Here is a 115,343-nt window from a genome sequence, read left to right as displayed (position 1 = left end):
TCATATAAATTTGGCTACAATTGGCGGAATTCTCGGTTTAGTACAAATTATTACTGCGTTTAAAGATAAGTTTAATATTCATAGAAAAGTAGGCCCTATTGCTTCTATAATTTGGTTCTTCACTGCGATTACTGGAGTTGCAGTTTATGTATTACTTTATGTTTTATATCCAGGTGGAGAAACAACATCACTAATTAAAGCAACATTAGGTTTATAAAAGATACTGTTATTTTAATCTTAACAATGAAATGAGCCGATGAACATTTTTGAAATTCAAACATGTTCATCGGTTTTTTTAATACTAAGTATTGGCATGTTTTTTCTTAGTGAACAGCATTCACCTATAATCAGCGGATTAGCTATTTTAACTGAATAATAAGGCGAATTCGGTTAAACTTATAAGTATCTCTATATAGGGAATGGTAAATCAAAGGTTATATTATGATTCATCTCCTAAGAGAAAGGCATCAGCTCATCTTGTTACTTTAGATCATTGTCATAAGTACTACGTTTACTACAATAAATATTAAAATTCGACATAAAGGAGCAATAACTTATTTGTTTGATTTAAAATGTTATATCAATGAAGTTTTTATATAATTTTTTAAATGTTTAGCGGTTAAAGAATTTGATTGCGCAAGTAGATCTTTTGGTCTACCTTCAAATAGTAGGTTGCCACCTTGTTCGCCAGCATAAGGGCCAATATCTACAATCCAATCCGCTTGAGTTATTACTGTTAAATTATGTTCAATTAATATTATTGTATTGTTTGCAGCAATCAGCTTATCGAAACAATTCAATAATATATGGATGTCATTTTCATGCAAACCAGTAGTTGGTTCATCAAAAATAAAAATGTGATCTTCAACTTTTTCGATAAGGTGTTTACTTAATTTAGCACGTTGCGTCTCTCCGCCAGATAATGTACTCAGTGATTGACCTAATATCATATAATTCAATCCAGTGGATTTTAAAGCATTGAGTGCTCGCATGATATTATCATAGTCACTAAAATAGTCGACTGCTTCATCTACTGTTAAAGCAAGAATGTCTGCGATTGAATAATTATTAATAGTTGCTTCTAAAACTTTAGGGTTGTATCGAGTACCATTACATAAATCACAAACCTGTGTAAAATCAGGCATAAAAGCAAGTTCTGTTTTTAATACACCTTTACCATGACATTGTGGACAAGCACCTTCTGAATTATAACTAAACATGCTTTTTTTCAAGCCAGTATATTCACTAAAAAATGCGCGAACTTCATCAAAAATATTCATAAAAGTTAGTAAGTTGGATCTGCTAGAAGCATGTGCTGCTTTTTGGGTAATATAAGTGACATCTTTCCGTGACGCAAAACCAGAATTTATTAATGAACTTTTTCCAGAACCGGCCACTCCTGTAATTACTGACATAGCTTGTTTAGGAAAAGTGACAGTTATATCTTTTAAATTATTGCGAGTTAAATGAGATAATTCAATTGTTTCATATATAGGCCTCAGGCTACTTTTTAGATGCTTTGGAGTTCTTAGCGCTTCTCCCGTACTTGTATCGGAGGATAGTAATTCATCGTAACTACCAGTAAATGTTATATTGCCACCTTGTTTACCAGCTTTTGGTCCTAAATCGATGACATAATCAGCAGTCTGGATAACGTCTGGATCGTGTTCAACGACAAGGACGGTATTACCTTTAGACCTTAAAGATTGAATGAGTTCGTTTATACGTTGAATGTCTTCTGGATGTAAACCGATACTAGGCTCATCTATAATGTACACTAAATCACTCAGTGGGCTGTTCAAGTGTCTAATCAATTTTATACGTTGAGACTCTCCACCTGAGAGTGTTGGCGTAGGTCGTGATAATGTTAAATAATTTAATCCAATGTCTCTTAGAGCTTCAAGTTGCTCAATTAACGGTGCTTTGATAACCTTTGCTTTGTCATTATTAATGGTTTTAAGAAATTCAATTGCATCATTTATAGATAAATTAGTGAAATCTGCAATATCTAGGTTGTTTATTTTACAACGTAAAACTTCTTGATTTAGTCTTTTACCATGACAAGTAGGGCAGTTAGATTGCGTAACAACACGTTCCACGTCTTGTTTGAATTTATTTTTCTCGAAGTTGTCATTTAATAAAAAAGATCGTCTGAAACGATGGACCAAACCTTCAAATTTTGCGGTTTTTGGCCAATTATTTGGCGGATTTTTAAGCTTTTTTGGTTTTGTATATAGTAGTGTATCCATTTCATCTTTAGTATAATCTTTTAGTTTTTTGTCATTATCAAAAATTCCTGAATATAAATATCTTTTTCCACGCCAACTATCAGGTCTGAATGACGGAAAGTTTATAGCATCTTCATTTAAAGACTTGTCGTAATCTAGCAGTTCATTTAAATCTATATCTTCAACGTACCCCAATCCAGAGCATGTTTCACACATTCCTTTTGTATTATTAAAAGAAAAAATATCTGAATACCCTACAAAAGGCTCACCTATGCGTGACCACAGTAATCTTACGGAAGCATATATATCTGTAATAGTACCTACTGTCGATCTTGAATTGCCACCAAGCCTTTTTTGATTAATAATCATTGCGACTGGCAAGTTGGATATTAAATCTACTTTAGGTTTTTCATATTGAGTTAATTGATGCTGTATGTAAGAAGAATAAGTTTCATTTAATAATCTTTCGGATTCAGCAGCTAAAGTGTTAAACACAAGAGAAGATTTTCCTGAACCTGATCTCCCAGTAAAAACAGTTATTTTATGTTTGGGAATATCAACTGAAATATTTTTTAGATTATTTTGTCTTGCACCTTTAATGCTAATATGTTCCAATACGATCACCTCATTAGGTTGTATACCCTATAATTCCAGCATTAATAGTAAAATTAGTAAAGTTAAAAAACTGAATTATTTGTATAAATAAGATATCTTGATTGTATATTAACAAAACATGTACAATGTGTATAAGATAAATTAGGTGGGTGAAAAATGAACAAACTAATAATAAAAGTTATTGGTGTATTAGTATTAATTATATTTTTAATTTACTTATTTTATTCACCTAGGTTAAAATTTGACGTATTAGAAAATCCTAACAAAGATAGTAATAATACTACTTCAAATAAAGATTTCAAAACCCAAAATCAAAATACTGAAAATAAAATACCTAAAAAAGGTGTAGGGACATGGATGGGGAAAAATATTAATCACTTAACCAAAAAATTTGGACAAGCTGATCGTACATATCCATACCAAAAGGGTTTTAAAAATTACGTGTTCAAAGCGCATAATCAATATTATGTTGTGACTACGAAAAAAGGCATTATTAAATCAGTATATGCTACTGGTGAAGAAGCCGACGTCAGTCCTCTGAAAATAAAGGATCATGCATCGTCAGTTTTTGAACATTTAACGATAAATCCAGAACCCACTATTCATGTTAATGGTAAAAAATATGATTTAGAATTATCAGATGAAGATATGAAAACACAGACACTCGTTAAGTTTAGTAAAATGTATGCACAAGTATACATAGACCAACAATCTAATAAAATTGTTGGTGTTCGCTTTTTAGACAGCGATGCACTTAATACGTTTAAACCATATCAAACGATTAACTCAGATGAAGATACTAAAAAACCAAAAGAAGACGCATTGCCATATGAACAAAATCCGAATCAACTGATGACTTTATATGAAGTTACCAATGAAATGAGAAAACTTAAAGGCTTAAAACCTTTAAAAGTTAATAATCAATTGTCCAACATTGCTTCTTATAATTTATATGATGCCACTGGTTCAGATAGCGTAGAATTTACTGAAGATGCATTAAAGCAGCAATTAAATGCTAAGCAAGTCCCATTTGTATCAACAAGTCAAAATGTTGGTTACGAGTTTAATGACGTGCCGACTTTAATCCATAGTTGGATGAATTCAGATATTCATCGTTCAAGAATGTTAAACTCGAAATATAATCAAATGGGTGGAGACGTAATGGATAATTACTATACGTTGATTTTTATAAAAGATAAATAGTGTAAGGAGTGATAAAAATGATAACTGAAGAGACTGTATCAGTATTAGATGATATCGAAGGTTTAGGTGACAAGATTGTTAAATCCGATTTATACAAAGACTATAAAAATGCAGAAAAGCAATTAGCAAACGATGATGAAGCTCATTTATTATATCAAGCTTTCTTAAAATCAAAAGAGGCATATGATGAAGTAATGCGTTTTGGCAAATATCATCCAGACTATCAAAATGTTATGATGGATACGAGAAAACGAAAAAGAGCTTATGAAACTTTACCGGTGGTCGTTGATTTTAAGAAAAAAGAAATGGCCTTACAAACATTAGTAGATGAAGTCATAACTAAAATAGCTTTTGCTTTTTCTGAAAATGTGAAAATTGAAGCAGGGAACCCGTTTTTCCAAAAAGATGCAGGTGGATGTTCTACTGGTGGTTCTTGCAATTGTTCCTTATAATAAATTACAAAAAGCACTCAAACTAAGTTTGAGTGCTTTTTCTGTCCACGATATATTATTGTTAGCATGTATTATGGACATGTCTTTTAAAGGCTAACAAATTTGTACATTAATTAGTAGCTATAATAAGTTAAGATATTGCTTTTAAACGATCAGCCAATTCTGGGTTGTCTGTAACTATGGTGTGAGCCCCTTTAGTTATTAAGTCTTGCATTAAATCAATATTGTTAACATCGTAATAACCAGGGATAATATTACGTTGATTTAGCCATGAAATGAATTTTTTCGGTGCTAAGTTTATGCCTTTAAAGCTAGGAGGCATTTGGAATGTGTTGGCATTACCTCGATACGTATTACCAAGTCCAGTCATACACTTTATAAAACCATCAGCAACTTCATTTTGGCTTGCGCCTATAGCGACTACACCATTACTAATTTCGTTGAAACGTTTGATTTGTTGCTCATGAAAGCTCGTTACTAATACACGATCTTGAGCTTGATGTTTAATAATTTCTTGGAACATGATTTCCGGCGTACATTGACCTGCTTCGCTTTTTGGATCGTCTTTTAAATCAACATTAATTAGATGATTTGGATACATTGTTAGTAATTCAGCAAATGATAATATTTTAGCATCTTTATGATTACGATAAACAAATTGCTTATTTATATCAGAAAAATAATAACCAGCATCTAATTGTTTTAATTCTTTTAAAGTGTGTTCATTAACTTTGCCAGAACCATTTGTTGTACGGTCAACCGAAGCATCATGAAACACAACAAGCTGTTTGTCTTTTGTTAATCTTACGTCTGTTTCAAATCCAGCTATGCTATAATTTATTGCATTATCAAAAGCGAGTTTAGTTAGTTCGGGTCTTACGGCCATGCCACCTCTATGTGCAAAAATATAAGGCGCTTCATGCGTGAAAAAAGCAGGAATCGTTTTGTTTGTATGTTTCATCGTGTATTTAGAGATGAAGAATATACTGCTTACAATTCCGATAGTTGTGACGAATGCACCTTTTAATACTGTATTAAATTTAGACATTGTAGTCCTCCTTAATAGGGATATGTAATATCGTATCAAAACGTGTATAAGTATAAAAGTAAATATTATTTATAAATTTACGTAGACGTGATATTATGAAGTGGCTAATAAACGGAGTGATAAAGAGTATGAACATAATTTCAAGAACAAGTTTGATTGTATATCTTAAACATATGAAACATGAACGACAAATACGAAAATTTGGTCACATCGTTACTACAAATAGACAAAAGAAGTATGTCGTATTGTATGTTAATGAAACAGACGCAGACGATGTGGTTACCAAACTTATGAAGCTTAAATATGTGAGAAACATTGAAGCTTCCCCATATAAATATTTGAAAAAAGTTTATGAAAAAGAGAAGCATGAGTTATCATAAATTAAAATGAGCTACTAGTTATTATTGCAATGGTGGTATCCAATTTTGTAAGCGCAATACGCTTTTTAAGTAATTAAAATATAAATCTTTATCGTGAAATGTTTCCGGTGGTTGTACGTCTATACCTTTAATCGGTATGTTATATTTATTTGCGCTAGCAGTAATGATATCGTTTTTCTTGTTACTATTTGGATATGGATATTTAACTGCGTTTAACATAATGTAAATAGCTTGAAAGTGATTATCTGAGGTTGGGCGCATCACTAAGCCAACTGAACTAAGTTGTTTTTGTGATTTAGGAGTATGGAAAAATACTACAGCATCAACACGTTTATAGTTATATTCGATAAGTGTTGTAAATTCAAATAAATCAGTTAGCCCTTCTCCTAGATAAATAAATGACTGTTTCATAAGTAACCTCCTAATTAATATGCTTAATGCATTATATAAAAATTATTTTTGGATTGGAAGTGGGAATACCATGAGAGTGATTTCTGGTATACATAAGAGTAAGCCTTTAGAAAGTATGGAAGGTCGTAACACTCGACCTACAATGGATAAAGTTAAAGAAGGCATTTTTAATAGTTTGCATGAAATTAGTGGTATTGGTTTAGACCTTTTTGCTGGAAGTGGCGCATTAGGTATAGAGGCACTCTCTAGAGGTATGGAAAAAATGATTTTTGTAGACCAAAACTTTAAAGCAGTACAAGTGATAAAAGGAAACTTAAAAAGTTTAGATATCATGGATAAAGCAGAAGTTTATAAAAATAATGCAGACAGAGCACTCAAAGCATTAAATAAAAGAGAAATTCAATTTGATGTTATTTTTTTAGATCCTCCATATGAAAAAGGATTGATAGACGAGGCTTTAGTAGGAATTGATAAATTTGATTTATTAAAAGAAAATGGTATTATCGTTTGTGAGTTTAATCATAAAGAGGATATTGATTATACAGCTTTTGAAGTAATTAAACGTTATCATTATGGATTAACGGATACTTTGTTATTAGAAAAAGGAGTTTAATATGACTATTACAAAAGCAGTAATCCCAGGAAGTTTCGATCCAATTACATATGGTCATATCGACATAATCGAACGTAGTACGGATCGATTTGATGAGATACATATTTGTGTCTTAAAAAATAGTAGTAAGTCCGGTACATTTTCAGTGGATGAACGTATCGAGTTAATTAAAGAATCTGTTAAGCATTTAACAAATGTGGTTGTTCATGAATTTAGTGGATTATTAGTAGATTTTTGTGACGAAATTGGGGCTAAAACAATTATAAGAGGGCTTAGAGCGGTAAGTGACTTTGAATATGAATTACGCCTAACTTCTATGAATAAAAAATTAAATAGTGATGTTGAAACTTTTTATATGATGACTAGTACAAATTATTCGTTTATAAGTTCAAGTGTGGTTAAAGAAGTTGCTGCTTATAAAGCGAATGTATCTGATTTTGTACCCGAACATGTTGCTAAGGCATTGAATGAAAAGTTTAAAAAATAATGATTTGAAGTCTAACCAAGCAATGTATTTAACATGTATTGCTTGGTTTTTATTTATGGTTATATTTTATAATAAACTTAATTTGGCTCGCTTTTCTAAGAACATGCTTATTTTATTATGTTATAACATAAAAATGGCATTAACTAACTAGTTAATGCCATCTCATTTAAGAATTAGAATAAAAGGGGAGTCAATTTCTTATGATAACCGGGGTATTAAAGTCAGTTGCTGTATGATTAAAAACATTATTGTATACATCCGTAGCTTGAATTTCATGTTTAAAATGATGCGCATTTTGCTTATTAATATTTGTGACATAGTTGCGCTCAGGAAATTTAGTTTTTAAATGTTTAATATAAGCTTGTCCACGCTTGGTCATACCTAAAATACGTACGGCATCCAAAGTTTGTGGTTTGTCATGTTGTTGGAAATTTAATAACACGTTCATTAATACTCTTTGGATGTGCGTACGTGTATATCGTTTAGATTTTAAAGCGTCGATAAGTTGAGAGTATGAGGTCGTCGCTGAAATGACTTTTTTTAACCTTTGTTCCAAGCCTTCACTAACTGTGTGTAATTGCCTCAGTTGTTTGGCATCTTGAGTCAAAATTGTGTGTTTAATAAATGGAAAACAAGGTTCTGTATTGGCCTTAGGCTGTTGATATAATTGTACAATTTTAGAAGGTACTACTTTTTGCCAACCCTCTTGATTAGAAATCAATGCATTTCTTATAGAGGTACCACTTGCAAATGATTGATCTGTAATACCATCGTCATGATGTTGCGCTTGATGTCGTTGTATTGTCCATGGTTGAATTTGAGGCGCAAAGTTATTAATGGCTTGTATGTAAGATAAGCCTAACGTGTTGTTAGGTTCTTTTAGCAATGTGTTGTGCTCAAGAAGTTCACTTAATATACGTGGATAACTTTTGCCCTCTTTTAGTTTCTGTGCAAAGGCTTCCGATTGTTCAATTGCTTTCATCTCTTTAGCAATGGCATGAAATTGATCTATGTCACCGGATTCGCTACCGAAAGATAAATGATTTGCGTCAAGATAATCGGCAACTTGTATGGCGCTGTTAGCGAAATATTGGCCGGCAGATATAGAAGCATAGGCAGGTAGTTCCACTACGATATCAACAGCAGACAAAGCCATTTCAGTTCTAACAAATTTATTGAAAATTGCCGGCTCACCACGCATGACAAATTGGCCGCTCATTATAGCTATTGATACATCGGATTGGGTGATTGACTTTGATTGTTCGGCATGATATAAGTGACCATTGTGGAAGGGATTATACTCTGTAACTAACGCAACACTTTTCATTTGCATTTCTTCCTTTCAGTATTCATTATTAATATTATATCAGATACGTAAGTGTTAAGAAAAAATCTTGACAACTTATGTCTATAAAGTTAAAATAAATTTTGTGCTTGTTAGAGGTGAAGCCGTATGAAATGGTCGATAACACAGTTAAGAAAATATCAAGATAAGCCTTTTGAATTCCATCAAACGGTTAACTTTGATCATTTAAAAGAAACATTGGATTTAATAGATTTATCAGATATTACTATCGATGGCGAACTAATCATTAATTCGAACGAAGTCATTGCTAATATGCATATCACTGGCACCTACACGATGCCATGTGCGAGAACTTTAAAACCAGTTGAAGTAGCACTTGATACTTCTTCACAGGAAATATTTGATTTAGATGGTTATTATGCAGATAGTGAAGAGAATGAACATTATCATGACGCATCAGACGGAATGATAAATTTAAAAGATATTGCTGAGGAACTTGTCATCATTGAAAAACCAATGCGCGTATTTGCTGATGATAGTGAAGAGATGATGCGCGAAGGTAATGGTTGGGAAGTTTTAGACGAAGAACAAGCGGCTGAACATGCTAAAGAACAAGAAGAATCAGAGTCTAAGCAAATCGATCCAAGGCTTCAGAAATTACACCAATTATATGATGAAGAGCAATAGCAGATTTATGTATTCTATAGTATAATTGAATATTGAATCTGACATTAATGATTTTGTGTTTAAATATAAGGAGGATAAATCATGGCAGTACCAAAAAGAAGAACGTCAAAAACGAGAAAAAACAAACGTCGTACGCATTTTAAAATTTCAGTACCTGGAATGACAGAATGCTCAAGTTGTGGAGAATACAAATTATCTCACCGTGTATGTAAAAACTGTGGTTCTTACAATGGTGAAGAAGTTGTATCTAAATAATTAAATTATGAAAATGGCACATTAGTGGTCATATGAATCGTTCATTAATTATTATATCGATAATTTGTGAACGATTTTTTCATATGATTACGGATATCATATTAAATATAAAATAGGCGAGGATAAATTATGGAAAATATTACTTCGGCTCAAAATAGTAAAATAAAACAAGCAATTAAATTAGCAAAAAAGAGAGAACGTGACAAAACAGGTTACGCGCTTATTGAAGGATATCATTTGATTGAAGAAGCATACAAAAGTGATGTAACAATTAAGCAATTATTTATGGTTGAACCAGATAGAATAGATAATGAAATTATTAACTATGCGGAACTTACTTTTGAAATTAATTTAAAAGTAGCCGAAGCTTTATCTGAAACTGTTACGCCACAAGGTTTCTTTGCAGTGATTGAAAAACCTGATTATGAAAAAAATAACGCACAACAAGTATTACTTATCGATAGAATTCAAGATCCTGGTAATCTAGGTACTTTAATAAGAACGGCAGATGCAGCTGGTCTAGATTTAATTGTTTTAGAAAAAGGAACTGCAGACCCATATCAAGATAAAGTCTTAAGAGCAAGTCAGGGCAGTGTATTTCATTTGCCAATTATAACTGCGGAATTAATTGATTTTGTTAATAACTTTGAAGGTCCAATTTACGGAACGGCTCTTGAAAATGCAGCGTCATTTAAGTCAATAGAACAAAAAGAAAAATTTGGAATTTTGTTAGGTAATGAAGGCGAAGGTGTTAAACCTGAATTACTAGAAGCAGTTACAGATAATATTACAATACCTATATACGGTAAGGCAGAAAGTTTAAATGTTGCTATTGCTGGTAGTATATTAATGTATCATTTGAAAGGTTGACCCTATAAAGTATATTCGTATATAATTAATACAAATCACTACATTAATTTAATATAAACCGATAAAAAGACGTAAACTATTAAACGCTATTGTTTAGGGAGAATAAACAAAGACTGAAATTTATTCCAATAGCAAATAGTTTTTTTCACCTTTTTGGTTACTTAAAGAAATTTAAGTCGGAATGAGATTCCGTTATCAAGACGTTACAAGCGTATGCTAAGGCATAAATTTGGGTGGTACCACGGAAGACTTTCGTCCCTTTATTATAGGGGTGAAAGTCTTTTTTTATTGGTAAAAAAGTGAGCGAAATTAGGAGGAAAAAACATGGTTCAAACTGAAGAGATGTCACAGTTACAACAACAAGCATTAATTGATATCAATGAAGCTGCGAATGAAAAAGAATTACAAGATGTTAAAGTTAAATATTTAGGTAAAAAAGGTTCAGTTAGTGGATTGATGAAACATATGAAAGATTTACCTAATGAAGAAAAACCACAATATGGGCAACAAGTAAATGAAGTGAGACAAGCCATTGAAAATGAAATTGAATCACGCCAAGACCTATTAGCTAAAGAACAATTAGAACAACAGTTAGAAACTGAAAAAATTGATGTTACATTGCCTAGTCGAAAAATGGCAATCGGTGCAAAACACCCTTTAACGCGTACAATTGAAGAAATAGAGGATTTATTTTTAGGTTTAGGCTATGAGATTGTAGACGGTTATGAAGTAGAACAAGATTATTATAATTTTGAAGCATTAAATTTACCTAAATCACACCCTGCACGTGATATGCAAGATAGTTTCTATATCACTGAAGAAATATTAATGCGTACTCATACATCTCCAGTACAAGCAAGAACAATGGAACAAAGAAACGGAAAAGCACCAGTTAAAATCATTTGTCCTGGAAAAGTATATCGCCGTGATTCAGACGATGCGACACATAGTCATCAATTTACCCAAATTGAAGGTTTAGTAGTTGATGAAAATATTAAAATGAGTGACCTTAAAGGTACTTTAGAATTATTAGCGAAAAGTTTATTTGGTGACGAACGAGAAATTCGTTTAAGACCAAGTTATTTCCCATTTACTGAACCTTCTGTTGAAGTAGATATTTCTTGTTTTAAATGTCACGGCAAAGGTTGTAACGTTTGTAAACATACAGGTTGGATAGAAATTTTAGGTTCAGGAATGGTACATCCGAATGTTTTAGAAAAAGCTGGATATGATTCTACAATATATACAGGTTTTGCATTTGGTATGGGACCAGATCGAATTGCAATGTTGAAATATGGTATTGAAGATATTCGTCATTTCTATACAAATGATGTAAGATTCTTAAATCAATTTAAAGCAGTAGAAGATAGAGGTGAACAATAATGTTAATTTCAAAAGAATGGTTAGAATCTTACGTTAATGTCAATCAACCTGTTAACGTACTTGCCGAAAGAATAACGCGTACAGGTATTGAAGTTGACGATATTATTGACTATACAAAAGATATAAAAAATTTAGTTGTTGGTTATGTAATTTCAAAAACTTCACACCCTGATGCGGATAAGTTAAATATTTGTTCAGTAGATATTGGTGAAGAAGCACCAGTACAAATTGTTTGTGGCGCGCCGAACGTAGATGAAGGACAAACAGTCATTGTTGCCAAAGTAGGGGGAAGATTACCTGGCGGCATTAAGATAAAGAAAGCTAAATTACGTGGACAACAATCTGCAGGTATGATTTGCTCATTACAAGAAATTGGCATAGCTAGTAATTTAGTACCTAAACAATTTGAAGACGGTATATTTGTTTTCCCTGAGACTGTGGAACCTGGGACGGACGCATTGTCTGCATTATATTTGAATGATCAAGTAATGGAATTTGATCTAACACCGAATAGAGCAGATGCATTAAGTATGATAGGTACGTCATATGAAACTGCTGCACTTTATAATACTTCTATGGTAAAACCACAAACAGAAACTAAAGATGCTGATGAATCAATTCATGACAGTATGTCTGTAACAATAGAAAACTCTGATAAAACACCTTATTACAGTGTGAGAGGAGTTAAAAACGTTAAAATTACTCCTTCTCCAATTTGGATGCAATCACGTTTAATCAAAGCGGGAATTAGACCAATTAATAACGTTGTAGATATTTCAAACTATGTGTTATTAGAATATGGGCAACCATTGCATATGTTCGATAAAGACCAAATTGGTTCGGAACAAATTGTAGTAAGACAAGCACAAGAAAATGAAACAATAACAACGCTTGATGACCAACAACGTAGTTTAGTTTCAAGTGATATTATAATAACTAACGGACAAAAACCTGTCGCATTAGGTGGCGTCATGGGTGGAGCTTTTTCGGAAGTAACACCAAATACGACTAATGTGTTAGTCGAGGGGGCCATTTTTGACCCTGTATCAATTCGACATACGTCTCGTAGATTAAACTTACGTAGTGAATCTTCAAGTCGTTTTGAAAAAGGTATTGCAACTGAATTCGTAAACGAAGCCGTAGATAGAGCTTGTTATTTATTAGAAACTTATGCCGGTGGAACTGTGTTAAAAGACCGCTTGTCACAAGGCGACTTGGGCGAATTTGTTACGCCAATAAATATCACTGTAGATAAAGTGAACAATACTATTGGTTTCGACTTAAGTGCTGACGATATAATTAATATCTTTGTTCAATTAGGTTTTAAAACAGAAAATAATAGTGATACTTTAACTGTACATGTGCCATCAAGACGTAAAGATATAACTATACAAGAAGATTTAATTGAAGAAATAGCTAGAATATGTGGTTATGATGAAATTCCATCTACTTTACCAGTATTTGATAAGGTTACAAGCGGGAAATTAAATGATAGACAGGCTAAAACACGTATCGTTAAAGGATCATTAGAAGGTGCAGGTTTAAGCGAAGCAATTAATTATTCTTTAATTAATAAAGATAGAGCGCGACAATTTACATTAGTTGATAGAGGTACTACAGAGTTATTAATGCCTATGAGTGAAGCGCATTCGACATTACGTCAAAGTTTAATTCCGCATTTAATTGATGCTGTATCTTATAATGTTGCTCGTAAAAATAAAGACGTAAGATTATTTGAATTAGGACGAGTATTTTTCGATAATGGTAAAGGAAAATTACCGGATGAAGTTGAATATTTAAGTGGGATTTTAACTGGCGATTATGTAACAAATGATTGGCAAAATAAAAAAGAAGAAATTGATTTCTTTATCGCTAAAGGCGTTGTAGATAGAATTGCAGAAACTTTAGATATCACTTTTGACTATGCTAATGGTGAAATCGAAGGCATGCACCCAGGTAGAACTGCTATGATTTATTTAAACGATGAAGTTGTAGGATTTGTTGGAGAATTACATCCAACAGTCGAGCAGGCTTATGATTTAAATCGTACTTATATATTTGAATTAAACTATGAAAAATTAATGGCTGTTAAAGTTGGTTATATTAATTATGAACCGATTCCAAGATTCCCTGGTGCTGTTAGAGATATAGCATTATTAATTAATCGAGAAACACCGTCAGCAAAACTAATTCAAACAATTAAACAACATGGTGGCAATATTTTACAGGATACACAAGTGTTTGATGTTTATGAGGGTGAACATGTTGCTGAAGATGAGAAATCTGTAGCAATAAGATTATATTATTTAGATATAGAAGAAACATTAACTGATGATAAAGTTAATGCTGTCCATGATGATATTTTAGAAGCATTGCAAAATAGTGGTGCTACAATCCGTTAATATTAAAATATTCAAAAGGCCGAGACAATGAATCGTCTCGGCCTTTAATGATGAATGGAATGTTGAATTTATTATTATTCAAAGGCTAATTATGTTTTTTGTTAACTAGTGCAAGTGCTTTATTGCGGTTTGCAAAGTGTTTTTTAGTAATATCATCTAGTACATTGACATTCCAACGTTCAATTATTTTTGCTGCGTTCAAGTCTACTTTGTTACTTGCCCCTTTGGGTAGAGTTGTATTAAATTTCTTTGACAGGTGATCCATATTTTTCACAAAAGCATAACGCGATATAATACTCGCCGCTGCGATAGCTAAAGATTTAGATTCTCCCTTAGTTTCAAAACACGTTCGTTCTTCAAAAGGAAGTTGAGTTAATGCGTATCTTTTATAAACTTTAGGTTCTGCGAATTGATCGATGACGATATAATCTAGAGCGTCAGTCTCTATTTTAGTAGTAACATTTTTTATAGCTTCATTATGCAATACAGCCTTCATCTTTACTTGAGACCAACCACTCGCCTGTTTAATATTATAATTTTTATTATCCAATGTTAATAGTGAGTGAGGGATGAACGTGACTAACTGTTCAGCAAGTTCAACGATTTTTGCATCAGTAAGTTTTTTTGAATCATCGACACCTAAGGTTTTTAGTACTTGGCAATGCTCTTTGGTAACATATGCGGCACAAACAGTTAATGGACCGAAATAATCACCGCTGCCAGCTTCATCACTGCCTATGCAATTTTGCATGTCAAAAAGCGGATGCGATGCTGGACCTTTGTTAGAGGATTTCGAAGACTTTAAAGTTTTTGCAGATTTCGTAGGTTTTATATTAGGTAAAAGTTCTTGTGCTGTACTTTCTGCATTGCTACCTTGAAACATAACTTTATTTGAGTTGTATATAGAGATGACTGTGCCTTTATATTTTATTTTGGCTTTCATACCTTGTGGTAGGTTGGATGTTTCAAAATCTAAACGACTTATTATTTTATTAATTTCTGATGCTGATAATTTATGTACGATATTGCTCATTTTTATTCACCACTTCGCAAATTTTCTTCGAAAACACTAGTAATTTTATCATAGAGTTATATGGTTAGCACTTAGGACATTTAGTTTTTTAAAATTATAAAATATTAAAGTGAATTTACTAATTAAATCACAGGTCTTACAAAATATTATACAGTATTGTATAATGACTGATGATAAATATTTTTAATATATGTAGTAGATACAGACGTTATTATGATTAAATAACTACGAACTATAATATAAAAGGTAGGAGCTATCATATGGGTGAGTTTAAGAATAGAATCAACGTAATCATAAATGATAAACATTATACTATTGTAGGAACCGATAATCCTGAGCATATTCGCTATGTTGCTAATCTAGTCGATGAAAAATTAAAAGAATTAGGGCGTAAAAATGCGGGATTAGATACTACGCGTAAAGCCGTACTTACTGCAGTCAATGTGATGCACGAAAAAGTACAATTAGAAGAAGAAAACTACAAATTGCAACAAGAATTACAGCAATATAAAAATAGAGAAGATAAATGATTATCGATTTAGTTGTATTACTTATTTTTCTGTATATCGGGGTAATAGGCTTTAGACGTGGTTTAGGTTTCAGCATCTTACATGGTGCATGTACGATTGTGGCCTTAATTATTAGTAATGCATACTATTTAGTTATAGCGCGACGTTTAGAGTTATTTGTACCATTTCCTAAAACGATAGCATATGATATGAAGTTCGCGATACCACTAGATCAATTACAACAACGTTTTTATCATATAACCGCATTTATTATAATTGCGATTATAACGAAGTTGATTCTCTATGCTATTATTGCTGCATTTGATAATATGACTAATCAATCAAACATTTTCATATGGAGTAGGATAATTGGCATCGTCATTAGTTTCATCACTTCATTACTTGTTGTGAATTTAGCTCTATACGTTTTGGCAATTTATCCTAATGAAATTTTACAATCACAGCTTTCATCATCTTTGATAGCTAAGCCATTAACTTTAAACATACCATTGTTATCAAACTTTATTTTAAAAATATAATAGCTTATTGAAACTGAGAAATTTATTATCCAGGAGGTCAAGACGCAAGGTTTATATTGTTGCATTAAAGCACATGTTAACTTGTCTTGCCCTTTTTTTATGAGGAGAATTGATATGACAAAAAAGGATGTTATCCAACTGTTAGAAAAAATTGCAACTTATATGGAATTAAAAGGTGAGAATACATTTAAAATATCAGCATATAGAAAAGCAGCACAAAGCCTAGAAATAGATGAACGTGCCTTAGACGAAATTGGTGACGTTACTGAATTAAAAGGTATTGGTAAAGGTGTAGGAGAGGTTATTAATGAATATCGACAGACTAATGAATCGACTACGCTCGCTAGTTTGGAACAAGAGGTGCCAGCTGGATTGGTACCATTACTAAAAATTCAAGGATTAGGTAGCAAAAAAATTGCTAAGTTATATAAAGAGTTAAATATCACGGATAAAGAATCATTACAAAATGCCTGTGAACAAGGTAAAGTAAGTGAATTAAGTGGTTTTGCTAAAAAAACAGAACAAAATATTTTAGAAGCAGCAAAAGCATTAGGTGCAAAAAAAGATTATTATCCGATCGATCAAATACGAGGGCTAAGCGCCGAGATAAATGATTATTTAGCAACTATTGATGGCATAGATAAATTTGAAGTAGCAGGTAGTTTTAGAAGATACAAAGAAGTGAGTAAAGATTTAGACTATATTATTAGCACTACAAAACCTCAAGCCGTGCAAGAGGCTTTAGTTAATATGCCTAATAAAGAAAAGGAAGTTGCAGTCGGTTCGACAAAAGTTTCGTTAGAAGTAAATTACGATGACGAGACTATAGGCGTAGATTTTCGTTTAATTGAACCAACAGCTTTTTATCACACTTTACAGCATTTTACTGGATCAAAAGACCATAATATAAGAATCCGCCAAATGGCAAAAGATAAAGACGAAAAAATTAGTGAGTATGGTATAGAACAAGCTGATGGTACTTTAGTACAATATCAAAGTGAGAAAGAAATTTATCAACATTTCGGTGTGGATTGGATAGCGCCATCGATGCGTGAAGATGGTAGTGAATTTGATAAAGATTTATCTAATATCATTACATTAGATGATATTAATGGTGATATTCATATGCATACGACGTATAGTGATGGTGCGTTTAGTATTAAAGATATGATAGAAGCAAATATAAAAAAAGGCTATCAGTTTATGGTAATCACTGACCATTCACAAAGCCTGAAAGTTGCTAACGTTTTGTCTGAAGAACGGTTATTACGTCAAAATGCAGAAATTAAACAACTTAATGAACAATATGATGAAATAGACATATATTCAGGTATAGAAATGGATATTTTGCCGGATGGTAGTTTAGATTATAGTGATAAAGTATTGTCAAAGTTAGACTATGTTATTGCTGCAATACATCAAAGTTTTAACCAAAGTGAAGAAGAAATTATGCAACGTTTAGAAAACGCTTGTCGCAATCCTTATGTTAGGCATATTGCACACCCAACAGGACGTATTATTGGTAGAAGAGCTGGTTACGAACCTAATATTGATAAACTTTGTACCTTAGCTGAAGAAACAAACACTATTTTAGAAATAAACGCTAATCCAAAGCGACTCGATTTAAACGCTCAAGTTGTTAAAAAACATCCGAATGTACAAATAACTATCAATACAGATGCTCACCATGTGGACCATTTGGAATTTATGAAATATGGTGTAGCAACTGCGCAAAAAGGTTTTGTGCATAAAGATAGAGTTATTAATACAATGACAAGAGAAGCATTTAAATCACTAATTGACAACAATATTAAATTGAAGAAATAGAGGGATTACATGAGACAGAAATCATTAGATGTCTTAGAATTCGATAAAATTAAAGCTTTAGTAGAGAAAGAAACCATTAGTGACTTAGGCCGTGAAAAAGCGCAGAGCATGTCGCCAGCAATAGATTTAGAAACGGTACAATTTCAAATTAATGAAACTGATGAATTGAACCAAATTTACAATAAACATAGATTGCCTAGTTTAAGCGGGCTTTCCAAAGTGTCTCAATTAGTTCACAGAGCAACAATTGGAGGTGTACTAAATGTTAGCGAATTAAATTTAATTAAACGTTTAATACAAGTACAAAATCAATTTAAAACTTTTTATAATCAATTGTTGGAAGAAGATGAAGAAATTTTATATCCAATTTTGCACGATAGAATGGATCAGTTGCCTATATTGACGGATTTATATCAAATAATCCACCAAAAATGTGATACGCATGACTTATATGATGACGCAAGCTATGAATTACAAGGAATTCGCAGCAAAATAGCTAGTACAACTCAAAAAATAAAACAGAACCTTGATAGAATAGTTAAAAGTCAAAGTAATCAAAAGAAATTGTCAGATGCTTTAGTCACAGTTAGAAATGATCGCAATGTTATTCCAGTTAAAGCAGAATATCGTCAAGACTTTAATGGCATAGTACATGATCAATCTGCATCAGGACAGACATTATATATCGAGCCTAATTCAGTTGTGGAAATGAATAATACGATTAGTAGACTAAAAAATGACGAAGCCGTTGAAAGAGAACGTATTTTAATAGAATTAACTGCTGAAGTGGCCACTGAAGCAGATGCTTGTTTAACTGCTGAAAGTGTTATGGGGCAGATCGACTTTTTAATTGCAAAAGCACGCTATGCAAGCTCAATTAAAGCAACTAAGCCTACATTTAATACAGAACGCACAATGTATTTACCAAAAGCGTTCCATCCATTATTAAATAAAGAAACGGTTGTTGCTAATACAATAGAATTTTCGGAAGACATATCAACGGTTATTATTACTGGACCTAATACAGGTGGTAAAACCGTTACTTTAAAAACACTTGGATTAATAGTTGTTATGGCACAGTCTGGCCTTTTAATACCAACTTTGGATGGTAGTCAGTTAAGCGTCTTCGAAAACGTATATTGTGATATTGGTGATGAACAATCAATTGAACAATCCTTATCAACTTTTTCATCTCATATGAAAAATATTGTCGAGATATTGCAAGAAGCAACTCAAGAAAGTTTAATTTTATTCGATGAGTTAGGTGCTGGTACAGACCCAAGTGAAGGTGCCGCACTTGCTATGAGTATTTTAGATTATGTTCACAACATTAATAGTCTAGTTATGGCTACAACACACTACCCAGAATTAAAAGCCTATAGTTATAATAGGGAAGGTGTATTAAATGCAAGTGTAGAATTTGATGTAGCAACATTAAGTCCTACATACAAATTGCTAATGGGCGTGCCGGGACGTTCTAATGCTTTTGATATTTCAAGTAAGTTAGGTCTTAATAAGGCTATTATCCATCAAGCTCAGTCCATGATTGGACAAGATGAGCAAGAGATAAACGAAATGATTGCTTCATTAGAAAGTAATTCAAAACGCGTGGAGAACCAACGTATTGAGTTAGATAGATTGCTTAGGGAAGCTCAAGAAACTCATGATGAACTCGAGAAAAAATATACGCAATATCAAGCTTATGAAAAACGACTTATGGACGAAGCAAAAGATAAAGCTAATCAACGTGTTAAATCTGCTACGCAAGAAGCGGATCAAATATTAAAAGACTTAAGAACGTTACGCGATGAGAAGGGTGCTGACGTGAAAGAGCACGAGCTTATTGATAAAAAGAAACAATTAGACGATCAATATGAAGCAAAAGATATCAAGCAACAGGTGAAGAAACAAAAATGGGACGAAATTCATGTTGGTGACGAAGTTAAAGTGTTAACTTATGGTCAAAAAGGTGAGGTGCTTGAAGTTGTATCAAATGACGAAGCAGTCGTTCAAATGGGTATCATTAAAATGAAACTTTCATTAAGCGATTTAGAAAAAACTAAAAAGACTCAAGAAGCACCTACCAAAATGGTCAAGCGTCAAAATAGACAAAATATAAAAATGGATTTAGACTTAAGAGGTTATCGTTATGAAGAAGCACTTAACGAACTAGACCAGTATATCGACCAGGCTGTTTTAAGTAATTATCAGCAGGTTAATATCATACACGGTAAAGGAACAGGTACATTGCAAAAAGGTGTGCAAAACTATTTGAAAAACCATAAAAGTGTGGCATCATATAGAAATGGTATGCCTAGCGAAGGTGGTTTTGGTGTTACAGTAGTAGAACTAAAATAATAGTGAGCAAGGGCTATGCAGAATAAATTAAATTCTGTTATAATTTGCTCATCATTTGAAATTAAGGAGGATTGGCATTTATGGCAATCGTAAAAGCAACTGATTCAAACTTTGATGAAAATATTAAGTCTGGCGTTAATTTAGTGGATTTTTGGGCAACTTGGTGTGGTCCTTGTAAAATGATAGCACCAGTTTTAGAAGAACTTGCTGGTGACTATGATGGAAAAGCGAATATTTTAAAATTAGATGTTGATGAAAACCCATCAACTGCTGCTAAATTTGAAGTTATGAGTATTCCAACTCTAATCGTGTTCAAAGATGGAGAACCAGTTGATAAAGTTGTTGGTTTCCAACCTAAAGAAAACTTAGCAGAAGTAATCGATAAACATTTATAAGATAAATGCGTAAAGTAGAGCTGGTACATTAACAATAATGTATCAGCTTTAATTTTTGTAATAAATATAAAATAATGTTTTATAATATATAAATTCAAGGAATATAACTTGTAAGTTAAATAAATAATTATATCGAGAAAGGAGGTAAATAATGGAAACTTATCAAGAGCAAATAAAACAAAAATTAACAGTGGTACCGATAGAGCCTGGCTGTTATTTAATGAAAGATAGAAATAACCAAGTAATATACGTCGGTAAAGCTAAAAAATTAAGAAATAGATTACGCTCTTATTTTACTGGCGCACATGACGCAAAAACGACTAGACTTGTCGGAGAAATTAGAAATTTTGAATACATTGTAACGTCTAGTGAAACTGAATCATTATTACTTGAATTAAATTTAATTAAGCAGTATCAACCGCGCTATAATATTTTGTTGAAAGACGATAAAAGTTATCCATTCATTAAAATAACTAAAGAAAAACATCCTAAATTAATTGTTACTCGTACCGTTAAAAAAGGTACAGGTAAATATTTTGGGCCATACCCAAATGCTTATTCTGCACAAGAAACGAAGAAATTACTTGATCGTATTTATCCATTTAGAAAATGTGATAAGATGCCGGATAAATTGTGTCTATATTATCATATTGGACAATGTATGGGACCTTGTGTTTATCCTGTAGAGCAAAGTAAATATGCTGAAATGACAAGAGAAATCTCAGACTTTCTAAATGGTGAAGATAAAACGATTTTACACAATTTAGAAGAACGTATGCAAAAAGCAAGTGAATCATTAGACTTCGAGCGTGCAAAAGAATACAGAGATTTAATTGAACACATTAATAATTTAACAAAGAAACAAAAAATTATTTCAAAAGACTACACTGTTAGAGATGTATTTGGTTATAGTGTGTCTAAAGGATGGATGTGTATTCAAGTCTTTTTCGTACGTCAAGGTAATATGATTAAACGTGATGCCACGATGATTCCTTTACAACAAACGGAAGAAGAAGAATTTTATACGTTTATTGGTCAATTTTATGATTTGAATCAGCATATTTTACCTAAAGAAGTCCATGTACCTAAAAACTTAGATAAAGAAGTAATTAACTCAGTTGTAGATACTAAAATCGTGCAACCACAAAAAGGTAAGAAAAAAGAAATGGTCGATTTAGCAAACCATAATGCAGAAATTACGTTAGATAATAAATTTGAACTTATTGCGAAAGATGAATCACGTACTGTTAAAGCAATAGAAGAACTAGGTGACAGAATGGGTATCCAGACGCCTATTCGAATAGAAGCTTTTGATAACTCAAATATCCAAGGTGTGGATCCAGTCTCTGCAATGGTGTCGTTTGTAGATGGTAAGCCTAATAAAAAAGGCTATCGTAAATATAAAATTAAAAGTGTAGAAGGTCCAGACGATTATAAGTCAATGAGAGAAGTGGTTAGAAGAAGGTATTCTAGAGTTCTTAATGAAGGAACGCCGTTACCAGATTTAATTATTGTCGATGGTGGTAAAGGTCACATGAGTGGAGTTATAGACGTGTTAGAAAATGAACTAGGGCTAGATATTCCAGTGGCAGGTTTAAAGAAAAATGATAAACATCAAACTTCAGATTTGCTTTATGGTGCTAGCGCAGAAATCGTACCATTAAAGAAAAATAGCCAAGCATTTTATTTACTACACCGCATTCAAGATGAAGTGCATAGATTCGCTATCACTTTCCACCGACAAACGAGACAGAAAACAGGATTGCAATCTATTCTTGATACAGTTGACGGCATTGGTTCGAAAAGAAAGACTAAGTTATTGAGAACTTTTGGTTCAATTAAGAAAATGAAAGAATCTTCTATTGAGGATTTACAAGTAGCGGGATTACCTAAAAATGTTGCTGAAAATCTTTATGAAGCACTTAAAAATTAGAATATCAAAAAAAATGGGTGTGAGAATCATTCTCATACCCAAATTTACTATATTTAGTGTTACAATAATAGGCAAAGAGATTTCTTTTTTTTCTAAATTATGGAAGCGTTTTCTAATTGAGAAGAATTATCACTTTATTTCGGAATCAATTTATATAGTGTGATATTTAAATTATTAACAATTGAAACTGCCAACTTACATGAAACTAATTTTACATGTAAGTTTCATGTTTTATTCTTAATAATTTTTATTTGGTTAACGCTAATAATAGATGAAAAGGAAATCAAATAAATTATTTGTTTCTCAGGGGGGACTTCCTTTTGGCTTACACGAAAAATCAATTCTATTTAAGACGCTTACATTCATTATTAGGCGTAATTCCAATTGGTGGCTTTTTACTAGTGCATTTACTTGTAAACCATCAAGCAACTAAAGGTGCTGCTGCTTTTGATAAAGCTGCAGGATTCATGGAATCTTTACCATTTTTAATTGTACTGGAATTTTTATTTATTTACATTCCTATTTTCTATCACGGTGTTTACGGCATTTTCATTGCCTTTACAGCAAAAGAAAATGTAGGGCACTATTCTCGGTTTAGAAACTGGATGTTTTTATTACAACGACTTACAGGAATATTAACTTTCATATTCGTGGCTATTCACTTATGGCAAACACGTATTAAAGTGGCGTTAGGTCATGAAGTAAACTTTACATTAGTACATGACATAGTTTCTAATCCTTTGTGGCTGATTTTTTACATAATCTGTATTTTAGCAGTAACATTCCACTTTGCTAATGGACTATGGTCATTCTTAGTTACATGGGGTGTCTTACAATCCAATAAATCCCAGCAAATATTTACTTGGGTATCATTAATTGTATTCTTAGTAGTTAGTTACATCGGTGTTAGTGCAATTTTAGCGTTCTTATAATATATAATTTCAAATTAGTCTTTAGATACATTTTAGGGGAGTGACATAGTATGGCAGAGAAGAAAGTTATTGTTGTCGGTGGAGGACTTGCTGGTCTGATGGCAACAATCAAAGCAGCAGAACAAGGAGCATATGTAGACTTGTTCTCAATCGTGCCTGTTAAACGTTCACACTCTGTTTGTGCCCAAGGTGGTATAAACGGAGCGGTAAATACAAAAGGTGAAGGAGATTCACCAGCGGTTCACCTTGATGACACAGTATATGGTGGCGACTTTTTAGCAAATCAACCACCTGTTAAAGCAATGACAGATGCAGCACCCAAAATCATTCACTTGTTAGACCGTATGGGTGTTATGTTTAACAGAACAAATGAAGGTTTATTAGACTTCAGACGTTTTGGTGGTACCTTACACCATAGAACAGCTTATGCAGGTGCAACTACAGGACAACAATTACTTTATGCATTAGACGAACAAGTCCGCAGCTATGAAGTAGATGGTCTTGTAAATAAATTTGAAGGCTGGGAATTTTTAGGTATAGTAAAAGATGATGACAACATGGCAAGAGGAATTGTAGCGCAAAATCTTACTACTTCTGAAATTAAATCATTTGGTTCTGACGCTGTAATCATGGCTACGGGTGGACCTGGCATTATCTTTGGTAAAACTACAAACTCTATGATTAATACAGGATCTGCAGCATCAATCGCTTACCAAGATGGCGCATTATATGCCAATGGCGAGTTTATTCAAATTCACCCAACAGCAATTCCTGGCGATGATAAATTAAGATTGATGAGTGAATCAGCTCGTGGTGAAGGTGGTCGTATTTGGACATATAAAGACGGGAAACCTTGGTATTTCTTAGAGGAAAAGTATCCTGACTATGGTAACTTAGTGCCTCGTGACATTGCGACTCGTGAGATTTTTGATGTCTGTGTTAATCAAAAATTAGGTATTAATGGTGAAAACATGGTTTACTTAGACCTTTCACATAAAGACCCACATGAATTAGACGTTAAACTAGGTGGTATCATCGAGATTTACGAAAAATTCACTGGTGATGATCCTAAGAAAGTACCAATGAAAATTTTCCCTGCTGTCCATTATTCAATGGGTGGTTTATATGTTGACTATGATCAAATGACTAACATTAAAGGTCTATTTGCAGCAGGTGAATGCGATTACTCACAACATGGTGGTAACCGTTTAGGTGCTAACTCATTATTATCTGCTATTTATGGCGGCACTGTTGCTGGACCTAATGCAATTAAATATATCGAAAACATTGAAACTTCTTATGAAGATTTAGATGATGAAATCTTTGAACGTAAAGTTCGTTCAGAACAAGAAAAATTCGACAAGTTGTTACAGATGAAGGGCGACGAAAATGCTTACAAACTTCACAAAGAACTTGGAGAAATTATGACCGCTAATGTAACTGTTGTACGTGAAAATGATAAATTATTAGAAACTGATCAGAAAATTCAAGAACTAATGGAACGTTACAACAATATTGATATCGAAGACACACAAACTTGGAGTAACCAAGCCGTGTTCTTTACTCGTCAACTATGGAACATGTTAGAATTAGCGAGAGTTATTACAATCGGTGCTTATAATCGTAACGAATCTCGAGGCGCGCATTACAAACCTGAATTCCCAGATAGAAACGACGAAGAATGGTTAAAAACAACTTTAGCTGAGTTCCAAGGTAAGTCTCAGGCACCTAAATTCACGTATGAAGACGTAGATGTGAGTTTAGTAGAACCTCGTAAACGTGACTATACGGCTAAGTCTAAAGGAGGTAAATAATCATGACAGAAACAAAAGAAGCTAATGATGTACAAGGTGTTCAAAGCGAAGGTCAAGACAATAAGCAAAAAACGATTAAATTAATCATTAAACGTCAAAATGATGATAAATCAAAACCATATACAGAAGAATTTGAAATTCCATATCGTGAGAACTTAAACGTTATCGCATGTTTAATGGAAATCAGAAGAAACCCTGTTAACAGTAAAGGCGAAAAAACTACACCTATTACTTGGGATATGAACTGTTTAGAAGAAGTATGTGGTGCTTGTTCAATGGTAATTAATGGTAAGGCAAGACAATCATGTTCAGCTATTGTTGATTATTTAGAACAACCTATTCGTTTAGAACCAATGAGTACTTTCCCAGTAATTCGTGACTTACAAGTTGACCGCTCTAGAATGTTCGATAATTTGAAACGTATGAAAGCTTGGGTACCTATTGATGGCACTTATGATTTAGGACCAGGGCCACGTATGCCTGAGAAAAAACGTCAAACTGCATACGAGCTTTCAAAATGTATGACTTGTGGTGTTTGTTTGGAAGTTTGTCCTAACGTTACGCAAAACAATGATTTCGTAGGTGCACAAGCAATTTCTCAAGTAAGATTATTTAACTTGCATCCAACTGGTTCTATGACTAAAGACGAAAGATTAGATGCATTAATGGGCGGTGGAGGATTACAAGCTTGTGGTAATTCTCAAAACTGTGTAAATGCTTGTCCAAAAGGTATTCCATTGACTACTTCAATTGCAGCATTAAACAGAGAAACATCATTCCATATGTTTAAATCATTCTTTGGTTCAGACCATCAAGTATATTAATAATTATTTCAAGTCTAGAATATAAATCCCAAACCAATAGCCCTTAAATGATTTCAATTCAGAAATCGTTTAAGGGCTTTTATAATCGGCACTAGTATTTATGTAGTTCGCCTTTCTTGAAGGTAGCTTCAGGATATAGTCTTCAACTTGTCTTGTTCCTTCAGAACCCCTGCCATTAATGTTAAATAAATTTGATAGGCTCTCTTGAAGCAAACGTAATTTAGTCATATCTTACATTTTCTGCTAAAACTGTATCAAGTCAATTTAGTATAGAGGGGGCGATTTAAAGATACTTGTTATACTTGCAACGTGTCACAATCAATACGAAGATTTAGTTTTCAAATAATTATCAGCTTTATTATGTAAAAAAAGACACTTTCATATAATTTAATAGCGATTAAACTAAATTAACGAGTTTTCATAAGTACATAGATTCGAGCGTATATCAACTTATATTAATATATGAATAGCTATTTTAGATTTTAGTCGAATGTCGATACAAGAAATAAAACAAATTAAATGGGAACTTTAATACGTTTAAATGTGGTTAAATATAAAAGCCGTTTAATGACTTATAAAAATTCAAAGAACTGGGAAAGTGTGATTTTTTATAGTACCAAATAAAAATTGAAGTTTATTTATATTTCAAGTCCTTTTTTTAACTTTGCAATTTCAATGGAGGATAAGTGAATATTCACCGATTTCTATGCTACAATAAAAATTATTAACAATAAGAGGATGAAGGCATTTATGGATAAACCAATTGGAGTTATAGATTCTGGAGTAGGTGGTTTAACCGTTGCTAGTGAAATCATACGTCAATTGCCTAATGAAACAATTTATTACTTAGGAGATATTAAAAGATGTCCGTATGGTACTAGGTCTGGCGAAGAGGTTAAACAATTTACGATACAACTTGTAGAAAAGCTCATGCAATATGATATTAAAATGTTAGTTATTGCATGTAATACTGCGACTGCTGTTGCATTAGAAGCGTTGCAAGAACGTTTAACAATACCGGTGATCGGCGTAATAGAGCCTGGAGCAAGAACAGCTATTATGACGACACAAAATCAAAATGTTTTAGTACTAGGGACAGAAGGTACTATAAAGTCGGAAGCATACCGCCATCATATAAAAAACATTAATCCTAATGTTGAAGTGACGGGTATAGCCTGTACTGGATTTGTGCCGTTAGTAGAACAAATGCGTTATAAAGATCCGACGATTACTAGTATTGTAATTCATCAAACATTAAAACAATGGCGTAATAGTAAAGCGGATACCGTGATTTTAGGATGTACACATTATCCGTTGTTATACAAATATATTCATGACTATTTTGATGGTAAGAAAACAGTTATTTCATCAGGTTTAGAAACAGCAAGAGAGGTCAGTGCGTTGCTAACATTTAGTAATGAACATGCTGGCTATAAAAAAAATCCACAGCATAAATTTTTTGCTACAGGTGATACGGAACATATAGAAAGAATTATTAAAGAATGGTTGAATATGACCGTAAAAGTTGAAAAAATTAATGTAGAGGAGCAGATTACAAATGAAAGATATAGTCATAGCGTCTAATAATAAAGGTAAATTAAACGACTTTAAAGTTATATTCCCTGACTTAAATATAATTCCGATTAGTGATTTAGTTGAAGACTTTGATGTTGATGAAACTGGTACTACTTTTGAAGCCAATGCTAAGTTAAAATCATTAGCTGGTGCTAAAGCGGTAAAGAAAACTGTTATAGCTGATGATAGCGGATTAGAAGTTACAGCATTAAATAACGAACCAGGTGTGTATTCTGCGAGATATGCAGGTAACGATAAAGATGATAATGCAAATATTGAAAAAGTATTAGACAAATTAGGCAATGAAACGAATCGAGACGCTCGCTTCGTTTGTGTGATAAGCATGACAACACCTGAAGGAGAAACTAAACAATTCAGAGGGGAACTCAATGGTGAAATTACTTTGGATAAAATAGGAGAAGAAGGTTTCGGTTATGATCCTATTTTTTATGTCTCAGAAAAAAATAAGACTTTGGCTCAGATGTCGGCTGAAGATAAAAATGAAATTAGTCATAGAAAGAAAGCTATCGCACAATTACAAAGTTATTTAGAAGGTGAAAACTAATGACAAAATGGATTATTGTAAGTGATAATCACACTGAAAAAGGTATTTTATTCGATGTATTTAATCATTATGAAGAGGTAGATGTTGCACTGCATTTAGGGGATTCTGAATTTACTTACGATGATACTGAGCTTAGTTATTATCATAAAGTTAAAGGGAATACTGATTTTTACCAAGAATTTCCGAACGACTTATTGATTACTGAAAATGGAATAAATGCTTACGTAACGCATGGACACTTATTTCAAGTAAATCAGTCACGTGAAAGATTGGCTGATACAGCCAAAAGAAAAGGATGCCAATTCGCTTTTTATGGACATACTCATGTAGCTAAATACGAATTGTTAGATGGAGTACATGTTATAAATCCAGGCAGTATTTCTCAGTCTAGAAGTGAAATTGAAGAAACATATGCAGAATTAATTATAAGCGATGACAATGCTTCTGCTACATTAAATTTCTGCAATCGTAATCACCAAATTATTGATTCTAAAGATTTTGAGATATAAAATTTGATAGAAAGTATATTGATTATTTTGTTAGTATGCTTTCTATTTAATTAATTTTTATAATAATTATATTCAAAAACCTCAAAAGGTGGAAAATAACCTATATTAGTGAAAAATCATCTTTATTTTTGGTCTTAAAAGTATTGCTTTATAATACTCCTTTAGATATAATATTTATTGTGTTCAAAAATGTCATGTCCTGGTAGCTCAGCTGGATAGAGCAATGGCCTTCTAAGCCATCGGTCGGGGGTTCGAATCCCTCCCAGGACGCTATTTGATTAATTCCCGTTAAGTTGACGTAAACCAAACGTTGATCTGACGGGATTTTGTTATATCTAGTTACTTTTGGTTAAGTACTGTAAAACTACATTTACTACACCCAAACCACAACAAGATTATATTTCTTGTAATACTTCGACTGCTTTTTTATTTTCTTCTGCAAAACACGCTTCAAGTAAATGTGAATATATTCTCCTGAATGGACTTTAATATTTTTATAACCCAATCTTTTTGAAATATAATAGACGATATATCTTTAGCTAATAAAAATGAACAATGTGTCTTAATGCATGAGAAGTTATTTTCTTGATACCTATTTATATTTGTGTAAGAAAATCTACCCGTATGCTGAAAATTTGATAGATTAAGTGTTTAAATCAAAAGATAATTAGGCTATTAAGATTTTAAATATTAATAGTACGAAAGCTACTAATCTCACAACATGATAAAATGCTTTTTGCTGAGGATGCTTAGCTACTTTAAAAACACTATTCTTTAAAATGCTCGCTTTTTAAAGAATATATTAACATCTATTTTAGTTCATTAAATGCTTTTTAATTTAGACGAATATATAAGCCCACCTAGACAAGGTGGGCTTATATTCTATTCATTATCATTGTATATAAACTATAAAAATGTTAATTTATTTAGATAACCAAGTATTTTGATTATCAAGCTAAAAGGAGGGTTTTATAATGGAAAAAAATTGTGAGGAAGATATAGCCTCTCTTGTGAGGGGGCTGGGTACACGCATAGTATTATATCAGCAACATGTTTCTGAAATTTTAAATGTGTATAGCCATGATTTTACAACTATAGATATATTAAGGGAAACAGGGCCTATTACGGCTGGTGAGTTAGCACAGAAAGTGGGATTAAGTACAGGGAGTGTGACCTCACTTATAGACAGGTTAGAAAAAAGGGGTTATTTAATAAGAGAAAAACATCCAAAAGATAGAAGAAAAGTTATTATAGTTCCACGTTATGAAGAGAAAAAAGAAGTTCAAAATGTCTTTTCAGAGTTAAATAAGAATATGTTGAATTTAAGTGCGAATTATAATGAAAAAGAGTTAGCAATTGTTAAAAGGTTTTTAAATGAAGTAACAAGTGTCATAGAGAATCAAATTATAGGTTCAAATAGTGAGGAGATAGAAAAATGAAAATAAATCATATAAATATAGCAGTTAAAGATGTCGGTGTTACAAAAACTTTTTTAGAGCATTATTTCGACCTAGTATGTATTGGTTCTGCAGGTAATAAATTTGCGGCTTTAAATGATGAAGATGGTTTATTATTCAATTTAATACAAGATGACCATGCTGTTTATCCAGAAACATTTCATATAGGTTTTCCACAAGAAGATGAAACTAGCGTAGACAAAATATATGAAAGATTAAAAAAAGATGGATTTGAAGTTTGGGAACCCTCATTGGCGCATGGATCGTACACTTTTTATTTTAAAGCTCCAGGAGAATTTACAATAGAAGTATATACACAAGTAGATGAAAAAACTAAAACATTAGTACATCCATATTTTAATGATTTCCCAAATGGAAAATAGATAAATAAAACGACCCACCTAAATGAATTGGTGGGTTGTTTTATATTATTACTGTCGATATTTTAACCGTAGAAAAATTAGCGAATGTAAAATAAACATTTAAATGAATGGTAATATTATTCACAAAAACTAATTAATTTGTTAATATCAAAAAAAAGAAATAATTATGCTGAACATTTTTCCCCGGATTAATGTTCATAAGGCATTATCTTTATTCCACTAGGGCTCATCTAAGATGTGAGGAATAAAGATAATGCCTTTTTTTATTTTAAGGAGGAGAATTTATATGCAATTAGTAATTAAAAAAACGGAAGAATTATCAGCAATTGAAATAACGAAAATCTTTCAAGAAAGAGTGAAAGTGTTTGTAGTAGAACAAAATTGCCCTTATCAGGAAATAGATGAATTTGATATTGAATCTAAACATGTAATTTTAAAAGATGAAGATAGAATAGTTGCTTATACAAGAATCATTGAGCATGAAAATAAAATTAGTTTTGGTAGGGTCTTAGTTTCTATAGATTATCGAGGGAAAAATTTCGGTAGAAAAATAGTACAAGAAACAATTGATTATATTCATGAAGGTAACAATAAGAAAAAAATTTATATATCGGCTCAAGAGCATTTAAAAGAATTTTATAAATCATTTGGATTTGAACAAACATCTGCAATGTATTTGGAAGATGGAATACCTCATATAGAGATGATATTAAATATAGAAAGTTAATTTTAATATGCTAATTCTGATTTGTATATGCCTTTTAAATTTATTACAAATACTAGTTTATATATTAAAGTTAGAACAACTGAAAAAGAAAACGAATTATTTATTTGAGAAAAATAAATTAGATTATAGAATGAAGCGAATTGTTATTATTAATTCATATATGTTCTTTCATAGAGTGCGAAAATTAAAACCGCCTATAAATAGACGGGTTGTTTTACGTGTCAATTTAGTTATATTTCTTTAATTTTTGTTAGAGAACAAAGTGCTTGTAAATAGCATAGTTAAAGGGTTTTAGTGTTTATTAGAATATAACAAAATGGTCTCCCAGGACGCTATTTAATTAATTTTCGTTAAGTTGACGTAAGCCAAACGTTGATTTGACAGGGTTTTGTTATATCTAGTTACTTTTGGTTAAGTACTGTAAAACCACTTTTATAATTAACTATTTATGTATTGAAAAAATATGTCTAGTGCATTTAATAATACGATAAAAAGAGGTGCTTATGTTTAGTGTACAAGCTATATTTTTAACTAAGTCTTTCAATGTTAGTTTTATGTTAGATGAAAAAACAAGTCATGTTGATGATGATTTTGATTGATTTGAAGGTTTTAGAGGTGTAGAAGTTTGGAAAAGGACTGAAAATAAATTAGAGTATGGCAGTGTTTTAAAGTGGAATAATATAGATAAATAAAATAGAAATATGAAATAGTAGCGTAATAGGGGACAATATTTATTTATATAAATACTTACTGCTTACTAGTTTAATGGTGTATAAATACATGTAATTTTAAAAGAGTTCTGCATCATATATAATTTAATTTACTAAATAGCGTTAAGAGTTTTATTTCCATTTAATTAATGTTATATTACGAGTATGTTACAAATCTTCCTTGGATTTGTACACATAAGTTCTCTTGCATCATTGTTTTGCTCAAACATTGATGCGTAATCAAATGATAACATTTGATTTAAATGGATATCCATTCTGTTAAGGCAACCATAAATGGTTGCCTTTTTTGTTGTTTACTCCCAAATTTTTACATGTTTTAGAAGATAACTAGACTTATATATTTATAACTTTAAAATTTATTTAGATAGACAAATAATTTAACAGAAAAAAGGAGAAAAAGTGAATGTTTTATATTAACTTTTGGAGACAAATATTTGAATATAAAGGAACAGCCCGTGTAACTGAGTTTTTGCTATGCATATTTTTAAATTTAGTAATAAGCTTGTGCATAATGATAAGTGGGATCTTAGTTCCTGTATCATGGGAGAATAGTGTTGTTAATTTGTCCTATTTTGTATTATTATTGATGTTATTACCTACAATATCAATGTTTGTTCGCGTAATAAGATCTTTTACTAACAAAAATAATATAAAATAATCATGTTCTAGTTATTAGTAGGGGGATATATAATGAAAGAGGGCACAATCCTATTTGATTTTGATGATACACTGGTTGATTTTGAAGCAGCAGAGACATATGCTTTTTATAAAATGGTAGAATTTTATAATTTTAAAGCTGCTGCTAAAGATTTCAATTATTTTAAAAAAGTAAATAAGCAACATTGGCAAGCCTTTCAAGAAGGTAAACTATCTAAAGATGAAGTGTTAACTCAACGCTTTAAATGTTTTTTTGAAAGTTACAATCTAAATATAGATGGCTATAAGGCAGATTATATTTTTAGAGATGAGTTAGCGAATGCGCCATTGACTTATTTTGAGCATACATTAAATACATTACAAGATTTAAGTAAAAAATTTGATCTATATATAGTTACAAATGGTGTTTTAGAAACACAGCAAAGAAGGATTGATAAATCACAATTTAAAGAATTATTTAATGGTGTGTTTGTTTCTGAACAAACTGGCTATCAAAAACCGATGCCAGAGTTTTTTGATTATGTATTCGATAAAATTGGTGAAAATAAAAGAAGAAATGCTTTGATAGTTGGTGATTCCTTGAGCTCGGATATATTAGGCGGTTTAAATGCTAATATAAGGACATGTTGGTTTAATCCTCGAAATCAAGTTAATGATTCAAATATAGAAGCTGATATAACTATAAGTAGTTTTGAGGAACTATTAGTAACAATATAAAAAGGATTGTGTTAGATTAATCTAACACAATCCTTTTAAGGTTCCCATATCAATATATCGTAATCTTCATTATTTTTTAGTTGTAAATCTTTAAATCCCTGTTTTATAAAAAAGTCTTTTGATTGATTACGGGCGATGACCTTAATTGGTAACTCTTGTGATTTAGCATAATTTAACAATTCAGTGCCATAGCCACGATCTTGGAAATCTTTTAAGACTTCTAATTTCCATATAATAAGGTAGTCATCAAAATCTGGGAAGTGTTCTTCTTCAACTTCGCCTTTTCTATAAAGAGCCATCCTTGCACCTAATCTTTCACCAACATAGATACCGTAAAATGGAGATTCAGAACTTGCGTCAATCATTTCGCCACGAAGCTCATCTACCATATACAAGTCTTTATTACCGAAGTTTCTAAAATCTTCGAATAATTCATCTGTTTTATAGTTTATATCAAGACGCTTTACACTCGTCATAGCATCTTTCCCCCCTTTATATTTGTAACTATTATTATACCCTAAATATTATGATTTATCACAAAAATAAATAGTATATAATTATCGTCTTTATCAATATATTATTTATAGAAATAATTTAAAACAAACAGTTACTATTGTTGTAAGTAATCTATTAACGAAAAAAATTTTTATATGTAAGCCGTTAAATTGTCAAAGTGCTGTATAAACTTTATACTAATTAGGAATATAGGACATAAGGAGAATTATAAATGGATTGTATAACGACAAAATTAAATGAAGAAGATCAATTCATAACACGCCTTGTTAATAGTGATGAGACGATAAATGAGTTTTATCAATTTGATGCAATGGCCAATGATAATTACAAATATAAAGTGAACCAGTCAACAAATGATAGAGAACAGGAACTTGCTAATGTTATTCACCAATATATGAGTGATTTAACTTTGACTTCACAACAACTTGAAAATATAGAACATTTAAGAGAGGGAGCAAAGGTGGTTATAGGTGGACAACAAGCTGGTCTGTTTGGTGGTCCTCTATACACTTTTCATAAAATTTTCTCTATCATAACATTAAGTCAATCGTTAACGAACGACTATCAAACACCCATCGTACCTGTTTTTTGGATAGCTGGTGAAGACCATGACTTTGATGAAGTAAACCACACATTTGTGTATAGTAATCATGAAGCTCAATTACATAAAGTTAAATACCATACTTTAGAACCTCCAGAAGATAGCGTATCGAATTTCTATCCTAACAAATTGCAGCTTAAGGATGCTTTAAATCAATTTTTCAAGCATCAACCGGAAACTAAGCATACTAAAGAATTGTTAACCTTAAGTCATAGTATCATTGATCGTTATGACAGTTGGACGGCAATGTTTAAAGCATTATTGCATGAAGTTTTTAAAGATTATGGGGTACTCTTTATCGATGCGCAAGATAACAATTTAAGAACTTTAGAACAACCATTTTTAAAAGAGTTGATTAATAGATTTAATGACGTTGATGCTTCATTTAGATCGGCACAAGCAAAGTTAAAAGCGCAAGGGTATGAACAAATGATTCAGACTGATACTAATGTTCACTTATTTATAGAAGAAAATAATATGAGACAATTGTTAACTTATGAAGATGGTAAATTTAAAACGAATAAGACAAATACCTTCTATACTAAAGAAGAATTGTTGTCTATTGTAGAAGAGGCACCGCAAAGATTTTCGAACAATGTCGTTACTCGTCCATTAATGGAAGAATGGTTGTTTAATACCGTTGCCTTTGTGGGTGGGCCGAGTGAAATAAAATACTGGGCCGAATTAAATGAAGTATTCCAAACTTTAAAGATAGAGATGCCTATCGTTATACCTAGACTAAGAATAAGCTATATTAATGATAGAATTGAGAAATTATCATCAAAATATGCTATTTCAATAGAAGAAATAATTTCACAAGGCACAAATGCGACTAAAAATAAGTTTATACGTGCACGGGCATCGGATACTTTCATTAACAATATTGAAAAATTGAAACAACAACAAATACAATTATACGAAACTTTAAAAGCAGAAGTACAAGATAATAATGATAATAGACTCCTTTTAGATAAAAATAATAAAATTCATATGCAACAATATGACTATTTAATAAATCGTTACTTATTAAATATTGAGAGAGAGAATGAAATTAGTATGAAACATTTTAGAGAATTAAATCACGCTCTCCATCCAATGAAAGGTTTGCAAGAAAGAATATGGAATCCGTTACAAATTATGAATGAATTTGGGACAGATGTGTTCAGCCCCTCCACCTATCCACCACTTTCTTACACTTTTGATCATATTGTTATAAAATGTTGATATATCAATCTTTAGGTCCGGTTCATCAAATGATGAATCGGACTTTTTTTTGTCTTTTTAAATAATTTTTAGTGAAAATTGTATAATTAGTGGAGGATAGTGGTAAGATGTGGTAAATTATATATATGAGAAGGTGAGGTGAAAATAAATGTTCATGGGAGAATACGAACACCAATTAGATACAAAGGGACGTATGATCGTTCCGTCTAAATTTCGTTATGACTTAAATGAACGTTTTATTATCACCCGAGGCCTTGATAAGTGTTTATTTGGCTATACTTTGGAAGAATGGCAAGTTATCGAAGAGAAAATGAAAACATTACCTATGACTAAGAAAGATGCACGTAAATTTATGCGTATGTTTTTCTCTGGCGCTGTAGAAGTAGAACTAGATAAACAAGGGCGTATTAACATACCTCAAAACTTGAGACAGTACGCTAACTTAGATAAAGAATGTACAGTAATCGGTGTTTCAAATCGCATTGAGATTTGGGATAGAGAAACTTGGAACGGTTTCTATGAAGAATCTGAAGATAGTTTCGAAGAGATTGCTGAAGATTTAATAGATTTTGATTTTTAAATGGAGGAATTGATTTGTTTCATCATATAAGCGTAATGCTAAAAGAAACCATTGATTATTTAAATATTAAAGAAGATGGTGTGTATGTCGACTGTACGCTTGGTGGAGCAGGTCATGCGCTCTATTTATTAAATCAATTAAGTGACGAAGGTAAATTGATTGCTATTGACCAAGATAAGACAGCTATAGAAAATGCCAGGATAGTTTTAAAAGATCATTTACATAAAGTTATCTTTGTTCACAACAACTTTAGAGAACTACCACAAATATTAAATGATTTAAATATTGAAAAAGTAGATGGTATTTATTACGACTTAGGAGTATCTAGTCCACAGTTAGATGTTCCTGAAAGAGGATTTAGTTATCATCATGATGCGAAATTAGATATGCGTATGGACCAAACACAAGAGCTTTCAGCTTTTGAAGTAGTAAATCAATGGTCGTTTGAAGATTTAGTCAGAATTTTCCATCGATATGGTGAAGAAAAATTTGCTAAACAAATTGCTAGACGTATAGAACAAAATCGCAGTGAAAAAGAAATAGAAACAACGTTAGAACTTGTAGACAGTATAAAAGAGGGGATACCGGCTAAAGCTCGACGTAAAGGTGGACACCCAGCAAAAAGAGTGTTCCAAGCAATAAGAATAGCAGTAAACGATGAACTAGCTGCTTTTGAGGATTCATTAGAACAAGCGATTGAGCTTGTAAATATTGGTGGTAGGATTTCAGTCATTACTTTTCATTCTTTAGAAGACCGTTTGTGCAAACAAATGTTCCAGGAATATGAAAAAGGGCCAGAAGTACCAAGGGGACTACCAGTAATACCCGAAGCATACACCCCGAAATTGAAACGTGTTAACCGTAAACCAATTATTTCGTCTACGGAAGACACTGAAGAAAATAACCGTGCTCGTAGTGCAAAGTTACGTGTCGCTGAAATTTTAAAATAAGGAGTGCTTTGTAAGTGGCTGTAGAAAAAATTTATGAGCCTTATAACGGTTCAACACAACAAATACCAGAATCTCAACCTTCGACCCAACCAGGTTCGAAGTCTGTAAAGAGAAAAGTCGTTGTACAATTAACTAAGTTTGAAAAAATGTTATACATAGGACTTATAACAATAATTGCTTTGATAAGTATATATATGCTATCTTTAAAAATGGATGCGTATGATACTCGAGGAAAAATTGCAGATTTAGATACAAAAATTGAAAAACAAGCAAGTGAAAATAGCTCGATAGAATCTGAAATTAAAAAGAACTCTTCTTACGAACGCATTTACGACAAGGCTAAAGACGAAGGTATGAGCCTGAAGAACGATAATGTAAAGGTAGTGCGTAATAATGGCGAAGCGAAAAATTAGACTGAGAAAACCAAAAATACGAAAAATACCAATAAAACAAAATAAAATAGGGGCAGTCCTACTCATCCTTGGATTCGGACTGCTCTTTTTTACGTTGATATTAAGATATTCATACATCATGTTAACTGGACACTCCTCTGGAGAAGATTTGATTTTAAAAGCGAATGAAAAGTATTTAGTCAATTCGCAACAACAACCTGAACGAGGAAAAATATATGACCGTAACGGTAAAGTTTTAGCCGAAGATGTTGAAAGATATAAAGTTGTTGCGGTTGTTGATAAAAAAGCTAGTAAAGATAGCGACAAACCTAAGCACGTTGTTGATAAAAAGAAAACAGCTAAGAAATTATCAGAGGTCATTGATATGTCCAAATCAGATATAGAAAAACGGTTGGATCAAAAGAAAGTATTCCAAGTTGAATTTGGACAAAAGGGTACAGACTTAACATATAAAGATAAGCAAAAAATCGAAAAAATGAAGTTACCAGGGATAAATTTGTACCCGGAAACTGAACGTTTCTATCCTAATGGTAATTTTGCGTCACATTTACTTGGTATAGCACAAAAAGATCCTGATTCAGGTGAACTAAAAGGTGCTATGGGTGTTGAAAAGATTTTTGATAGTTACTTGTCAGGTCAGAAAGGCTCTTTATCTTATATTCATGATATTTGGGGTTATCTAGCGCCAAATACAAAACGTGAAAAAATGCCTAAACGTGGCGATGATGTACATTTAACTATTGATTCTAATATTCAAGTATTCGTTGAAGAAGCATTAGATTCAATGGTAGATCATTATAAACCTAAAGATGCCTTTGCTGTTGTTATGGATGCTCAAACAGGCGAAATATTGGCTTCAAGTCAAAGACCTACATTTAATCCAGAAACAGGAAAAGATTTCGGTAAGAAGTGGGCAAATGATTTATACCAAAATACTTATGAACCAGGTTCAACATTCAAATCATTTGGTCTGGCAGCAGCGATTCAAGAGGGTAAATTTGATCCAAACAAAAAATATATGTCAGGTCACAGAAACATCATGGGTTCTAAAATTTCTGACTGGAACAAAGTAGGTTGGGGTAAAATCCCGATGTCACTTGGGTTTACTTATTCTTCAAACACATTAATGATGCACTTACAAGATTTAGTAGGCGTGGATAAGATGAAGTCATGGTACGAAAAATTTGGTTTTGGTAAATCTACTAACGGCATGTTTGATAGTGAGGCAAGTGGTGGAATTGCATGGGATAATGCAGCACAACAAAAAACTTCTGCATTCGGTCAATCTACTACTGTAACACCAGTTCAAATGTTACAAGCTCAATCTGCTTTCTTCAATAAAGGAAATATGCTTAAACCTTGGTTTGTTAACAGTGTTTCTAATCCTGTGAATAAGAGTACTTTTTATAAAGGTAAAAAAGAATATGCAGGTAAACCAATTACCGAAAATACAGCTAAAAAAGTACGTGTTCAACTAGATAAAGTGGTAAACAGTGAAGATAGCCATGCTAAAAACTATAGAATCGATGGTTATGACATTGCTGGGAAGACTGGTACTGCCCAAGTTGCCGATTCTAAAAGTGGTGGTTATGTTAAGGGTGAGAATCCTTATTTCGTTAGCTTTATCGGTGATGCGCCAAAGAAAAATCCAAAAGTAATTGTTTATGCCGGCATGAGTCTAGCGCAAAAGAATGATCAAGAAGCTTATGAAATGGGTGTTAGTAAAGCATTTAACCCAATCATGAAAAACACACTTAAATATTTAAATGTAGACAATAAAAGCACGAAAAATTCATCTGACGTTAAATATAGTGAAGTACCTAATGTTGCTGGTAAATCTGTAAAAGAGGCAGAGAATTCATTAAATGCAAAATCACTAGATCCAGAAGTAATTGGTAGTGGTGAAAAGGTTGCTAAACAATCAGTAAGTGCAAATAAGAAAATATTACCTAATAGAAAAGTTTTATTACTTTCAGACGGTGATTTAACAATGCCTAATATGAAGGGCTGGTCTAAGGAAGATGTGCTAGCATTTGAACGACTAGCTAATGTGAAAATTACAACTAAAGGCAGTGGTTTTGTTTCAAATCAATCAACTTCAGAAGGACAAAAAATTAACAAAAGTGATAAAATTAAAGTTGAATTTTCAGCAGATAAAATAAGTGGAGATTCCCAAGCAGGTAGCTCTTAAATATAAAGTTAGCTGAGACAATAAACTGATGAAATATTGTTGTAAACAAGAAAAAACAATATTTCATCTCATAGTCTCGTTAAATATACATATGCATTTGTACTCAGCAAAGCGTAAAACCCATAATATAAAAAAAGGAGATCAATATGGTTTATTTACTCGCAATCATTGCACTTTTAATATCAATAATTTTAGTACCTTTGCTTATACCGACACTAAAGAGGATGAAATTTGGTCAAAGTATTAGAGAAGAAGGGCCAAGAAGTCATATGAAAAAAACAGGTACACCTACGATGGGTGGCTTAACATTCTTAATTAGTATTATAGTGACTTCTGTGTTAGCTATTATATTCATGGATAATTCTAATCCAATTATTTTATTATTGTTTGTAACTATTGGTTTCGGATTGATTGGATTTATCGATGATTATATTATCGTAGTTAAAAAAAATAATGAAGGTCTTACAAGTAAACAGAAATTTTTAGCACAAATTGGTATTGCAGTAATATTCTTTATTTTGAGCCAAGTTTTCCAATTAGCTAATTTTTCTACTGGTATTCATATTCCATTTACTAACATCGAATTACAGTTATCAGTTATTTATGTTATTTTTATTATATTTTGGCAAGTTGGTTTTTCAAATGCTGTAAATTTAACAGATGGTTTGGACGGATTAGCTACTGGCTTATCAATAATTGCATTTGTAATGTATGCAATTATGGCATTCGTTAACGGTGCCAATTCAATTGGCGTATTTTGTGTGATTATGATTTTTGCGTTACTAGGATTTTTACCATTTAACCTCAACCCAGCAAAAGTATTTATGGGGGATACAGGCAGTTTAGCGTTAGGTGGTATCTTTGCTACGATCTCAATCATGTTAAATCAAGAATTATCATTAATTTTTATTGGATTTGTATTCGTAGCAGAAACGTTATCAGTTATGATTCAAGTTACAAGCTATAAATTAACTGGTAAAAGAATCTTCAAAATGTCACCTTTACATCACCACTTCGAATTAGTAGGTTGGGATGAGCGGAAAGTAACAACGGTATTTTGGACAGTAGGACTTATCACAGGATTAATCGGTTTATGGATTGGAGTGCACTAACATGCTAAATTATACAGGCTTAGAGGGGAAAGATGTCTTAGTATTAGGGTTAGCAAAAAGTGGTTACGAAGCAGCAAAGTTATTGATGCAACTTGGCGCCAATGTAGTTGTTAATGATGGTAAAGATTTATCTCAAGACCCTCATGCTAAAGATTTAGAGGATATCGGAGTAAAAGTAATAGGTGGCGAACATCCACTGTCGTTATTAGACAATGAACCAATTATCTTTAAAAACCCTGGCATTTCTTATAAGGTACCTATTTTACAAGAAGCACAAGTACGAGGTTTAAAAATATTAACAGAAGTAGAATTAAGCTATTTAGTATCAGAGGCACCAATAATTGGCGTTACAGGCACTAATGGTAAAACAACAGTAACTTCATTAATTGGTGATATTTTTCAGAAAAGTAGACTTGCAGGCAGAATGTCAGGAAACATTGGTTATGTAGCTTCAAAAGTAGCACAAGAGGTTACTAAAAATGACTACCTTGTTACTGAATTATCATCTTTCCAATTATTAGGAATAGAACAATATAAACCACATATTGCAATTATTACAAACATATATTCTGCACATCTTGATTACCATGAATCGTTAGAAAACTATCAAAACGCAAAAAAGCAAATTTATAAAAACCAAGACGAAAATGATTATTTAATTTGTAATTATCATCAACGTCATTTAATTGAATCTGAGTCATTAAAAGCCAAAACTTTATACTTTTCGACTCAACAAGAAGTAAATGGTATCTATATAAAAGATGGCTATATCGTATTCAATGGTTTCAGAATTATTCATACTGATGATTTAGTTTTGCCAGGACAACACAACTTAGAAAATATTTTAGCAGCAGTTTTAGCAACTTTAATTGCTGGTGTACCAGTAAATGCAATCATTGCTAGTTTAACTACTTTCTCAGGAATTGAGCATAGATTGCAGTATATTGGAACGAATAAAACAAATAAATATTACAATGACTCTAAAGCTACGAATACTTTAGCGACTCAATTTGCACTTAACTCATTTAAACAACCTATTATTTGGTTGTGCGGTGGTTTAGACCGTGGTAACGGCTTTGATGAATTGATTCCTTATATGGAAAATGTTCGTGTAATGATTACTTTTGGTGAAACACAACAAAAGTTTGTGAAATTAGGCGAGAGTCAAGGTAAATACGTAATTAAAGCTATTGATATTAAAGATGCAGTTAAAAAAATTCAAGATATAATAGAGCCGAATGATGTAGTATTGTTATCTCCAGCATGCGCTAGTTGGGATCAATACAATACTTTTGAAGAGCGTGGTCAACAATTTATTGATAGTTTTAAAGCTCAATTACCTTCTTTTTAAGGATGTGACAAACATTGACCGATAAAGTAAGAACTTTTGACTCTGAATATTTACAAGAGAAGCGAGAACGAAGACGTAAAAGGCAAAAACAAATTCAATATATAGTTTTTGGTGTTTTATTATTTTTAATTATTATTTTTTTACTTTATATGTTTACATCGATTAGTAAAATTAGTAATGTCAAAATAGTAGGATATGATAACGTATCCAAAAATAAAATTGAAAAGATGGTTAATGTTAAATCGGATTCAAGGATGTACACTTATAGCACAAGAAAAGCTGAAAATAATTTAAAAAAACATAAGTTGATTAAAGATGCTGAAGTGAGAAAACATTTCCCAAATAAAATGACTGTTAAAGTGACTGAATATAAAATAGTAGGACTAGTTAAAAAGAAAGATGAGTATGTTCCAATTTTAGAAAACGGAAAACAACTAGATAGCTACAGTGGTACATCTACAGATGATGGTCCTATTTTAGATGGGTTTAAAAAAGGTAAACAAGAGAAGATGATCGAAGCACTAGCTAAAATGCCAACAAACGTACGTAACATGATTTCTGAAATCAAATACGATCCAAGTGATAACTCACAAAATCAGATTAAATTATATACTTCTGATAACTTACAAATTTTAGGTAATATCAAAACAATTGCTAAAAAGATGAAGTATTACCCACAAATGTCACAGTCATTAAAACGTAATGATGCTGGTGAATTAGTAAAGTCAGGGTACTTAGATTTAACTGTAGGTGCTTCTTTTATTCCATACTCTGATTCTACTTCTACAAAATCGGATAGTGACAAAGATGTAGAAAGGGGTACAGCTCAAGCTGACAAAGCAAAAGATGAGTTACAAAGTGCCTTAAACAAGATTAATCAGAACTCAAAAAAAAGTAATTAAAAAATTTTGACAAATACATGTGTTTATAGTTCACAAGCATGGCAACGTATTGTAAACTAAACATAGTGTAAAATAGAATAGTTAATGTCAGGAGGTGCCTATCTATGGAGGAACATTATTATGTAAGTATAGATATAGGTTCATCAAGTGTTAAAACAATTGTAGGCGAGAAATTTCACAATGGTATAAATGTGATAGGTACAGGACAAACCTACACTAGTGGTATAAAAAATGGTTTGATAGACGATTTTGATATAGCAAAACAAGCGATTAAAGATACAATTAAGAAAGCTTCAATTGCTTCAGGTGTAGATATAAAAGAAGTATTTTTAAAATTACCAATTATTGGTACTGAAGTTTATGACGAAACAAATGAAATAGAATTTTATGAAGATACTGAATTAGATGGTACACACGTTGAGAGTGCGTTAGAAGGTATTCGTGAAAAGAATGATGTACCAGAAACTGAAGTAATTAATGCATTTCCCATTAAATTTATAGTTGATGGCGATAATGAAGTATCAGACCCTAAAGAACTAATCGCTAGACATTCATTGAAAGTTGAAGCTGGCGTTATTGCAATACAACAATCTATATTGATCAACATGATCAAATGTGTAGAATCATGTGGCGTTGATGTATTGGATGTTTATTCAGACGCTTACAACTATAATTCGATACTGTCTGCCACTGAAAAAGAATTAGGTGCGTGTGTTATAGATATTGGGGAAGATGTAACGCAATTAGCATTTTATGAACGTGGAGAATTAGTTGACGCTGATTCGGTGGAAATGGGTGGACGCGATATTACAGAAGATGTTGCAGAAGCTTTTAATACCACATTCGAAACGGCAGAAAAGGTTAAACATCAATACGGTCATGCATTCTATGATTCAGCTTCAAGTCAAGACGTCTTTAATGTAGATCAAATTGATAGTGATGAAGAAGTACAATATACTCAAAAAGATTTGGCTGATATTATTGAAGCACGTGTTGAAGAAATTTTCTTAAGTGTGTTTGACGTCTTAGAAGAATTAGGCCTAACTAAAGTAAACGGTGGTTTTGTTGTTACTGGTGGTTCTGCTAATTTACTAGGTGTTAAAGAATTGTTACAAGATATGGTGAGTGAAAAAGTTAGAATACACACACCTTCTCAAATGGGAATTAGAAAACCGGAATTTTCTTCAGCAATTTCTACTATTTCTAGTAGCATTACTTTCGACGAATTATTAGATTATGTTACAATTAGTAATCATGGTAGTGATGAATTTGAAGAAGAAGTAATTGAATCAGATGATAAAGAAAATACTTCGAAATCCAGCGGATTTGATTGGTTTAAGAAAAAGTCAAATAAGCAGGAGGATGCTATTTCAGATGAATCTGAAGAAGCAAGCGTACATAAATCACCGGCATCTTCTCAGTCAATAGACGAGCATGAAGAGCAATATGAAGATGAGTATGTAGAGCAAAAGGATGAGCCTAAAGAACAAGAAGAAAGTAAATTTAAAAAACTGATGAAATCATTATTCGATTGATTGGCCATTTAAACTAGGAGGAAATATAAATGTTAGAATTTGAACAAGGATTTAATCATTTAGCGACACTAAAAGTCATCGGTGTAGGTGGTGGCGGTAATAACGCTGTTAACCGTATGATTGATCATGGAATGAACAATGTTGAATTCATTTCAATTAATACTGATGGACAAGCTTTGAACTTATCTAAAGCTGAATCTAAAATCCAAATTGGTGAAAAGTTAACACGTGGTTTGGGTGCAGGTGCTAATCCTGAAATTGGTAAAAAAGCAGCTGAAGAATCAAGAGAACAAATTGAAGATGCTATCCAAGGAGCGGATATGGTGTTCGTTACTGCCGGTATGGGTGGCGGTACTGGTACTGGTGCAGCTCCTGTTGTTGCTAAAATAGCAAAAGAAATGGGTGCATTAACAGTTGGTGTTGTAACGCGTCCATTTGGTTTCGAAGGACGTAAACGTCAAACTCAAGCTGCTGCTGGTGTTGAAGCTATGAAAGCTGCCGTTGACACATTGATTGTTATCCCTAATGACCGTTTATTAGATATCGTTGATAAATCAACGCCAATGATGGAAGCGTTCAAAGAAGCAGATAACGTTTTACGTCAAGGTGTTCAAGGTATTTCTGACTTAATCGCAGTTTCTGGTGAAGTAAACCTTGATTTTGCAGACGTTAAAACAATCATGTCTAACCAAGGTTCTGCATTAATGGGTATCGGTGTTTCTTCTGGAGAAAACCGTGCAGTAGAAGCAGCTAAAAAAGCAATTTCTTCACCATTATTAGAAACTTCAATCGTTGGTGCACAAGGGGTATTAATGAATATTACTGGTGGGGAATCACTATCATTATTTGAAGCTCAAGAAGCAGCAGATATTGTTCAAGATGCAGCTGATGAAGATGTAAATATGATCTTTGGTACTGTAATTAATCCTGAACTACAAGATGAAATTGTTGTAACTGTTATCGCAACAGGATTTGAAGACAAACCTTCAGTGCAAGGACGTAAATCTTCTAATACTGGATTTGGTTCTAGTGCAACAAGTTCTGCTAAGGATGATTCATTTGCTTCATCTAATTCAAATTCAACACAAGCTTCTGAGCCTAGTAGTGAAGCGAGAACTCATACTACTAATGAAGATGACATTCCAAGCTTCATTAGAAATAGAGAAGAAAGACGTTCTAGAAGAACTAGACGTTAATTGAGAGTTTTATACTGTAGTATTAAGTATAAATATGGTCACTAGAAAACAATTTTGACCATATTAATGTCATCAGATTTAACGATCTGATGACTTTTTTAATACTAAAATTCTTAAATTTAATTTTGCTGAGAAGCAATGAATAATTCGTTGGAGGCTTTAAACATGGCTGAGAAATTTATAAAATACAATCATGTATTATTATATGAAGATGAGCAAAATAAAGATATAACTATAGGCATAACAACGAGAGAACAAGGTAAGAGTCCATATCCTAGCGATGCCTTTAATATGGCGAGATACATTAATGATAATCCAAGCAATATAACTTCTCATCAAGAACAGCTTGCTGAAATTATTTCCTATCCAAGAGAAAATTGGGTATTTCCAATACAAACTCATGAAAATAATGTAGTAGAAATTACATCGCGAGATAAAGGTACCAATATAGACGTTTTAACGGATGATTTACATGGCGTAGACGGAATGTTCACTTATGAGTCAAACGTATTATTAACGATGTGTTATGCTGATTGTGTACCGATTTATTTTTATAGTAAGCAAAATCAGTTTATAGGATTAGCACATGCTGGATGGCGGGGAACAGTAGCTCAGATTGTTAATGAAATGCTTAAAAATGTTGATTTTGATCTTTCAGAATTAAACGTAGTTATAGGGCCTGCAACATCAAATTCATATGAAATTAATAACGATATTAAACAAAAATTTGATAAATTACCTATCGATTCTTCTAAGTATATTGAAACTAGAGATGAGAATCGTCATGGTATAGATTTGAAATTAGCGAATAAGTTATTACTAGAAAATTATGGTGTTCCTAAGGATAATATTTATATTACGCAATATGCAACTTCTGAAGAATTGACCATATTTTTCTCTTATAGAGTAGAAAAGGGTAATACTGGAAGAATGTTAGCTTTTATTGGACAATAGATTTAGAGGTGATTAGGTGACGGTACAGGAAAACTTAACGATAATACAAAATGAAATTTTAGCAGCAAGTGAGAGAAGAGGTTTTTCATTACAGCCTCACGTGATTGCAGTGACAAAATATGTTACAATAGAACGTGCTAATGAAGCATATAATGCAGGTATTAAACATTTCGGTGAAAACCGATTAGAAGGCTTTTTAGCTAAAAAAGAAGCTTTACCTGATGATTGTATCTTTCATTTTATTGGGTCGCTTCAAACGAGAAAAGTTAAAGAAGTGATAAACGAAGTTGATTATTTTCATGCATTAGATCGCTTAAAATTAGCACAAGAAATCAACAAGCGTGCACAACATAAAATCAAATGTTTCATTCAAGTCAATGTATCAGGTGAAGAATCGAAACATGGTATAAAGCTTGATGAAGTCAATGACTTTATTAATACTTTACAAGATTATGAGAACATTGAAGTCGTAGGTCTTATGACGATGGCGCCTTATACAGATGATGAGAATTATATAAAAGATTTGTTTCAAGGCTTAAAAGAAAAACAAATAGAAATAAATGAACTCAATTTAAAACATGCGCCATGTACAGAACTCTCAATGGGTATGAGTAATGATTTTCAACTCGCTACAGAAGTTGGTGCAACGTTTGTGAGAATTGGGACTAAACTTGTAGGAAAAGAGGAGTGAGCCCCATGGCTTTAAAAGATTTATTTAATGGATTTTTCGTAGTAGAAGAGGAAGAGGAAGAAGTAGAACCTTCCCAACAAAACAGACAACAAGCGCAGTCTCAAACGAATTACAATAATCAAACTAATTATAATGATCAAGCAAATTACGACAACACGGAGAATCAACGTTCAATTCAATCGGTACCTAAAAAGCAATCTACGCGTAATAACCAATCAAATGAACGTAGATACCAGTTAAATAATGCACCTAAAAACAATACAAGGAATGTTGTTAATATGAACCAAGAGCAGGATACTTTTAATACGATGCAAGAAAGCTCTAAAATGTGTTTATTTGAACCACGCGTATTTTCAGATACACAGGATATAGCTGATGAACTTAAAAATCGTCGTGCGACTTTAGTGAATTTACAACGAATCGATAAAGTATCAGCAAAACGTATTATTGATTTCCTAAGTGGTACAGTTTATGCAATTGGTGGAGATATACAACGTGTTGGTTCAGATATCTTTTTATGTACTCCAGACAACGTTGAAGTTGCTGGAAGTATTACGGACCAAATCGAAAATATGGAACAAGGCGAATAGAGGTTAGTCATTAATGAGTGCAGAAATATTAGCAAGTATATTTCATTTTATTTTAATTTTAGTACAAATATATTATTTCGGAATGATTGTATATTTCTTTATGTCATGGTTGCCAAATGCACGAGAAAACGCATTTGGACGATTTTTGGCAAAAATATATGAACCATTTTTAGAACCATTTCGTAAAATCATACCGCCAATTGGAATGATTGATATTTCATCAATTGCAGCTATCATTGCATTAGTATTATTCCAAAAAGGTTTAAATAGCATTTTTGCAATAATACTTAATAGTTTATATTAAAATGTGTTGTTTTTAATTTGAGTGAACAAAGCACCTAACGTATAATAGCGCGAGGTGCTTTGTGCTGTTATAGGAGTGATTTAAATAGATATATACCAACATTTTAGACGAGAAGAGCATGAAATTATTGATATATTGTTAGATAAATGTAATCAAGCTAATGAACAATATTCACCAGTATTGACTCATTTTCTTGACCCTAGAGGTCAATATATTTTAAAGGTGATCATAGGGAGTTTTGATGAATTAGAAGTTACGCTATTCGGCGGTCAATATAGTGAACGTAAGAGAGCGATTATTGCGCCTAGTTATTTTGAGCCACAAGAAGAAGATTTTGAAATTAGTTTAATAGAGATAGACTACCCTCAAAAATTTGTAACGCTACAACATCAAAATGTATTAGGAACGATTATGTCACTAGGTATCGAACGGGATCAATTGGGTGATATTATTGTCAATGAACGAATACAATTTACTTTGACAAAACAATTAGAATCTTATATTATATTACAATTAACGCGTATCAAAGGTGCGACAGTGGAACTTAATTCTATTCCATTTAATTCTATGATACAATCTAATGAGAATTGGAAATATTTTGAAGCAAATGTAAGTGGTTTAAGACTTGATGTAGTATTGAAAGATATTATTAGAAAGTCTCGTTCCATAGCTAAACAATTGATTGAAAAGAAAAAAGTTAAAGTCAATCATACCATTATTGATTCTGTTGATTTTCAATTAGCTAGTGATGATTTAATATCCGTGCAAGGATATGGCAGAGCAATGATAATAGAGATTGGTGGCAAAACAAAAAAAGATAAAGTGCATATATCTTACAAAACACTCTTTAAATAATGTATAATGACGTTATGTATAATTAAAGATGAACAAAGTATGTTAAAATGCATATTTTCTGACTAAATAAAATAGTGTATTATAGAGGGAGGATATCCAATGCCTTTTACACCAAATGAAATTAAAAGTAAGACATTTACTACTGTAAAAAATGGATTTGAACCTACTGAAGTTGAAAGTTATTTAGATCAACTTAGTACTGAAATTGAACGTCTGAAAGAAGATAAAAGACAATTAGAACAAGTAATTGAAGATAAAGAAACGAACATCCAATCATATAAAGATGTGCATCAATCTGTAAGTGATGCCCTTGTTCAAGCTCAACATGCAGGTGAAGAAACAAAAGCTGCAGCAACTAAAGATGCAGAAGCAACTGTTGCTAAAGCTCAGGCACAGGCTAACCAAATCGTTAACGATGCTATCGAAAAATCACGTAGATTATCTTTCCAAACTGAAGATATGAAGCGCCAATCTAAAATCTTTAGATCCCGTTTCCGTATGTTAGTAGAAGCTCAATTAGATTTGTTGAAGAGTGAAGATTGGGATTACTTATTAAATTACGATTTAGATTCAGCGCAAGTTACTGAAGAAAATATTAATCATTTACACGATAATGATTTAACAGAAGAAGAAAAAGCGATGAAAGCTCAAGCTGAGGCTGAGCAACAAGCCGTAACAGAAGATGTAGCGTCATCAGAATCAGATGATAGCACATCTAAATAATTTAGCAGACGCGTAAGTAACTGTAAGTATAATTCAGCGAATTAGGAATGGTGTGAGCCTAATATATACAAGTTACTTATATCACTGCTATACGACAATAAAAGATGTTTATGAGAGAACTCTAAGTTGAGTTAATCAGGGTGGTAACGCGGTTTAATCGTCCCTGTTAATTGAATTTAGAGTTCTTTTTTTAGTTTTAATTTTTTAGCAAAGTAGAAGGAGTGGAACCGATGGATTATAAAGAAACGTTATTAATGCCAAAAACAGATTTTCCAATGCGTGGAGGTCTGCCAAATAAAGAACCAAAAATCCAAGAAGAATGGGAAGCTAACAATATTTATTTCAAAGCATTAGCCCAAAATGAAGGAAATGCCTCATATATTCTACATGATGGTCCTCCATACGCGAATGGATCATTACACATGGGACACGCACTTAATAAAATACTAAAAGATATCATCGTACGATATAAAACGATGCAAGGATTTTACGCACCATATGTACCTGGTTGGGATACACATGGTTTACCAATTGAACAAGCATTGACTAAAAAAGGCGTTAAACGTAAAGAAATGTCAATTGCTGACTTTAGAAAAAAATGTGAAGAATTCGCATTAGAACAAATTGAACTGCAAAAGAAAGATTTTAAACGTCTTGGTGTACAAGGTGACTTTAACAACCCTTATATCACTTTAAAACCAGAATATGAAGCTGCTCAAATTCGCTTGTTTGGAGAGATGGCTGATAAAGGCTTAATTTACAAAGGTAAAAAACCAGTTTATTGGTCACCTTCAAGTGAGTCATCTTTAGCTGAAGCTGAAATTGAATACCATGATAAACGTTCGGCATCAATCTATGTAGCATTTAATGTTAAAGACGGTAAAGATGTTGTCGATAATAACGCTAAATTTATTATTTGGACAACTACACCATGGACTTTACCTTCAAATGTAGCTATAACTGTTCATCCTGAATTAACTTATGGTCAATATAACGTTAACGGTGAAAAATATATTATCGGCGAAGATCTTGTAAGTGATGTTGCAGAACAAATTGGTTGGAACGAAGAAGATATTACATTAGAAAAAGAATTTAAAGGTTCTGAGTTAGAATATGTAGAAACACAACATCCATTTGTAGACAGAACATCTCTAGTTATTAATGGTACGCACGTTACTACTGACGCTGGTACTGGTTGTGTTCATACGGCTCCAGGTCACGGGGAAGACGACTATATCGTATCTCAAAAATATGATTTACCAGTGATTAGTCCGGTAGATGATAAAGGTGTGTTCACTGAAGAAGCTGGACAATTTGCTGGACAATTTTATGATAAAGCTAATAAACCTATTACTGATTTATTAACTGAAAAAGGTGCACTATTAAAATTAGACTTCATTACACATAGTTATCCTCACGATTGGCGTACTAAGAAACCAGTTATCTTTAGAGCTACGCCACAATGGTTTGCTTCTATTGATAAAGTAAGAACGGATATCTTAGATGCGGTTGACCAAACTAACTTCAAAGTAGACTGGGGTAAAACACGTATTTACAATATGGTTCGTGATCGTGGTGAATGGGTAATTTCACGTCAACGTGTATGGGGTGTACCATTACCTGTGTTTTATGCTGAAAACGGCGATATTATCATGACTTCTGAAACAGTAAATCATGTAGCTGATTTATTTGAACAACACGGTTCCAATGTGTGGTTTGAAAGAGAAGCTAAAGATTTATTGCCAGAGGGATTCACTTACGATGGAAGTCCTAATGGTGAGTTTACGAAAGAAACGGACATCATGGATGTATGGTTCGACTCAGGTTCATCTCATAGAGGTGTGTTAGAAGTTAGACCAGAATTATCATTCCCAGCAGATTTATATCTTGAAGGTAGTGACCAATATCGTGGTTGGTTTAACTCTTCTATTACTACAGCGGTAGCAACTAGGGAACAATCGCCATATAAGATGTTATTATCTCATGGTTTCGTAATGGATGGCGAAGGTAAGAAAATGAGTAAATCATTAGGTAATACGATTGTACCGGAACAAATTATTAAACAAAAAGGTGCAGATATTGCACGTTTATGGGTAAGTAGTGTAGATTATTTAGCCGATGTACGTATTTCTGATGAAATCTTAAAGCAAACTTCAGATGTTTATAGAAAAATAAGAAACACACTAAGATTTATGTTAGGAAATATAAATGACTTTGATCCTCAGGTAAATGCAGTGCTTGAAGATGAGTTACTTGAGGTAGATAAGTACTTATTAAATAGATTGCGTGAATTTACTGCAAACACATTAGAACATTACGATAATTTCGATTATCTAGATATTTATCAAGAAGTACAAAACTTTATTAATGTTGAGTTAAGTAACTTCTATTTAGATTATGGTAAGGATATTCTATATATCGAAGCACGTGATGCGCATAAACGTCGTAGTATGCAAACAGTACTTTATCGTATCATTGTAGATATGACTAAATTATTAGCACCAATCTTGGCACACACTGCCGATGAAGTTTGGTCTCATATTCCTCATGTAACTGAGGATAGCGTGCATTTAACGCATATGCCTAAAGTAGAAAAAGTGGACTCAGCTTTATTAGAAAAGTGGAATAAGCTTATGAAATTACGCGATGATGTTAACCGTGCATTAGAAGTAGCGCGTAATGAGAAAGTAATTGGTAAATCATTAGAAGCTAAAGTTATTATCGGAGACAATGATAACTTTAAACCTTCTGAGTTCTTACAACAATTTTCAGATTTAGAACAATTGTTTATTACTTCTCAAGTTGAGGTTGCTTCTAACGTTGAAGGTGGAACAGCTTATCAATATGGAGATATTCGTATTGAACATGCAGAAGGTGAAAAATGTGAGCGTTGCTGGAATTACAGCACAGAATTAGGTTCAGTAGGCGAACTAGATCACTTATGTCCTAGATGCCAAGAAGTAGTCAAAACATTAGTTTAATAATAGACAATGACCTAGACAAATTTACTTTTAATAATTTGTCTAGGTTTTTAATTTGATGAAATTTTATATTAATAACTTCTATTTATGTAAAAATTAAATTAAAATGAAGCAAGTAAAACTTTATTACATAAACTCAAACTTTTTTTATAGTGGTGAGTAAGCTATAATGTATTATGTTGTAAAGTGATATAGGAGGCACAATCATGAAGCGTCAGTATTATATCGGCACTTCTTTATTTATCGCCGTACTTATTTTAATTTTGGACCAAGTAACAAAATTTATTATTGCAGCTTCTATGCGAATTGGCGATTATTTTGAAGTTATACCGGGTTTTTTAAACATTACATCACACCGTAACAACGGAGCTGCCTGGGGCATATTAAGTGGTAAAATGAGTTTCTTTTTTATTATTACAATAATTATTCTAGTCATTTTAGTAGTTTTTTATATTAAAGAAGCTAAAAATAATTTGTTTATGCAAATTGCCTTAAGTCTATTATTTGCCGGTGCATTAGGTAATTTTATTGACCGTGTACTTCATGGCGAAGTAGTGGATTTTATAGATACGTATATTTTTGGATATAATTTTCCAATTTTCAACGTAGCTGATTCAAGTTTAACAATAGGCGTAATACTAATCATCATAGCGCTTGTTACGGATGTTAAAAAAGGAAAATAGATAGGAGTATTTAATGACTACACATAATTTTAATATTGGAAGTTCAGCTGATGTAGGTCAGCGAATAGATAAGGTGTTGACTGAACTAAATTCGGATTGGTCACGTACACAAATGCAAGATTGGATCAAAGAAAAGCTAATTAAAGTTAACGGTAAAGATGTAAAATCAAATTATAAAGTAAAAATGAATGACAAAATTGAAGTTACTGAAAAAGAAATTGTCGAAGCGGACATCGTCCCAGAAAATTTAAATTTAGACATTTACTATGAAGATGACGATGTGGCAATTGTTTATAAACCAAAAGGTATGGTTGTGCATCCTTCAGCAGGTCATTATACAGGTACATTGGTGAATGGATTAATGTATCAAATGAAAAATCTTTCTGGTATCAATGGGGAAGTAAGACCAGGAATAGTGCATAGAATTGACAAAGATACTTCGGGTTTACTAATGGTGGCTAAAAATGATGTGGCACATAGAAGTTTAGTAGAACAACTTATAGACAAAACGGTAACGCGTAAATATACAGCACTTGTACACGGCAATATTCCACATGATTATGGTACTGTTGATGCGCCAATCGGTCGTAACAAGAACGACCGTCAATCAATGGACGTTGTTGATGATGGTAAAGAAGCTATCACACATTTTAATGTTAAAGAACATTTTAATAACTTTACTTTAATTGAATGCCAGTTAGAAACGGGACGTACACACCAAATTCGTGTGCACATGAAATATATTGGCTTTCCATTGGCTGGAGATCCCAAATATGGTCCTAGAAAGACTTTAGATCTAGATGGACAAGCATTACACGCCGGTATCATCGGTTTTGATCATCCGGTTACAAATGAATATATTGAAAAAAAAGCACCATTACCAGAGTCATTCACACAATTATTAGATGAATTGCGTCGTACAGATGTATAATCTTTAATTATTAACTATATAAATAAGCTGATTATTGACTTGCATATAAATGTAGGTTAAAATGGTGACAGTTTAATAAGAAATCGGTCATCTTTAATTGGGAGTCCAGAGAGGCTTCAAAGATATGAACCAAGAAAAAATATATTATAGTGTCTAATAAACATCTATTAATAAAGTAGTGTATTTTAAATGCACTAAGTATAATTTGAGATATCAACTGAGTTAAGCTCGTTATCGCTTGTTATACTTTGAGATTTTTTCTGGTAATACCTCATATCTTCAATTGAAGATATGGGGTTTTTTTAATATCTCAATGACTAAAAGAAAGTGGGTGTGCCTTATGACAGAACGTATTATTATGGACGAAGCAGGCATTCAAAGAACGGTTACACGTATTGCACACGAAATTTTAGAGTATAATAAAGGCACAGAAGACCTTATTTTAATAGGTATAAAAACACGTGGCGCTTTTTTGGCTAATAGAATCCAACAAAAAATCGCAATGATTGAATCTCAAGAAGTGCCAACTGGTACAATTGATATTACGCTATTTCGTGATGATTTAGAGCATGTAAATGATAGTAATGGTGACAAATCTTACGAAATTGGAGTCGATATTACAAACAAGATTGTGGTCATTATTGATGATGTTTTGTATACCGGCAGAACAGTAAGAGCTTCTTTAGATGCTATTTTACAACATGCTAGACCTAACAAAATTGGATTAGCAACGTTAGTAGATAGAGGACATAGAGAATTACCGATTAGAGCAGACTTTGTAGGTAAAAATATTCCTACTGCTCGTAATGAGGATGTTTCTGTCTATTTAGAAGAAATTGATAATAAAAATGCAGTAGTAATTGAATAGACCTTTTAAATCAGTACGAGAGACTGAAAAAGGGACAACCATAGATGCAAATCTATGGTTGCATTTATACCTATAGCTTTATGTTGAAGTTAGTTTAATATGACTTTCTTTAACTGTAAGGGTGTAAACTTTTTTAGTCTCTTTACATGAAAATATGTAAAGAGCTTTTTTTATGAGAGGAAGTGACAAATTATGAGAAATGAAGAAATGTTTGAAAGAACAGTCAAACCTGTTTTAGACGTGTGAGACAAACCTAAAATGGGACAATGGGCATTCTTAAGCACGCAACATCTATTTGCCATGTTTGGGTCGACTGTTTTAGTACCATTTCTCACAGGTTTGCCTATATCAGCAGCATTGCTTGCTTCAGGTATAGGCACGTTAATATACATACTCATCACTCAAGCCAAAATACCAGCCTATTTAGGTTCTAGTTTCGCGTTTATAACTCCGATTATTAGTGGACTTCATTCACACAGTTTAGGTGATATGTTAATTGCTTTATTTATGAGTGGCTTGATGTACGTCATCATAGGTATTGCAATTAGATTAAGTGGAACAGACTGGCTTATGCGGTTATTACCACCAGTCGTTGTAGGACCAGTAATCATGGTTATAGGTTTGAGCTTAGCTCCAACGGCTGTAAACATGGCAATGTACGAAAATGCTAGTGACATGAAAGGTTACAATTTAAGTTACTTAATCGTAGCGTTAGTCACTTTAATAGTAACAGTAATTGTACAAGGATTTTTCAAAGGCTTCCTTTCTTTAATACCAGTGTTAATCGGTATTGTCGCTGGTTATATAGTTGCTTCATTTATGGGAATCGTTCATTTTAGCACTATTGTTAAAGCTAAATGGTTACAACTACCAGATATATATTTACCGTTTAAAGATTATCATCCATCGTTTCATCTAGGGCTCGTCTTAGTCATGGTCCCCATTGTGTTTGTGACGGTCAGTGAACACATAGGCCACCAAATGGTCATTAATAAAATAGTAGGCAAAAACTTTTTCAAGGATCCTGGTTTAGATAAATCAATAATTGGAGATGGTGTTTCAACGATGGTAGCAAGTGTTATCGGTGGCCCACCAAGTACAACTTATGGTGAAAACATCGGCGTTTTAGCTATTACTAAAATTTATAGTATTTATGTTATTGGTGGCGCTGCAATCATAGCAATCATCTTAGGATTTATAGGGAAGTTTACCGCACTAATTTCATCAATTCCTACGCCCGTTATGGGTGGTGTGTCGATTCTATTATTTGGTATTATCGCTTCAAGCGGATTACGGATGTTAGTCGAGAGTGAAATTGATTTCGCTCAAAATCGCAATTTAGTTATCGCTTCTGTTATTCTCGTTGTCGGTGTAGGTAATTTAATGTTAAATCTCAAACCGATAGGCGTAAATTTACAAATAGAAGGTATGGCGTTAGCTGCTTTATCTGGCATTATCCTAAACCTAATTTTGCCAAAGCAATCAACGTAAAATAATTAAAGTGAATTAGGAGGCTGACGATGCAACAATTATTATCTATGGAACACCTTACTACAAAAGAAATTTATCATCTCATTCAAGAAGCTTGTCAATTTAAAGAACAAAATATTACAGTACCACAATATAGTAATCAATTTGTAGCTAACTTATTCTTTGAGAATTCTACGCGTACTAAAAGTAGTTTTATCGTCTCAGAACAAAAGTTAGGATTAAATTTAGTCGATTTTGAAACGACAACTTCTTCAATACAAAAAGGTGAATCTCTGTATGACACTTGTAAGACTTTAGAAAGTATAGGTGTAGATTTACTCGTTATTAGACATTTTCAAAATGCTTATTATGAGGAATTAGAAAATATAAATATACCTATTATTAACGCTGGAGATGGTAGTGGACAACACCCGACTCAAAGTTTACTTGATTTAATGACGATTTATGAGTCTTTCGCCTCGTTTGAAGGTCTAAATATCGTGATTTGTGGCGATATTAAAAATTCGCGTGTAGCAAGAAGTAATTATTATAGTCTACGTGCATTAGGCGCTAATGTAATGTTCTCAAGTCCTAATGCTTGGAAAGATGACACACTTGAAGCACCATATGTAGATATAGACGATGTGATTGAAGAAGTAGACATCGTCATGTTGTTAAGGGTGCAACACGAACGACACAATAATGATGAAGTCTTATTATTTGAGTCTCACGATTATCATAAACTTTTTGGTCTAACAGTAGAACGTTACAATCGATTAAAACAGCAAGCGATAGTGATGCATCCAGCCCCTGTTAATAGAGGCATAGAGATAGATAGTTCATTAGTTGAAGCGCCTAAGTCGCGTATTTTCCAACAAATGAAAAACGGCATGTATTTACGCATGGCAGTTATAGACCAAGTTTTACAAACGAAAGGGGAAAAATAATATGAAACTAATAACAAACGCTAAAGTATTAAATAATGGAGAGTTACAAGAAAGTTCGATTTTAATAGATGGTAAGCATATTAAACAAATCGCGCAAAACATTGAAGTTAATCAAGACGTAGAAGTTATAGATGCACAAGGTCAATTCGTTGCACCTGGATTAGTAGATGTTCACGTTCATTTAAGAGAACCTGGTGGCGAACATAAAGAAACAATAGCTACAGGTACTAAAGCAGCCGCTAGAGGTGGTTTTACTACAGTATGCCCAATGCCCAATACACGTCCAGTACCAGACAATGTCGAAAATATAAATGCATTAAATAACATCATTGATAACAATGCAAGTGTCAGAGTATTACCATATGCATCTATTACTGTGAGACAAGCTGGCAAGGAACATGTCGATTTTAAAGCTTTAGCGGAAAATGGCGCATTTGCATTTACAGATGATGGCGTAGGTGTTCAAACAGCTAGTATGATGTATGAAGCAATGCAAAAAGCGGCAAAAGTAAATAAAGCAATTGTGGCTCACTGTGAAGATAATAGTTTAATCTATGGTGGTGCTATGCACGAGGGAAAAAGAAGTGAAGAATTAAATATCCCCGGTATTCCTAATGTTTGTGAAGCAGTGCAAATAGCTAGAGACGTACTGTTAGCTGAAGCTGCAAATGCACATTACCATGTGTGCCATGTATCGACTAAAGAAAGTGTACGAGTAATAAGAGATGCTAAAAAGGCAGGTATTAAAGTAACTGCAGAGGTAACGCCACACCATTTACTTTTAACAGAAGATGATGTACCAGGTGATAATGCTATTTATAAGATGAACCCACCATTAAGAAGTAAAGAAGATAGACAAGCATTAATAAATGCATTAGAAGATGGCACGATTGATTGTATAGCTACAGACCACGCACCACATGCTAGGGAAGAAAAAGAGCAACCAATGGTAAAAGCACCATTTGGTATCGTAGGCAGTGAAACAGCATTTCCATTGCTATATACTCACTTTGTTAAAAATGGCTTTTGGTCATTACAACAACTTGTTGATTACTTAACAATAAAACCTGCACAAACGTTTGACTTACCATATGGCAGGCTAGAAGAAGGCAGCTTAGCAGATTTAACAATTATTAATTTAGATAAAAAAACTGAAATCAGAGCTGAGGACTTTCATTCAAAAGCTTCTAATACGCCATTTATAGGTTACCAAGTATACGGTACGCCAGTATTAACAATGGTAGATGGTGAAGTTAAATTTAAGGAGGAACTGTAATGTTACAAAAACGCTATCTTGTTCTTGAAGACGGTTCATATTATGAAGGATATAAATTAGGTTCTGACGATTTAACAATAGGTGAAATTGTTTTTAATACTGCAATGACAGGATATCAAGAAACGATTTCAGATCCATCTTACACAGGTCAAATTATTACATTTACTTATCCATTAATTGGAAATTATGGCATTAATCGCGATGATTTTGAATCACTTGCGTTAACATTAAACGGTGTAGTAGTTAAAGAAGCAAGTAAAAATCCAAGTAACTTTAGACACCAAAAAACATTACACGAAGTCTTAGTTGAATATAAAGTGCCCGGTATTTCGGGTGTGGATACAAGAAGTATCACTCGTAAAATTAGACAACATGGTGTGTTAAAAGCTGCATTCACTGATGATAAAAATGAAATTGAGCGTTTAGTAGCGCAATTACAAACAGTAAAATTACCACGTAACGAAGTTTCTACTGTATCTACTAAAACACCGTATATTTCTACTGGTTACCACTACAGTGTTGTGCTAGTAGATTTTGGTAAAAAGGAAAATATCGTGAGGGAATTAAATGCACGAGGTTGTAACGTGACCGTAGTACCATATGATACGTCTGCAGAAGCTATCATTAGAATGTCTCCCGATGGTGTGATGTTATCCAATGGCCCTGGTGATCCAGAAGAAGTGCAGGTAGCGGTTGCAATGATTCAAAATATTTTAGGTAAAATACCATTTTTTGGTATTTGTCTAGGCCATCAGTTATTTGCACTATCACAAGGTGCTACATCATTCAAAATGAAATTTGGTCATCGCGGTGCTAACCACCCAGTTAAAGATTTGAAAACTGGCAAAGTTGCTTTAACAAGTCAAAATCATGGTTATGCTATAGATAAAGAGTCACTAGCGCAAACTGATTTGGAAATTACACATATAGCAATAAATGACGGTACAGTTGAAGGATTAAGACACAAACATTTGCCGGCATTTTCAGTACAATATCACCCTGAAGCTTGTCCAGGACCGTCTGATTCTAACTATCTATTTGATGAGTTTATAGAAATGATTAATGAATTTAAAGTGAAGGAGGGTATGACAAATGCCTAAACGTAATGATATTAAATCTATATTAGTAATAGGTTCTGGTCCAATTATTATTGGACAAGCTGCGGAATTTGACTATGCAGGCACACAAGCTTGTTTAGCATTAAAAGAAGAAGGTTACAAAGTTATACTCGTTAACTCGAACCCAGCTACAATCATGACGGATAAAGAAGTAGCAGATAAAGTTTATATCGAGCCATTAACACATGATTTTATTGCTCGTATAATTCGAAAAGAGCAACCGGATGCTTTACTTCCAACATTAGGTGGTCAAACAGGCCTTAACATGGCAATTCAATTGCATGATAGTGGCGTACTTGAAACGAATAATGTGCAATTATTAGGAACAGAATTAAATTCAATTCAACAAGCTGAGGACAGAGAATTATTTAGAACATTAATGAATGACTTGAATGTACCGGTGCCTGAAAGTGACATCGTTAATACTGTAGAACAAGCTTTCCACTTTAAGGAGCAAGTAGGCTATCCATTAATCGTAAGACCTGCATTTACTATGGGAGGTACCGGTGGCGGTATTTGTCATAATGACGAAGAATTACATGAAATCGTCTCAAATGGTTTACATTATAGCCCAGCTACACAATGTTTAATTGAAAAATCAATCGCTGGATTTAAAGAGATTGAATATGAAGTAATGCGTGATAAAAATGATAATGCCATCGTAGTGTGTAATATGGAAAATATTGATCCTGTAGGTATTCATACAGGAGATTCAGTAGTAGTTGCACCAAGTCAAACTTTATCGGATATTGAATATCAAATGCTTAGAGACGTATCGTTGAAGGTTATACGTGCATTGGGTATCGAAGGTGGCTGTAATGTTCAGTTAGCGTTAGATCCTCACTCTATGAATTATTATATTATCGAAGTAAACCCACGTGTTTCTCGTTCATCTGCGTTAGCTTCTAAGGCAACTGGTTATCCAATCGCAAAATTAGCAGCAAAAATTGCCGTTGGCTTAACATTAGATGAAATGTTGAACCCAGTAACAGGTACTTCGTACGCGGCATTTGAACCCGCTTTAGATTATGTAATTTCTAAAATTCCACGTTTTCCATTCGATAAATTTGAAAAAGGTGAACGTGTGCTAGGAACTCAAATGAAAGCTACGGGCGAAGTCATGGCTATTGGTAGAACTTATGAAGAATCACTATTAAAAGCTATTCGTTCATTAGAATATGGTGTACACCATTTAGGATTACCAAATGGCGAGACTTTTGATTTGTCTTATATTAAAGAAAGAATACAAGACCAAGATGATGAACGCTTATTCTTTATTGGAGAAGCCATTCGTCGAGGAACAACATTAGAAGAAATACATGAATTAACAAAAATCGACTATTTCTTCTTAAATAAATTTCAACATATTATCGATATTGAACATGACTTGAAAGCGAATAAAGGCGATATTGATTATTTAAAATTTGCTAAAAATTATGGTTTCAGTGACCGTGTTATTGCACATAGATTTGATATGACAGAAGAAGAAGTCTATGCATTAAGACAAGAAAATGGTATTCAACCTGTATATAAAATGGTCGACACTTGTGCAGCTGAATTTGAATCGACAACACCTTATTATTACGGTACTTATGAACATGAAAATGAGTCAATCGTGACTGATAAAGAAAAAATCTTAGTATTAGGTTCTGGTCCGATTCGTATCGGTCAAGGTGTGGAATTTGACTATGCGACAGTTCACGCTGTATGGGCGATACAAGATGCAGGCTATGAGGCAATTATCGTTAACAATAACCCTGAAACTGTGTCTACTGACTTTTCAATTTCAGATAAACTTTATTTCGAACCTTTAACCGAAGAAGATGTCATGAATATTATTGATTTAGAACAACCGAGCGGCGTTGTTGTCCAATTCGGTGGTCAAACAGCGATTAACTTAGCGGACAAATTAAGCAATAAAGGTGTCAAAATTTTAGGAACTTCATTAGATGATTTAAATCGAGCAGAAGATAGAAAAGAGTTTGAAGCATTGTTGCATACGATTGATGTGCCACAACCTAAAGGTAAAACCGCGACTTCACCTGTGGAAGCATTAACAAATGCACGCGAGATAGGTTATCCAGTCGTAGTTAGACCATCATACGTTCTTGGTGGTAGAGCAATGGAAATCGTCAATAGTGATGATGAACTTGAAAATTATATGAACCAAGCAGTTAAAGCAAGTCCAGATCATCCAGTGTTGGTAGATAGATATTTAACTGGTAAAGAAATAGAAGTAGATGCTATTTCAGATGGTGAAACAGTAATTATTCCAGGTATTATGGAGCACATTGAACGTGCGGGTGTACACTCTGGAGATTCTATTGCTGTTTATCCACCACAAACATTGACTCAAAATGAGATTTATACGCTTGAAGATTTTACAATTCGTTTAGCTAAAGGCTTAAATATTGTAGGTTTAATTAATATCCAATTTGTAATAGCACACGATGGCGTATATGTACTAGAAGTAAATCCAAGATCTAGCCGTACAGTACCATTCTTAAGTAAAATTACAGACATCCAAATGGCACAATTAGCTATGCGTGCGATTATCGGCGATAAATTAAAAGATTTAGGCTTCAAAGAAGGTATTCAACCTTATACTGAAGGCGTATTTGTTAAGGCACCGGTATTCAGCTTTAATAAATTGAAAAACGTTGATATTACGCTCGGACCTGAAATGAAATCAACTGGAGAGGTCATGGGTAAAGACTTAACAATGGAAAAAGCATTGTATAAAGGTCTTACAGCTAGTGGTGTTGAAGTAAAAGACCATGGTACAGTCTTGATTACAGTTAGTGATAAAGATAAAGAAGAAATTATTGATATCGCTAATAGATTACATGAAGTTGGCTATAGAATATTAGCTACACAAGGGACAGCTTCGAAATTAGCTGAGCAAGATATTCCAGCTGAAATTGTTGGTAAAATTGGTAACGAAGATGACTTGTTGACACGTATCCAAAACGAAGAAGTTCAAATAGTTATTAATACGATGACTAAAGGTAAAGAGGTCGAAAGAGATGGCTTCCAAATTAGACGAACTACCGTTGAAAATGGCATTCCTTGTCTTACTTCACTAGATACTGCTAACGCTTTAACAAATGTTATCGAAAGCATGACATTTAACATGGCAAATATGTAATTTAATATAAAATGTAGTTATTACAATGTTTAAATTTTATACAAGTTAAGTGAGGAGGGCCTATATAAGTGAAGCAATTACCAATTATTGCACTCGATTTTGACACTGAAACTGCAGTAAATAATTTTTTAGATAAATTTGACGAACCATTATTTGTTAAAGTTGGTATGGAGTTATTTTATCAAACAGGACCACAACTTATTAAATCTATAAAAGCGCGTGACCATGATATTTTTCTGGATTTAAAATTGCATGATATTCCTAATACTGTAGGAAAAGCAATGGAAGGCCTAAGTAAACTTGATGTCGATTTAGTGAATGTTCATGCAGCAGGTGGTACGACAATGATGGAACAAGCTGTTTCAGGCATTCGTAAGCATAATACGGATATTAAAATCATTGCAGTAACGCAATTAACATCAACGTCTCAAGAAATGTTAAATGAACAACAAAACATTAAATCTACGATGGACGAAGCGGTATTAAATTATGCTAGCTTAGCTCAAAAATCTGGATTGGACGGCGTGGTTTGTTCACCGCTTGAAACTGCTATGTTGAAACGTCATTTAGGGAAGTCATTTTTAAAAGTTACGCCAGGTATACGTCCTTTAGACAGTAAAACAGACGATCAAAAACGAGTAACGACACCGGAAGATGCTAAAAAAATGGGCTCTACACATATCGTTGTAGGTAGACCAATAACACAAAGCGACGACCCAGTTGCTAGTTATCACAAAATTAAAGAAAGTTGGTTAGGTTAATATGACAAAACGTATAGCTCAATCGTTATTAGATATTGGAGCAGTTTCACTTTCACCGAATGATTTATTTACATGGAGTTCAGGAATTAAGTCGCCAATTTATTGCGACAACAGGGTAACTTTAGGCTATCCAAAAGTGAGAACTGAAATTAGAGATGGTCTATGTGATTTAATAAATACAAAATTTTCAAATGTCGAAATTGTTTCAGGTACTGCAACAGCTGGTATTCCTCATGCGGCTTATGTTTCTGAAGTTTTAAATTTACCAATGAACTATGTGCGTTCTAAAAGTAAAAGTCATGGTAAACAAAATCAAATCGAAGGCGCATTAAGTGAAGGGAAAAAAATCGTTGTTATTGAAGATTTGATTTCAACTGGAGGTTCTTCAATCACGGCAGTGAATGCATTAAAAGAAGCCGGAGCTGAAGTCTTAGGTGTTGTAGCTATTTTTACTTATGGTTTAAATAAAGCAAAAGAATTATTTAACGAGGCAGGTATTCCATTTTACACTTTAAGCGACTATAATGAATTAATAGAACTTGCCAAAGATAATGGTGAAATTTCAGAGCAAGATATTAAGACATTAGTTGAATGGAGAGATAACTTAGCATAAAATGTTAAGTAGAGGGGGTAATATCATGTCAAACAACCCACACGATGTTTACCGACAATTTTCTCATATTAACAAATTTTTATCTAAAACTGTCGATTATCGTAATGATCATAAAGTAGATGATCAAAATGAACGGTTATCTTCAGCTTCAGATAAAAACATATTTAAAAAAGCAAAATCAGACATTAAAGCTAAAGGTCATATTTAATAGCTAGATAAGAGAACGAGACTAAGTATTCACTTAAGTCTCGCTCTCTTTTTAATATTTAGCGTATGAAAATTTTTGTTAAGATATAACCTAATAATATGAAAACTGCTGCTACTAATAATGAAATTATATAGATCATGTTACCGAACCTCCAATAATTTATATAATGTAAATATTGTCATAATAACAGTCACACTCTTTGATTGTATAAATGCATAAAACATATTTTGATAGTGACATTGAAATGAGTAATTGTATATAATTGCTTACGTTAAACTGTTACTAATTTACGTACGACTTTTTCAAATTTTTATCAATAATGAAGTAATTACCATTTTAATAATTATGGTATTCATATTTTAACATAGTAAGAGCATTTACAATGGATAATTAATTATCGTTAGGAGCGGTGTATGAAAAAATTAATCAAAGATCACTATAAAAATATACTCTTTTGTATTATTGGATCATTTATCAACGCACTTGGCGTTAGCTTTTTTATTTTAGGAGCTAATATGGGTGACGGAGGCACAATTGGTATTTCACTAGCGCTTAAATATACGCTTGGATTTTCCCCGGCCGTGACCTCATTAATCATTAATACGTTAGTTATTATCGTAGGATGGAAATTTTTAAGTAAAGCTACTGCAGTATATACTTTCATTACGAATACAGCGTTATCTTTCTTTTTACATTTAACAGAAAATCTTAATTTAGGTATTCATGATTTTGTGATTAGCTCAATATTTGGTGGTGTGTTCATTGGTATTGGTAGTGGTTTTATCATCGCGGCTGGTAGTACGTCTGGTGGTACGTCAGTCGTTGCTAAAATGCTAAATAAATATTTTGATGTTAAAACATCTCAAGGTATTTTTATTTTAGATGGTTTAGTTGTATTATCTTTTTTACTTGTATTACCTTTAAAAAACGTACTATTCACAATTATTATGTTATTTATTACAGAACGTGCCACTTCATTTATTATAGAAGGATTCAATCCTAAAAAGGCTGTTACTGTTATTTCGAATAAAAGTGAAGACATCAGTAATGTCATTAATTCTTTTACCGGAAGAGGTTCTACAATATTAAATGGTAAAGGCGGCTACGGCAAAAATGAAACGAGTATGCTATATGTCGTCGTCCCTCAATCTCAAGTGACGCGCGTTAAAAGCATGGTTAGTGAAATCGATGAAAATGCATTTTTAGTAATACATGATGTACGTGACGTGTTAGGAAATGGCTTTATGAATATGAATTAGCTATAAAGGCCTAGGCTCGATTTATATTAATAATATAGTTATGATGATTATTAGATAGCAAATGGAGAAAGGGGTAAAATGATGATTATACCTAAAGTTACAACTTTTTTAATGTTCAATGGTAATGCAGAAGAAGCAATAAATTTATACGTAAGTGCATTTGATGATGCTGAAATTTTAACATTAGTTAAATACAGTGAAGAAAGTGGAGAAATGTCTGGAGCGGTGCAACATGCAATATTTAGAATCAAAGATCAAGTATTGATGGCCATCGATAATGTGAACGGTGTAGATATTGATATGACACCTGCCATGTCTTTATACGTGACTGTTGAAAGTACGATGGAGATGGAACAATTATTCAGTAAATTAAAAAGTGGTGGTGCTATATTAATGCCGAAAACTGAAATGCCACCTACATTTAGAGAGTTCACTTGGATAGTGGACAAATTTGGCGTTAATTTCCAACTAGCATTACCAGAAAAATAATAAAATAAGAAGAAATGTCTGAGACATAAATATCTCTTACTAAAGTAAAAACGTCAATCCCTATCGAGATAATATAGCAACTGACGTTTTTTTATGAACTTATTTGGTAGCTTAATCTACTAATGTTTATATTTATTTCTCTAACTGACAGTCATGTGAAATTTAAATAGCTTTCATAGGGAAGTTTTAGTGGAGTTATATTATAATCTTATTTTTTGTAGTGATATTCTAATACAATCATATGTGAGTGTTGTATGGATTTTGTAAATCTAGCATAAATAACATGTTTCTTGATACCAGGGCCTTGACCACAAGATAATTGATTTTAATCAGTTTTAACAGACAATTTAAGTTGGGATAGGCTAAAGCCACAGTTGTTATAGGGGACAATAACATTAGTTCAATTCCTAAGGGAGAAGAACTACAGGTGGAGAATAGAAATAGGAAAGTAAATTATATAATATATAGTATTAAAACAAAAATAGCACTTACATGATTTCTATTTAGAAATCATGTAAGTGCTACTAGTTTGGAAATTATGCCCCAAACTCTTATTAGTCATTGCTTTTCATTTGTTGTATGTGATCATAATCTGGTGTAACAAATAATGTTTTTTGATTATCGTACGTTACAAACCCAGGTTTAGCACCTGAAGGTTTATGAACATGTTTAATTTCAGTATAATCCACCGGAATTTGACTTGAACTTCCTGCTTTGGAGAAATAACCTGCTAACATAGCCGCTTCTTTTATAGTTTCTTCGCTAGGAATATCATTTAAAATAACTACGTGAGAACCTGGTATATCTTTTGTATGAAACCAAATATGATTTTTATTTGCTTTCTTGTTTGTTAAATAGTCATTTTGTTTGTTATTTTTACCTACTAGTATTGGGGTACCATCCGTTGCCACATAACTTTGTAATTTAAGCTCTGATTTTTTCTTTTTCTTACTTTGTTTACGTTGTTTCATAAAGCCCTGTTCAGCTAATTCGTCTCTAATGTCATCGATTTCATTAACTGTAATGTGCGCTAATTGTTGTTCGATATTTTCAAAGTAAGTAATGTTTTCTTTGGTTAACACTATCTGTTTGTTCAACTCACGGTCACGCGTTTTTAATCTATTATATTGTTTGTAATAATGTTGCGCATTGACTGATGGTGATTTAGTTGGATTAAGTGGTATAGTTACTTCTTCATTCGTATAATAATTGAGAACCGTTACATACTCATCACCTTGATTAATACGATATATATTGGCGGTGATTAATTCACCATATAGTTGTTGTGTGTCTTTTTCTTTCGTACCTTCTTGTTCATCAATTAACTTACTTAATTTATTTTGATATTTATGCAATTGTTGTTGTACAAACTTCACTAAATCATTTGCACGTTGTTTAACACGTTCTCTTTCTCCACGTGCTTCATAATATCGGTCTAACAATTCATTTAATGAATCATATTCAATCATATCATCATGAAATTGTTGTAACTTCATGAAGTAAAAATCTTCTTTACCTGTTTTATGATTTTTATGAAAGACAGGTATCGGCGCAGCTTTTACTTCGGCTAATACTTCATCAAAAGCAGCAGGTAATGTACTTTGCGTTATAAATTTTCTGCGACTAACAATCTCATTTGTTATTAAAGGACTGAAGCCTTCAAAATGATTCAGTAATTGTTTAGCGATTTTCCCACTATTAAAGTCGATATATTGAGTGACTTCTTCACCAGAAATATCAAATGGGTTAATCTTATTTTGAGTAGGCGGAGTTTCGTACTGAAAACCAGGCATAACGGTACGATATTGATTGGTATTTGGAGTTAAATGTTTGAAGCCTTCGATGATTTTCCTATTATCGTCGACGAGAATTAAGTTACTATGTTTACCCATAATTTCAAGAATAACGGTACGATAAATCGTATCTCCAATTTCGTCTTTACTTTCTACATCAATCTCAATTCGGCGGTCATTGCCGATTTGTCTGATTGCTTTAATAAAGCCACCCTCTAAGTGTTTACGAAACACACGTGCAAACATAGGCGGATCGAATGGATTATCATACTTTTTATTTGTTAGTTGTAACCTAGAAAAACTTGGGTGTATAGATAACAATAGTTGGTGGTTTTTACGATTTTGACGAACCACCATAATTATCGCGTCATTTTCAGGTTGATTGATTTTATGAATTCTACCTGTTGTTAAAAACTGTAGAGATTCAATCATTTTTTTCGTGAATAAGCCATCATATGCCATTTAAGTCAGCCACCTTATTTTAAGTCATTCATTTTATTGTAACATGTAGTAATCAATTGGTCATAGGTAAAGATTGTTATAAGTATGCTATACAATTAAAGCTTTATTATGGTATCATATGTAAATAATACAGTATAGCTTAGAGAGGTTATAAGGAATGGATAATGAGAAAGGTTTGTTGATAGTACTATCTGGACCATCTGGCGTTGGTAAAGGTACAGTTAGAAAGAAAATATTCGATGATCCATCTACATCTTACAAATATTCTATATCAATGACTACACGTGAAATGCGTGTTGGAGAAGTTGATGGTGTTGATTACTTTTTCAAATCTAAAGCTGAATTTGAAGAGTTAATTAAACAAGATCAATTTATAGAATATGCTGAGTATGTAGGAAACTATTACGGGACTCCTGTTCAGTATGTTAAAGATACTATGGATCAAGGATATGATGTATTTTTAGAAATTGAAGTTGAAGGAGCCAAACAAGTACGTAAAAAATTTCCTGATGCTCTATTTATATTTCTCGCTCCACCAAGTTTGGACCATTTACGTGAACGGTTAATCGGTCGTGGTACTGAATCTGATGAAAAAATTCAAAGTCGAGTAAAAGAGGCAAGAAACGAAGTCGAAATGATGAATTTATATGATTACGTAGTTGTTAATGATGAAGTTGATTTAGCAAAACAACGTATTCAATCTATCGTAGAAGCGGAACATTTAAAAAGAGAACGCATAGAAGCAAGATATAGAAAAATGATATTGGAGGCAAAAAAATAATGCTATACCCACCATTAAATCAATTAACTGCTAAAATTAACTCTAAATACCTAATCGCTACAACTGCTGCTAAACGTGCGCGTGAATTAGAAGATGTAGAAGATACAGAATTACTTGAACGTTACAGTTCAAAAAAATCTGTCGGCAGAGCGTTAGAAGAAATCGCCGAAGGTAAAGTATACCCAGACGGCTTACAAAACTAAATTTCTAAGCTAATACTAAAAATGTAGTAAGACATGCCTTTAATTTCGAGGTGTGTCTTTTTTATAATACCAAAGTTTTGTGTATAATGAGCCATGAAAGTAAAATGAGAACGTTAAAAATCAACACTGTCATAATAAATTAATGCATTAGTGTGAGTTGAATTGAGTTATATGGAGGTAACTTTATCATGAAAAATATATTATTAGCAGTTACTGGTGGAATCGCAGCCTACAAAGCAATAGATTTAACTAGTAAATTGTCTCAAGCTGGTTATGATGTGCGTGTCATGTTAACAGACAATGCCCAAGAATTTGTTACTCCTTTATCATTCCAAGCCATTAGTAGAAACCCCGTTTACACAAACACGTTTTTTGAACAAAATCCACAAGAAATACAACACGTGGCACTTGGAGACTGGGCGGATATCATTATTATAGCACCAGCAACAGCTAACACTATTGCTAAATTAAGTAATGGTATAGCTGATGACATGGTTACATCGACTTTATTAGCTACGGAGACGCCTAAATTTATTGCACCTGCCATGAATGTTCACATGTACGAAAATAAAAGAACGCAACATAATATGGCGACGTTAAATGAAGATGGATATCATTTTATTGAACCAGGTGAGGGATATTTAGCATGTGGTTACGTCGCTAAAGGAAGAATGGAAGAACCATTACAAATATTAACTAAAATAGAACAATTTATTAATAATGAGCAATTAGAAACTGAAATCGAACACAGTACATTTAATGGTAAAAATGCTTTAGTTACTGCTGGGCCAACGATTGAAGTGCTTGATCCGGTACGGTATTTATCAAACCGTTCTTCAGGTAAGATAGGTTATGCTTTAGCAGAGTCTTTAGCTAAACGTGGTGCTAACGTGACACTCGTCAGTGGGCCTACACATTTACCTCATCCAAAGCACAAAAATATTAAATTAGTCAAAGTGCAAAGTGCAGAAGAAATGTTCAGAGCTGTTTCCTCGAGATATGACCAATTAGATATTGTATTTAAGGCAGCAGCAGTTTCTGATTATACACCTAGTGAAACATTGAATCATAAGTTAAAGAAACAAGATGGTGAATTATCGGTAACATTCAAACGGACACCTGATATTTTAAAATATTTAGGAGAGCATAAAACGCATCAATATTTAGTTGGTTTTGCGGCAGAAACTCAAAATATCGATGACTATGCACAACAAAAATTAGCCAAGAAAAATGCTGACGTAGTGATTGCTAATAATGTGGGGGACCAATCCATTGGATTCAGTTCGGATGATAATGACTACACGATGCATTTCGCTACGACAGATGCTGTGCGATTGGGTAAAGATACTAAGCTGGCGCTCGCTGACAAAATATTAAATGAACTAGAAGCAAGGTGGCAATAACATGATAGCTAAAGTAATCGTTGATATACCATCTAAAAGTGTTGATTTCACGTTTGATTATATTATTCCGACACGATTACAATCTATCCTACAAGTTGGTATGAGAGTAATTGTGCCATTTGGTCCAAGAACGATTCAAGGGTATGTAATGTCAATGACTGAAACATATGATGAACAACTTGATATCTCAAAATTAAAAGAAATTAAAGAAGTTCAAGATATTAAACCCGAATTAACATCCGAATTAATAGAGTTGAGTGAATGGTATAGTCAATATTTTGTGACAAAGCGTATATCCATGTTGGAAGTTATGTTACCAAGCGCTATAAAAGCAAAATATACTAAAGTTTTTAAACTAAATGATGAACAACTTTTGCCACAATCATTAGTGAGCAAATTTAATAAAGATGGATATTATTTATATAAAGAAGCACAAAGTAATGAAGATATAACTGAACTTGTTCAATATTTAAACCAAGGTACAATTACAGAAGAAACGATATTGTCACAAAACACATCTAAGAAACAGCAGCGGGCAGTAAAAGTTACAGACGGATTTGACTATGATGAGGTGTTACAGTCTCTTGAAAAATCTGTTAAACAGTATGACTTATATGCCTACTTAATAGATGAAAAACATCATACAGTATTATTGAAAGATATAGAAGCAATGGGATTATCTAAATCAAGTATTGATACGCTTGCTAGAAAGGGATACGTCGAAAAATATGACACTGTAGTAGAACGTGATCCATTCGAAACACGAGTGTTTGAACAAGAATCCAAGCAAGTTTTAACAGAGTCACAACAACAAGCATTTGATGCAATTTCAGCAAAAGTTAATGCACATGAACATCAAACATTTTTACTGCATGGTGTTACTGGGTCTGGGAAAACTGAAGTGTATTTGCATACTATAGAAGAGGTGTTAGAACTTGGCAGAGAAGCTATGATGTTAGTACCTGAAATCGCATTAACACCCCAGATGGTATTGCGTTTTAAACGCCGTTTTGGAGATGATGTTGCGGTGCTTCACTCTGGTTTATCAAAAGGAGAACGCTATGACGAATGGCAAAAAATCCGCGACGGGCGTGCCCGAGTAAGCGTAGGAGCTCGTTCTAGCGTATTTGCGCCATTTAAAAATTTAGGCATGATTATTATCGATGAAGAACATGAATCATCATATAAACAAGAAGACTATCCTCGCTATCATGCGAGAGATATAGCTCAGTGGCGTAGCCAATACCACAATTGTCCATTGATTTTGGGGAGCGCAACACCAAGTTTAGAAACTTACGCTCGTGCCGATAAAAAAGTATATGACTTATTACCATTGCCTAGTAGAGTTAATAACCAAGCTATGCCGGAAATAGAAATAGTAGACATGAGAGCCGAATTAAGTGAAGGCAATCGTTCAATGTTTTCTAATAAATTACGTGAGGCTATTCAAATACGTTTGGACAAAAAAGAACAAATCGTTTTATTCTTAAATCGTCGTGGATATGCTTCATTTATGCTTTGTAGAGATTGTGGTCACGTACCACAATGTCCTAATTGTGATATTTCATTAACTTACCATAAGTCGGCGGATCAACTAAAATGTCATTATTGTGGTTATCAAGAAACACCACCTAATTTATGTTCAAACTGTGAAAGCGAACATATACGACAAGTTGGTACAGGCACGCAACGAGTTGAAGAACTATTACAACGCGAATTTCCACAATCAAATATTATTCGTATGGATGTGGATACAACTTCTAGAAAAGGTGCCCATGAAAAACTGTTAAATGATTTTGGTGAAGGCAAAGGCGATATCTTATTGGGCACACAAATGATAGCTAAAGGATTAGACTTTCCAAATATTACGCTTGTTGGTGTGTTAAATGCTGATACGATGTTAAACTTACCTGATTTTCGTTCAAGTGAACGTACGTTTCAGTTGTTAACCCAAGTTGCGGGTAGAGCAGGCCGACATGATAAAGAAGGCGAAGTTTTAATTCAAACTTACAACCCAGAGCATTATGCAATTAAAGACGTGCAACTCAATGATTATTTAGCGTTTTATGAAAAAGAAATGAATTATAGAAAGTTAGGTAAATATCCACCATATTTCTTTTTAATTAATTTTACTATTGCACACCAAGATATGAAAAAGGTAATGGAAGCTTCCAAACATATACATCAGATTTTATTGCAACACATATCGGATAAAGCATTTGTTTTAGGGCCGTCACCTGCAGCGTTATCTAGAATAAATAACGAGTACCGCTTCCAAATACTTATTAAATATAAGAATGAACCAGCGCTACATCAAGCTTTACAATACTTAGATGACTATTATCATGATCAGTATTTGAAACATAAATTAGCACTGAAGATTGATATCAATCCTAATATGATGATGTAATGTATCGATATAAATGGCTTAAAAACAATATTCACAAGGGTTTGAGAGTTTCTATAAAATATAAAAAGGGCAAAAAAAGGGCAGTCATTTAAATGACTGCCTTTCTTGTTTTATGTAGACTGTTATAACTCTCTTAAACAGTGTTGTTTCTTAGTAACAAATCCCAATTTCATATTTAAAGCAGTGTATAGCAACTTCATCCCAATAAAAGATAAAAATAAATAGGGCATCGCTAAATGCCCATAGCTTGATTTAAACGTATAATATTAATTATTTAGTGATGAAAATAATCTTTTATAGTTATCTATTGCGGAATCATATTTTAATTCTGGCTTTGTTTTTACATTAGGTAACGGTGTTTCAATAATCTTTTCCATATAATTAGCTAATTGAGATATATTATTAGCTTCCACAAGATAGCCATTCTCATTATGGTTTATAATCTCTGATGGCCCATATTTAATGTCGTAGGATATAACAGGACATCCTACATTGATACTTTCCATAACTGATAATGCAAATCCTTCAAATTTACTAGTTAATAAAGAGGCTTTAGATTTTTGAAATTCTATTGTTGGATTATTTGTATAGTCATTAATACTTACTTTATCTTGTATGCCATAATCTTTAATTAGTTTTTCAAGCTTTGCTTTTTGATGAAATTCATCTTTACCGAAAATAACAAGATTAGTTGTATACCCGCTTTGCAAAAATTCATTATACGCTTTAATAATGTGGTCAAGTTGCTTCTCAACGCCTAGACGTCCTAAGAAAATAAACCTATTTTCTTGTTCTATATGTTCATTAATATCCTTTTGTTGTATAAAATGTGGAATGATGCTAATTTTTTCGGATTCGATTGATGCAATGTTTTGGATATCATTTTTTTGTTTATGAGTTAAAACGATATATTTTGCAACCTTATTTGAATTATTTAGTGCGAATTTAAAAGAAGCTTTTATCTTATCATCATTTAAATGACTACTATGAAAAACTAGTATGTTGTGCGTTTGGTTTGATTGATTTAATAATGGAGCATCCAATGCTCTAGCATCACAAAATACTGTGTCGTTATCAGAGAATCTAGAATCAAAATAATATTTGAAAAATTGTCGTTCAGAAGCAAAAGTCTTATGAGGCCGATTCTGTTGATAAGTCTGAATATAAATTAAATCATTGTTCTTATTATCTTCATACATTTTTTTACAGTATATATTACCATCAACATCAAAATATTCTTCTAATATTTTCTGCTTCGTACTATGAGAATAGTAATGTTTTCTATGTAAAATACCGTGTTTGTTATACTGCCAGCGTTGTACCTTCGTTTTGCTGATTGGTGACATGAAATCTTCGAATTCTAGTATCTTCGAATCATCATAAAATTTCCTATATAAAACATAATTTTCTCCATCAAAATAGCGCACGGCACTAGCGTTTTTAACCATTTCGCTACGTAATCCCTCGATTTCATAAGATGTTTCTATATAAGTGTCTTTTTTTAAGAACTTTGTCTTAGGATTAATTAATAAGTTAAAGCCCGACAACCAATCGTATATATTTTCATATTGAATATTACTAGTTACTTTTTCTTCTTCTAAAAATAGTTTATATACCTCTAGGTATTCAATGTTATAATTAGTCGTTAATATTTTAGTAGGTATATTAAGTTCTTTGTCGAGTAATTTTATTCTACTTAGTAAAGACTTAGTTCTACCACCATGATTTAGCGGTAGGGTAGTTGTAACTGTGTAAATCATATAATATCCCCTTTATATATGTTTTTTTACAAATTTCGATACTTGTAAAGGCTAGTTTTGAATACGTATCCCTCAATAGTATTCATCAAAGCCATCTTTCATTGTGTAATGTTTTATCGTTTTTAATACATTCAGTTTTCTAACTAAAACTTTCTGATTAATATGTTTACCCTATGTCATTTTACGATGATCACTTCTTTGGATAGCAATGCTATGTATTGAGCAAATTGTTCGTTGTTGTTAAGCAAATATCATTTATTTTATTATTATATTAACATAACTAATATTAAAATATTAAACAATATTTTAATTGTTCTTAATTATGCTATCCTTATATATACATATTTCAAATGCATAATTTTTAGTTTTTTTCTAAAGTATTTATTGTTTTGTATATAAAGCTAAGCTATTATATCAAAATCGATGACATGAAACATTTTTAAATCCTTTTAAGAACTTAGGAAATATTATTGTTGTTCTTATGGGTATAAACAAAATTGAAGTATATTAGTTTTAGGCATTGTTGAAAAAAGGTTAATGAACAAGAGGTCAGCAGTATAACTCAAAAAATTTTTAAGCAATGAGTTGTTTTTATAAGTAGGTCTTGCTAAATTAATGATAGCTTTATTAATGAAAATGTTGTATGATACATTAGTATGCCTTAGGGCGTATTTGATGAATGTTTGTCTAGTTTATGCCCTAGGGTATATATCCAGACAAATACTCAGACAGCCACCCTTAATTGGGTGGTCTTTTTTATTTAAATGGCCTATTCATTAAATCACTGATAATTCATACTTAGTAATTGGACATATAGAATTATTAATCTATTGTTATTTATCTAATTATTAATTCAGTATAAAATTACCAAATAAATATTCTGAAATGTGTTTTAAAAATGATGAACGTTGCAAATTTCTTGAAAAAATAGTGTCATAGGCAGATACAAATAAACAGATTTAAATAAAGGGTAGTCCATGAAAAGAGAAGAGTCACTATTCGAAACTAAAGTTAAAAATTGTCTATCGTTTATATTATAGAAGTGGTTTGTTTAAAACTTGATACTGGATCTGAAATGTTTATAGTTATTAAATTATTTTATAACTATAAAATAGCTGATTAAAATAATACATTTTCATTAAAAGTAGCTAACCGGTTGAAAAATTCACCCAATTGATTAGCTACTTTTTTAATTTTTTAGTGCTATTTATAATAATTTATCTGCCAGCATTACGCCTATTATATTATTTTGTCTAATGGCTTCTAATTTGATATTAAAGCTTTGTGTTACGTATTTATCCATAGATCTAGGTAGTTCATTTAGCGTTACTGAATAATGTTTTAACCATTCAATTTTATCTTCATAACACATCTGACTGAGTGCAAAATTTTTGTTACGACCATGTCTCAATAAGCGAGTCGTAAATTTACCTGCGAATTCATCACGTGTATCTGCGTCTGTATAAATTGTACTGTTATAGATTGCTTTATAAATCTCTTTTATCGTCGCAAAGTATTCACTACCGGTACTATGGCTAGAAGTTAAATGCGTTCTATGCTCAAAATTATTGACGACAACATAATATTCAACGTCAGTTTTTATAGCATAGTTACGTGAATTCATTAAAAATTTAACTGTGAATAATTGATCTTCAGCCGTTTTGGCATCTGCTTTAAATTTAATATTATGCTCTTGTATAACACTTTTTCTAAACATTTTTAAAACAGATAGTGCATAAAATATACTATTCTGAATAATTTCAGCTTTTGGAACATTACCTTTTTCGAAAATAGCTTTAGGTACGCCACGTCCTTTACCTTCTACGCCATATTTACCTATTATTAAATCACTATCATGTTTAACACCATAATTGTATAAATCTTTAAGCGTTTTTTTATGAATGTAATCATCCGAATCTAAAAAGAACACATATTCTCCGTTACTCAATTCAAGCCCCGTATTTCTTGGAATACTAGCACTCCCACTATTAACATTTAATTGCTTAACACGAATGAAATCATTGTATTGTCGAGCGTAGTTTTCGATAATGTCTAATGTGTTATCAGTTGAACAATCATCTACGATAATTAATTCGTAATCTTGAGTATGCATCGTTTGATTGATTACCGATTCTATCGAACGTCTTATACAATCTTCATTGTTATATGTTGGCATTATTACACTGACTTTTTTCATTTAACTAAATCACCCTTAACTATATTTTCATTACTTACTAAAACTTTAAGTAGCTAAAAAATATTAGTTTCTATAATTTGTTAAAACACAGTTTCCAATACATAAATAGAGTCACAGTATGTTGATTTAGCCAATCATACTGTGACTCTATACAAGCTTATTAAAAGCATGAAGTTCATAAGCGTGTTCTCTAAATATATGTTTGCTAAATTATGATTGGTCTTGGATGTCTGATGTAAATTAAATTACGGTAAATGAATTTTTCTCAATTTCAAAATTTTCTATAATTGTATCTTTGGTACATATAATCTTTATTAAACTGCATGATGAAATAGGATAATACAACTTAATATATATCTTTATCTACTATATAAGTAATATAAAATTCAATTACTCCGATGTTATTGTTTAACAAATATTACATATATACTAATATGTTTTAATGCTTCTATGAAGTTATCACTAAGTTTACTGTATGAGACACTTTGGTTTCGCGTTAAGTAGTTCAATTTTAAATAAATTTGATTAATATAGCATAATCAAACCGACTTGTTAGCTTACTGTTTGTAACATTTACTATTATGTATAAAACAATAGCAAAGTTTCGCTAAATTGCCTCAACAGAGCCCTATATGATAATTTAATAATAAGTAAAAGTTGTATAATTATCAATAAATAACACTAAAATTCGACTTTATATAATGTCACTTTAAATATCTGGTTTATGATATTTAAATAAGATATAATATGGTTTAATAATTATTCGCCTTTTCTCTTCAATCGCCATAATGCTCAGTCAATTTATTTAGTAATACTAATCCAAATTAAATGATAGTAGGTGTAATAAATGAGATATAATCAATTTAATCAACCAATAGGAGAAAATTTAGAAACATTTACCAAGCCATCTTTTCCAGAAGTAAGTCTTTTAAATGGGCAATATTGTCGTTTAGAAAAGTTAAATGAACAACATATAGATGATTTATTTAGCCAATTTAGTTTGGAAGAAGACGCTTCAAATTGGACGTATCTTACTGAAGAACAGATAAATGATAAGTCATTATTTAAACAGTATATAGAAAAACAAATTAAATCAGATGATCCATATTTTTTAGCAATTATTGACCAAAAGTCTAATAAAGCGTTAGGGGAATTTTCTTTATTACGTATCAATCCTATCGATGCTTCTATTGAAGTGGGTCATATTCATTTTTCTAATATTTTAAAGCGCACTCGAATCGCGACTGAGGCACATTTTTTATTAGCAAGTTATGTGTTTGATATATTAGGTTATCGTAGATATGAATGGAAATGTGATAGTTTGAACAATCCTTCTATGAACAGTGCGAAACGTTTAGGCTTTACTTACGAAGGTATATTTAGACAACATAAAATTTATAAAACACGTAATAGAGATACAGCATGGTTTTCTATGTTAGATAGTGAATGGCCAAGTATTAAACAAAAATATGAACAATGGTTAGCTGCAGATAATTTTGATGAAGATGGTAACCAACGTCATAGTTTAAATATTCAATAATTATAAAGTGACAAGCATTTTTAAGTAAAAGTGATAACTTTTACTTGAATGCTTATTTTTAATGAATTAAAAAGTGAAATGATTAATTAAAGAATGTCAATATAACTTGTGAAAAAGTTATATTTAGTAACGGTCGCAATTTTAAGTGAGATAAGTTATAATTATATGATGAATTTTGAGAGGTGTCTTACCGATGACAATTAAGCACTTAGTTTCTAAACAACATCCATTGTTGTCAAGAAAAATTAGTCCAGTTAAGAATTTTAATGAAGAGCTCAACCAATTATTATTAGATATAGAAGATACCATGTATAAGCAAGAAGCTTCGGCATTATGTGCACCACAAGTTGGTATTGATAAACAAGTTGCTATAATTGATATGGAAATAGATGGGTTACTACAATTGATCAATCCACAAATCGTAAGTCAGTCGGATGAAAAAATTACTGAACTCGAAGGTTCAATTAGTTTACCTGATGTATATGGAGAAGTAACAAGAAGTAAGATGATAGTCGTAAAGAGTAATGATAAAGAGGGCAATGAAGTAGAGTTAACGGCCTATGATGATGTAGCTAGAATGATATTACATATGGTAGATCATTTTAATGGAATTTTATTTACTGAACGAGTAACGCGGTTAATGACTGAATCTGAGATGGAGGCGTATTTTAATCATGAGTAATGTAATTTTTATGGGAACACCTGACTTTTCAACAAAAATATTAGAAATGCTTTTAGCAGAACATAATGTTATAGCGGTTGTGACTCAACCAGATAGACCAGTAGGTAGAAAGAAAAAAATGACGCCACCGCCTGTTAAAGAAATTGCCATAAAACACGGCTTACCTATTTATCAACCAGAAAAATTGACTCAGTCTGAAGAATTGGGACAACTTATAGCATTAGATGCCGATTTAATAGTGACAGCTGCGTTTGGGCAACTATTACCAGAAAAACTTTTAAAATCACCTAGGCTAGGTGCAATAAACGTGCATGCTTCTTTATTACCCAAATATAGGGGGGGCGCACCTATACATCAAGCCATTATAGATGGCGAATCACAAACGGGCATTACGATTATGTATATGGCTGAAAAATTAGACGCGGGAGATATCATAGCTCAGCGTGCAATTGATATTGAACAACAAGATGATGTGGGGACGATGCATGATAAATTAAGCTTCTTAGGTGCTGATTTATTAAAAGAAATATTGCCACAAATTATAAATGGTACAAATAGTAGGCAAGCGCAAGATGATAGCCAAGCAACATTTGCTTCTAATATTAGTAGAGAAGATGAAAAAATTAATTGGCATCAATCTGCTCAAGCTATATATAATCACATTAGAGGTTTATCACCATGGCCTGTCTCCTATACAATAATGGATGGCGCAAATATGAAAATATACGCTGCACATATTGTAAATAATAAAGGTGGGCAACCAGGTGAAATTATAGAAACTACTAAAAAGGCCATTATAGTAGGTACAGAATCACAAGATGCGATTGCTTTAACAGATATTCAAATTTCAGGAAAAAAACGTATGCTTGCGGCAAATTATTTAAGCGGTGTTCAAACATCGTTAGTTGGGAAGGAATTAACATGACAGAAATACCTGTAAGAATGCATGCATTTGAAACATTGCAAGCTATAATTAATGATAAAGCGTACAGTAATATTATTATTAATGAGACTTTATCAAATACTGAAATGAACAGAGCAGACAAAAATTTATATACGGAAATAGTATATGGCACTTTAGCAAGAAAATACTCATTAGATTATATTTTAAAACCTTTCGTTAATACAAAAATTAAAGGATGGGTACGTCAATTATTATGGATGAGCATTTACCAATATGTTTATTTAGATAAGATTCCCGAACATGCCATTATTAATGAAGCAGTAGAAATTGCTAAATATAAAGGTGGACCGCATAACGGTAATGTGGTGAATGGAATTTTACGTAATATTATGCGTAATGAGTTACCTAAATTCGAAGAAATTACTGATAACAAAAAAAGAATTGCTATCCAATATAGTTTGCCTAAATGGCTTGTTGACCATTGGACAACACATTATGGTATAGAACAGACAGAAGATATTGCTAAGTCATTGTTAGAGAAAGTAGAGCAAACAGTAAGGGTAAATACGACAAGAATAACGATAGCTGACACGATTTCAAGATTAGAAGATGAAGGTTTTTCTGTCTTACAAGACGACCATGTTGATGTGTGTTTGCATTTAAGCGGGAAACCCATTATTGAGTCACGTATTTTTAAAGACGGATTAGTTTCGATTCAAGATAAAAGTTCTATGTTAGTGGGACAAATCGTATCACCTGAAAAAGAAGATGTTATTTTAGACGCGTGTAGTGCACCAGGTGGCAAAGCTTGCCACCTTTCAGAACTAATGAATAATGAAGGTCACATCGAAGCTACTGATATCCATGAACATAAAATTGAGCTAATTAACTTTAATACTAAAAAGTTACGATTATCTAACATTTTGAGCTATACACACGATGCAACAGAAAACTATGATAAAGTGTATGATAAGATTTTAGTTGATGCCCCATGTAGCGGTTTAGGTGTGTTACGCCATAAGCCAGAAATTAAATACGAACAAAGTAAAGCAACGATAGATAGTTTAGTGACTACACAATTAGCTATCTTAGATAATGTAAAAGACAACGTAAAACCCGGTGGTACATTAATTTATTCTACTTGCACTATAGAACAATTAGAAAATGAAAATGTTATTTATACATTTTTGAAAAATAATAAAGAATTTGAATTTGAAACATTTACAGACCCTAGAACTGGCGATAAAGTTAAAACATTACAAATACTACCCCAAGATTTCAACTCTGATGGTTTCTTTATAACAAAAATAAGACGGAAGGACAGCTAATTTATGATTACAGCCGAAAAAAAGAAAAAAAATAAGTTTTTACCGGATTTTGAGAAACAATCGATTTATTCTCTTAGATATGATGAGATACAAAGTTGGTTGGTAGAACATAAGCAACAAAAATTCAGAGCAAAGCAAATATATGAATGGTTATATGAAAAAAGAGTAAATAACTTTGATGAAATGACAAATTTATCGAAAGATTTAAGAGAATTGTTGGAAGCCAATTTTGTAATGACTACGTTGTCGACAGTAGTAAAACAAGAAAGTAAAGATGGGACGATTAAATTTTTATTTGAACTACAGGATGGATATACGATAGAAACAGTACTGATGAGACACGAATATGGGAATTCAGTTTGTGTAACGACTCAAGTTGGATGCCGTATAGGTTGTACTTTTTGTGCATCTACTTTAGGTGGCTTAAAACGGAATCTGGAAGCTGGAGAAATAGTTTCGCAAGTGTTAACTGTGCAAAAAGCATTAGATGAAACTGAGGAACGTGTATCTCAAATAGTAATTATGGGTATCGGTGAACCATTTGAAAATTATGATGAAATGATGGATTTCTTAAAAATAGTTAACGACGATAATGGTTTGAATATTGGTGCTCGTCATATTACAGTTTCTACATCTGGTATTATTCCACGAATTTATGATTTTGCAGATGAAGATATACAAATTAATTTTGCTGTAAGCCTGCATGGTGCTAAAGATGAAATTCGTTCTAGACTTATGCCTATTAATAGAGCATATAATGTAGAGAAATTAATGGAAGCAATTGAGTATTATCAAGAAAAAACGAACCGTCGTATTACATTTGAATATGGTTTATTTGGTGGAGTAAATGATCAGCTAGAGCATGCAAGAGAATTAGCTCACTTAATTCAAAACTTAAATTGTCATGTTAATTTAATACCTGTCAATCACGTTCCTGAACGTAACTATGTGAAGACGCCGAAAGAAGACATTTTCAAATTTGAAAAAGAGCTTAAGCGTTTAGGTATTAATGCTACAATCAGAAGAGAACAAGGATCTGACATTGACGCAGCATGTGGTCAATTAAGAGCTAAGGAACGACAAGTAGAAACGAGGTAGAGATCAAATGCTAAAGGCACAATTTTATACTGACAAAGGTCAATATCGTGAAAATAATGAAGATGCGGGCGGCGTATTTTACAATAAAACAAGTCAACAGCTATTAGTTTTATGTGATGGTATGGGTGGACATCAAGCAGGTGAAGTGGCTAGTCAATTCGTAACAAAAGAATTGCAGCAACGCTTCGAGGAAGAAAACTTAATAGAAGATTATCAAGCAGAAGATTGGTTACGTACGACATTAAAAAATATTAATCGCGAGCTTTATCAGTTATCAATAGATCGTCCTGAATATAGTGGTATGGGGACGACGTGTGTTTGTGCATTAGTATTTGATGATTATATCGTTGTTGCAAATATTGGAGATTCTCGAGCTTATTTAATAAATAGTAGAGATGTAGATCAAATTACAAGCGACCATTCATTTGTTAATCATCTTGTAATGATTGGTCAAATTACTGAGGAAGAAGCCTTTAGCCATCCTCAGCGTAATATTATTACTAAAGTGATGGGGACAGATAAATTAGTTTCGCCTGATATTTTTGTTAAACGTTTTAATTATTATGATTATCTTATTTTAAATTCTGATGGATTAACTGATTACGTTAGGGATAATCAACTTCAAGAAATTATCGGCGATAATGATTCTATTGATAGTATTGGTGCTAAACTTATAGAAGTAGCATTAACTAATGATTCCAATGACAATATTAGTTTCGTGCTCGCACAGATTGAAGGTGACAAAGTATGATAGGCAAAGTAATAAATGACCGTTATAAAGTGATTGAAAAGCTTGGTGGCGGGGGGATGAGCATTGTCTATCTTGCTGAAGATACAATTTTAAATCGTAAAGTTGCAATAAAAGCTATTTCTATCGCAGCCAATGAGAAAGAAGAAACGATTGAGCGTTTTGAAAGGGAAGTACATAACCTTACTCAACTTTCTCATAAAAATATTGTTAACGTTTATGATGTTACTGAAAATGATGATTGCTTTTTCATTGTCATGGAATATATCGATGGGCCAACATTATCCGAATATATTGCGAATCATAAACCATTAGATATTCAGACTATCACTAATTTTACTGAGCAAATTATCGATGGTATTAAACATGCTCATGAAACAAAAATTGTACACAGAGATATAAAACCACAAAACATTTTAATCGAAAAAGATAAAACTTTAAAAATACTAGATTTTGGTATTGCTAAAGCGCTAAGTGAAACGACTATGACTCAAACGAATCATGTACTCGGAACCGTTCAATATTTATCTCCTGAACAAGCTCGAGGAGAATCTACAGATAGTGGCACAGATATTTATTCTATTGGTGTTGTCTTATACGAAATGTTAGTAGGTAAACCACCATATAACGGCGAAAATGCAATAAGTATTGCAATAAAACATATTCAAGATGATATGCCTAATCCGACCGATCAACGTTTAGATATTCCTCAAGCGTTAAGCAATGTTGTTTTAAAAGCAACTGAAAAGAATAAAAAAGAACGTTATCAATCTGTAGATGAAATGCAAGAGGACTTAACAAGTGTGTTATCAGATAATAGAGCGAATGAAGGTAAATATATATCTGAGGATATGGCTACAACAACGATGGAATTTGATAAAGATGAAATCAAAGAGCGTACTCGACAAGAAAATAACAATAACATCGAGCAAACGATGCAAATTCCTATCGTTGATCATCAAAAATTCCAATCTACTGAAGAACATATTTACGCACCGCCTCGTAAAAAAAGATCAAAGAAGAAAAAGTTTTTTTATGCTTTTATTTTAGTCTTATTACTCTTTGGTCTGTTCAGTTTTATAGCAATGGGCATGTTCGGCAATAAATATTTAGAAACGCCCAATTTAAGCGGTAAAACAGAGAAACAGGCAGAAACAATTTTATCTCAAAAACAACTTAAGTTAGGCGAAACGTCGCGAGCATATAGTGATAAATATGATGTCAATAAAATCATTAAAACTACTCCATCAAAAGGTTCTAGATTAAAACAAAATAGTAAAGTCGATATCGTTTTATCTAAAGGACCTAAAACTGCTAAAATGCCCCAATTATATGGTGTTTCTAAGGATGAAGCGGTTAAAAGATTAAAAGACTTAGGTTTTAAAAATGTAAAAACAGATAGAGCTTACACTAAAAATAATCTTGCTAAAGGCCTGATTGAGAAACAAAGTATTGCTGCAGGAAATAATGTTAAGTTGAGTAGCAATGATATAAAATTAACTGAATCATTAGGAGTTAAACAAGTTTACGTTAACAACTTTGAAAAGAAATCATTTAAAGACGCTCGTTCAAAACTTGAAAGTAAAGGATTTAACGTCGTCGTCACATCTGAGAAAAATGACGATAAAATCAGCAAAGGTTCTGTCATTAGTCAAACTCCAAAAGATAAAGAAATAGATGAGGGTTCTACCATATCTTTTGTTGTCTCTAAAGGTAAAGATAAAAAAGAAGATGACGATAAAGATAAAAAAGAAGATAAGGATAAGCGTAAAAATGACGACGATGATGATGATGAAATGACCAAAACATATACGCAAACAGTCGTTGTGCCATATACGGGTAAAGATGATAAAAGTCAAGAAGTGAAAGTGTATATTAGAGATAAAGATAATTCTGGTTCATCAGTTGCCCAAACGTATAAAATCAAAAAAGATAAAACAATTAAAATTCCAATGAAAATAGCTAAAGATAAGACAGCGGGATACACGGTTAGAGTTGACGACAAAGTCGTGTCAGATAAAGATATACCATATGATTTTTAATGTTATATAGAGGTTTAGACAGGTTTTAATATTATTTATTAGAACTTTGTCTTACCTCTTTTATTTTATTCATAGGTTATTTATTATTTAAAATAAGTTTGCTTTGCTATAATATGAAAAGTAACAGTAATGAAAAGAGGTGCAAATTTGAAAACTGGACGTATCATTAAATCATTGAGTGGTGTATATCGTGTAGATGTACAAGGAGAAATGTTTGATACAAAGCCTCGAGGTTTATTTAGAAAGAATAAATTCTCTCCCATAGTTGGGGATGTAGTAGACTTTGATGTAGAAAATAAAACTGAAGGTTATATTCAAAATGTACATGAACGAAAGAATGAATTAAAAAGGCCACCGGTGAGTAACATTGATCACTTAATTATCGTAATGAGTGCTGTTGAGCCAGACTTTTCAACGCAATTATTAGATAGATTTTTAGTTATTGCACATTCATACCACTTACGTCCTCGAATTTTGATTACTAAAAAAGATTTAGCGACGTCAGCAGTTCTGCAAAACATTCAACAAAAACTAAGTACTTATGCTGATATTGGATATCAAATTCAATTTATTGGTAAGGATAGTAATATTACGGCGGTCTTCAATGAATGGGGAGAGGGTTTAGCAGTCTTAAGTGGACAATCAGGTGTAGGCAAATCTACTTTATTAAATCATTATTTTCCAGAATTAGAACTTGAAACGCAGCATATCTCTAAATCTTTAAATCGTGGTCGACATACTACGCGCCATGTAGAGCTATTTGAACGTAGTAATGGTTTTATTGCGGATACACCAGGATTTAGTGCGTTAGACTTTGATCACATTCAAAAAGAAGAAGTGAAAGAATTTTTTATAGATATTAATGAACTTGGTGCATTGTGTAAGTTTCGAGATTGCAATCATATTAATGAACCAAAATGTAACGTAAAGCATGAATTGACTCAAGGCAATCTTGCTCAATTTAGATATGATCATTATGTTCAATTATTTAACGAGATTAGTAACAGAAAGGAAAGATACTAAATGGCAAAGATTTTCCCATCATTATTATCAGCGGATTTTTTACAATTAGAGGAAGAATTAACTCATTTAGAAGCAGCAGGCGTAGATGGAGTGCATTTTGATGTAATGGATGGTCAGTTTGTTCCTAATATTTCAATAGGCATACCAGTTTTAGAAGCAGTACGTAGAGGGACGTCTTTACCGATAGATGTGCATTTAATGATTGAATCACCGGAAAAGTATATAGAATTATTCGCAGAAAACGGAGCAGATATGATATCGGTGCATGTCGAAGCAACACCACATATACATAGAGTCATTCAACAAATTAAAAATGCAAAGAAAAAAGCAGGTGTAGTTATTAATCCTGGTACACCAGTTGAGTCTATATTACCGGTTATTGATATGGTTGACTACGTATTGGTGATGACAGTGAACCCAGGCTTTGGAGGACAAGCTTTTATCGAATCCACTATTACGAAACTAAAACAATTATCTAGTATTAAATCGGCAAATGATTTAACATTCGATATTGAAGTTGACGGTGGTATTAACGACGAAACAGTCGATAAAGTGATTGAAAATGGAGCTACAATGTTAGTTGCTGGTTCATACTTTTTTGGACATCAAAATTACGATGATGCAGTAAAACGATTAAAAGGATGATGTTATGCATATAAATTTATTGTGTAGCAATAGAAATACCCCACAGCAATTACTTGAAAATAAGAAAGATGAAGAATGGGGCGGTGTTGATCGAGGCGTTTTAATTTTAATTCAAAATGATATAAACCCGGTATTCACAATAGGAGATTTTGATTCGGTCACTGCTGAAGAAAGACAAATGTTAATTGATAGTTTTGGAATAAATCCTGTGAATGCAGAAAAGGATGATACAGATTTAGCTATAGCTGTTGAAGAAGCAGTGAAGCGTGGCTATTTAGAAATTTATATATATGGTGCGACAGGTGGTAGGTTAGATCATTTTATGGGCGCATTACAAATTTTAGAAAAGCCCGAATATCAGCGTTTGAATGTTAAAATTGTTATCGTTGATCAACAAAATGAAATTCAATACCTAACTGCAGGTCACTATAACGTCAAAAAACAAGAAAACTTGAAATACATCTCATTTATACCGGTCAGTTATCCAACCTCTATATCATTAATCAACTTTAAGTACCCGCTAGAACGTCAAAACTTAGAACTAGGTTCTACTTTAACCATTTCTAATGAATTAGAGGCAGAATCAGGCGTTGTAGAATTACATAAAGGTACTGTACTGATGATCAAATCTTCAGATTAAGTCAAATAAAAAAGACCAATCCTCCACATAAGGATTGGTCTTTTATGTGCATTATATTTATTAAACTCTAGTAACTTTACCAGATTTTAAAGCACGTGCAGAAACCCAAACTTTTTTAGGTTTTCCGTCTACAAGAATTCTAACTTTTTGAAGGTTAGCATTCCATCTACGTTTCGTAGCGTTTAAAGCGTGTGAACGATTGTTACCAGTTGAAGCTTTACGACCTGTTACGTAACATTGTTTGCCCATGAAAGTACCTCCTTTAATAAATATAAATACACGTATCTACTACATACTTGAATAATGTATCACATTTCATAAGCCAAAGCAATAAAATTTAATATTATAAGATATTTTACTTTTAGATGAGCCAAAATATGCTATAATAATGCGAAATGAAATATTGTAACTGTTTGTAAGTTACATATCATTAACGTTAAATAGCAAATTTGAAACTAAACAATTACAGCACAAATAGGAGGGTAACGACAATGACATTGGAAATAAACAATGATTATGGGAACATAGATATTTCTAATGATGTTATCGCTACTGTAGTTGGTAGCAAAGTTGTAGAATGTTATGGAATCGTGGGAATGGCATCTAAACAACAAGTGAGAGATGGCATAGCTGAAATATTAGGGCATGAAAATTATGCTAAAGGTATTGTTATAAATAATACAAATGACAGTATAAACGTTGATATGTATGTTATTGTAAGCTATGGTGTAAAAATTTCAGAAGTCGCTAGCAATGTACAAGCGACAGTTAAATATACTTTAGAACAAGCATTAAAAGTAAACGTAAATGCTATAAATATACATGTGCAAGGCTTAAGAATGAATAATGGTAAGGACAATTAGGAGGACAATACATAATGGTACGTACAATTGATGGTAAATTATTTGCGGACATGATTTTTCAAGGAGCGCAAAATTTATCAAATCATGCAGACTTGGTAGATTCACTAAATGTTTATCCAGTTCCGGATGGTGATACTGGAACGAACATGAACTTAACAATGACATCAGGAAAAGAAGCGGTGGAGCAAAATCTATCAATGCATGTAGGAGCACAAGGTAAAACATTTGCTAAAGGGCTGTTAATGGGAGCAAGAGGTAACTCAGGCGTTATACTTTCACAAATTTTTAGAGGATTTTGCAACAATCTAGAAGAATTAGCGACAATTGATGCAAAGCAGTTTGCAGAAAGTATACAAACAGGAGTTAAAACAGCTTATAACGCCATAATGAAACCTGTTGAAGGCACAATATTAACGGTTGCTAAAGATGCAGGTGCTGCAGCGTTAGAAAAAATGGAAGAAACAGATGATTGCATTGAATTGTTATCTTATGTAGTTGATGTAGCTAATCAATCATTGGAAAATACACCTAATTTATTACCAGTGTTAAAAGAAGTTGGTGTTGTCGACAGTGGTGGTAAAGGTTTAGTGCTTATTTATGAAGGGTTTTTAAGTGCACTAAAAGGTGAAACTATTCCAAGTGATAAAGCTAAAGTAGGTACAGATACAATTGTTAATGAAGCACATGACTTTCATGGCGTTATAAGTACTGATGATATTAAGTACGGTTATTGTACTGAGATGATGGTTCGCTTTGATAGTCAGTTAAAAGATTATGATGAAAATCAATTTAGAGAAGACATGAGCACATTTGGTGATTCTTTATTAGTTGTTAGTGATGATGAAATAGTGAAAGTACATGTACACACTGAAAAGCCAGGTGAAGTATTTAATTATGGGCAGGGTTATGGTGAATTAATAAAACTTAAAGTTGAAAATATGAGAGAACAACATAGAGAAGTTGTGAAAAAAGAGCAGCATAATCAATCACTATCTGAAACAGTAGATACTGCCATTATTACTATTTCAATGGGAGAAGGTATATCTGAACTATTTAAATCGATGGGTGCGACTAACGTCATTAATGGCGGTCAAACGATGAATCCTTCAACGCAAGATATTATTAAAGTAATCGAACAAACGCAATGTGAACGTGCTATCATTTTACCAAACAATAAAAATATATTAATGGCAAGCGAACAGGCGGCTGATTTAGTAGATGCTGATGCAGTTGTAATTCCAACAAAATCCATTCCGCAAGGTCTAGCAGCGTTGTTTAATTTAGATAGTAATGATAGCTTAGTAGACAATAAAGAGCGCATGGTTCAATCATTAGAAACGGTAAATTCAGGCGCGATAACTTATGCTGTAAGAGATAGTAAAATTGATGGTGTAGACGTTAAGGAAAATGACTTTATTGGTTTGTTAGAAGATAAGATTGTCGCAACAAATGTAAATCAATTTGAAACGATAAAATCTTTGCTGTCGAATATGATTAAAGAGGATAGTGAAATCATAACTATTATCGAAGGATTAGAGTCTACTGATGACAATACGCAACAAACGATAGAGTGGTTAGAAGAGCAGTATCCGGAAATTGAAATTGATCAACATGATGGTCAACAACCTGTATATCCATATTTATTTGCAGTAGAATAGCGTTTCTATTGAAAATATACGTAATTAAGCTAATGCTTAATTACGTATATTTTTGTGTGCTATATTGAGCGCTGACTTTTTAGCTTAAAGGTAAGAAATAGTTGCGAATTTTATTTATGCTTTGTTCAACCGATAATAGTTTATAAAAAGAGTGTAGCTTGTTATAATAATATGGACGCAAATATGTAAGCGCAACACTTTAGAATTATTAAAAATTATTGTGGGGTATTGTTATGAAATATAAAAGTGTTTTTGACATCATTGGACCAACAATGGTAGGGCCATCATCATCTCACACGGCAGGTGCAGTCAGAATAGGTCTAGTGGCAAAAGACTTGTTTGGTAAAATACCACAACAAGCTGATATCTATTTATATGGTTCATTTATGGAAACATATAGGGGGCACGGTACTGACGTAGCTTTAGTAGGTGGATTGCTAGGTTATGATACTGATGATGATCGTATAACTACAAGTTTAGAAACGGCAGAAAAAGTCGGAATGAAAGTGAATTTTATCGAAATGTCAGAAGAACGTTCTCATCCTAACACTGCTATTATTAATATGAGAGATGGAGACAAAGAAATTTCTGTTGAAGGCGTTTCAATTGGTGGCGGAAAAATTGAAATTATTGCAATTAATGGCTTTAATATCGCAATAAGTGGTAATTATCCAGCTTTACTTGTTTTTCATAAAGATACTTTTGGCACAATTGGACGTGTGGCAAACATTTTAGGAGAATCCAGTATTAATGTTGGAAGTATGCAAGTTGCACGTAAGGAAAAAGGTGATCAAGCTTTAATGACTTGCGAATTAGATGACGCTATTAATGATGAAATTATAGAGAGAATAAAAAACGTCGATGGTGTAGTGACTGTTTCACTCATGGGCGACGCCTAATGGAGGAATAGCATGTTTAAAAGTGTGAAAGAATTAATTGCAATTTGTGAATCAGAAAACAAGAAGATTCATGAAGTAATGCTCGAGCAAGAAATGGAAGTTACAGGACTATCTGAAGAAGAAGTTTACGCTAGCATGGACAAAAATTTGCAAACGATGGAAAATGCATTAGATGAAGGACTTGAAGGAGTTACATCAACAACAGGACTTACTGGTGGAGATGCAGTATTAATTAAAAAATATCTTGCAACAGGTGAATCTTTAGCAGGTAATACACTACTAGATGCTGTAAGTAAAGCTGTTGCTACAAATGAAGTAAACGCAGCCATGGGTAAAATATGTGCTACACCAACTGCAGGTTCTGCAGGTGTAGTACCCGGTGTGTTATTTGGATTGAAGCCGAGATTAAATCCTTCGAGAAGAGATATGTTAAATTTTCTTCTAACATCAGGTGCATTTGGTTTTGTTGTAGCAAACAATGCTTCAATTTCAGGTGCAGCAGGTGGTTGCCAAGCTGAAGTTGGTTCAGCAGCAGCAATGGCAGCAGCAGCAAGTGTAGAATTAGCTGGCGGTTCAGCACAACAATCGGCTGAAGCTTTTGCAATTTGCTTAAAAAATATGCTAGGTTTAGTATGTGATCCAGTTGCTGGTTTAGTAGAAGTGCCATGTGTGAAACGTAATGCAGCAGGCGCATCTAATGCGATTGTTTCTGCCGACATGGCGTTAGCTGGCGTAACTTCAAGGATTCCAACTGATGAAGTAATTGAAGCAATGTATAAAATAGGACAAACAATGCCTTCTGCTCTTAGAGAAACAGGACGTGGAGGACTTGCAGGTACTCCTACAGGGCAACGTTTAAAACAAGAAATATTTGGTGATTAATTATGTCAAAAGTCAATTTAATAGAGAGCCCTTTTCCATTGTCTAAAATTAAAGGCCTAGGGCCGAAACGGTTGGCAGTGTTAAATGAACTTAATATTAATACAGTTGAGGATTTAATCTTATACTTACCAACACGTTATGAAGATAATACTATAATTGACTTAACTGAGGCCGAAGATCAATCTATAGTGACAGTTGTAGGTGAAGTTTACTCTTCTCCAACTGTCGCTTTTTTTGGTCGTAATAAATCGAAATTAACGGTTCATTTAATGGTGAATAATATTGCTGTCAAATGTGTATTTTTTAATCAAGCGTATTTAAAAAAGAAAATAGAATTACATGGAAAAGTTATCGTTAAAGGGAAGTGGCTTAGAAATAAGCAAGAAATTAATGGGAATAGAATGTTTTTTAATGAAGATAATATGAGTGACGATGAACAATTTGAACCCGTCTATCGAATTAAAGAAGGTATTCAACAAAAACCTCTACGAGACATGATTCGACAAGTATTAGATGAAGTCACGATACACGAATGGTTATCTCAAGCATTAAGAGACAAATATAAATTAGAAACACTAGAACAAACTTTAAAAGCGTTACATTGTGCTACGGATAAACAATCATTATTAAAGGCGAGACGCAGTTATGCATTTACTGAATTATTTTTATTCGAGTTAAGAATGCAATGGCTTAATCGATTAGAAAAAACATCTGACGAAGCAGTTGAAATAGACTATGATATCGAAAAAGTAAAGCAATTTATTAGTAATTTGCCTTTTGAATTGACTGAAGCACAAAAATCGAGTGTTAATGAAATTTTTAGAGATTTAAAGGCACCCATTAGGATGCATCGATTATTGCAAGGGGACGTTGGTTCAGGTAAAACTGTAGTCGCTGCAATATGTATGTATGCTTTGAAAACCTCAGGGTACCAATCAGCTTTAATGGTACCGACAGAAATTTTGGCAGAACAACATGCTGAGAGTCTCGTTGACTTATTTGGAGATACGATGAACGTAGCTTTACTTACAGGTTCGGTAAAAGGAAAAAAAAGAAAAGTATTACTACAACAATTGGCAGAAGGGACTATAGATTGTCTCATTGGCACGCATGCTCTAATTCAAGAAGATGTTATATTTGATAATGTCGGATTAGTGATTACAGATGAGCAACATCGCTTTGGTGTTAATCAAAGACAATTGTTGAGAGAAAAAGGTGCAATGACAAATGTGCTATTTATGACTGCAACGCCGATACCCAGAACATTAGCAATTTCGGTATTTGGTGAGATGGATGTTTCATCTATAAAACAACTGCCACGCGGTCGAAAACCAATTATAACAAGTTGGTCTAAACATGAAGCATACGAAGATGTATTGAAACAAATGACGGCTGAACTTAACAAGGGTCGACAAGCTTATGTTGTTTGTCCTTTGATTGAAAGTTCGGAACACCTAGAAGATGTACAAAACGTGATAGCTTTATTCGAATCATTAAAAGCATATTATGGTGAACAACGTGTCGGAATCCTACATGGTAGATTATCGAGTGAAGACAAAGATAATGTGATGCAAAGATTTAGTGATCATGAGATAGATATACTCGTATCGACGACGGTTGTTGAAGTAGGAGTAAATGTACCCAACGCTACATTTATGATGATTTATGATGCCGATCGATTTGGATTGTCTACCTTACATCAGTTACGTGGTCGTGTTGGCAGAAGCGATCAACAAAGTTATTGCGTTTTAATCGCTTCGCCTAAAACAGAAGTTGGCATCGAACGTATGAATATTATGACGCAAACTACTGATGGATTTGAATTAAGTGAACGAGATTTAGAAATGCGCGGTCCTGGTGATTTCTTTGGAGTGAAGCAAAGTGGATTACCTGATTTTTTAGTAGCAAATGTGGTTGAAGACTATAAAATGTTAGAAGTTGCTAGGGATGAAGCTGCAGAACTTATTCAATCTGGAGCATTTTTCTCGAGCGAATATGATCGATTAAGACATTTTGTAGAACGTAACTTGTTATATACAAGTTTTGATTAACTGACAATGTTCAAGCAAAATTATATAAATAAAATGCTTGCTCAAAACATTAAATCTTGAGCGAGCATTTTATTTAATGCATAACTTATTTTAAAACACCAACTTCGTTCCACGTCTTATCTATGGCCATACATGCTTTGCTTTTTACACTATATAATTAAGGTTGTAGGACACTTTAGCATCATGGAATTTAATATTAAATGTTATATAATATATAATCTTTAGCTGTTGATTTAATCGTTAAGTATGCGGCTTTATTAAGGATATAACTATTAATGTGACCACCTTCCACTATCATTTACTGGAGGTTTTTTGCATAAAAATTAAAGTATTTCAAACTATTTTTGTGTATTTTTCTATAGCATTAGCAACACGAGTAGATAAATAAAGATAGAGAAGCGTACGAATTTCATGTACTTGTCCAAAATATGTTTTTAGAGTTTCCTTTAAAATTGAATAACTCACTTGAGTAATTATTTTTATTTTGCAATATACAATAGATAGCAGTAAAACATACAATGTTTAGGAAATAATCTCGATAATAAATTGAGTTCATTAACTAAGAGTACTCTAAATTAGATTAATAATAATATAAGTGTATAGTTGAATTTAATAGAGACTATTCGTTTTTATAAGAAGGGAGACTGAAGAAATCACATAATTGTTGAGCAATTAAATTAGAAAGTGTTATGATATGTTAGGAATGTTTAAGACTTGGTACTAAAAATTATTAAGGAGGGTATTTTGTGAAGTTAAAAAAACAAGCAAGACGAGACTCAATAAAAAAAGAAATAGAGCGAAATCCCTTCATAACTGATATAGATTTAAGTGAAAAGTTTGATGTAAGTATTCAAACGATACGCTTAGATCGCACCAATTTAAATATTCCTGAATTACGCAAGCGAATTAAAAATGTTGCTAAAGAAAATCATGATAGAATTCGTTCGATTGATGGTAGTGAAATTATAGGCGACGTTATAAACGTTGAACCAAATAAACATGCAGTGTCTATTATTAATATAGGAGAAGATTCAGTTTTTTCTCGTAATTTAATCGCTAGAGGGCATGTACTTTTTGCTCAAGCCAATTCACTCTGTGTAGCATTAATACATAAACCAGTCGTTTTAACAAAAGAAAGTAATATTAAATTCCTTAGAACTGTTAAATTAAATGATATCGTAACTGCCGAAGCACAAGTTGTAGAATATAAAGAAAAATATTATATTATTGAAGTGAAATCATATGTAAAAGAGAGACAAGTTTTTGGTGGCACTTTCAAAATGTATTATACAAGTGAGGATGAAATAAATGGTTAAAATTGCAATTGATATGATGGGTGGAGACGATGCACCTCAAATTGTACTTGAAGCTGTAGAGAGAGCAGTTAATGATTTTAAAGATTTAGAAATTATATTATTCGGTGATAAAGATCAATGTAATTTAAACCACGGACGCGTTGAAGTACGACATTGTTCTGAAAGAATTACGATGGAAGATGAACCAGTAAGAGCAATAAAACGAAAGAAAGATAGTTCGATGGTGCGTATGGCTGAAGCGGTAAAAGCTGGTGAAGCAGATGGTTGTGTATCTGCAGGTAATACTGGTGCGCTAATGTCTGCTGGCTTATTTATTGTAGGTCGTATCAAAGGAGTTGCTAGACCCGCTTTAGTCGTTACTTTACCTACTACCTCTGGTAAAGGTTTTGTATTTATGGATGTTGGTGCTAATGCTGATGCCAAAGCCGAACATTTAGTACAATATGCCCAATTAGGTAATATCTATGCACAAAAAATACGTGGCATTGAACAGCCTTCTGTTGGTTTACTAAATATTGGTACTGAAGCTGCAAAAGGTAACGCTTTAACGAAAAAAGCATTTAATTTAATGGAAGAACAAAATGACTTTAAATTTAATGGCAATGTAGAAGCTAAAGGTTTAATGGAAGACGCTGCTGATGTTATTGTAACTGATGGATATACAGGTAATATGATATTGAAAAATTTAGAAGGCGTAGCCAAAGCATTTGGAAAAATGTTTAAAGATACTTTATTGAGTAGTTTTAAAAATAAAATGGCTGCTTTAATCTTACGTAAAGACTTACAAGGCTTAACTCGTAAAATGGACTACGCTGAATATGGTGGTTCGGTATTGCTTGGATTAGATGGCATCGTTGTAAAAGCACACGGTAGTTCAAGTGCTAAAGCGTTTTACTCTGCAATTAGACAAGCTAAAATTGCTGGAGAGCAGGAAATTGTTAAAACTATGAGAGAAACGGTTGGTGAATAAAATGGGTAAAACAGCAGTAATATTCCCAGGTCAAGGATCACAAAAAATAGGTATGGCACACGATTTATACGAAGTCGATGGCAATGCAACTGAAGTGTTAAATCAAGCATCAACACAATTAGACTTTGATATTTTAGAAACGATGTTTACAGATAACGAAGACAAATTATCACAAACAGAAAATACACAACCTGCATTACTAACACATAGTGTAGCTCTATATGAAGCTTTAAATAATTTGAATGCAGATTATACTATGGGACATAGTCTTGGAGAATATGCTAGTTTAGTAGCTAGCGGCGTGTTGAAATTCGAAGATGCTGTGAAAATAGTAAGAAAGCGTGGTCAACTTATGGCTGAAGCTTTTCCTAACGGCGTAGGAAGTATGGCTGCTGTACTTGGTTTGAACTACGAAGAAGTCGATGCGATTTGCCAAAAATTATCTAATGATGAAGAAATTATCGAGCCTGCAAATATTAATGCTCCAGGTCAAATTGTTGTTTCTGGACACAAAACATTGATTGATAAGCTAGCAGTAGAAGGGAAATCATTAGGCGCTAAACGTGTTATGCCATTATCTGTTTCAGGACCCTTCCATTCATCAATGATGCAAGTTATAGAAGAACAATTTGCGCAATATATAGATCAATTTGAATGGCAAGACGCACAGTTCTCAGTCGTTCAAAACGTTAATGCTAAACCAGAAACTGACAGTTCTGTGATCAAACAAAACATGATTAAGCAACTATATTCACCGGTACAATTTATTCAATCAACTGAATGGTTAATTGAACAAGGCGTAGATCACTTTATTGAAATAGGTCCGGGTAAAGTACTATCTGGATTAATTAAGAAAATAAATAAAGATGTAAAATTAACTTCAATTCAAACTATTGAAGATTTAAAAGGGTGGAATGAAAATGACTAAAAGTGCATTAGTAACTGGTGCTTCAAGAGGTATTGGACGTAGCATCGCTTTACAACTTGCTGAAGAAGGTTACAACGTAGCAGTTAACTACGCAGGTAGCACAGAAAAAGCAGAAGCAGTTGTAGAAGAAATTAAAGCAAAAAATGTAGAAAGTTTTGCAATTCAAGCCAATGTAGCCGATGGTAATGAAGTTAAAGCAATGATTAAAGAAGTTGTGAATCAATTTGGTTCGGTCGACGTTTTAGTTAACAATGCGGGTATTACACGTGATAATTTATTAATGCGTATGAAAGAATCTGAATGGGATGATGTAATCGATACAAACTTAAAAGGCGTATTTAATTGTATTCAAAAAGTAACACCACAAATGTTACGACAAAAGAGTGGTTCAATTATTAACCTATCAAGTGTTGTAGGTGCAGTTGGTAACCCAGGTCAAGCAAACTATGTTGCTACTAAAGCAGGGGTTATAGGATTAACTAAATCTAGCGCACGTGAATTAGCTTCTAGAAATATTACAGTTAACGCGGTGTCTCCAGGTTTTATCGTTTCAGATATGACTGATGCTTTAAATGAAGATTTAAAAGCACAAATGTTAGATCAAATCCCACTTTCTAGATTTGGTGAAGATACAGATATTGCGCATACAGTGGCATTTTTAGCGTCAGATAAGGCAAAATACATTACTGGACAAAACATTCATGTAAATGGTGGTATGTACATGTAATAACCCTAATCTATTATTGTTAAAAATGATAGAGGCCGTTATAATACGACTTAGTCATATAACGTAATGAAATTTAACTATGCTGAAGTGAAATAACGCTTGTATTTCACTGCGTAAAATGGGAAAATGATAAAGTCTATGTATATTCTTTTTAAAGGAGGTGAATCGACGTGGAAAACTTCGATAAAGTAAAAGATATCATCGTTGATCGATTAGGTGTTGATGCAGATAAAGTAACTGCTGACGCATCATTCAAAGACGATTTAGGTGCTGACTCACTTGATATCGCTGAATTAGTGATGGAATTGGAAGATGAATTTGGTACTGAAATTCCTGATGAAGAAGCTGAAAAAATCAACACAGTTGGTGACGCTGTTAACTTTATTAACAGTCTTGAAAAATAATAAATCACAATCTGAACCGTTCTCTTGCGGTTCAGATTTTTTGTTAACTTTAGATTTGAAAATCAGACAACCAAATAAAATAAGGAAATACTATAAGGTTTTCCCTTTAGTTTTCAGTTGTTTTAACGTAAAATTATATATGTATGACTAAGTTTAATTCATATAGGAGGAAATGTATTGACCACTAACAAAAAAATAGAAATAGTTAATGACTTCAAGAATAGGTTTGCACAAAAAATGGAACAATTAAACTTAACATTTAATAATGTCGAGTTGTATCAACAAGCGTTTTCTCATTCGAGTTTTATTAATGACTTTAACATGAATCGTTTAGAACATAATGAACGGCTAGAGTTTTTAGGAGATGCGGTATTAGAATTGACGGTTTCACGCTACTTATTTGACAAATACCCAGATTTACCAGAAGGAAATCTGACTAAAATGCGTGCAACAATAGTTTGTGAACCTTCACTTGTAATATTTGCCAATAAAATACAATTAAATGACTTAATTTTACTAGGTAAAGGCGAAGAGAAAACAGGTGGACGCACCAGACCTTCATTAGTATCAGATGCATTTGAAGCATTCGTAGGAGCATTATATTTAGATCAAGGATTAGAAGCGGTTTGGTATTTTGCACAACACGTTATTTTTCCTTTTGTAGAAGATGATGAATTAGATGGTGTTATTGATTTTAAAACACAATTTCAAGAATTTGTACATCAACAAAACAAAGGCGATGTTACTTATCGTCTGATTAAAGAAGAAGGGCCGGCACATCATCGATTATTTACTTCTGAAGTAATTTTAGAAAATACGGCCATAGCAGAAGGTAAAGGCAAAACGAAAAAAGAGTCAGAACAAAAAGCTGCTGAAAGTGCTTACAAAAAGATGGTAACTAAAGTCTAAGGTGTTATAAAAAATACAATTACTTAGCGTAAATAGTTAAAGATACTTATATAAAGTTGGTAATGTATTAAGGAGAATAGCATGGTATATTTAAAATCAATAGATACGTTTGGATTTAAATCATTTGCTGAACATACGAGTGTTCATTTTGATAAAGGTGTAACAGCGATTGTGGGTCCAAATGGAAGTGGAAAAAGTAATATAACTGATGCCATCAAGTGGGTGTTAGGTGAGCAATCCGCCAAATCTTTACGTGGTGCTAAAATGGAAGATATTATTTTTTCTGGAGCAGAACATCGTAAAGCGCAAAATTATGCGGAAGTTAAACTTAAATTAGATAACCATTCGGGTAAATTACAAATTGATAACCAAGAAGTAATTGTAACTCGCCGATTATATAGAAGTGGCGATAGTGAATATTATTTAAATAATGAGAAAGCACGTTTGAAAGATATTGTTGATTTGTTTTTAGATTCTGGACTAGGTAAAGAGGCGTTTAGTATTATCTCTCAAGGTAGAGTAGATGAAATTCTTAACGCAAAACCAGTTGATAGAAGACAAATACTAGAAGAGTCTGCAGGGGTCTTAAAATATAAAAAGCGAAAAGCCGCGTCGGTTCAAAAATTAGACCAAACTGAAGATAATTTAACAAGAGTAGAAGATATTTTATATGATTTAGAAGGTCGTGTGGAACCTCTTAGAGAGGAAGCCGCGATTGCTAAAGAATACAATCATTTATCTAAAGAAATGGAAAAAAGTGATGTACTTGTCACAGTTCATGATATAGAACAGTACAATGAAAATATTAATAAACTAGATAACAACTTAAACAATCTCAAAGGTCAGCAAGAAAATAAAGAAGCTCAAAAGGTACAACACTCTAATGCGATTGCTAAATATAAATCAGAGCGTCAACAATTGGATGACACTATTGAATCACTTAACTATAAATTAGTTAAAGCGACTGAAGAGGTTGAAAAATATACTGGACAACTTAACGTTTTAGAGGAACGCAAAAAAAATCAATCAGAAACTAATGCCCGCTTTGAAGAAGAACAAGAAAATATTGCTGAACAAATAGAACAATTACAACAAGAACTTAAAAAAGCCAAAAATCAACGTGTCACAATAAGTGAAAAGCAACAACATTTAACAAAAGAAATTGAGCAAATTGAATCACAACTCTATGTATCTGATGAACAACACGATGAGAAATTAGAAGCCATTAGAGATGAATATTATACATTAATATCTGAACAATCAGATGTAAATAATGATATTCGATTTTTAGAACATACAATTCAAGAAAATGAAACGAAACAATCTAGATTAGATTCGCGATTGTTAGAAGCTTTTAATCAGTTAAAAGAACTTCAAAACGACATTAATGACAAGGAGCAACAGTACAATAAAAAGCAACGTCAACTTAGTGACTTAGATAAAGAAATAGCAGCTTGTGAAAAAAAACTAACTTCTACTAAACAACAGCAAACAGAATATGAAGATAAACTGCATCAAGCGTATAGATATAATGAAAAGTTAAAGTCTCGAATCGATAGTATTGCTACGCAACAAGAAGATTATAGCTACTTTTTCAACGGCGTAAAACATATCTTGAGAGCAAATGAACAAAAGTTATCAGGCATTCATGGCGCAGTGGCTGAAATTATTCAAGTACCTTCACATTTAACTAAAGCAATAGAAACGGCATTGGGTGCTTCATTGCAACATGTCATAGTGGATACCGAAAAAGATGGACGAGCTGCGATACAATATCTTAAGCAAAATGGTTTAGGCCGTGCGACTTTTTTACCATTAAATGTTGTGAAATCAAGACAATTAGCAATGGAGATTCGTAATACAGCACAAGAAGCTGAAGGGTTTATAACAATTGGTGCTGAAGGCGTAACAGCAAATAATAAATATCAAAACGTGATTGAAAATTTATTAGGTAATACAATAATTGTTGATAATTTAAAACATGCTAACGAATTAGCTAGAGCGATTCGCTATCGCACTAGAATTGTTACGCTAGAAGGTGATATCGTTAATCCTGGAGGTTCTATGACAGGTGGTGCTGATAGAAAAACAAAAAGCATTTTAGCACAAAAAGATGAACTGAATTCGATGCGTCAGCAACTTGAAAATTATCAAAGAAAGACGATTAATATTGAACAAGAATATAATTCTATAAAAGAAAATGCCGATAGTTTGAACGAGTCTTATTTTGATTTGAATCAACAATATAATAAAGTAAAACAAATTGTTCATGAATATGAGTTAGAACTTGATAAATTACGTAAGAGTGAAAGTCATCTCAAAAATGAGCATGAAGAATTTGAATTCGAGAAAAATGATGGCTATCAAAGTGATACAAGTCGTAAAACGTTAGACGACAAAAAGAAAAAGTTAGAAGAAATTCAATCTTCTTTACAACAATTAGAAAAAGATATAGATGTTTATACCAAGTTATCTAAAGAAGGAAAAGAGAATACGACACAGACACAACAACAGTTACATCAAAAGCAATCAGATTTAGCTGTAGTTAAAGAAAGATTGAAGAGCCAACGACAAGAAGAAGAACGTTTAAATAAACAGTTAGTCTCTGCAAAAGAGCAACAACAGAAAATAGAAGAACAAATCAATTTCTTTAATTCAGAAGATATGACGGGACAAAAAGCATTTGATAATGTGCAACAAAACATTGATAATAGTAAAGCTGATAAAGAGAAATTAACTGCTAAATTGTCCGAAATAAAAGAGCGACGAAGCAAGTTAAATGACACTATAGAAGAAACAGATGCACTATTACAAGAAGCGCATCGTGACATCTTATCTATTGAAAATAGCTATCAAGATATAAAATCAGAACAATCTCGATTAGATGTACTAATTAATTATGCCATTGATCATTTAAGCGAGACATATCGTTTAACATTTGAACGTGCAAGAGATTTATATGAATTAGAAGAAGATATTGAGACACTTCGTAAAAAAGTTAAATTAACTAAAATGTCTATAGAAGAATTAGGTCCTGTTAACTTAAATGCGATTGAACAATTTGAAGAAATTAATGAGCGTTATACATTTTTAAATGAACAACGTACAGATCTAAGAGAGGCCAAGGTTACTTTAGAACAAATTATTGATGAAATGGACCAAGAGGTTAAAGATCGTTTCAAAGAAACTTTTCATGCTGTACAAGGTCACTTTACTGAAGTGTTCAAAACTCTATTTGGCGGAGGACAAGCTGAATTACGACTGACGGATGATGATTATTTATCTGCAGGCGTAGATATTATCGTACAACCACCAGGTAAAAAATTACAACATTTATCATTATTAAGTGGTGGTGAAAGAGCATTAAGTGCTATCGCTTTGTTATTTGCTATATTAAAAGTGCGTTCTGCGCCTTTTGTAATCTTAGATGAAGTTGAAGCGGCGCTCGATGAAGCAAACGTTATTAGATATGCAAATTATTTAAATAATTTATCAGACCAAACTCAGTTTATAGTCATAACACATAGAAAGGGTACTATGGAGTACTCTGACAGACTTTATGGTGTTACAATGCAAGAGTCAGGAGTATCTAAGCTTGTGAGTGTGAACTTAAATACAATCGATGAAGTTATGAAGGAGGAACAAGCATGAGTTTTTTTAAACGCTTAAAAAATAAATTCTCAGGTGCAGATCAACAAGAAGAACAAGATCAACGCGACCATAATTTTGCTGATGAAAATGAAGTTGAATCGACTGAGGAAAAAACAAAAAAGACCCCTAAAAAATTAAAAGAAGCAGATTTTGATGAAGATGGCTTGATTTCGATAGAAGACTTTGAAGAAATAGAAGCGCAACAACTTGGTGCTAAATTTAAAGCCGGATTAGAGAAATCTCGTCAAAATTTCCAAGAACAGCTAAACAACCTTATTTCTAAATATCGTAAAGTAGATGAAGATTTCTTCGAAGCATTAGAAGAAATGTTAATTACTGCCGATGTTGGTTTTAACACTGTTATGCAATTGGTAGATGAATTACGTGATGAAGCACGTCGTAGAAACATTCAAGAAACGGAAGATTTACGGGAAGTTATCGTTGAAAAAATAGTAGAAATTTACCATCAAGACAGTGAGCACTCAGAAGTCATGAATCTTGAAGACGATAGGTTAAATGTTATTCTAATGGTTGGTGTTAATGGTGTAGGTAAAACGACGACGATTGGTAAATTAGCTCATCGCTATCAATCTGAAGGTAAAAAAGTTATGTTAGCTGCTGGTGATACATTTAGAGCTGGTGCTATAGAACAACTTAAAGTTTGGGGTGAACGCGTAGGTGTAGAAGTGGTAAGCCAAGCGGAAGGTTCTGATCCAGCTGCGGTTATGTACGATGCTATTAACGCTGCACAAAATAAAGGCGCCGATATACTAATATGTGATACGGCAGGCAGATTGCAAAACAAAGCTAATCTAATGAATGAATTAGAAAAAGTAAAACGAGTAATCGGTCGTTCTATTCCTGAAGCACCACATGAAGTATTATTATGTTTAGATGCAACGACGGGTCAAAACGCTTTATCTCAAGCAAGCTCTTTCAAAGACGTTACTAATGTGACGGGTATCGTATTGACTAAATTGGATGGTACGGCTAAAGGTGGTATTGTATTAGCTATACGTAATGAACTGCACATTCCAGTTAAGTATGTTGGTTTAGGTGAAAAATTAGACGATTTACAACCATTTAATCCAGAAAGCTATGTTTATGGCTTGTTTGCCGATATGATAGAAGAAAATGTTGATGAACTCCCTGACACAACAGAGGAAGATATAGTAAACAATGAAGAGGGCACACCAGATGACTCAAAATGATCTCGTTAAAACGTTACGCATGAATTATCTTTTTGACTTTTATCAAGCATTATTAACAGAAAAACAACGTAACTATTTACAATTATTTTATTTAGAAGATTATTCATTGAGTGAAATTGCTGATACTTTTGAAGTGAGTCGACAAGCAGTTTATGATAATATAAGAAGAACTGGCGACTTAGTAGAAGACTATGAAGCTAAGCTAGGACTTTATAAGAACTTTGAGCAAAGAACAGCATTATACGAAGAAATTAAACAACATATAAATGATTCTGAAAAAGTGTTAGAAGTAATTAAAACACTAGAACAAATAGATTAAAAAGGAGGGGAATCGATATGGCGTTTGAAGGATTGTCCGAGCGTTTACAAGGGACGATGCAAAAAATCCGAGGCAAAGGAAAAGTAACTGAAGCCGACATCAAAACGATGATGCGTGAGGTTAGATTGGCTTTACTAGAAGCCGACGTTAACTTTAAAGTAGTTAAAGACTTTGTTAAAACGGTGTCAGATCGAGCATTAGGTTCAGATGTAATGAAATCCTTAACACCTGGACAACAAGTCATCAAAATTGTACAAGAAGAATTAACTCAACTTATGGGTGGAGAAAATAGTGCAATTACGATGGCAAATAAACCACCTACAGTAGTTATGATGGTCGGTTTACAAGGTGCTGGTAAAACAACTACTGCTGGTAAATTGGCATTATTAATGCGCAAAAATTATAACAAAAAACCTTTGTTAGTTGCTGCCGACATTTATCGTCCGGCTGCGATTGATCAACTTCAAACTGTTGGTAAACAAATTGATGTCCCAGTTTATAGTGAAGGAGATCAAGTAAAACCCCAACAAATCGTCGATAATGCGATTAAACATGCTAAAGAAGAACATTTAGATTTTGTTATTATTGATACAGCAGGTAGATTGCACATTGATGAAGCGCTGATGAATGAGTTGCAAGACGTTAAAGAGATTACTAAGCCTAACGAAATTATGCTTGTAGTCGATGCTATGACTGGGCAAGACGCTGTTAATGTTGCACAATCATTTGATGAACAACTTGAATTAACGGGTGTGACTTTAACTAAATTAGATGGAGATACACGTGGTGGCGCTGCATTATCTATTCGTTCAGTGACTCAGAAACCAATTAAGTACGTTGGTATGAGTGAGAAATTAGACGGTTTAGAACCATTCCATCCTGAACGTATGGCGTCAAGAATTCTAGGAATGGGTGACGTATTAAGTTTAATCGAAAAAGCACAACAAGATGTTGACCAAGATAAAGCTAAAGATTTAGAACAAAAAATGCGTTCATCATCATTCACTCTAGATGACTTTTTAGAACAATTAGATCAAGTTAAAAATTTAGGACCTTTAGATGATATTATGAAAATGATACCAGGCATGAATAAAATGAAGGGTCTAGATAACTTGAATATGAGTGAAAAACAAATTGATCATATTAAGGCGATTATTCAATCAATGACTCCAAGTGAGAGAAACGATCCTAACACATTAAATGTTTCTAGAAAAAAACGTATTGCTAATGGTTCAGGACGTAGCTTACAAGAAGTCAATCGATTAATGAAACAATTTAATGAAATGAAAAAAATGATGAAACAATTTTCTGGTGGCGGTAAAGGTAAAAAAGGTAAACGTCAGCAAATGGAAAATATGATGAAAGGTATGAACTTACCATTCTAACTCATTTTTAAGTACTAACAATTTAACGTAAGGATTTTAAATAAATACCTTTGATTAACAGAAAAATGGCAATTTCTAGTGGAATAAAATAGAAATTGCCATTTTGTGATATTAAAATGAATATTCAAAAGTTTAGGTATAAAGGGAAGCAATATAAATTAAAGTATTATAATTATTTTAGTTTTCACCGAGAGGCTTCATTATAAAATCCTTGTTACTTACTATGTAATTCATACTAATTTACAACTCTAAAATTTGTATCGTTAGTTATTATTTATCGAATTAAAAATAGATCTAGAGCAATGGTAAAGAGAAAACTCTTTACAAAGTAATTGGAAACTGTTATATTATTGCTTGTGGAAAAATAAAACATTAAAGATTTAAAGGAGAGAAATAATTATGGCAGTTAAATTACGTTTAACACGTTTAGGTTCTAAAAGAAACCCATTTTACCGTATTGTAGCAGCTGATGCTCGCGCGCCACGTGATGGTCGTAACATCGAACAAGTTGGTACTTACAACCCTAACAATGTAAATGCACCTGAAGTTAAAATCGACGAAGAGTTAGCTCTTAAATGGTTAAAAAATGGTGCGAAACCAACTGACACAGTACGTAACATTTTATCAAGAGAAGGCATCTTGAAAAAATTCGACGAACAAAAATAAGTTGATTTCAACTAGTAATAAATAGGAGTCTGGGACATTATATTGTCTTCAGACTCTATTTTTATATTGTCAGTAGATGATTGAATTGAAAATACGTTTGGATCAAGCTCTTTCTACTCAAATCATCATTACCGGGTTGGGACTATAAAATTTTTATAAAAATCAGATTTCTGTCCCAATCTCTTTATTTTATATATAGTACATATTCAAAGTTTTAACATAATGGTATAATTTACATGATTATTTTATTAAAATGTACTTGAATATACAGCGTTTATTTACGGAGGAAAAAATATGAAAGTTGAAGTTGGCACTATAGTAAATACACATGGAATTAAAGGGGAAGTCAAAGTAAAATCAAATTCCGATTTTACTGAAACCCGTTTTCAACCAGGAGAAGTACTGACAATTGAACGTAACGGAGAAAATATAGAATTAACTATCGCCTCGTATCGAGTTCATAAAGGTTTTCATATGTTGAAATTTGAAGGTATTAATAATATTAATGACATTGAATATTTAAAAAATGAAGTGTTACTTCAAGAACGTGAACATGAAGAAATTGAATTAGCTGAACATGAATATTATTATTCCGATATTATAGGTTGTACAATGTTCGATGAACAAGATACACCGATAGGTCGAGTGATAGAAATATTTGAAACTGGCGCAAATGATGTCTGGGTGGTTAAAGGTGATAAAGAATATTTAATACCTTACATTGCTGATGTTGTAAAATCAGTAGATGTTGAAGGAAGAAAAATCGTAATCACTCCAATGGAAGGACTGTTAGATTAATGCGAATAGATTACTTAACATTATTTCCAGAAATGTTTGATGGCGTGTTAAATCATTCAATTTTAAAAAGAGCGCAGGATAAAAATGTACTGTCTGTTAATACGATTAATTTTAGGGACTTCGCACAAAATAAACATCAGCAAGTTGATGATTATCCATTTGGAGGCGGACAAGGTATGGTGTTAAAACCTGAACCTGTCTTTAATGCAATGGAATCAATAGAACATAACGAAAATACACGCGTTATATTAATGTGTCCGCAAGGGAGACCATTTAGTCAGGAAATTGCGCAAGAGTTAAGTGAGGCTGAACATCTCGTCTTTATTTGCGGGCATTATGAGGGCTATGATGAACGTATTAGGGAACATCTCGTTACCGATGAGATATCTATGGGTGATTACGTATTAACTGGCGGTGAACTGCCTGCTATGACCATGACAGATGCAATCGTCAGACTTATACCAGGTGTGCTAGGGAATCAACAATCACATGAAGATGATTCATTCCAAGATGGATTATTAGAATTCCCACAATATACACGACCAAGAGAATTTAAAAACTATAAAGTGCCAGACGTTCTATTATCTGGAAACCATGCCAATATTGAACGTTGGAGACATGAACAAAAGATTATTAGAACATACGATAAGCGTCCTGACTTATTAGAACATTATGAGCTTACACAGTCAGATAAAAAAGTAATCGAAAATTATAAAAATCAGTCATCTAAGTAATATCAAATATTTAGGGTGAAACGACAATGGTAATAGACTTCAATATAGTACCTTACGACGATAAATATTTTGATGAAATTAATAAATTAAACAGTGAAGAAGGCTGGCATAATCTTGTTGAATATAAAGCAACGTTTAAAAATGCTTTAAATCAGTCAAATGCATATGTTGCTGTAGATAATGAAAGTAATGTGCTAGGCTATATTAGAACAATTACAGATCAATTTATAACTTTATTTATATGTGAATTACTTGTTAAAATGTCGTATAGAAGTAATGGGTTGGGGCGAGCTTTAATAAATAAAGCACATCGACAATATCCCACAACTAGAATTGAACTATTGGCTACAAAAAGTTCGGCTGCATATTATGAAAAACATAAATTTAGACCGTTTTATGGCTTTAGAAAATCATCGGATGAATAGTTTTAATTACTATTATGATTTTAAAAATTGATTTACATTGTTTCGTCTAGAAATTTAAAAACTAATTGAAAAACGACGAACAATGTGCTAACATAATTCAAGTGTGCGATACACGAAAAATCACTATGATCCGCTGCTATATATTTGTCTAGGCAAGAACATAGGTTGAAGGAGAGAATAGAAAATGACTAATCACAAATTGATTGAAGCAGTAACTAAATCACAACTACGCACTGATTTACCTTCTTTCCGTGCAGGTGACTCTTTAAGAGTACACGTACGTATTATTGAAGGTACGCGCGAACGTATCCAAGTATTCGAAGGTGTAGTAATTAAACGTCGTGGTGGAGGCATTTCAGAAACTTTCACTGTACGTAAAATTTCTTCAGGTGTTGGTGTGGAAAGAACTTTCCCATTACACACTCCTAAAATCGAAAAAATCGAAGTTAAACGTCGCGGTAAAGTACGTCGTGCTAAATTATACTACTTACGTAATTTACGTGGTAAAGCTGCTAGAATTCCAGAAATTCGTTAATCAGCTTTTCTACAAGCAAAAGAGCCTTAGTTTTAAGGCTCTTTTTTTTATATCTTTTTACTATTAAAAAGCACTGTTGCTATACAGATAGCAACAGTGCTTTTAATTAATGTCGTTTCACCCATTTTGCAAATAAGACACTAGATACTATGCCAATAATACTAATACAAATTAAAGGCCATAGCAGTGGTGGTTGATAAGTAAGTTTAATTTGTTGTTCGCCATGTTTGGCATGTATCACAGTCATTATGCCATTTCCTTTCATAACAGGGATAGTTTTCCCATATGCAGTAGCTTTCATACCCTCTCTGAAAGGAATTGGAAGTACAATATAACCTTTACGTCTTTGATTGTTAGTTAGTGTATAACCATTACGTTGTTGCGAGACATTAATCTTATCGAGTGATTTTGCGCTTGTACGTAATGTTTTATAATCTTCACCATAAATACCGTGTATTTTATAGTTGTATTTACCTTTAGGTAGTTTAAGGTTTAAGTTTTCATTCGCTTTTACTCTGATTGTGACCGGTTTTACTACGCGTCGATATTTATATGTGAGTTCTTTTCGTTGTTGAGAATATTCATTTACAGCTATCTTATGTCGTTTATCAGGTGCTCGTAATACTAGGTCCATTGAAATATACATGTCTTTATATTTATGAGCTAGATGTGAAGGTAGCTTATATTGAATACCACCATTATTTTTAGTAACTATCAATGTATCATTGCTAGTTTTATGTGCATTTATATAAGAGGCTTGTGCCGAAGATAATAAATTTTTATTCGGCTTAAAGTTAGTATTTGACTTGTGATTGTCCGTTAAAGTTACGCCTTGTAACATTGCTTGTTCTCTGTCTAAAGGTGAATTTAAGTCATGCGTGTTATAGACCTTATTCGTAATATGCGCACTCGGATAATCAATCGTATTTTTACTGTGTATGAATTGAGCCCTTTTGTTTGGTGTAATCTTATCAGTAACTTTGAACCCATAAGGTAAATTTTTGTCGTTAGACTTTTTGATACGATCTTTAACGTTCCATAATGCCATTAAATTAGCGCGATTTGATAATAAGCGATACGTACTATTTGTATCTGTAGGCATATTAATTTGCATGGTTTTATCATAATAATGTAATAGATTACCATCAAAAATACTAGAATATAATAAAATCCCATTAAAATGATAAATCAAAGGTGTATTAAGTGAAAATTTAGACATATAATCTATTCTATTAAATGGATTGTGCCGATGTGATTCATTTATTTTATTAATCGATTTAGCGATTGTACTATTATAGTATTTAGGGCTTTTTAATTCCGAAAAAGTCGTTTCATATTTTTTTAAATTGTTGTCGCTATGGTTGTTAACTAAAACAGCTTGTTGCACCATAAATAATATAACTACTAATGCAATTGGCCAGTGCTTATTTAATAAGTGTTTGCGGGCAATTATCGAACCAATGACTATCATAATTGTAAGGCATATGTACATCCATGTAAGTTTTTCGTGTTTAATCAATATATTAGCGCTTATTATCATTATTACTACAGGTATACTTGCCATGAAATAAGCTCGTAAAGTTATCTCTTTTAAATGGTGTATAAATAAACCAACTAATGCACCTGTCGTTAGAGCAAAGACATAAATCCAACGTCTTTCAGGTGTCGAAAACCCGTTAAACAAACTATCGAAATAAGGTGTTAATGAACCTATTAACATTAACCAAGTCATAATTGCGAATAAACGATAATAGTAATATCGATATAATTGAAACGACAATAATGCTACTACGGCAAATATTGTTACAGTAATATAAAAACCATTAGAGAAAAAATGTGTTTGACGTTCAAAATCTGTAAGGGCTTGTATATGAAAATCAGGATTATCTTTACGGTTATTTGCAAAGAATGACGAAACGCCGGTATAGAAGCCCAAAATTGCAGATAATAGGCTTAATATAGTAGCTATGACCAATGTATATATTTTTTGCCATTTCTTTACAATATCATCTTTGTGTGCCCATATAACTCTATAAGCAAAATATGCTAGTAAGACAAGTGCTTCAAAATAACTAAAATAAAAATTTGAAAATAGCGTAAGTGCTATCGCAAAAATAAACATACCTAGTTTTTTCTCTTTGAAATAACGTTCCATAGCCAACAATGACAAAGGTAAAAATATTAATAAATCACCATAAAAAGACCAAGTGAAATTAAAATAAATGACTATCGTTGAACCACTATATAAAAGAGCTGCAATAAAGGTAGCAGACTTCTTAAAACGTAAATAATGAAAATAATAAAAAGCCAGTGTAAATGTTATTACAGTTTTAACAAAAGATAAGATTAATTGATTTCCAGGCCAAAACATAATGCTATTTGGATTAAGATGAAATAATTGGCTACATATCCAAATAACAATAAAATTAATATAAGTTAAAGGTGACGTCGAGTAATAATAAGAAAGATCTTTTATATAATCGCCACCGATTCCGAATGAATGGTCATAAAAGCTATTAAAATGAATGAAGTGGTGATAAAGATACATTTGAAATGGCATCATTTGTCTTACGCCATCCCCGTTACCACTAAAAATTATACCGTCTTTATAATACCTAACGATGTACGGTACGAAAATTATAGCAGCGACTGTTACCCCCATAAATAAAATACATAAAAAGCGCGATAACTTATTAGACCAAAAGCGGCTTAACATGGACAACTCCTCATTTCGTAAGCTCCTCTATATTAATATAAATGTTTAGTATTTCTTTTGTTGTATAATTTGCAAAAGCAAATGCTGAATATGATAAATATTATTGAAATAATGCACATCGTGTACCAATAAGGTGGACGATATTTAATTATAATTGTCTTATCATTTTTATGAACTGGCACACCAGTCATCATATAATTTACTTTTTGAGGTGTTACTTCTTTATTATCGACATACGCACGCATACCTTTACGATAAGGGATATTAATACTGGCTATACCACTTTTATGTTGATTAAGTGTTACTTTGACTCCATCATTTATATCTTTATAGGTGTTAGCACCCTTATTATGATTTACAGCGGTTTTTAAGGTTTTATAATCTTCACCATATAAACTTTTTAATTCTAATTTGTAATTACCACGTGGCATTAAATTCACATGTATATCACCGTTTTTATCTGGTTTTGTTTTATATAAATGCGTATTTACTCCGGTTTTATAAGTAGAATTATTATATAATCGATTGTTATTATAGCCATTTACGGCAACCGTATAATTACTATCTGGCAAACCTCTATCGACTTTTAATGTTAGATAGAAGTCCGTATAGCGTCGTTTTAATTTGTTAGGAACATGTATTATATATTCGCCGTCATTATCATTAACTTTAAGCTGATGTTTAGGTAATAATTTCATATTTTGCGTCATAATTTTACTATCGGCTAATAAATTTCTAGCAGGATGAGCCCAATTGCTCCCTTTATTATTTACAACAATACCTTTAAGCATGGCGTGCTCTCTATCTATTGGATTGTTTAATTTGGAAGCATCGTATATATGATTTGAGATAGAAACGGCCGGCATCGTATATTTATTTTTGTAAATGTTATATTGACCATCTTGTTTAACTTTTTTAAAGTAGCTCGGTACATTATCTTGATAGTTTTTGAGCATTACATAACGTACTGACCACAAGCTAGCGATATTTTGACGACCGTTAGTTGATTGATAACGACTAACAGATTCTTCACTCATATTTATCTTTAAATCATCATAATAATAATCTAAAATATTGTGATTAAAAATGCTGGAATACAAACTCGTACCTTTAAAGCGTTGATACATTGGCGTATTGTCTTGTCCATTTACGCGCCAATCAATACGGTCACTATTCTTTTTATGATTGTTCATATATGTTACTAAATTCCTTTGTGCTGGTGAACTATACATACTTTCATTTATATAACTTTTATTTGCACGTTGCTGATGGTCTGGAAAATATATTTGATTATAAATAAACACTATAGAAACTAATAAACTCAAAATAAAAATGGCAATCATAAAAATATATGATAGTTTTACTTTAAAATAACTTTCTTTGACAAAAAGTATTAAAAGACCAATCAAACTAACTATAGGTACAAAATAAACCCATGCCACAAAATTATTATATGCCCACGCGCTATAAAAAATAACTGCTATGGCAGGTAACGCTGAGAGACAATAACCTTTAATAGACATCGTCTTGAAGTATTTAACGTATAGACCAATAAGTAATGCTGCATTGAAAGCTAATATATAGTGCCAACGCTTTTGAGGGGCAGACATACCATTAAATAATTGATCAACAAAAGGAATAAAGCTCGCCACAATCGAAATAATTGTAAAAATAGCAAATAATCTAAAATAAAAATGTTTATATAACTTAAAGGATAATAACGCTTGTATTGTAATAAAGAGTATTACGATTAAGTAATTATCGTAAAAGACATTCGTATTTACATCTAATTTTTCAAATAAATCTACGGTACTGTTAAATGGTAAGCGTCGGTTACCTAAATAGCTTTGTATGCCATGAAAAAAGAAAAATGCACTGCTACCTAGACCTAAAAAAGCAACGACGCAAAGCGTTACATAATCGTTCAAATACATTTTAATATCTTTTTGATGCTTAAATATAAGACGTATTGCTAAATAAATAATACCCACTAGTAATTGGTAATATGCAAAATAAAAGTTATTTATAAGAGATAAAATTATGATTATTAATAGTAAACCAATTTTTCTTTGTTGTATGTATTTTTCGATAGACAGTAACAATAGTGGTAATAAAATGAAAATATCGCTAAAGAATGGCCAATATACAGTGAATCTAAAATACAGTGGTGAGATAACAAATAGTGAAGCGACAAGCAAAGCAATCTTACGGTTTAAGATTAAATATTTAGCAAAAGCAAACGTTGCAATCAGTGCTAAGATAGATTTAATAATTGACATTACAAGCGCATTAGCAGTCCAAAAAGCAATACTATTCGTATCGATGTGTATCAAATGCTGTAAATTAAAAATAGCAATTACATTAAAAATGAA

102 protein-coding genes, 1 tRNA gene and 1 pseudogene (2 of these 104 only partly in view) are annotated in these 115,343 nt (G+C 32.6%); 92 read left to right on the top strand and 12 right to left on the bottom strand.

The features are described from left to right. A protein-coding gene (locus ISP02_RS08035) for a DUF420 domain-containing protein (protein ID WP_195721057.1) crosses the window boundary here: on the top strand, nucleotides 1-217 show its 3' end. 245 nt of this gene lie to the left of the window's left edge; 217 of the gene's 462 nt are visible here — the last part of the coding sequence; its start codon lies beyond the left edge, outside the window; it ends in the stop codon at nucleotides 215-217. Nucleotides 218-575: 358 nt separating this feature from the next. Here the strand turns inward: ISP02_RS08035 and ISP02_RS08030 are convergent, their stop codons facing one another. After that, on the bottom strand, nucleotides 576-2,843 hold the full coding sequence (locus ISP02_RS08030; RefSeq protein ID WP_195721056.1) for an ATP-binding cassette domain-containing protein: 2,268 nt from the start codon (nucleotides 2,841-2,843) through the stop codon (nucleotides 576-578). Between the two features lie 156 nt (nucleotides 2,844-2,999). Between ISP02_RS08030 and ISP02_RS08025 the strand changes: the two genes are divergently transcribed. Then, entirely contained in the window at nucleotides 3,000-4,046 is a 1,047-nt protein-coding gene (locus ISP02_RS08025; RefSeq protein ID WP_195721055.1) for a CAP-associated domain-containing protein, read from the top strand. A 17-nt stretch (nucleotides 4,047-4,063) separates the two neighbouring features. Continuing rightward, nucleotides 4,064-4,498 carry a YlbF family regulator gene (locus ISP02_RS08020; protein ID WP_195721054.1) on the top strand — a complete coding sequence of 145 codons (435 nt, stop codon included), beginning with the start codon at nucleotides 4,064-4,066 and terminating at the stop codon, nucleotides 4,496-4,498. Nucleotides 4,499-4,628: 130 nt separating this feature from the next. On the opposite strand, the gene ISP02_RS08015 is transcribed toward ISP02_RS08020, so the two are convergent. Further along, nucleotides 4,629-5,546: a glycerophosphodiester phosphodiesterase gene (locus tag ISP02_RS08015; protein WP_195721053.1), complete on the bottom strand. Its 918-nt coding sequence runs from the start codon at nucleotides 5,544-5,546 to the stop codon at nucleotides 4,629-4,631. Nucleotides 5,547-5,674: 128 nt separating this feature from the next. Here ISP02_RS08015 and ISP02_RS08010 point away from each other — a divergent pair, with 128 nt between their 5' ends. Next, complete coding sequence (locus ISP02_RS08010) at nucleotides 5,675-5,926, top strand: DUF2129 domain-containing protein (protein ID WP_195721052.1); 252 nt, start codon at nucleotides 5,675-5,677, stop codon at nucleotides 5,924-5,926. A gap of 21 nt (nucleotides 5,927-5,947) precedes the next feature. Here the strand turns inward: ISP02_RS08010 and ISP02_RS08005 are convergent, their stop codons facing one another. Continuing rightward, nucleotides 5,948-6,337 (bottom strand): DUF7147 family protein, encoded by a 390-nt coding sequence (locus tag ISP02_RS08005; protein WP_195721051.1) that lies wholly within the window; start codon nucleotides 6,335-6,337, stop codon nucleotides 5,948-5,950. A gap of 70 nt (nucleotides 6,338-6,407) precedes the next feature. On the opposite strand from ISP02_RS08005, the gene rsmD reads away from it, so the two are divergent. Continuing rightward, on the top strand, nucleotides 6,408-6,950 hold the full coding sequence (gene rsmD, locus ISP02_RS08000) for a 16S rRNA (guanine(966)-N(2))-methyltransferase RsmD (protein WP_195721050.1): 543 nt from the start codon (nucleotides 6,408-6,410) through the stop codon (nucleotides 6,948-6,950). Between the two features lies 1 nt (nucleotide 6,951). Beyond that, entirely contained in the window at nucleotides 6,952-7,437 is a 486-nt protein-coding gene (coaD, locus tag ISP02_RS07995; RefSeq protein ID WP_195721049.1) for a pantetheine-phosphate adenylyltransferase, read from the top strand. Nucleotides 7,438-7,627: 190 nt separating this feature from the next. Here coaD and ISP02_RS07990 read toward each other — a convergent pair whose 3' ends face one another. Continuing rightward, complete coding sequence (locus ISP02_RS07990; RefSeq protein WP_195721048.1) at nucleotides 7,628-8,764, bottom strand: nucleotidyltransferase; 1,137 nt, start codon at nucleotides 8,762-8,764, stop codon at nucleotides 7,628-7,630. A gap of 126 nt (nucleotides 8,765-8,890) precedes the next feature. Here ISP02_RS07990 and ISP02_RS07985 point away from each other — a divergent pair, with 126 nt between their 5' ends. The 5 genes from ISP02_RS07985 (at nucleotide 8,891) to pheT (ending at nucleotide 14,340) form a co-directional block, all read left to right on the top strand. Continuing rightward, complete coding sequence (locus tag ISP02_RS07985) at nucleotides 8,891-9,430, top strand: YceD family protein (protein ID WP_195721047.1); 540 nt, start codon at nucleotides 8,891-8,893, stop codon at nucleotides 9,428-9,430. A gap of 81 nt (nucleotides 9,431-9,511) precedes the next feature. Further along, nucleotides 9,512-9,685, top strand: coding sequence for a 50S ribosomal protein L32 (rpmF, locus tag ISP02_RS07980; RefSeq protein WP_195721046.1), 174 nt, complete (start codon nucleotides 9,512-9,514; stop codon nucleotides 9,683-9,685). Between the two features lie 129 nt (nucleotides 9,686-9,814). Further along, nucleotides 9,815-10,555: a TrmH family RNA methyltransferase gene (locus ISP02_RS07975; RefSeq protein ID WP_195721045.1), complete on the top strand. Its 741-nt coding sequence runs from the start codon at nucleotides 9,815-9,817 to the stop codon at nucleotides 10,553-10,555. Between the two features lie 324 nt (nucleotides 10,556-10,879). Then, on the top strand, nucleotides 10,880-11,938 hold the full coding sequence (gene pheS / locus ISP02_RS07970) for a phenylalanine--tRNA ligase subunit alpha (protein WP_195721044.1): 1,059 nt from the start codon (nucleotides 10,880-10,882) through the stop codon (nucleotides 11,936-11,938). Beyond that, nucleotides 11,938-14,340 carry a phenylalanine--tRNA ligase subunit beta gene (gene pheT / locus ISP02_RS07965; RefSeq protein WP_195721043.1) on the top strand — a complete coding sequence of 801 codons (2,403 nt, stop codon included), beginning with the start codon at nucleotides 11,938-11,940 and terminating at the stop codon, nucleotides 14,338-14,340. Before pheS ends, pheT begins: the two co-directional genes overlap by 1 nt. Nucleotides 14,341-14,425: 85 nt before the next feature. Here the strand turns inward: pheT and rnhC are convergent, their stop codons facing one another. Next, nucleotides 14,426-15,373, bottom strand: coding sequence for a ribonuclease HIII (gene rnhC, locus ISP02_RS07960; RefSeq protein WP_195721042.1), 948 nt, complete (start codon nucleotides 15,371-15,373; stop codon nucleotides 14,426-14,428). A 260-nt stretch (nucleotides 15,374-15,633) separates the two neighbouring features. Between rnhC and zapA the strand changes: the two genes are divergently transcribed. From zapA to ISP02_RS07875, 17 genes are all read left to right on the top strand, one after another. Next, nucleotides 15,634-15,903 carry a cell division protein ZapA gene (gene zapA / locus ISP02_RS07955; RefSeq protein WP_195721041.1) on the top strand — a complete coding sequence of 90 codons (270 nt, stop codon included), beginning with the start codon at nucleotides 15,634-15,636 and terminating at the stop codon, nucleotides 15,901-15,903. Then, nucleotides 15,900-16,421, top strand: a complete 522-nt coding sequence (locus ISP02_RS07950; protein WP_195721040.1) for a CvpA family protein — start codon at nucleotides 15,900-15,902, stop codon at nucleotides 16,419-16,421. The genes zapA and ISP02_RS07950 overlap by 4 nt, the downstream gene beginning before the upstream one ends. A gap of 114 nt (nucleotides 16,422-16,535) precedes the next feature. Further along, complete coding sequence (polX, locus tag ISP02_RS07945) at nucleotides 16,536-18,248, top strand: DNA polymerase/3'-5' exonuclease PolX (RefSeq protein WP_195721039.1); 1,713 nt, start codon at nucleotides 16,536-16,538, stop codon at nucleotides 18,246-18,248. Between the two features lie 9 nt (nucleotides 18,249-18,257). Continuing rightward, the gene (locus ISP02_RS07940) at nucleotides 18,258-20,606 is read left to right on the top strand and encodes an endonuclease MutS2 (protein ID WP_195721038.1); all 2,349 of its coding nucleotides are present in this window, start codon (nucleotides 18,258-18,260) and stop codon (nucleotides 20,604-20,606) included. An 80-nt stretch (nucleotides 20,607-20,686) separates the two neighbouring features. Further along, entirely contained in the window at nucleotides 20,687-21,001 is a 315-nt protein-coding gene (trxA, locus tag ISP02_RS07935; RefSeq protein WP_048794161.1) for a thioredoxin, read from the top strand. A 151-nt stretch (nucleotides 21,002-21,152) separates the two neighbouring features. Beyond that, nucleotides 21,153-22,934 carry an excinuclease ABC subunit UvrC gene (gene uvrC, locus ISP02_RS07930; protein WP_195721037.1) on the top strand — a complete coding sequence of 594 codons (1,782 nt, stop codon included), beginning with the start codon at nucleotides 21,153-21,155 and terminating at the stop codon, nucleotides 22,932-22,934. A 320-nt stretch (nucleotides 22,935-23,254) separates the two neighbouring features. Next, complete coding sequence (locus ISP02_RS07925; RefSeq protein ID WP_195721036.1) at nucleotides 23,255-23,866, top strand: succinate dehydrogenase cytochrome b558 subunit; 612 nt, start codon at nucleotides 23,255-23,257, stop codon at nucleotides 23,864-23,866. Nucleotides 23,867-23,916: 50 nt separating this feature from the next. Beyond that, a complete protein-coding gene (sdhA, locus tag ISP02_RS07920) occupies nucleotides 23,917-25,680 on the top strand; it encodes a succinate dehydrogenase flavoprotein subunit (protein WP_195721035.1) in 1,764 nt (587 codons plus the stop codon). Between the two features lie 2 nt (nucleotides 25,681-25,682). Further along, complete coding sequence (sdhB, locus tag ISP02_RS07915) at nucleotides 25,683-26,504, top strand: succinate dehydrogenase iron-sulfur subunit (protein WP_195721034.1); 822 nt, start codon at nucleotides 25,683-25,685, stop codon at nucleotides 26,502-26,504. A 750-nt stretch (nucleotides 26,505-27,254) separates the two neighbouring features. After that, nucleotides 27,255-28,088, top strand: coding sequence for a glutamate racemase (gene racE / locus ISP02_RS07910; protein ID WP_195721033.1), 834 nt, complete (start codon nucleotides 27,255-27,257; stop codon nucleotides 28,086-28,088). Beyond that, nucleotides 28,063-28,644: an XTP/dITP diphosphatase gene (locus ISP02_RS07905; RefSeq protein ID WP_195721032.1), complete on the top strand. Its 582-nt coding sequence runs from the start codon at nucleotides 28,063-28,065 to the stop codon at nucleotides 28,642-28,644. The genes racE and ISP02_RS07905 overlap by 26 nt, the downstream gene beginning before the upstream one ends. After that, nucleotides 28,644-29,153 carry a YfcE family phosphodiesterase gene (locus ISP02_RS07900; RefSeq protein WP_195721031.1) on the top strand — a complete coding sequence of 170 codons (510 nt, stop codon included), beginning with the start codon at nucleotides 28,644-28,646 and terminating at the stop codon, nucleotides 29,151-29,153. The genes ISP02_RS07905 and ISP02_RS07900 overlap by 1 nt, the downstream gene beginning before the upstream one ends. A gap of 196 nt (nucleotides 29,154-29,349) precedes the next feature. Next, nucleotides 29,350-29,423: transfer RNA gene (locus ISP02_RS07895), tRNA-Arg, on the top strand. A gap of 704 nt (nucleotides 29,424-30,127) precedes the next feature. Then, nucleotides 30,128-30,592 carry a MarR family winged helix-turn-helix transcriptional regulator gene (locus tag ISP02_RS07890; RefSeq protein WP_195721030.1) on the top strand — a complete coding sequence of 155 codons (465 nt, stop codon included), beginning with the start codon at nucleotides 30,128-30,130 and terminating at the stop codon, nucleotides 30,590-30,592. Then, the gene (locus ISP02_RS07885; protein ID WP_195721029.1) at nucleotides 30,589-30,993 is read left to right on the top strand and encodes a VOC family protein; all 405 of its coding nucleotides are present in this window, start codon (nucleotides 30,589-30,591) and stop codon (nucleotides 30,991-30,993) included. Before ISP02_RS07890 ends, ISP02_RS07885 begins: the two co-directional genes overlap by 4 nt. 286 nt (nucleotides 30,994-31,279) lie before the next feature. After that, nucleotides 31,280-31,720: a GNAT family N-acetyltransferase gene (locus ISP02_RS07880; protein ID WP_195721028.1), complete on the top strand. Its 441-nt coding sequence runs from the start codon at nucleotides 31,280-31,282 to the stop codon at nucleotides 31,718-31,720. Nucleotides 31,721-33,141: 1,421 nt separating this feature from the next. Continuing rightward, nucleotides 33,142-33,825 carry a YjjG family noncanonical pyrimidine nucleotidase gene (locus tag ISP02_RS07875; RefSeq protein WP_195721027.1) on the top strand — a complete coding sequence of 228 codons (684 nt, stop codon included), beginning with the start codon at nucleotides 33,142-33,144 and terminating at the stop codon, nucleotides 33,823-33,825. A 35-nt stretch (nucleotides 33,826-33,860) separates the two neighbouring features. On the opposite strand, the gene ISP02_RS07870 is transcribed toward ISP02_RS07875, so the two are convergent. Continuing rightward, nucleotides 33,861-34,301, bottom strand: a complete 441-nt coding sequence (locus tag ISP02_RS07870) for an N-acetyltransferase (protein WP_195721026.1) — start codon at nucleotides 34,299-34,301, stop codon at nucleotides 33,861-33,863. A gap of 251 nt (nucleotides 34,302-34,552) precedes the next feature. On the opposite strand from ISP02_RS07870, the gene bshC reads away from it, so the two are divergent. The 30 genes and pseudogenes from bshC (at nucleotide 34,553) to ISP02_RS07720 (ending at nucleotide 67,265) form a co-directional block, all read left to right on the top strand. Continuing rightward, a complete protein-coding gene (bshC, locus tag ISP02_RS07865; RefSeq protein ID WP_195721025.1) occupies nucleotides 34,553-36,166 on the top strand; it encodes a bacillithiol biosynthesis cysteine-adding enzyme BshC in 1,614 nt (537 codons plus the stop codon). Between the two features lie 148 nt (nucleotides 36,167-36,314). Then, nucleotides 36,315-36,746 (top strand): division/cell wall cluster transcriptional repressor MraZ, encoded by a 432-nt coding sequence (mraZ, locus tag ISP02_RS07860; protein WP_048794145.1) that lies wholly within the window; start codon nucleotides 36,315-36,317, stop codon nucleotides 36,744-36,746. A gap of 14 nt (nucleotides 36,747-36,760) precedes the next feature. Then, a complete protein-coding gene (gene rsmH, locus ISP02_RS07855; protein WP_195721024.1) occupies nucleotides 36,761-37,696 on the top strand; it encodes a 16S rRNA (cytosine(1402)-N(4))-methyltransferase RsmH in 936 nt (311 codons plus the stop codon). Between the two features lie 14 nt (nucleotides 37,697-37,710). Then, the gene (ftsL, locus tag ISP02_RS07850) at nucleotides 37,711-38,109 is read left to right on the top strand and encodes a cell division protein FtsL (RefSeq protein ID WP_195721023.1); all 399 of its coding nucleotides are present in this window, start codon (nucleotides 37,711-37,713) and stop codon (nucleotides 38,107-38,109) included. Further along, on the top strand, nucleotides 38,090-40,300 hold the full coding sequence (locus ISP02_RS07845) for a penicillin-binding protein (RefSeq protein WP_195721022.1): 2,211 nt from the start codon (nucleotides 38,090-38,092) through the stop codon (nucleotides 40,298-40,300). The genes ftsL and ISP02_RS07845 overlap by 20 nt, the downstream gene beginning before the upstream one ends. Before the next feature lie 146 nt (nucleotides 40,301-40,446). Further along, nucleotides 40,447-41,412: a phospho-N-acetylmuramoyl-pentapeptide-transferase gene (mraY, locus tag ISP02_RS07840; protein WP_195721021.1), complete on the top strand. Its 966-nt coding sequence runs from the start codon at nucleotides 40,447-40,449 to the stop codon at nucleotides 41,410-41,412. Between the two features lies 1 nt (nucleotide 41,413). Next, a complete protein-coding gene (gene murD, locus ISP02_RS07835; protein WP_195721020.1) occupies nucleotides 41,414-42,763 on the top strand; it encodes a UDP-N-acetylmuramoyl-L-alanine--D-glutamate ligase in 1,350 nt (449 codons plus the stop codon). Nucleotides 42,764-42,777: 14 nt separating this feature from the next. Next, complete coding sequence (locus ISP02_RS07830) at nucleotides 42,778-43,665, top strand: cell division protein FtsQ/DivIB (RefSeq protein WP_195721019.1); 888 nt, start codon at nucleotides 42,778-42,780, stop codon at nucleotides 43,663-43,665. 104 nt (nucleotides 43,666-43,769) lie between these two features. Continuing rightward, nucleotides 43,770-45,200 (top strand): cell division protein FtsA, encoded by a 1,431-nt coding sequence (gene ftsA / locus ISP02_RS07825; RefSeq protein WP_195721018.1) that lies wholly within the window; start codon nucleotides 43,770-43,772, stop codon nucleotides 45,198-45,200. A 29-nt stretch (nucleotides 45,201-45,229) separates the two neighbouring features. Next, nucleotides 45,230-46,396 (top strand): cell division protein FtsZ, encoded by a 1,167-nt coding sequence (ftsZ, locus tag ISP02_RS07820; RefSeq protein ID WP_195721017.1) that lies wholly within the window; start codon nucleotides 45,230-45,232, stop codon nucleotides 46,394-46,396. A 165-nt stretch (nucleotides 46,397-46,561) separates the two neighbouring features. Beyond that, nucleotides 46,562-47,350: a peptidoglycan editing factor PgeF gene (gene pgeF / locus ISP02_RS07815; protein ID WP_195721016.1), complete on the top strand. Its 789-nt coding sequence runs from the start codon at nucleotides 46,562-46,564 to the stop codon at nucleotides 47,348-47,350. A gap of 16 nt (nucleotides 47,351-47,366) precedes the next feature. After that, nucleotides 47,367-48,041, top strand: coding sequence for a YggS family pyridoxal phosphate-dependent enzyme (locus ISP02_RS07810; RefSeq protein ID WP_195721015.1), 675 nt, complete (start codon nucleotides 47,367-47,369; stop codon nucleotides 48,039-48,041). 5 nt (nucleotides 48,042-48,046) lie between these two features. Beyond that, nucleotides 48,047-48,631: a cell division protein SepF gene (locus ISP02_RS07805; RefSeq protein ID WP_195721014.1), complete on the top strand. Its 585-nt coding sequence runs from the start codon at nucleotides 48,047-48,049 to the stop codon at nucleotides 48,629-48,631. Between the two features lie 13 nt (nucleotides 48,632-48,644). Continuing rightward, entirely contained in the window at nucleotides 48,645-48,935 is a 291-nt protein-coding gene (locus ISP02_RS07800; RefSeq protein WP_195721013.1) for a YggT family protein, read from the top strand. Between the two features lie 84 nt (nucleotides 48,936-49,019). Continuing rightward, complete coding sequence (locus tag ISP02_RS07795; RefSeq protein WP_195721849.1) at nucleotides 49,020-49,790, top strand: YlmH family RNA-binding protein; 771 nt, start codon at nucleotides 49,020-49,022, stop codon at nucleotides 49,788-49,790. 99 nt (nucleotides 49,791-49,889) lie between these two features. After that, nucleotides 49,890-50,513 carry a DivIVA domain-containing protein gene (locus ISP02_RS07790; protein WP_195721012.1) on the top strand — a complete coding sequence of 208 codons (624 nt, stop codon included), beginning with the start codon at nucleotides 49,890-49,892 and terminating at the stop codon, nucleotides 50,511-50,513. 230 nt (nucleotides 50,514-50,743) lie between these two features. Further along, on the top strand, nucleotides 50,744-53,494 hold the full coding sequence (gene ileS, locus ISP02_RS07785) for an isoleucine--tRNA ligase (protein ID WP_195721011.1): 2,751 nt from the start codon (nucleotides 50,744-50,746) through the stop codon (nucleotides 53,492-53,494). 206 nt (nucleotides 53,495-53,700) lie between these two features. Then, the gene (gene lspA, locus ISP02_RS07780; RefSeq protein WP_195721010.1) at nucleotides 53,701-54,177 is read left to right on the top strand and encodes a signal peptidase II; all 477 of its coding nucleotides are present in this window, start codon (nucleotides 53,701-53,703) and stop codon (nucleotides 54,175-54,177) included. A gap of 13 nt (nucleotides 54,178-54,190) precedes the next feature. After that, nucleotides 54,191-55,108, top strand: coding sequence for an RluA family pseudouridine synthase (locus ISP02_RS07775; protein ID WP_195721009.1), 918 nt, complete (start codon nucleotides 54,191-54,193; stop codon nucleotides 55,106-55,108). A gap of 340 nt (nucleotides 55,109-55,448) precedes the next feature. After that, entirely contained in the window at nucleotides 55,449-55,976 is a 528-nt protein-coding gene (gene pyrR, locus ISP02_RS07770) for a bifunctional pyr operon transcriptional regulator/uracil phosphoribosyltransferase PyrR (RefSeq protein ID WP_195721008.1), read from the top strand. Nucleotides 55,977-56,168: 192 nt separating this feature from the next. Then, a pseudogene (locus tag ISP02_RS07765) lies at nucleotides 56,169-57,467 on the top strand (uracil-xanthine permease family protein). Nucleotides 57,468-57,496: 29 nt separating this feature from the next. Further along, on the top strand, nucleotides 57,497-58,393 hold the full coding sequence (locus ISP02_RS07760) for an aspartate carbamoyltransferase catalytic subunit (protein ID WP_195721007.1): 897 nt from the start codon (nucleotides 57,497-57,499) through the stop codon (nucleotides 58,391-58,393). A gap of 1 nt (nucleotide 58,394) precedes the next feature. Then, entirely contained in the window at nucleotides 58,395-59,669 is a 1,275-nt protein-coding gene (locus ISP02_RS07755) for a dihydroorotase (RefSeq protein WP_195721006.1), read from the top strand. After that, nucleotides 59,669-60,769: a carbamoyl phosphate synthase small subunit gene (locus ISP02_RS07750; RefSeq protein ID WP_195721005.1), complete on the top strand. Its 1,101-nt coding sequence runs from the start codon at nucleotides 59,669-59,671 to the stop codon at nucleotides 60,767-60,769. The genes ISP02_RS07755 and ISP02_RS07750 overlap by 1 nt, the downstream gene beginning before the upstream one ends. Further along, nucleotides 60,762-63,935, top strand: coding sequence for a carbamoyl-phosphate synthase large subunit (gene carB, locus ISP02_RS07745; protein ID WP_195721004.1), 3,174 nt, complete (start codon nucleotides 60,762-60,764; stop codon nucleotides 63,933-63,935). Before ISP02_RS07750 ends, carB begins: the two co-directional genes overlap by 8 nt. 68 nt (nucleotides 63,936-64,003) lie before the next feature. Next, complete coding sequence (pyrF, locus tag ISP02_RS07740; protein WP_195721003.1) at nucleotides 64,004-64,696, top strand: orotidine-5'-phosphate decarboxylase; 693 nt, start codon at nucleotides 64,004-64,006, stop codon at nucleotides 64,694-64,696. A gap of 1 nt (nucleotide 64,697) precedes the next feature. Continuing rightward, complete coding sequence (gene pyrE / locus ISP02_RS07735) at nucleotides 64,698-65,309, top strand: orotate phosphoribosyltransferase (protein ID WP_195721002.1); 612 nt, start codon at nucleotides 64,698-64,700, stop codon at nucleotides 65,307-65,309. Between the two features lie 25 nt (nucleotides 65,310-65,334). Then, nucleotides 65,335-65,517, top strand: a complete 183-nt coding sequence (locus tag ISP02_RS07730) for a hypothetical protein (RefSeq protein WP_195721001.1) — start codon at nucleotides 65,335-65,337, stop codon at nucleotides 65,515-65,517. Between the two features lie 413 nt (nucleotides 65,518-65,930). Next, nucleotides 65,931-66,776, top strand: a complete 846-nt coding sequence (locus ISP02_RS07725; RefSeq protein WP_195721000.1) for a YitT family protein — start codon at nucleotides 65,931-65,933, stop codon at nucleotides 66,774-66,776. 81 nt (nucleotides 66,777-66,857) lie between these two features. Next, nucleotides 66,858-67,265, top strand: coding sequence for a VOC family protein (locus ISP02_RS07720; protein WP_195721848.1), 408 nt, complete (start codon nucleotides 66,858-66,860; stop codon nucleotides 67,263-67,265). A 554-nt stretch (nucleotides 67,266-67,819) separates the two neighbouring features. Here the strand turns inward: ISP02_RS07720 and ISP02_RS07715 are convergent. Next, the gene (locus tag ISP02_RS07715) at nucleotides 67,820-69,520 is read right to left on the bottom strand and encodes an Rqc2 family fibronectin-binding protein (protein WP_195720999.1); all 1,701 of its coding nucleotides are present in this window, start codon (nucleotides 69,518-69,520) and stop codon (nucleotides 67,820-67,822) included. Nucleotides 69,521-69,677: 157 nt separating this feature from the next. On the opposite strand from ISP02_RS07715, the gene gmk reads away from it, so the two are divergent. The 4 genes from gmk (at nucleotide 69,678) to priA (ending at nucleotide 74,317) form a co-directional block, all read left to right on the top strand. Next, nucleotides 69,678-70,301, top strand: a complete 624-nt coding sequence (gene gmk / locus ISP02_RS07710) for a guanylate kinase (RefSeq protein WP_195720998.1) — start codon at nucleotides 69,678-69,680, stop codon at nucleotides 70,299-70,301. Next, nucleotides 70,301-70,504 (top strand): DNA-directed RNA polymerase subunit omega, encoded by a 204-nt coding sequence (rpoZ, locus tag ISP02_RS07705; protein WP_195720997.1) that lies wholly within the window; start codon nucleotides 70,301-70,303, stop codon nucleotides 70,502-70,504. Before gmk ends, rpoZ begins: the two co-directional genes overlap by 1 nt. Before the next feature lie 188 nt (nucleotides 70,505-70,692). Further along, the gene (gene coaBC, locus ISP02_RS07700; protein ID WP_195720996.1) at nucleotides 70,693-71,907 is read left to right on the top strand and encodes a bifunctional phosphopantothenoylcysteine decarboxylase/phosphopantothenate--cysteine ligase CoaBC; all 1,215 of its coding nucleotides are present in this window, start codon (nucleotides 70,693-70,695) and stop codon (nucleotides 71,905-71,907) included. A gap of 1 nt (nucleotide 71,908) precedes the next feature. Further along, on the top strand, nucleotides 71,909-74,317 hold the full coding sequence (gene priA, locus ISP02_RS07695) for a primosomal protein N' (protein ID WP_195720995.1): 2,409 nt from the start codon (nucleotides 71,909-71,911) through the stop codon (nucleotides 74,315-74,317). A 266-nt stretch (nucleotides 74,318-74,583) separates the two neighbouring features. On the opposite strand, the gene ISP02_RS07690 is transcribed toward priA, so the two are convergent. Both ISP02_RS07690 and ISP02_RS07685 read right to left on the bottom strand, forming a co-directional pair. Beyond that, complete coding sequence (locus ISP02_RS07690; protein WP_195720994.1) at nucleotides 74,584-76,077, bottom strand: glycosyltransferase; 1,494 nt, start codon at nucleotides 76,075-76,077, stop codon at nucleotides 74,584-74,586. A 1,207-nt stretch (nucleotides 76,078-77,284) separates the two neighbouring features. Continuing rightward, nucleotides 77,285-78,274 (bottom strand): glycosyltransferase family 2 protein, encoded by a 990-nt coding sequence (locus tag ISP02_RS07685; RefSeq protein ID WP_195720993.1) that lies wholly within the window; start codon nucleotides 78,272-78,274, stop codon nucleotides 77,285-77,287. Between the two features lie 847 nt (nucleotides 78,275-79,121). Here ISP02_RS07685 and ISP02_RS07680 point away from each other — a divergent pair. The 10 genes from ISP02_RS07680 (at nucleotide 79,122) to ISP02_RS07635 (ending at nucleotide 88,924) form a co-directional block, all read left to right on the top strand. Further along, nucleotides 79,122-79,814, top strand: coding sequence for a GNAT family N-acetyltransferase (locus ISP02_RS07680; RefSeq protein WP_195720992.1), 693 nt, complete (start codon nucleotides 79,122-79,124; stop codon nucleotides 79,812-79,814). A gap of 193 nt (nucleotides 79,815-80,007) precedes the next feature. Beyond that, nucleotides 80,008-80,496, top strand: coding sequence for a peptide deformylase (locus ISP02_RS07675; RefSeq protein WP_195720991.1), 489 nt, complete (start codon nucleotides 80,008-80,010; stop codon nucleotides 80,494-80,496). Then, nucleotides 80,489-81,421: a methionyl-tRNA formyltransferase gene (gene fmt, locus ISP02_RS07670; protein ID WP_195720990.1), complete on the top strand. Its 933-nt coding sequence runs from the start codon at nucleotides 80,489-80,491 to the stop codon at nucleotides 81,419-81,421. The genes ISP02_RS07675 and fmt overlap by 8 nt, the downstream gene beginning before the upstream one ends. Next, nucleotides 81,418-82,728 (top strand): 16S rRNA (cytosine(967)-C(5))-methyltransferase RsmB, encoded by a 1,311-nt coding sequence (gene rsmB / locus ISP02_RS07665; RefSeq protein ID WP_195720989.1) that lies wholly within the window; start codon nucleotides 81,418-81,420, stop codon nucleotides 82,726-82,728. The genes fmt and rsmB overlap by 4 nt, the downstream gene beginning before the upstream one ends. Nucleotides 82,729-82,731: 3 nt before the next feature. Then, nucleotides 82,732-83,826, top strand: a complete 1,095-nt coding sequence (gene rlmN / locus ISP02_RS07660; RefSeq protein ID WP_195720988.1) for a 23S rRNA (adenine(2503)-C(2))-methyltransferase RlmN — start codon at nucleotides 82,732-82,734, stop codon at nucleotides 83,824-83,826. 7 nt (nucleotides 83,827-83,833) lie between these two features. Then, a complete protein-coding gene (locus ISP02_RS07655) occupies nucleotides 83,834-84,577 on the top strand; it encodes a Stp1/IreP family PP2C-type Ser/Thr phosphatase (protein WP_195720987.1) in 744 nt (247 codons plus the stop codon). Continuing rightward, on the top strand, nucleotides 84,574-86,616 hold the full coding sequence (gene pknB, locus ISP02_RS07650) for a Stk1 family PASTA domain-containing Ser/Thr kinase (protein ID WP_195720986.1): 2,043 nt from the start codon (nucleotides 84,574-84,576) through the stop codon (nucleotides 86,614-86,616). Before ISP02_RS07655 ends, pknB begins: the two co-directional genes overlap by 4 nt. 147 nt (nucleotides 86,617-86,763) lie before the next feature. After that, nucleotides 86,764-87,639 (top strand): ribosome small subunit-dependent GTPase A, encoded by an 876-nt coding sequence (gene rsgA, locus ISP02_RS07645; RefSeq protein ID WP_195721847.1) that lies wholly within the window; start codon nucleotides 86,764-86,766, stop codon nucleotides 87,637-87,639. Further along, a complete protein-coding gene (gene rpe, locus ISP02_RS07640) occupies nucleotides 87,640-88,284 on the top strand; it encodes a ribulose-phosphate 3-epimerase (RefSeq protein WP_195720985.1) in 645 nt (214 codons plus the stop codon). A gap of 4 nt (nucleotides 88,285-88,288) precedes the next feature. Beyond that, nucleotides 88,289-88,924: a thiamine diphosphokinase gene (locus ISP02_RS07635; protein ID WP_195720984.1), complete on the top strand. Its 636-nt coding sequence runs from the start codon at nucleotides 88,289-88,291 to the stop codon at nucleotides 88,922-88,924. A gap of 60 nt (nucleotides 88,925-88,984) precedes the next feature. On the opposite strand, the gene rpmB is transcribed toward ISP02_RS07635, so the two are convergent. Next, on the bottom strand, nucleotides 88,985-89,173 hold the full coding sequence (gene rpmB, locus ISP02_RS07630; protein WP_061854869.1) for a 50S ribosomal protein L28: 189 nt from the start codon (nucleotides 89,171-89,173) through the stop codon (nucleotides 88,985-88,987). 242 nt (nucleotides 89,174-89,415) lie between these two features. Here rpmB and ISP02_RS07625 point away from each other — a divergent pair, with 242 nt between their 5' ends. The 20 genes from ISP02_RS07625 (at nucleotide 89,416) to rplS (ending at nucleotide 110,255) form a co-directional block, all read left to right on the top strand. Next, a complete protein-coding gene (locus ISP02_RS07625; RefSeq protein WP_195720983.1) occupies nucleotides 89,416-89,787 on the top strand; it encodes an Asp23/Gls24 family envelope stress response protein in 372 nt (123 codons plus the stop codon). A 14-nt stretch (nucleotides 89,788-89,801) separates the two neighbouring features. Next, nucleotides 89,802-91,445 (top strand): fatty acid kinase catalytic subunit FakA, encoded by a 1,644-nt coding sequence (gene fakA / locus ISP02_RS07620; RefSeq protein WP_195720982.1) that lies wholly within the window; start codon nucleotides 89,802-89,804, stop codon nucleotides 91,443-91,445. A gap of 233 nt (nucleotides 91,446-91,678) precedes the next feature. Next, nucleotides 91,679-92,344 carry an L-serine ammonia-lyase, iron-sulfur-dependent subunit beta gene (gene sdaAB / locus ISP02_RS07615; RefSeq protein ID WP_195720981.1) on the top strand — a complete coding sequence of 222 codons (666 nt, stop codon included), beginning with the start codon at nucleotides 91,679-91,681 and terminating at the stop codon, nucleotides 92,342-92,344. A gap of 12 nt (nucleotides 92,345-92,356) precedes the next feature. Next, nucleotides 92,357-93,226 (top strand): L-serine ammonia-lyase, iron-sulfur-dependent, subunit alpha, encoded by an 870-nt coding sequence (gene sdaAA, locus ISP02_RS07610; protein WP_195720980.1) that lies wholly within the window; start codon nucleotides 92,357-92,359, stop codon nucleotides 93,224-93,226. A 2-nt stretch (nucleotides 93,227-93,228) separates the two neighbouring features. Further along, nucleotides 93,229-95,277, top strand: a complete 2,049-nt coding sequence (gene recG, locus ISP02_RS07605) for an ATP-dependent DNA helicase RecG (protein WP_195720979.1) — start codon at nucleotides 93,229-93,231, stop codon at nucleotides 95,275-95,277. 746 nt (nucleotides 95,278-96,023) lie between these two features. Next, a complete protein-coding gene (fapR, locus tag ISP02_RS07600; protein WP_195720978.1) occupies nucleotides 96,024-96,593 on the top strand; it encodes a transcription factor FapR in 570 nt (189 codons plus the stop codon). Next, nucleotides 96,586-97,563: a phosphate acyltransferase PlsX gene (plsX, locus tag ISP02_RS07595; protein WP_195720977.1), complete on the top strand. Its 978-nt coding sequence runs from the start codon at nucleotides 96,586-96,588 to the stop codon at nucleotides 97,561-97,563. The genes fapR and plsX overlap by 8 nt, the downstream gene beginning before the upstream one ends. Before the next feature lies 1 nt (nucleotide 97,564). Beyond that, complete coding sequence (gene fabD / locus ISP02_RS07590) at nucleotides 97,565-98,491, top strand: ACP S-malonyltransferase (RefSeq protein ID WP_195721846.1); 927 nt, start codon at nucleotides 97,565-97,567, stop codon at nucleotides 98,489-98,491. Continuing rightward, nucleotides 98,484-99,218 (top strand): 3-oxoacyl-[acyl-carrier-protein] reductase, encoded by a 735-nt coding sequence (fabG, locus tag ISP02_RS07585; RefSeq protein ID WP_195720976.1) that lies wholly within the window; start codon nucleotides 98,484-98,486, stop codon nucleotides 99,216-99,218. The genes fabD and fabG overlap by 8 nt, the downstream gene beginning before the upstream one ends. 170 nt (nucleotides 99,219-99,388) lie before the next feature. Then, nucleotides 99,389-99,622: an acyl carrier protein gene (locus ISP02_RS07580; protein ID WP_002462381.1), complete on the top strand. Its 234-nt coding sequence runs from the start codon at nucleotides 99,389-99,391 to the stop codon at nucleotides 99,620-99,622. 237 nt (nucleotides 99,623-99,859) lie between these two features. Further along, on the top strand, nucleotides 99,860-100,531 hold the full coding sequence (rnc, locus tag ISP02_RS07575; RefSeq protein WP_408020147.1) for a ribonuclease III: 672 nt from the start codon (nucleotides 99,860-99,862) through the stop codon (nucleotides 100,529-100,531). 81 nt (nucleotides 100,532-100,612) lie between these two features. Continuing rightward, complete coding sequence (smc, locus tag ISP02_RS07570; RefSeq protein ID WP_195720974.1) at nucleotides 100,613-104,182, top strand: chromosome segregation protein SMC; 3,570 nt, start codon at nucleotides 100,613-100,615, stop codon at nucleotides 104,180-104,182. Then, complete coding sequence (gene ftsY, locus ISP02_RS07565; protein ID WP_195720973.1) at nucleotides 104,179-105,393, top strand: signal recognition particle-docking protein FtsY; 1,215 nt, start codon at nucleotides 104,179-104,181, stop codon at nucleotides 105,391-105,393. Before smc ends, ftsY begins: the two co-directional genes overlap by 4 nt. Next, nucleotides 105,380-105,712 carry a putative DNA-binding protein gene (locus tag ISP02_RS07560; protein WP_195720972.1) on the top strand — a complete coding sequence of 111 codons (333 nt, stop codon included), beginning with the start codon at nucleotides 105,380-105,382 and terminating at the stop codon, nucleotides 105,710-105,712. The genes ftsY and ISP02_RS07560 overlap by 14 nt, the downstream gene beginning before the upstream one ends. 17 nt (nucleotides 105,713-105,729) lie before the next feature. Continuing rightward, the gene (ffh, locus tag ISP02_RS07555) at nucleotides 105,730-107,097 is read left to right on the top strand and encodes a signal recognition particle protein (protein ID WP_195720971.1); all 1,368 of its coding nucleotides are present in this window, start codon (nucleotides 105,730-105,732) and stop codon (nucleotides 107,095-107,097) included. Nucleotides 107,098-107,496: 399 nt separating this feature from the next. Further along, the gene (rpsP, locus tag ISP02_RS07550) at nucleotides 107,497-107,763 is read left to right on the top strand and encodes a 30S ribosomal protein S16 (protein WP_048794083.1); all 267 of its coding nucleotides are present in this window, start codon (nucleotides 107,497-107,499) and stop codon (nucleotides 107,761-107,763) included. A 294-nt stretch (nucleotides 107,764-108,057) separates the two neighbouring features. After that, the gene (gene rimM / locus ISP02_RS07545; RefSeq protein WP_195720970.1) at nucleotides 108,058-108,561 is read left to right on the top strand and encodes a ribosome maturation factor RimM; all 504 of its coding nucleotides are present in this window, start codon (nucleotides 108,058-108,060) and stop codon (nucleotides 108,559-108,561) included. Beyond that, the gene (gene trmD, locus ISP02_RS07540; RefSeq protein WP_195720969.1) at nucleotides 108,561-109,295 is read left to right on the top strand and encodes a tRNA (guanosine(37)-N1)-methyltransferase TrmD; all 735 of its coding nucleotides are present in this window, start codon (nucleotides 108,561-108,563) and stop codon (nucleotides 109,293-109,295) included. Before rimM ends, trmD begins: the two co-directional genes overlap by 1 nt. A gap of 26 nt (nucleotides 109,296-109,321) precedes the next feature. Continuing rightward, nucleotides 109,322-109,720: a GNAT family N-acetyltransferase gene (locus ISP02_RS07535; protein ID WP_195720968.1), complete on the top strand. Its 399-nt coding sequence runs from the start codon at nucleotides 109,322-109,324 to the stop codon at nucleotides 109,718-109,720. Nucleotides 109,721-109,904: 184 nt separating this feature from the next. After that, nucleotides 109,905-110,255 carry a 50S ribosomal protein L19 gene (gene rplS / locus ISP02_RS07530; RefSeq protein ID WP_048794080.1) on the top strand — a complete coding sequence of 117 codons (351 nt, stop codon included), beginning with the start codon at nucleotides 109,905-109,907 and terminating at the stop codon, nucleotides 110,253-110,255. A 106-nt stretch (nucleotides 110,256-110,361) separates the two neighbouring features. Here the strand turns inward: rplS and ISP02_RS07525 are convergent, their stop codons facing one another. Both ISP02_RS07525 and ISP02_RS07520 read right to left on the bottom strand, forming a co-directional pair. Beyond that, nucleotides 110,362-112,971: a YfhO family protein gene (locus ISP02_RS07525; RefSeq protein WP_195720967.1), complete on the bottom strand. Its 2,610-nt coding sequence runs from the start codon at nucleotides 112,969-112,971 to the stop codon at nucleotides 110,362-110,364. A gap of 32 nt (nucleotides 112,972-113,003) precedes the next feature. Beyond that, nucleotides 113,004-115,343, bottom strand: partial view of a YfhO family protein gene (locus ISP02_RS07520; protein WP_195720966.1) — the 3' portion only. It continues 252 nt past the right edge of the window; only the last 2,340 of its 2,592 coding nucleotides appear in the window; its start codon lies beyond the right edge, outside the window; its stop codon occupies nucleotides 113,004-113,006.

Origin of the sequence: Staphylococcus durrellii, assembly GCF_015594545.1 — a bacterium.
Taxonomy (GTDB): domain Bacteria; phylum Bacillota; class Bacilli; order Staphylococcales; family Staphylococcaceae; genus Staphylococcus; species Staphylococcus durrellii.
The sequence above is the reverse complement of the archived record's forward strand: the minus strand, read 5'-3'. Positions and strand labels throughout refer to the sequence as shown.

Bases quoted from the DNA above. Each gene is read 5' to 3' on its own strand.
- pknB (WP_195720986.1), top strand. From the start codon at position 84,574: ATGATAGGCAAAGTAATAAATGACCGTTATAAAGTGATTGAAAAGCTT.
- sdaAB (WP_195720981.1), top strand. From the start codon at position 91,679: ATGAAATATAAAAGTGTTTTTGACATCATTGGACCAACAATGGTAGGG.
- rpsP (WP_048794083.1), top strand. From the start codon at position 107,497: ATGGCAGTTAAATTACGTTTAACACGTTTAGGTTCTAAAAGAAACCCA.
- ISP02_RS07690 (WP_195720994.1), bottom strand. From the start codon at position 76,077: ATGATTTACACAGTTACAACTACCCTACCGCTAAATCATGGTGGTAGA.
- ISP02_RS07680 (WP_195720992.1), top strand. From the start codon at position 79,122: ATGAGATATAATCAATTTAATCAACCAATAGGAGAAAATTTAGAAACA.
- ISP02_RS07760 (WP_195721007.1), top strand. From the start codon at position 57,497: ATGCAACAATTATTATCTATGGAACACCTTACTACAAAAGAAATTTAT.
- ISP02_RS08020 (WP_195721054.1), top strand. From the start codon at position 4,064: ATGATAACTGAAGAGACTGTATCAGTATTAGATGATATCGAAGGTTTA.
- rlmN (WP_195720988.1), top strand. From the start codon at position 82,732: ATGATTACAGCCGAAAAAAAGAAAAAAAATAAGTTTTTACCGGATTTT.
- carB (WP_195721004.1), top strand. From the start codon at position 60,762: ATGCCTAAACGTAATGATATTAAATCTATATTAGTAATAGGTTCTGGT.
- pyrR (WP_195721008.1), top strand. From the start codon at position 55,449: ATGACAGAACGTATTATTATGGACGAAGCAGGCATTCAAAGAACGGTT.
- plsX (WP_195720977.1), top strand. From the start codon at position 96,586: ATGGTTAAAATTGCAATTGATATGATGGGTGGAGACGATGCACCTCAA.
- rnc (WP_408020147.1), top strand. From the start codon at position 99,860: ATGGAACAATTAAACTTAACATTTAATAATGTCGAGTTGTATCAACAA.
- rsmD (WP_195721050.1), top strand. From the start codon at position 6,408: ATGAGAGTGATTTCTGGTATACATAAGAGTAAGCCTTTAGAAAGTATG.
- uvrC (WP_195721037.1), top strand. From the start codon at position 21,153: ATGGAAACTTATCAAGAGCAAATAAAACAAAAATTAACAGTGGTACCG.
- rnhC (WP_195721042.1), bottom strand. From the start codon at position 15,373: ATGAGCAATATCGTACATAAATTATCAGCATCAGAAATTAATAAAATA.
- trmD (WP_195720969.1), top strand. From the start codon at position 108,561: ATGCGAATAGATTACTTAACATTATTTCCAGAAATGTTTGATGGCGTG.
- ISP02_RS07890 (WP_195721030.1), top strand. From the start codon at position 30,128: ATGGAAAAAAATTGTGAGGAAGATATAGCCTCTCTTGTGAGGGGGCTG.
- ISP02_RS07805 (WP_195721014.1), top strand. From the start codon at position 48,047: ATGGCTTTAAAAGATTTATTTAATGGATTTTTCGTAGTAGAAGAGGAA.
- mraZ (WP_048794145.1), top strand. From the start codon at position 36,315: ATGTTCATGGGAGAATACGAACACCAATTAGATACAAAGGGACGTATG.
- ISP02_RS08025 (WP_195721055.1), top strand. From the start codon at position 3,000: ATGAACAAACTAATAATAAAAGTTATTGGTGTATTAGTATTAATTATA.
- rimM (WP_195720970.1), top strand. From the start codon at position 108,058: ATGAAAGTTGAAGTTGGCACTATAGTAAATACACATGGAATTAAAGGG.
- ISP02_RS07730 (WP_195721001.1), top strand. From the start codon at position 65,335: ATGTCAAACAACCCACACGATGTTTACCGACAATTTTCTCATATTAAC.
- ISP02_RS07885 (WP_195721029.1), top strand. From the start codon at position 30,589: ATGAAAATAAATCATATAAATATAGCAGTTAAAGATGTCGGTGTTACA.
- pheS (WP_195721044.1), top strand. From the start codon at position 10,880: ATGGTTCAAACTGAAGAGATGTCACAGTTACAACAACAAGCATTAATT.
- rpoZ (WP_195720997.1), top strand. From the start codon at position 70,301: ATGCTATACCCACCATTAAATCAATTAACTGCTAAAATTAACTCTAAA.
- ISP02_RS07845 (WP_195721022.1), top strand. From the start codon at position 38,090: ATGGCGAAGCGAAAAATTAGACTGAGAAAACCAAAAATACGAAAAATA.
- coaD (WP_195721049.1), top strand. From the start codon at position 6,952: ATGACTATTACAAAAGCAGTAATCCCAGGAAGTTTCGATCCAATTACA.
- gmk (WP_195720998.1), top strand. From the start codon at position 69,678: ATGGATAATGAGAAAGGTTTGTTGATAGTACTATCTGGACCATCTGGC.
- ISP02_RS07725 (WP_195721000.1), top strand. From the start codon at position 65,931: ATGAAAAAATTAATCAAAGATCACTATAAAAATATACTCTTTTGTATT.
- ISP02_RS07950 (WP_195721040.1), top strand. From the start codon at position 15,900: ATGATTATCGATTTAGTTGTATTACTTATTTTTCTGTATATCGGGGTA.
- ISP02_RS08015 (WP_195721053.1), bottom strand. From the start codon at position 5,546: ATGTCTAAATTTAATACAGTATTAAAAGGTGCATTCGTCACAACTATC.
- ISP02_RS07990 (WP_195721048.1), bottom strand. From the start codon at position 8,764: ATGAAAAGTGTTGCGTTAGTTACAGAGTATAATCCCTTCCACAATGGT.
- ISP02_RS07790 (WP_195721012.1), top strand. From the start codon at position 49,890: ATGCCTTTTACACCAAATGAAATTAAAAGTAAGACATTTACTACTGTA.
- ffh (WP_195720971.1), top strand. From the start codon at position 105,730: ATGGCGTTTGAAGGATTGTCCGAGCGTTTACAAGGGACGATGCAAAAA.
- fmt (WP_195720990.1), top strand. From the start codon at position 80,489: ATGAGTAATGTAATTTTTATGGGAACACCTGACTTTTCAACAAAAATA.
- ISP02_RS07655 (WP_195720987.1), top strand. From the start codon at position 83,834: ATGCTAAAGGCACAATTTTATACTGACAAAGGTCAATATCGTGAAAAT.
- trxA (WP_048794161.1), top strand. From the start codon at position 20,687: ATGGCAATCGTAAAAGCAACTGATTCAAACTTTGATGAAAATATTAAG.
- bshC (WP_195721025.1), top strand. From the start codon at position 34,553: ATGGATTGTATAACGACAAAATTAAATGAAGAAGATCAATTCATAACA.
- ileS (WP_195721011.1), top strand. From the start codon at position 50,744: ATGGATTATAAAGAAACGTTATTAATGCCAAAAACAGATTTTCCAATG.
- lspA (WP_195721010.1), top strand. From the start codon at position 53,701: ATGAAGCGTCAGTATTATATCGGCACTTCTTTATTTATCGCCGTACTT.
- racE (WP_195721033.1), top strand. From the start codon at position 27,255: ATGGATAAACCAATTGGAGTTATAGATTCTGGAGTAGGTGGTTTAACC.
- ISP02_RS07750 (WP_195721005.1), top strand. From the start codon at position 59,669: ATGTTACAAAAACGCTATCTTGTTCTTGAAGACGGTTCATATTATGAA.
- ftsZ (WP_195721017.1), top strand. From the start codon at position 45,230: ATGTTAGAATTTGAACAAGGATTTAATCATTTAGCGACACTAAAAGTC.
- polX (WP_195721039.1), top strand. From the start codon at position 16,536: ATGACAAAAAAGGATGTTATCCAACTGTTAGAAAAAATTGCAACTTAT.
- ISP02_RS07905 (WP_195721032.1), top strand. From the start codon at position 28,063: ATGAAAGATATAGTCATAGCGTCTAATAATAAAGGTAAATTAAACGAC.
- pgeF (WP_195721016.1), top strand. From the start codon at position 46,562: ATGGCTGAGAAATTTATAAAATACAATCATGTATTATTATATGAAGAT.
- fabD (WP_195721846.1), top strand. From the start codon at position 97,565: ATGGGTAAAACAGCAGTAATATTCCCAGGTCAAGGATCACAAAAAATA.
- ISP02_RS07800 (WP_195721013.1), top strand. From the start codon at position 48,645: ATGAGTGCAGAAATATTAGCAAGTATATTTCATTTTATTTTAATTTTA.
- ISP02_RS07715 (WP_195720999.1), bottom strand. From the start codon at position 69,520: ATGGCATATGATGGCTTATTCACGAAAAAAATGATTGAATCTCTACAG.
- fabG (WP_195720976.1), top strand. From the start codon at position 98,484: ATGACTAAAAGTGCATTAGTAACTGGTGCTTCAAGAGGTATTGGACGT.
- coaBC (WP_195720996.1), top strand. From the start codon at position 70,693: ATGAAAAATATATTATTAGCAGTTACTGGTGGAATCGCAGCCTACAAA.
- fakA (WP_195720982.1), top strand. From the start codon at position 89,802: ATGGTACGTACAATTGATGGTAAATTATTTGCGGACATGATTTTTCAA.
- ISP02_RS07675 (WP_195720991.1), top strand. From the start codon at position 80,008: ATGACAATTAAGCACTTAGTTTCTAAACAACATCCATTGTTGTCAAGA.
- ISP02_RS07625 (WP_195720983.1), top strand. From the start codon at position 89,416: ATGACATTGGAAATAAACAATGATTATGGGAACATAGATATTTCTAAT.
- ISP02_RS07870 (WP_195721026.1), bottom strand. From the start codon at position 34,301: ATGACGAGTGTAAAGCGTCTTGATATAAACTATAAAACAGATGAATTA.
- rpmF (WP_195721046.1), top strand. From the start codon at position 9,512: ATGGCAGTACCAAAAAGAAGAACGTCAAAAACGAGAAAAAACAAACGT.
- priA (WP_195720995.1), top strand. From the start codon at position 71,909: ATGATAGCTAAAGTAATCGTTGATATACCATCTAAAAGTGTTGATTTC.
- ISP02_RS07975 (WP_195721045.1), top strand. From the start codon at position 9,815: ATGGAAAATATTACTTCGGCTCAAAATAGTAAAATAAAACAAGCAATT.
- zapA (WP_195721041.1), top strand. From the start codon at position 15,634: ATGGGTGAGTTTAAGAATAGAATCAACGTAATCATAAATGATAAACAT.
- ISP02_RS07775 (WP_195721009.1), top strand. From the start codon at position 54,191: ATGACTACACATAATTTTAATATTGGAAGTTCAGCTGATGTAGGTCAG.
- ISP02_RS08010 (WP_195721052.1), top strand. From the start codon at position 5,675: ATGAACATAATTTCAAGAACAAGTTTGATTGTATATCTTAAACATATG.
- pheT (WP_195721043.1), top strand. From the start codon at position 11,938: ATGTTAATTTCAAAAGAATGGTTAGAATCTTACGTTAATGTCAATCAA.
- ISP02_RS07875 (WP_195721027.1), top strand. From the start codon at position 33,142: ATGAAAGAGGGCACAATCCTATTTGATTTTGATGATACACTGGTTGAT.
- sdhA (WP_195721035.1), top strand. From the start codon at position 23,917: ATGGCAGAGAAGAAAGTTATTGTTGTCGGTGGAGGACTTGCTGGTCTG.
- rsmB (WP_195720989.1), top strand. From the start codon at position 81,418: ATGACAGAAATACCTGTAAGAATGCATGCATTTGAAACATTGCAAGCT.
- recG (WP_195720979.1), top strand. From the start codon at position 93,229: ATGTCAAAAGTCAATTTAATAGAGAGCCCTTTTCCATTGTCTAAAATT.
- ISP02_RS07525 (WP_195720967.1), bottom strand. From the start codon at position 112,971: ATGTTAAGCCGCTTTTGGTCTAATAAGTTATCGCGCTTTTTATGTATT.
- sdhB (WP_195721034.1), top strand. From the start codon at position 25,683: ATGACAGAAACAAAAGAAGCTAATGATGTACAAGGTGTTCAAAGCGAA.
- ISP02_RS07560 (WP_195720972.1), top strand. From the start codon at position 105,380: ATGACTCAAAATGATCTCGTTAAAACGTTACGCATGAATTATCTTTTT.
- ISP02_RS07940 (WP_195721038.1), top strand. From the start codon at position 18,258: ATGAGACAGAAATCATTAGATGTCTTAGAATTCGATAAAATTAAAGCT.
- ISP02_RS07720 (WP_195721848.1), top strand. From the start codon at position 66,858: ATGATTATACCTAAAGTTACAACTTTTTTAATGTTCAATGGTAATGCA.
- rpe (WP_195720985.1), top strand. From the start codon at position 87,640: ATGGCAAAGATTTTCCCATCATTATTATCAGCGGATTTTTTACAATTA.
- rplS (WP_048794080.1), top strand. From the start codon at position 109,905: ATGACTAATCACAAATTGATTGAAGCAGTAACTAAATCACAACTACGC.
- sdaAA (WP_195720980.1), top strand. From the start codon at position 92,357: ATGTTTAAAAGTGTGAAAGAATTAATTGCAATTTGTGAATCAGAAAAC.
- ISP02_RS07900 (WP_195721031.1), top strand. From the start codon at position 28,644: ATGACAAAATGGATTATTGTAAGTGATAATCACACTGAAAAAGGTATT.
- ISP02_RS07635 (WP_195720984.1), top strand. From the start codon at position 88,289: ATGCATATAAATTTATTGTGTAGCAATAGAAATACCCCACAGCAATTA.
- ISP02_RS07535 (WP_195720968.1), top strand. From the start codon at position 109,322: ATGGTAATAGACTTCAATATAGTACCTTACGACGATAAATATTTTGAT.
- ISP02_RS07685 (WP_195720993.1), bottom strand. From the start codon at position 78,274: ATGAAAAAAGTCAGTGTAATAATGCCAACATATAACAATGAAGATTGT.
- smc (WP_195720974.1), top strand. From the start codon at position 100,613: ATGGTATATTTAAAATCAATAGATACGTTTGGATTTAAATCATTTGCT.
- ISP02_RS08005 (WP_195721051.1), bottom strand. From the start codon at position 6,337: ATGAAACAGTCATTTATTTATCTAGGAGAAGGGCTAACTGATTTATTT.
- ISP02_RS07985 (WP_195721047.1), top strand. From the start codon at position 8,891: ATGAAATGGTCGATAACACAGTTAAGAAAATATCAAGATAAGCCTTTT.
- ISP02_RS07755 (WP_195721006.1), top strand. From the start codon at position 58,395: ATGAAACTAATAACAAACGCTAAAGTATTAAATAATGGAGAGTTACAA.
- mraY (WP_195721021.1), top strand. From the start codon at position 40,447: ATGGTTTATTTACTCGCAATCATTGCACTTTTAATATCAATAATTTTA.
- ftsY (WP_195720973.1), top strand. From the start codon at position 104,179: ATGAGTTTTTTTAAACGCTTAAAAAATAAATTCTCAGGTGCAGATCAA.
- murD (WP_195721020.1), top strand. From the start codon at position 41,414: ATGCTAAATTATACAGGCTTAGAGGGGAAAGATGTCTTAGTATTAGGG.
- ISP02_RS07880 (WP_195721028.1), top strand. From the start codon at position 31,280: ATGCAATTAGTAATTAAAAAAACGGAAGAATTATCAGCAATTGAAATA.
- rpmB (WP_061854869.1), bottom strand. From the start codon at position 89,173: ATGGGCAAACAATGTTACGTAACAGGTCGTAAAGCTTCAACTGGTAAC.
- pyrE (WP_195721002.1), top strand. From the start codon at position 64,698: ATGACAAAACGTATAGCTCAATCGTTATTAGATATTGGAGCAGTTTCA.
- ftsA (WP_195721018.1), top strand. From the start codon at position 43,770: ATGGAGGAACATTATTATGTAAGTATAGATATAGGTTCATCAAGTGTT.